This window comes from Streptomyces sp. CAI-85, from assembly GCF_013363615.1.
GTDB classification, from domain to species: Bacteria; Actinomycetota; Actinomycetes; order Streptomycetales; family Streptomycetaceae; genus Streptomyces; species Streptomyces antibioticus_B.
Genome location: NZ_JAANNX010000022.1, coordinates 1 through 103,670 on the forward strand (window position 1 = coordinate 1; position 103,670 = coordinate 103,670).

Here is a 103,670-nt window from a genome sequence, read left to right on the forward strand (position 1 = left end):
GACGCATCATGTGGAGTGCGTGGCGATTCTGGAGCCGGTGAAGAAGGACGCCTGATCTGCTCAGTCTCCATGGGGCGCGACGAAAGCGACGCACCGCACGCAACTCCGGGGACCGAACAGGTGGTTACGACGAATAGACCAACACCTGCCCGTGGTCGGGCGTCACCGGTGCACGCGGCCCGCTGCCATCACCAGGCGTACGGCGCGGAGAGCCTGGAGGTCTCGCAGGGGGTCGCCCCGGACGACGAGTAGGTCGGCGCGGTGTCCCGGGATGAGGGTTCCGGTGTCGGTGAGGCCGAGGGCCTCGGCCGTGCGCTGGGTGGCCAAGTCCACGATCTCCGGTGGTGTGCAGCCCAGATGGACGAAGAACTCCAGGCTGGAGACGAAGTCGTCGAAGACCGCACGGCTCACCCCGGCGTCCGTGCCGGTGATCAAGCTGACCCCCCGCTCCCGCATGCTGCGTAGCCCGCCGAACATCGTCTCGGCGCGCTCGGCGCCGAAGCGCTGGGCGAAGCCTCGCCAGTCGGGGCTGGCGGCCGGGCAGACGTGGATGCCCTTGGCTGCGATCTCATCGACCACGTCCTCGATCAGCCGGAAGCCGTCCTGGTCGATCCACGTGCAGTGCTCGATCGTGGTCACCCCCGCTTCGACCGCGGATCGGATGCCCTCGGTGCCGTGCGCGTGGGCCGCCACCGGGAGGCCGGCGTGGGCCGCCTCGGCCACCACGACGTGCAGCTCCTCCGCCGTGAACTGCGCGGACCAGATCGGCATCAGGTCTTCGCCTATCTGGCCGGCCGGGGATATCGCGTCCCGGTCGGCACCAGCGTCGTCCTGATGCCGCTGCGCCACCCCATGGACGCCGCGATTCAGTCCCGTTCCATCGGGCGCCTCACCGGCCACCCACGGTCCTCGGGCTCGGCGCAGCCACCCCGGACTTCGTCGCCGGCCTGCACGGCAAGCCGTACGACAGCCCGCGCGACACCTGTGTCGCCTACCTCCGGGAGGTGCGCCGACTCCTCGGCCCCGAGGACGACAACGGCGCCGTCCGGTTACCCGCTCTGCCGCACCCGGGAGTCGAGACCGGGCTCGGCGTGCTGCGCCCGACGCTCGCGCGCGCCGCCGGTCAGGTCGCGGACGCCGCGATCATCTGGATGACCCCGCACGGCTACGTCCAGGACACCCTGCTGCCCGCCATGGCCGAGGGCGCCGCCGAAGCGGGTCGTCCCGTGCCGCGCTTGATCACCGTCGTGCACGCCGCCGTCAACCGCCCGCACCGCAGTCCGTACCGGCTCGCCTACACGGCGGCCCGCGCCCACCTTGCCGGGCCCCACTACTCCGACATGCTCCGCCGCGCCGGGCTGCGCGTGCACCACAGTCACCCGGCCATCGGTGCCCGCGCCCTCGTCGATGCCGGCGTTTTCCTGTACGGGACAGCACAGGAGATCGCAGCCGGCCTGGCCGAATATGACCGTGCGGGCGTGGACGAAGTTGTCGTCAACGTCGCGGGCGTGTACTCCGATCATGGCCGGGAGGACGCCGTACGAGACCTTCAGGACATCCTGACGGCGTACCGCGAGGCGGAGAATTGACAGACGATCGGGTGCGGTGGCACGGACGGACCGCAGGGGCCGCGCGCCGCCGCACGCAGGGAGGAGAAGCACCCCGGTGCCCGACGACATCGCCCGCTGGTTGACCGAGCACGCCCGCCCCCTGGAGTCGCTGATCCCGGGTGCGCCCACCGACGACCTGGAGCCGCTGGGGGTGACGCTGCGTGGCGTCCGTGTCGTCGGTCTCGGTGAATCCACCCACGGCACCTCCGAGTTCTTCCGGCTGAAGCACCGGATCGTGGAGTTCCTGGTACGTGAGGAGGGGTTCACCACCCTGGCCATGGAGGCCAGCGAGTCCGCGGCCCGGGCCGTGGACGCGTACGTCCGGCACGGCGTCGGGGATCCCGCCCGGCTCGTCGCCCGGCTCGGCTTCTGGACCTGGCGGACCCAGGAGATGGTCGACCTCGTCGAGTGGCTCCGCTCGCACAACCGGGACCTCCCCGAGGAGCGCCGAGTCCGCTTCGCCGGCGTCGACCCGCAGCGCGGCGCCGACTCCGTCGAGGCCGTCACGGCCTTCCTGCACGCGTACGCGCCCGAACGGGAGGAGGACGCCCGCGCCCTGGAGATCCTGGTCCATGCCCGCCCCGGCTCGCGCCCCGACCCCGAACAGGCGCTCCGGCACCGCGCCAAGGAGGTCGCCCGCCACCTGGCCGCTCACGACGACGCCGACGACGACGTCGTGGAGCACGCCCGGATCCTCGTCCGCGCCGCCGATCTCGTGACCCGCTCGCTCGACCAGTCCGTGGGTGAGGAGAGTGCCTTCGCCGTCCGCGACCGGGCCATGGCAGACGCCGTCGCCCGCCTCGTGGACGACGATCCGACCGCCCGCGTCATGGTCTGGGCGCACAACGGCCACCTCGCGAAAGGCACATACGGGGACGGGGTCACCGCGCTCGGCAGCAGGCTCCGCGATCTGTACGGCGACCGCTACTACGCCCTGGCCCTGCTCTTCGGCAAGGGCTCCTTCCTCGCCCGCAGGGGCGACGACCTCCAGGCCCCTCCCGTACGGCACCGCATCGGCACGGGTACCCGGTCCATCGAGGCACGGCTCGCCGACGCCCTGAAAGGCGACTACTACATCGACCTGCGCCACACAGCCCCGTGGCTGCACACGCCACAGGCACAGCGCAGCTTCGGTGCCAACGTGCCGCGCTTCTTCTACCGGTTCAACACCGCGCCGCTCGTACCGGCGAAGGACTACGACGGCATCGCTTTCGTCGCTCGTTCGACCTGTTCCCACCTGCTGCCGCAGGCCGGGGAATGAGGGCGGACCCTGCTCACGGCCACAGCTCCAGCAGGACGTTCAGCGTCAGCTTCCACATCGGCTCGGCCCCGGTCCCGAAGGCGGCGGCGAGCGCGTACCCCACGGCGGCATCGTGGGGTTCCACGCGTTCGCCGCTGTTCGACCCCTCCCATGCGGCGCTGACCGTTCCGTCCCCGGTCGACGTGAAGACGCCGAGGAGACGGCCGTCGCGTAGCAGGCGGCTGGTGCCCAGGGAGTCCGGCACCAGCAGATACCCATGCCCCCGCGCCGTGGATTCGACCTCCACCCGATACGAACGCCGGGTCAGGAAGCCCTTCGCAGGGCGCAGGGCCTCGTCCGCGCCGTCGACGCTCAGGGTGAGGCGTCGCTGGTCACGCGTACCGATCGGCACATGACTCTCCAGCGGGGTACCGGCGATCCGCCGGATCTCGGTGCGCGGCACGCCGTCGCCGCTCACCGCCAGCGTTCCGTCCTCGTGGTCGAGCGCGATGCGGACCGCCCCGAAGAGCCGGTCGGCGGCGGGCTCGTATGTGAACGCCTCCATCGACGCGCTCTCCTCTCCTCGTCACCCCGTTGATCGTCGCCCGCCAGTCTCCGACAGTGCGCTGGAGGCGTATCCCCTTTTCGGCCACGGAGTCGGGCGAGCCGGGGAGGGCGTTGGACGGCCGGACCTCCTTCCCAGGCTGCTCAGGCGCGGACGGGTGCGCTCGTCGGGTTGCTCAGGAGTACGGCCTGGAGAATGGTCTTCTCCTGGCCCGGCAGCTCGGGTTTGCTCGACCAGAACTTCACGGCGTCGTTCAGGGCGCGGAAGAGGGTGGCGCGTTCCTCGGGGCTCTCGGAGAGCACGGCGTCGGTGTCGTCGATGGTGATGAGGACGTGCGGGGCGTTGATCCAGTGCAGGTCGGTCAGGCAGTCCCGTAGGGCGTTCCAGTTCCAGCCGAAGTGGTTCGGGAGGCGTAGTGCCTCGTGGAACTGGGTGAACACCCCGTCGGAGTCCGGCATTTCCTTGCCCCGCAGGCGGGCCGCGTAGATCAGGCCGGTGGGAGGCAGGGCGTGGGTGACGGAGAGGGTGTCGGTCGGGGCGACGACGCAGACTTCTTCCGCCCGGCGGTTCCACCAGGCGGCGTTGCTCTCCGTCACGGAATCTCCTCGATCGGTGCTCGGCGCGTGCGAAAATTCCATCGGTCGATCATCGCCGGGGAGGGGAGCCTCGAATGGTCCTGTTGTCGTCGAGCCCGAAGTGGCCGAGTTTTCCCGACTACTTCCATGACTGGGCGCTGGTCGACGTCGAGACCTCCGGGCTGCGGCCCGGGCGGGATCGGGTGCTGTCGCTGGCGGTTCTCACGCTCGACGCGCGGGGGAATCGGACGGGGGAGTTCTCCACCCTCCTCAATCCGGGCTGTGATCCCGGGCCCGTGCACATTCATGGGCTCACGCCGGCCCGTCTCGCGGGTGCGCCCACCTTCGAGGACGTCGCGCCGAGGGTGGGGGCCCTGCTCAGGGGGCGTGTCCTGGTCGCCCACAACGCGCAGTTCGACTACGACTTCCTGGCCCATGAGTTCGCGCACGTCCGTTCCTGGGTGCCGGTCAGCAGACGGCTGTGCACGCTGGCCCTCAACCGGTTGGTCGGGCCGGGGACGCCCGACCTCAAGTTGGGTACCCTCGCCGCGCATTACGGCGTGCGCCAGGAGAAGGCCCACGACGCGCAGGACGACGTACGTGTGCTGTCCGGCATCCTGCGCGGTTCGCTCGGCGCGGCCGAGCAACTGGGGCTGGCGCTGCCGCTCTTGGAGTGTCCGCCGCGTCAGGACTACAAGCCGTTCGTTCCCAAGACGCCCTGCGCGTACCGCAATCCGGGACGGCTGGTGCCCGGTGGGCCTCTGGTGCAGGGCATGAAGGTCGCCGTCACCGGGGAGACCCGGGTCTCCAGGGAGGAACTCGTCGCCCGCTCGGTGGCGGCCGGGCTCAACATGATGACCTCGGTCAGCGGTCAGACCTGCGTCGTCGTCACCAACGATCCCGGCGCCGGATCCGCCAAGCTGAATCGCGCCGTGCGCGAGGGGGTGCCGCTCGTCGACGAGCCCACCTATCTGCGGCTGTTGGAGGACGTGCGGCCCGGCCAGGCCAAAGGCACCGCTCGGCCCGTACCCGTACCCGTATCCGGATCCGTTCCCGTACCGAGCCTCCCGGCGCAGCGCGTCGCCGTGCCCCCGGCTCGTGCGGGTGGGGCCGTGCTCGCCGGGCGCAGGGTTCTGGTGCTCGGCGGCACCCATGAGGCCGCCGCGGAGGCGCGGGCTCGTGCCGTCGCTCTCGGTGCCTCGGCGGCGGTGAACCTGTCGGCCAGCGTGTCCGACGTCGTGGTGCTTCCCGGGGGTGAGACGGATCGGCGTATGACGCGCATCGCCGTGCTGGGACTGCGTGTTCACGACGCCGACTGGTTGCACGCACCCGTCCAGGAGCCTGTGGAAGGGGAGTCGGAGGCCACCGCTGCGGTTCTGGTCCGCGGTGCCGTGCTCGATCTGGCCGACACCGGTACGGCCTGGACCGTGGCCGCCACCTGGCGTCAGCAGACCGCCTGCGAGGTGGACCTCGTCGCCTTCGCGGTCGACGAGCGTGAACAGGTCCCGGGAGACGAGGACTTCGTCTTCTACGGCGCACCCGAGCACCCGGACGGCACCGTGCGGCTCGCCACGGACGGTCCGACGGAGCAGGCCGTCAGCGTCGACCTGGAGCGGCTGCCCCTGGAGATCCACCGGGTCGTCGTCGCCGCCGCGATCGACGGGGCCGCGACCTTCTCCGACGTTGGAGCCGTCGAGATCACGGCCACCTGCGGAATCGGCGCGGCGCCGGCCGCCCGGGCCACCCTCGACGCCGCCACCACCGAACGCACGATGATCCTCGCCGAGTTGTACCGCAGAGGCGAGGGCTGGCGGCTGCGGGCCGTCGGGCAGGGGTACGACCACGGTCTGGCCGACCTCGCTCGCGGTTACGGCGTCGACGTCGCCGAATGACCGGCGCCCGGGGCGTCCGCCGCGAAGTCGATGAAGTCGTGCCAGGCCGTGGGGGAGAGGGCGAGTTCGGGGCTTCGGCGGGTCTTGGAGTCGCGGACGTGGACCGCTCGTGTGCCCCGGGCCACCTCGACGCAGGCGTCGCCGTCGGAACCGCTGTAGCTGCTCTTGAACCAGGCCCGTTCGTCGGTGCTGCTCATAGCGCTCCTCGCAGTCGCGTCAGCAGGCTCCTGGAGTCGTCGGCGGTGAGAGCCTGTGAGCGCAGTCTCGCATACCGCTGGAACATGATGCTGACCTCCTTCGGGTCGGTGATCAGCATTCCGCCACGTTGTCCTTCCGCGTAGCCGAACCAGGTGTTGTCCTGGGACTCCAGGAGCATCACCGGGCCGTCAAAGCCTGCGTGGTCCGGCTGGTGACGGGGCATCACCTGCAACTCGACGTTGAACTGCGACGACCGTTCCAGGAGGCTGTCGAGCAACTCCCTTGTCACGTCCGGGCCTCCGGTGCCGCGTTCGAGCAGGGACTGCTCGATGATGAAGCTGAACGTGATCGGCGGCCTGCGGTCGAAGAGGCGGTGGCGTTCCAGTCGAGCGTTGACCTGCTCGGTCACCTGGTGCTCGTCCTTGACCGGCGGCACGCTCTCCGTCACCGCCCGCGCGTAGCGTTCGGTCTGGAGCAGGCCGGGGACGACTCGGCACTCGTAGGTCCACAGGGTCTCCGCCTGTGTCTCCAGCCGGGCCCACTGTCGGAACCAACTCGCCAGCCCCGCCTGCCGCGACAGATGCGGCGCCGCCCTGCGCAGTGCGCCGGTGTTGCCGGTCGCCTCCTCCGCGCGCTCCACGAAGTCCCGCTCCGGCATCCGGCGGCCCAGCTCCACCGAGGCCACGGTGTGCTTCGAGAAGCAGACCCGCTCGGCGAACTCCTCCCGGCTGAGGCCCGCGTGTTCCCGTAAGGCATGGACGACGGCGCCGAAGGTGCGCAAGCTGTCCGAGACCCCGGGTTCGCCGCAACTCCCTTTCCCCGCCCCGCCGTCCGTGTTGTCGTAGGCCACCGTCGGCCACCTCCCGCGCACGTGCCACACCTACCGCTTCTGACGGCCACCATCGTCACGGAAAGTGACACGTACTGTCCACCGAACGTGCGCGTACGCTGACCCTGCGTACGCGGTGCGCCGCTGTACGGGGGACGCTAGAGGTACGACGTGATCACCACCACCGAGACCAGGTCACCGGTGGCGGAGCGGCCGAGCCAGACCGGCCAGGTGCCGTCGCCTCCTGTGTAGAACGACACCAGGCTGCTCCCGGTCTTCTCGTCGACGGCGCGCGCGGAGCCTCCGCTGATGAACTCGCACGAGTCGTCGTCCTGTTGGTCGTAGTAGTGCCTGAACTTTTCGGAGAGCGGCTTCCAGGCCGCGGCGTCGGCGAAGCTGCCGATCGCTGTGTCGGTGTCGAAGCCGTAGGCGTGGCCGTCGAGGAGGAGGCGGGGGTCTTCGTCCTCGCTCAGGGCCAACTCCCAGGTGGCAGCAGGCTCGTTGCGGATCAGTAGGCGTACCGCGGGTTCCTCGGTGACCGGGAAGCGTTCCCCTTCGTATTCGCCCTCGCCGACGACCACGGCCGTCTCCAGGGCGTACTCGCCGGGGGGTATGCGCTCGGTGAGTTCGCGGGGCTGCTTGTCCTGCGGGTCCGAGACGGCCAGGCGTCCGGTCGGGATCCGGACCGTGGCGATGTGCCGCGGTTCGGCTGTCTCCATCCTGTCCCAGTCGTCCATGGGGAAGGGCGTGCCCGGTCGGAAGAGGTCGTCGACCCGCGATGTCATGCGTCCAGGCTTCGGCGGGCGCCACAGGGATGTGGGCTTCTCGGCGGCCGCGAGGGCGACCAGTGGTGTGGTGGTCCCGCCGGACCCGTCCGCCCGGACCCCGAACGTGCTCCGGTCGTGCCAGCGCCGTTCTTCCGGTACATCGGCCAGGGTGCGGGAGGCGCCGCCCTTCTCGCCGCGTTCTTCGACGATCTTCCTCGCCGTGCTGCCGGGGAAGAGTTCCAGCGTCAGCCGCGAAGCCTCGGGCGCCAGGTCCGGCTGTTCCGGTGAGGCGTACCGCCGCTCCACGTACCGACGCAGGAACAGGCGGTCGTCCTCCAGCAGACGCAGGTCGGCTTCTCGGGTTCGTCGTCCCAGATCGTCGTAGGTCCACATGCCGACGAAGTGGTCACGCCAGGCGATGAGGTGCACCTCGGTGGGGGCGGTGCGCCCGGGGATCATGTGCAGCACGACATAAGGCTCCCCGGCCCTGTCCCGTTCCAGCGCCTCCGCCCGCGTCAGCGGCCCGAAGGCGCGACGGGAGTCACCGTCCCACCCCTCGGCGTAGGAGTACGTCACGTTGCCCATGGCCTGCCCTTTCGGCCCGGTCGATCATTTCCGGGCAGAGTAGTCCCTGCCTCTGACAGTGCCTTCGGCAGTGGCGCGGGCAAGGTCAGTACCCGGGGCTCTTCGGCAGGCCGGCCGACCGGAGTGGTCTCAGAACTCGTGTGTCACCACCCAGTATTCGTACTCCTCGACCGACGCTGCGCACAGGTGACGGCCGTTCGGGGAAGTCGCCATGAATTCGGGTGAGCCTGTCACTTCGGCAATGCGGGACGGGAGGTTCTTGCCGATCGGGTCGAGTACATGGACCCAGCCGATCGTGGTGCCGCCGGATCCGGGCGGGAGGATGAGGAATCCGCCGTGCTCGTCGTAGAGCGGGGCTCGGGAGGCGTGGTGGTGCCAGGTCTCGTCCAGGGTGCTGGCGGCCTGGGGGAGGGACAGGGGGATCGTGGCGGTCGGGCGGACCTCGAATCCGTTCACGGCGTAGAGGGCGGCGGTCAGGGGCGGGGCGGTGGGGGCCGGGTCGACGCCCGTCACTTTGAGTCCGCAGCGGGCAAGGGTGTCGGCCCACTGGGGTGTCTGACGGTCCTTCATCGTTTTCTGGCCTTTCCGAGCCGTGGAGTATCCGAGCCATGGAGTATCCGGGCCGTCATCCCGATGCGTACGCCGGACGGTGGGTTGGGGAGTGCGTGGTGGGCCGTGTCGCGCCCGATGGAGGGAGGGCGTCTTTAGGTTTTTCATATGATACTTGCGCAATTGCGACTCGGGCGGATGGCCGTCGGAGGGCTCGGGGTGTTGGGGATGGTGGCTGCCGGGCTCGGTTTTCCGGCTCAGGCTGCGGTTCCCGTTTCCGGGGGGCGGGGTGCCGTCTCCGCGCAGCCCGTCGGGGTGCCGTTGGTCGACGAGACGTTCACCGGGGCCACTGCCGACGCCGGGTTCGAGGCGTTCGGGCCCGCCTGTCTCACCGGTGCGCCGCAGGCGCCCGCGCCGGGGCCCGGGACCCATCCGCTCGTCGGGTGTCCGGCCGGTGTGACCGGTCCCGTGCCGCCGGACAACGCCGCGCCGAACGGGTACCTGCGGCTCACCGACGCCTCCAACGATCAGTCCGCGGCCGTGCTTTACAACCACGCGCTGCCCGCCAACCGAGGGATGGTCACCACCTTCGAGCAGTGGCAGTACGGCGGTACGACCGACCCGCCGGCCGACGGCATCTCCTTCTTCCTCATCGACGGCGCCGCGTCGCTGACCGCGCCCGGCGCCTTCGGCGGCAGCCTCGGATACGCGCAGAAGCTGCCGAACGACGATCCGGACGCCACCTTCCTGCCGGGCGTCAACCGCGGCTACGTGGGCGTCGGCCTGGACGTGCTCGGCAACTACTTCGGGGACTGGGAGCACCGCGGCAACGGCTGCGCCGAGGGCTCCCCGGCCGGGACGCCGTTCCGGATCCCGGCGCCCGGCGCCAACATGGTGACCTTGCGCGGTCCCGGCGACGGCATCGAGGGCTACTGCTTCCTCGACGCGACGACGAGCAACTTCACGACGACCGGGCCCTGGCCCTCCACCCTCCCGGGGCAGTTGCACGGACCGACCACCGTGGTCCCGGCGGACCCGGAGGACGCCGAGGACGCGCTGGAGGTGTCGCGCCGTACCGTGACCGTCGAGATCTCCCCGGCGCCCAGCCCGGTGATCACGGTCTCGATCGACTTCCACGACGGCAACGGCGTCCAGCAGGTGCTGTCGACCCCGGCGCCCCAACCGGTGCCCGACACCTACAAGTTCGGGTTCGCCGCGTCGACCGGGCTGTTCACCGACGTCCATCTCATCCGCAACCTCACCGTCCACCCGGCGGCCGAGCTTCCCCAGCTCAACCTGGTCAAGCAGGTCTCCCAGAACCCGCCGCTGGAGACCCCGCTGACGCCGGGCACGCAGGTGCCGTACGAGTACGTGGTCACCAACAGCGGCACCGTCGAGCTGACGGACGTGACCGTGACCGACGACCGGGTCACCGGCGTCACCTGCCCGGAGCCCACGCTCGCGGTCGGCGCCACGATGACCTGCACCGGCACCTATACGGTCACGGCGGCGGACGCGACGGCCGGGTCCGTCACCAACACCGCGACCGCACAGGGGCTGGCCGGGACCACCCCGGTCGAGTCGCCGCCCGACGACGTCACCCTTCCGGTGCAGTCCGGGCCCGGCGTCCGGCTGGAGAAGTCGGCCGACGACACCCGTGTCTACGAGGTCGGTGACGAGGTGACGTACACGTACACCGTCACCAACACCGGTCCCGTGGCGCTGACGGACATCGGGATCACCGACGACCGGCTGACCGGTGTGACGTGCGCGTCGACCGGCCTCGCCCCCAACGGGCAGGCCGGGGACAGCACCACCTGCACCGGTACGTACACGGTCACCGAGGCGGACGCCGGTGCCGGTTCGGTCACCAACACCGCCACCGCGCGGGGGCAGGCCGGGGCCACCCCGGTCGTCTCGCCGCCCGACGACGTGACCGTGCTCGTCGAATCCGAACTGGGGCTGCGGCTGGAGAAGTCGGCCGACGACAGCCGGGTGTACCGGGCCGGCGACCTGGTGACGTACACCTACCGCGTCACCAACACGGGTGACGAGGCGCTGACGGGCGTCGGCGTCACCGACGATCTCGTGCCGGACGTGAGCTGTCCGGTCACGACACTGGCCCCGGGCGACAGCGTCACCTGCACCGGTACGTACACCGTCACCCGGGCGGACGCCGCGCGCGGGACGGTGATCAACGTGGCCGCCGCGCACGGGCGTTCGCGCGCCACGGAGGTGGTGTCGGAACCCGACGACGTCACCCTGCGGGCCAGGAGCGTGCCCGGGCTGCGCGTCACGAAGACGGTGGACGACTCCCGTCGCTACCACGTCGGCGACCGGGTGACGTACACGTACACCGTCACCAACACCGGCGACCGGGAGCTGACGGGCGTCGGCGTCACCGACGACCGCATCGACGACGTGACCTGCGAGGCGACGATCCTCGGCCCGGCCGGGGAGGGCGACGACAGCACCACCTGCACCGGCACCTACGTGGTCACCCGGGCCGACGCCCGGCGCGGCAGCGTCGTCAACGTCGCGGTGGCCACGGCCGAGAACGGCACCGTCCGGTCGGAGCCGGACCGGGCCCGGATCACGGTCGCGAAGAAGCAGCCGTGCCACAGCAACTACGACAAGCCGTGCAAGCCGAAGCCGAAGCCGACACACAAGCCCAAGCCGACACACAAGCCGAAGCCCAAGCCGAAGCCGTGCCGTGAGTACGGGAGTTGCCGTTCGACGTGACCTGAACACGCACGGGCACCTGTCGCCGTTCCCGGTGGCGGGTGCCCGTCCGTTTCGTCGGATGTCAGAATTCGTGCACCACCACCCAGTAGTCGTATTCTTCCACCGAGGCGGCACACAAGCGGCGGCCGTCAAGGGAAACAGCTATGAACTCGGGTGATCCCGTCACGCCCGAGATGCGTGACGGAAGGTTCTTCCCGACCGTGTCCTTTACCCGCACCCAGCCGATCCTGCTCCCGCCCGGTCCGGGTGGGAGGACGAGGAATTCGCCTTTCTCGTCGTACAGCGCGGCTTGCGAAGCATGGTGATGCCATGCCTCGTCCAGTTTGTCGGAGGCGTGGGGGGCGGAGTCGGGGATCGTCGCGACCGGCTCCACCTCGACCCCGTTCACCGCATAGATGGCGGAGTTCACGGGCGGGGCGTCAGGCGGCGCGTCCCCTGTCACCTCAAGGCCGCAGCGCTCAAGCACGTCCCGCCACTCCGGTACCCGCCGGTCGTTCATGATCCCTGGCCTCTCATCGATCCCCGCGACTCATCGATCCCCGCGACCTCATCCGCCTTCATAGAACAGGTGATGGTCGCCACCCGATTTGTTGATCTTGCCATAGCGCTCCATCGACTCCGGGTAGCCGAGGGTGCCATCGGGCCGCTGTATCCTCGAATTGTCCCAGCCGAAGTTGACAAGTTCCCGGGTGTCGTCGCCCTTCGGTTTTCCGGCATGGAAATGCGGACCCGCCGGATCGTGGGTGTGTTCCACGACGACACGAGATCCGCTGTCCGTCTCGAATTGCCGGAAATTCCCCCAGTGTGCCGGGTCGGGTGAATAGACATAACCCGGCGCATGCTTCAGATGTTTGTCTCCGGTGACCACCCATTCGGCAATGGGTTCTTCTCCGTACCGCACGCCGGCGAGGTCGAACGCAGCCTTTTCCGCATCCGCGCGGTTCGCGAACGGATTTCCCTTCTCGCCCCGCGGATACGGGGTGAGTCCCAGGGGGTCGGACCAGGTGTGGGGGTTGTGGACATAGGTGACCGGATTGGGCGCGGGGGCGAGCCCCAGGGGGTCGGGGGTGAGAAAGCGCGCGGTCTCGGGGTCGTAATGGCGGAACAGGTTGTAGTGCAGGCCGCTTTCCGGGTCGTAGTACTGGCCGGGGAAGCGGAGCGGGGTGTAGGCCGTGCTGGTTCTGCTCCAGGCGGTGGTGCCCCAGAGGGTGGCGCGGGAGCGCCAGGCGATGTCGCCGTCCGGCCCCACCAGCTCGGTGGGGGTCCCGACGAGATCGGTGGCGATGGCGAAGAAGCGCCGGTCCACCTCTTCCTGACGGGCGTCCGCCGTGAGGATGCGCTCGGTCTGCGAGAGGGGGACGCCGGCCCGGTGGTCCCAGGTGAGGGCGACCGCGTTCGGGACGTCCGGGTGGTGGACGGTCTCTTCGCAGAGGGTCATGCCGTCCCAGGCGAACCGGATCTCCTCCGCCACGCTCTCGTCGCAGTCCAGGCGCTGCTTGGCGACGCGGCGGCCCAGGGGGTCGTAGCGGTAGCGCCAACGGGTCCCGTCCGGCGTGATCACCGAGGTGAGCCGGTTCTCGGCGTCCCACTCGTAGCGCCAGGTGTCGGGCTTGCGGGACAGGCGGGTCTTCTGCCGCAGGGTGATGCGGCCGAGGGCGTCGTGTTCGAAGCGGACGGCGCCGGCTCGGGTGATCGCGGTGCCGGCGTAGGTCCGCGGGCCGGTGGCTTCGCTGCCGGGGTGGGAGGCGGGCCAGGACGCCTCGGTCAGGTTGCCGCTCGCGTCGTAGGCGTACCGCTCGGTCCAGTCCGGCGCGCGGACGGCGGTGACATGGCCGGCCGCGTCCAGTTCGAAAGTGCGGGTGCCCGACAGGAGATCGCTGACCGAGCTGAGGTAGCCGTCCTGACGGTAGGCGTACGTACGGCTGTTGAGCGTGCGGCCGCCGGAGGTCAGGTCGCTGGCCACGAGCCGCCCGGCCTCGTCCCAGGCCGAGGTGACGGTGAGGGGTGCGGCGAAGTCCGCGAAGACACGCGCCGTTTCACGGCCCGCGCCATCGTGGGTGAAGACGATCGGGGACCCACCGGCCGTCAGGCGCTCGGGCCGGCCACCGGTGTCGTACGTGTAGGTGGTGACGTGGCCGGTGGGCGTGATACGGCGGGTGACGCGGCCCAGGGCGTCGTAGGCGTAACTCATGGCGCGGCCGTCGACCAGCTCGGACTTGACCCGTCCCCGGCGGTCGTACACGTAGCGGAGTTCGCTGTCCGGCCCGGTCGCCGTCAGGAGGCGTCCGGCCCGGTCGTAGGCGTAGGTGGTCACCCGGCCGTCGATGTCCTTGCGGATCACCTGGCCGAGCGCGTCCCGCTCGAAGGACGTCACCTGGCCGACGGAGTCGGTGCGGGAGACGAGTTGTCCGGCGGCGTCGAGACGGTAGCCGAGGGTCCGGCCGTCGAAGTCGGTCTCCGAGAGCATGCGTCCGGCCGGGTCGTACGCGTAGGTCCAGTGTGAGCCCTGTGGGCCGGTGACCTGGGTGAGCCGCAGCGCGGAGTCGTACGCGAACGCGTACCGGCCGCCGTCCGGCTCCGTGCGGGCCGCCACCAGATCGAAGTGGGTGTACTCGAAGCGGGTCACCCCACCGATCGGGTCGGTGTGGGTGAGGCGGTTGCCCTCGCCGTCGTAGGTCCATGAGTCGACGGCCCCGTCCGGGGCTTCCCGGCGGACCAGGTTGGAGTCCGCGTCCCGTTCGAGGCATGTGACGCGTCCTGTGGCGTCGGTGACGCGTGTGGTGTTTCCGAGGGCGTCGCGCTCCAGACGAGTGGTGCCGCCCGCCGGGTCGACGACCTGCACGGGCCGGCCCATGGCGTCGCAGCGGACCGTGGTGACGGCTCCCAGCGCGTCGGTGACCGACGTCAGACCGCCGCGCGCGTCGTAGGAGTAGCGAGTCGTATGACCGGCCGGATCCGTGACCGCCAGGCGATTGCCGCGCTCGTCGAAGCTCTGGAGCCAGCGGCTGCCGTCCGGACCGTGCAGCTCCGTGTACCTGCCGAACGGGCCCGGTTCCATGGCGAGTCGGCTGCCGTCCGGGAGGAGCACCCCGACCATACGGTCGCTCTCGTCGTAGCTGTGCGTGGTGGTGCGGCCCAGCGGGTCGGTGCGCGCGAGGAGGTTGCCCCGGGTGTCGTAGGTGAAGCGGGTGGTGTGGCCGAGGGGGTCGGTGGTGGCCAGGACGTGGCAGCCGGGGCCTATGAGGTGGCGGGTGGTGTGGCCTTCGGCGGTGGTGAGGGTGGTGGTGCGGTGGCCGGTGTCCGGGTCGGGTTCGGTGTAGGCGAGGGTGAGTTGGACGTGGCCGGCCTCGCCGCCTTCGGCGATCACGCGGTCGTGGTCGTCGTAGACGTAGTCGTAGCGGCGGGCGTTGGAGTCGATCCAGGCGATGACGCGGTGGCGGTCGTCGTAGAGGAACGTGGTCGCGGCGCCGGAGGGTTTGGTGACGGTGGTGAGGTCGCGGTCGTCGTCGTAGGCGTACGACATCAGCGGCAGGTCGGCGTTCGTCTCGCCGGAGCCGGAGCCGGTGCCGGTCAGGGTCAGGGCCGTGACCAGGCCGTCGGCCGTGGTCAGTTTCACCTGGTGGCCCGCCGAGTGGGTCAGGGCCAGCGGCAGGCCGTCCTCGGTGCGGTCGACGGTGAGGGTGTGGCCGTTGGGTTCGGTGAGCGTGGCCAGCCAGGCCGTGCCGTCGCCGCCGGGTTCGGTCTCGGGCGGCGCGGTGAAGCGGCGGATCAGGCCGGTGTCGGGGTCGGTGATCGTGTAGTCGCCGTCGGGCTCCCGGGCCAGCAGGGTGCGGGCCGTGCCGGACTGGGGGCGGGTGGGGTCGCCGGGGACCGGGTGCGGGTAGGTGATCAGCAGGCCGTCGGGGGTGACGTGGACGACGCCGATCGCGTCGACGTGGAGACGCTCGTCCACGGTGGAGGTCCAGGCCGGGCCCAGGAAACGGCCCGCCGTGCAGCCCGACTCCGTGCGGCGGGCGAACACCAGCGGCAGGATGCCCGGGATCTCCATGTCGGTCTGGGGCAGGAACATCCGGCCCGAGGCCAGGTCGACGGGGTCCGTGCCGGCGGTGGTGCGGCCGCCGTCGGGCCGGTTGTGGGTGCCGTCGGGGACGTCGTCGACCAGACGGCGCAGCCGGGCGGCGTCGGCGGCCTCCTCCGCGATGCGCACGCCCTTGACCGCGGCGCCGCCCCCGCCGGTGGCGGCGGTCAGCGCCAGGTCGGGGATGAGCCGGCCGAAGCCCTCCGCCGGGTCCTTCATGAAGTCGCCGATCATCTGCTTGCCGGTGCCGACCGGGTCGTTCACGGCGACCACCAGACCCGCCGCCAGACTGTTCAGCGACGTCGCGTACTCGGCCGGGTGCGTGATGTTGTACGGGTCCGTGGGGTTGATCGAGCGGACGAAGTTCAGGATGCCGGCCGTGCCCTTGATGATGCCGCCGCCGACATGGTCGCCCATGATCTGCAACTCCTGCGCTCCGTCGCGCAGTTGCTCGGCGTACGACGGCTTCTTCGGAGCCAGGTCACGGGCCGCCCGTACCGCCGAACGCGCCGTCTCCGCGGCCGTGTTGCGCTGCTTGCGCGCATCGGCCAGCAGGTCCTGGGCGTCCTGCATCAGCTTCTTGCCCGGATCGGTGAACGTCGCCGCAGGGCGCGGCGGAAGCGTGGACGGGTCGCGTTTGTCCGGGGGCTGGGCGTTGTAGCGGTCGACGGCGCTGTTGAAGTCGTCGACCTTCTTGCGGTGCGCGTCGGCGGCGTTCTCGGACGCTTTGACGCCCTGCTTCCACTTGTCGATCGCCTGCTGCGCCTGCCCCTGCGCCCACGTCACCGTTCCGGCGAACGCCTCCAGCGCGGCCGCCGCCTTCTCGCACGCGTCCGCGCCCGTGAACCACTTCGGCGGCTGTGTGCTCACCGCCGTGCGCACCGCCTCGGCCGTCTCGCCCTTGAGCCGGGACGAGTCCAGACCCTTCAGGCCCTCACCGGCGCTGTCGAACGACGTCTGGAATCCCCGGAGTTTCTCCGCCGACGAACGGATCTTGTCCGCGCTGCCGTAGATCAGCTTGGTCTTGTCCTCGGTCTGTCCGAGGTCCATCTCGTCGACCTCGGCGCCCAGCCGGTTGGCGACCGAACGCGACTGCTCACGCACCCAGTCCGCGCCCGACTCCCAGCCGGCGTCGTCCAGCCGGTCGGCCGTCCAGTTGCCCGCGTCCTCGACCCGGTTGCCGACCCACTCGACGCCGTCCTCGACCGCGTCCTCGACCGAGTCGGGCGTGATGTCACTGATGAAGTCGCCGATACCCACGGTCAGTTCCCCCCGGACTCACCCTGCTGTTGTTGTGCGCGTTCCTCCGGGGACGGGCCGAAGGTGTCGTCCAGCGCCTGGTTCCACTGGTCGTCGGAGATGCCGAGCGCGTCGTTGAGAAGCTCCGACTGCTGGCCGCCCCGCCCCTCGGTCAGTACCGTGCGGCCGGTGTCCTTCCAGGTCTGCCCCATCTCCTGGCCCGCCTTGTCGAACGACTCCGCGCTCCAGTCGGGGTTCAGATAGTCCGGGGTGAAGACGTCGCCCCAGTCCTGCTGGGCGATCTCCTCCTCGGACGCGTGCGGGTTGCCGCCCATCAGCGCGTTCACGCCCACCTTCAACGAGCCCGCCACGTACTGGTCGTGCTCCCACTGCGTGCCCGCCGCGAGGCCGAGCAGGTTCGCGATCGCGCTCGCGTCCCGCACCAGCGCGCGCACCCCCCACTCCCAACGCTCGCAGAAATCCTCGAAGTCGACGGACAGTCCGTGATGCCCGGCCTCCATGCCGGTCATGGCCATCCCCGAGAAGCCCTTGCCCATCACCGAGCCGGTGGCACCGCCCAGTTCACCGAGCTGCTCGATCGTCGCGCCCACGCCCTGCGTGAACTTCGCGACGGCCTCCTTGCCCAGCCGCAGATCCTGATCGTCACCGCCCACGACCGGCCTCCTCCCGTGCCGCACCGGCGTCCACCGCGACCGCGTCCGGGACGATGCCCACCACCGGCGGGAAGAACATCGACCCGTCCTCGGTCGCGATGTCCACGGCCAGCCCGGCGGGCTCGTCCAGCGCGGGCACGATCTCGTCCACGATTCTCGCGCCCAGCAACGCGGCGTACTCCATGGGCTGTTCACCGGATCCGTGCCGCAACGCGAAACGCGCCAGCGCCGGTTCGTCGGTGAACGCGCAGATCCAGCGCACCCCGCCCGAACGCACCGACCACAGGCCGCCGTCCGCCACCGGCACCAGCAGCACCGAACGTCTCATCTCACCGACGAGGGCGCGGGGATCGTCCCCGCCCTCTCTCCGCTCGGCGATCCGCCCGGCCAGCGCTGTCCTCGCCTGCTCCACGGGCCCTCCTCGCTCGTTCGGTGACTGCCGACACTCTAGGTACGGACGCGCGGGAAGGCACGGGTGGTTCTCTTCCGGAGGTCGTTCACCCTCGACGGGACCGGACCGCCGTCCATGCCGCGCTCACGGCGGTCCGCGGCGCGGCGTCGTCGAGGTCACCGGGTTCCGCGAAGTCCGGGTCCACGGAGTAGCCCTCCCGGATCATGAACACCCGCTCGAAGAGATCACGGAGCGCCACCGGGCCCGCTCCCCGTTCGCATGGAGACCCGTCGGCCGTTCCACCAGCAGTGCGCGAACTCCGGCGCGCCGCTGGCATCGGTACGGCACCCTGCGGGGCATCGGGCGTGCGCAGCACGAGGGAAGGGCGGAGGCCCGTGCAGTCCGCGTCGGCGGGGAGCCGAGTGGTCGCGGTGGGGGAGCCGGTGAGGTCGGTGGCGAGGATGTGCGGGACACCGACCGCGCGGAAGGCGGCGGAGATGCGGTGGGCCAAGGCCCTGTCGATCCGCCGGCCTACGGGGATCGGGGCACGGCGATTCCCTTCACTTGGGCTGCTCCACGGTCCGGCGGCTCTCCGTGTCGTCGGTCGCTGCCACTCCGAGAATGAGCCTTCTCGTGCCGGCGAGCACCGCCACCAGTGCCAGGGCCGCTGCCACGCATGGGATGCGGTAACCCGCCTGGGCGGCGGACCACTCCACGGCGCGGCCGGTCAGGGCCGAGCCCAGGGCGTTGCCGGCCAGGAGGGCTGTCACGGTCAGGGCCATGCCCTCGTTGATCTGGGCCGGGGGGACCAGCCGTTGGACCAGCGTCATGCCCGTGATCATCGTGGGGGCCGTGGCCGTCCCGGCGACGAACATCAGCAGGGCGAGCGACAGGAGTCCGTCGGCGAGCAGGAGCGGGAGGATCAGTGCCGCCATCGCGGCCACGCCGATCGGGAACTGCGTGGTCGGGCGCGCCTTGACGGCGACCGCGCCGAAAGCGAGGCCGGAGATCGCCGAGCCGAGAGCCATCAGGGCGAGCACCCACCCCGACGACGAGGCGTGGCCGAGGGCCTCGGTGTAGGCGACCGTGGCCAGTTCGAGGGATCCGAAGACCGCTCCGGTGAGGAGGAAGGTCAGCATCATGAGCTGGAGTCCGTGGCTGTGGAGGGGGGAAGACATCCGGCCGGCGTGCGGTTCGTGCACCGGTGGTTCCGTCCCGCGCTGGGCCGTGAGCAGCAGGGTGCCTGTCAGGGAAAGCGCCGTCGCGCCCAGAACTCCCGCCTCCGGGAAGAGAGTTGTGCACAGGGCGACCGACAGGATCGGGCCGACGACGAATCCCACCTCGTCGAGGACCTGTTCCAGCGCGTTCGCGGTGCGCATCGCGTCGGGCTCGTCCTTGAGCAGCTCCGCCCAGCGGGCCCGGACCATGCCCCCGACATTGGGCAGCGTCGACGACACGACGGCGGTGGCGAAGAGCGTCCAGTCCGGGGCGCCGTACCGCACGCAGGCGACTTGCAGGAGCGTGACGGCCACGGAGAACACCGTGGCCGGTACGGCGATCCGGCGCTGGCCGTGGCGGTCGATCAGCCGGCTGATCCTCGGCACGATCAGCACGGCGGCGAGAAGCCCGCTCCCGGCGACCAGTCCCGCGAGCGCGTACGAGTCGCGCACGGTCGCGATCATCACCACCGTGCTGATGCCGTACATGGACAGCGGCAACCGGGCCAGGAAACCGGCCGTGGTGAACGCGAGACTCCCCCTGTGGGAGAACAGCCTGCGGTAGGAGGCGAGGAAGGGCAAAGGAGGTGACGCTCCAGGTGCGCGAAGTCGGGCGGCTCCCATGACGGCGGAGCCTGCGAGCGGATGATCGCACGGCGGACGGCGGTGACGGCGGGCATTTTCGGCGCGGTCGGTCGCGTGGGCAGCGGTTACGGTGACCCCGGTGGGTAACGGAGTCTGGAAGGGATCGGCGAGGTCATGAGTGAGGAACCCGTTCTGACGCACCGGGCCGGCCGGGTCGGTCGTATCGTCCTGAACCGGCCCCGGGCCATCAACGCCCTGAACCACGAGATGGTCCGCCGTGTCGACGCGGCGCTCGACGCGTGGGAGCGGGATCCGGCCGTGGAGACCGTCGTGATCACGGGCGCGGGGGAGCGGGGGCTGTGCGCGGGCGGTGACATCCGGGCCGTGCACGACGACGCCCGTGACGGGGACGGCGGCGCGGCGGCCGCGTTCTGGTACGACGAGTACCGGCTCGACGCCCGGATCGCCCGCTACCCCAAGCCGTACGTCGCCGTCATGGACGGGATCGTGATGGGCGGCGGGGTCGGGATCTCCGCGCACGGAAGCGTCCGGATCGTCACCGAGCGGTCCAGGATCGCGATGCCCGAGACGGGGATCGGGTTCGTCCCGGACGTCGGCGGCACCTGGCTGCTCTCCCGCGCGCCGGGCGAACTGGGCACCCACCTCGGCCTGACGGGCGCTCAGATCGGCGCGGCCGACGCCCTGTTGTGCGGGCTCGCCGACCACTTCGTACCGTCCGACGCCGTGCCGGCGCTGCTCGACGACCTCGCCGAGCACGCCGTGCCCGATGCGCTCGCCCGTCATGAACAGCCGCCCCCGCAGGGGGAGTTGGCCGGGAGGCGGGGGTGGATCGACGTCTGCTACGCGGCGGACGCGGCGGACGCGGCGGACTCGGCGGACTCGGCGGAGGAGATCCTGCGGCGGCTCCTCGCGCACGGTGATCCGGCGGCCAAGGAGGCCGCGGAGACGCTGCTCACCCGCTCGCCCACCTCGCTCAAGGTCACCCTGGCCGCGCTGCGCCGGGCCCGTCGGCTGGACACGCTGGAGCAGGTGCTCGACCAGGAGTACCGGGTCTCCGTCGCCACCCTGCGTACGGCCGACCTCGTGGAGGGCATCCGCGCCCAGGTCGTCGACAAGGACCGCCGGCCGCGCTGGACCCCGGCGACCCTCTCCGAGGTCACCGACGCCGACGTCGACCGCTTCTTCGCGCCGACGCCCGACGGGCGGGAACTCGGGCTCGCGCCCACCCCATGACGGACCGGGCGGCCGCCGCACCGAAGCGGCAGCCGCCCGGCTCACCTGGGCCTTTCGGACCGTCAGATCAGGTCGAACCGGTCCAGGTTCGACACCTTCACCCACGCGTCGACGAAGTCCTTCACGAACTTCTCCTTCGCGTCGTCGCTCGCGTACACCTCGGCCAGCGCGCGCAGTTCGGAGTTGGAGCCGAAGACCAGGTCGGCACGGGTGCCGGTCCACTTCAACTCGCCCGTGGCGGCGTCACGGCCCTCGAAGGTGTGCTGGTCGGACGAGGTGGACTTCCACGTCGTACCCAGGTCGAGCAGGTTGACGAAGAAGTCGTTCGTCAGCACGCCCGGGGTGTCGGTGAACACGCCGTGCGAGGACTGGCCGGTGTTGGCGCCGAGGACCCGCAGACCGCCGACGAGGACGGTCGTCTCGGGGGCGCTCAGCGTCAGCAGGTTCGCCTTGTCGAGCAGCAGGTACTCGGCCGGCAGCCGGGTGCCCTTGCCGAGGTAGTTGCGGAAGCCGTCCCAGGCCGGCTCCAGCGCGGCGAACGACTCGGCGTCCGTGTGCTCCTCGGTGGCGTCCACCCGGCCCGGCGTGAAGGGGACCTCCACGTCGAACCCGGCGTCCTGGGCGGCCTTCTCGACCGCGGCGGCACCGCCGAGGACGATCAGGTCGGCGAGGGAGACCTTCTTGGCGCCGGTGTTGAACTCGGCCCGGACGCCCTCCAGGACGCTCAGGACGTGACGGAGCTGGTCGGGGTCGTTGGCCTCCCAGCCGCGCTGCGGCTCAAGACGGATCCGGGCGCCGTTGGCGCCGCCGCGCTTGTCGCTGCCGCGGAAGGTGGACGCGGAAGCCCACGCGGTGGACACGAGCTGCGCGACGGTCAGGCCCGAGGCGAGGAGCTTCGCCTTGAGCGCCGTGACGTCGGCGGCGTCGATCGGCTCGCCCTCGGCCTGCGGCAGCGGGTCCTGCCACAGCAGCGTCTCCGCCGGGACCTCCGGGCCCAGGTACAGCGACTTGGGGCCCATGTCACGGTGGGTCAGCTTGTACCAGGCGCGGGCGAAGGCGTCCGCGAACTGGTCCGGGTTCTCGTAGAAGCGGCGCGAGATCTGCTCGTAGACCGGGTCGAAGCGCAGCGACAGGTCGGTGGTGAGCATGGTCGGCAGGTGCTTCTTCGACGGGTCGTGCGCGTCGGGGATGATCGCCTCGGCGTCCTTGGCGACCCACTGCTTGGCGCCGGCCGGGGACTCGGTCAGCTCGTACTCGTACTCGAACAGGTTCTTGAAGAAGCCGTTGCTCCACTGCGTGGGCGTGCTGGTCCAGGTCACCTCCAGGCCGGAGGTGATGGTGTCGCCGCCCTTGCCCGTGCCGTAGGTGCTCTTCCAGCCGAGGCCCTGCTCCTCCAGGGGCGCGGCCTCGGGGTCGTCGCCGACGTTGTCCGCCGGGCCGGCGCCGTGGGTCTTGCCGAAGGTGTGGCCACCGGCGATGAGGGCGACGGTCTCCTCGTCGTTCATCGCCATCCGGCGGAAGGTCTCACGGATGTCGCGGGCCGCCGCGATCGGGTCCGGATTGCCGTTCGGGCCCTCGGGGTTGACGTAGATGAGGCCCATCTGGACGGCGCCGAGCGGGTTCTCCAGCTCGCGGTCGCCGCTGTAGCGCCGGTCGTCGAGCCAGGTGGTCTCGGGGCCCCAGTAGACGTCCTCCTCGGCCTCCCAGACGTCGGCGCGGCCGCCGCCGAAGCCGAAGGTCTCGAAGCCCATGGTCTCCAGCGCGACATTGCCGGTGAGGACCAGCAGGTCGGCCCAGGAGAGGCTCTGGCCGTACTTCTTCTTCACCGGCCACAGCAGACGGCGGGCCTTGTCCAGGTTGGCGTTGTCCGGCCAACTGTTGAGCGGCGCGAAGCGCTGCTGGCCGGCGCCGGCGCCGCCGCGGCCGTCGCTGATCCGGTAGGTGCCCGCGCTGTGCCAGGCCATACGGATCATCAGCGGGCCGTAGTTGCCGAAGTCGGCGGGCCACCAGTCCTGCGAGGTGGTCAGCACCTCGGCGATGTCCTGTTTCACGGCCGCCAGGTCGAGGTTCCTGAACGCCTCGGCGTAGTCGAAGTCCGCGCCCAGCGGGTTCGCCACGTCCGGGTTCTTGGCGAGGATCTTCAGGTTGAGGCGCTCGGGCCACCACTGACGGTTCCCGCCGCCCTGGGTCGGGTGCGCGGCGCGCCCGTGGGCGACCGGGCAGCCCTCTGTCGCGCCGGTCGCGTCCTTCGCGTCGGTGACGATTGCGTCGTGGTTCTCGGACATGGGGGAATCCTTCCGAACAGGGGGAATCACGGTGCCGCGGTACCGGCGGCGGAGCATGCGGGGCACAGGCCCCAGTAGATGACCTCGGCCTCGTCGACCGAGAAGCCTTGACTGTCCGCCGCGGTGAGACACGGGGCATGGCCGACCGCGCAGTCGACGTCGACGACGACATCGCACGAGCGGCACACGAGGTGGTGGTGGTTGTCCCCGACGCGCCCCTCGAACCGGGCCGGGGAGCCCGGCGGTTCGATCCGGCGGACGAGTCCCGCCGCGTTCAGCGCGTGCAGTGCCTCGTACACGGCTTGCAGCGAGATGTGGCCCACGCGATCGCGCACACCGGTCGCGATCGCCTCCACGTCGAGATGGTCACCGGCGCGGACGGTTTCGAGCAGCGCGACGCGGGCGGCCGTCACCCGCAGGCCGGCACCGCGGAGCTCCTCGGCGGTGGTCGGAGTCTGGGGTGCAGTCATGGGAACAACCTACTTCCATAAACACGAAGAGTTCAAGAAAACGAGCAGTACCAGTTTTCTGTGTCACTGCTTGGGGGTATTCGGGGTGCTTTGTACCTTTATAAATGTGCTGGAGGGGGTGAGGTGCGGCGGGGATCCGCCGGGTTGCGTCGGACGAGGTCAGGCCGGGTCGGCCTCGTGCAGGCCCGGCACCAATCCCAGTACGGCGGCCCGCTGTTCGGGGCCCATCACATGGGCGAGCGCCCCGGCGGCCGTCTCGGCGAGGGCGCCGGACGCCTCCCGCAGCAGACCGCGGGCCTTCTCGGTGAGGGCGACCTCGACGCCCCGCTTGTCCCCGCAGGCCGACCGGCGCACGACCAGACCGGCGTGCTGGAGGCAGGCGACCTGGTAGGTCAGCCGGGTCTTGGGGCGGCCCAGCAGCTCCGCCACCCGGGTCATCCGCAGGCCCTCACGGGGATGCTCGGCGAGCAGGCACAGGATCAGGAACTCGTCGTGCGAGACGTCGAGCCGCTCCTTCACCACCGCCCGCAGCCGCTGTTCCACCGCGCCCGTGGCGGCCAGCAGCACCATCCAGGCGCGCAGCTCGGGTGGCAGCAGTCCGGAACCCTCGGCGGAGGGGCATTCGGGCAGGCCGACGGGGGTCTCCTCGTGGATTTCCTCGCGGATCTCCTCGGGTCGCTCCTCGGGGGCTGCCATGCCGTCGAGTCTATCTGTTGTCCAAATTTGCACGACAGGTTGTTCAGATTTGGATGAACGGCTAGCGTTGGCGTCAGCAGTCTCATCCAAATTTGGATTACCGGCGCTCTGCGCCCAGCGCACCGATGTGAGGGATCACCATGACCGTCGCCGTGGAAACCGGAACCTGGCAGCTCGACGCGAGCGCCTCCGCCGTCGCTCTCAAGCACCGGACGATGTGGGGCCTGGTCGCCGTCAAGGGCGCCTTCGCCTCGGTCGCCGGCGGGGGAGAGGTCGGGCCCGACGGGTCCGCCACCGGCACCCTGACCCTGGACGTGACCTCCCTCGACACGAAGAACGCCAAGCGGGACACGCATCTGCGCAGCGCCGACTTCTTCGACGCCGAGCACCACCCCGAGATCACCTACGTCGTCCGGACCGCCACGCTCGACGGCGTCGACACGGTCCGGGTGACCGGTCAACTGACCGTGCGCGGCATCAGCCGCCCGCACACCCTCACCGCGCGCGTCGAGCGGGCGGACGGCGACGCGGTCACGCTGGCCGCCGAATTCACCGTGGACCGCGACGAGTTCGGGCTCGGCTGGAACCAGCTCGGCATGATGCGCGGACTGACCACGGTCACGGCCACCCTGCGCTTCGTCCGCGCGGCGGGATGACGTCAAGAACGTCCGATTAGGACGGGTCCTCTGTCGCGGTCCGTGTCGTTGTTGGGCCGAACGGGTGACTTGGCGTAAGAATTGGCCCGTGCATGCATGGAGTGCGAGTCAATTCGGGGGGATCCGGTGAGCCGATACGACGTCACCGACGAACAGTGGGAGGGGCTCGCCCAGGTCGTGCCGCTGCGGGGCCGGGACGCGTGGCCGTCGGCGGTGAACCACCGTTCGCTCCCCGACGCGGACACGGAGACCCGGCGCCGGTTCGTCGTCCTGCGGATCAACATCTTCGCGGACGCCCGTGAGGTCGCCGAGACCCTGATGGCCGGCATCCCGGTCCTCCTGGACCTCACCGGCGCGGAGACCGAGGTCGCCAAGCGCGTCCTCGACTTCTCGACCGGCGTGGTCTTCGGTCTGGCGAGCGGGATGCACCGGGTGGACCGCAATGTGTTCCTGCTGACGCCGCCGGGCACCGAGGTGAGCGGGATCATGGAGGGGGCCGGGGTCTGAGCGGGTGAGTGCCGGGGGGTGAGCGGGGCGGCGGCCGGTGTCCCGGCGTTCCGGTGTCCCGGCGTTCCGGTGTCCCGACGTCCCGGCGTCGCCCGATCGTAGGAAGCTCGCCCGGCGGAACGGTTCGTCACGCACGCGGAGTCCTACGGTCCGGATATGTCCGTTCCGCCGCCCCTTTCCCCCGCCGCTCCTTCACCGGATGCGGCCTGTGCCGCCTCCGCCACCGATGTGCCGCCCGCGGAGAGACCGCCACGGGTGCCGGTCCAGGGATCGCAGGCCGCGGTGCACCCCGACCCCGGGCCCGACCCCGCCCCCGGCCGGCCCGTCCGGCCCTGTCTCACCGAGCTGCGGCTCTCCGCCTTCGCCGGGCACCGGCAGGCCGCGTTCCCGCTGGGCGCGGTGACGGTGTTCGCCGGGCGCAGCGGCAGCGGCAAGACCACCGCGCTGCGGGCCCACGAGGCACTGGCCCTGCTCGGCGGCGGCGCGCCGCTCGCGGAGGTCTTCCCCGACCCCGTCGCCTGCGTGCCGGAGCGGGCCCGCCCCGACGCCCAGCGCAGGCGCGGCTTCCGGATCGGCTGCACCGCCGACGGCCCCGCCGGGCCGGTCCGGCTCGACATCGCCGTACAGGCGGAGCCCGAACTGCGCGTCGTGGGCGAACGGCTGAGCGCGGGCGGCGTCGTCCTGCTGGAGACCGCCCTGCGCGACCCGGGGCGCCGTACCGTGCAGGCGGCCTGGCACACCGCCGGATCCGCGCCCGTCACCCGCGCCCCGCTCCCCGACGACCGGCTCGGCACCGCCCTGCTGCCGCTGCGCGTCGCCGGCAAGACCGACGGCCAGCGCCGGGTGCTCGCCGCCGCCGAACAGATGGTCGTCGCGCTGCGCTCGGTCTTCGCCTGCGACCCCCAGCCGGACTGGATGGGCACCCCCGTGCCCACCGGTTCCGGGCGGCTGCTCGGCGGCTGCGACAACCTCGCCGACGTGCTCTGGCGCACCCGCGAGGAGTGCGTACGGCGGCACGCCCAGCTCGTGGGCGCCCTCGCCGCGGGCTGCGCCCGGCCCGTCACGGACCTGCTCGCCGAACCGCTCGGCGACGGCACCGTCCGCGCCCTGCTCGACCGCGGCGACGGCACCCGCACCGAGCTGGCCCGGCTCGGCTACGGCGAACTGCGGTACGTCGCCTACGCCCTGGTGCTGCTCACCGGTCCCGGCGTCCTCGACCTGGACACCGCGGGCGAGGTGCCGTCCGCGATGCAGTCGCTCACCCTCCTCGCCGACAACCTCGACCGGGGCCTCGACGTCCGGCAGCGCGCCGAACTGCTGCGGCTCGCGGTGCGGATGGCCGAGCGCGGGCACATCCGCTGCACCGCCGCGGTCAGCGACGCCTCCTGGGCCGTGCGGACGTCCGGCGTCACGGTGGTACACCTGGGTCCGTGACCGAACACCTCGACGTGGCGAAACTCCAGCGCCGGCTGGCCGACTTCGCGGCCGCGCGGAACTGGCAGCCGTACCACACCCCCAAGAACCTCGTCGCCGCGCTCAGCGTGGAGGCGTCCGAACTGGTCGAGATCTTCCAGTGGCTGACGCCGGAGGAGTCGGCGCGCGTCATGGACGACCCGGAGACCGCGCACCGGGTGACCGACGAGGTCGCCGACGTCCTCGCCTATCTGCTGCAACTGTGCGAGGTGCTCGGCGTCGATCCGCTGGCCGCCCTCGACGCGAAGATCGACCGCAACGAGCTGCGGTTCCCGGCGCCGTAGGCGGGGGCGAACGGGCCGGCAAACGGGGAGTGGCGCGGTCCGTTTTCACTCTCCGGAGTCGTTCACCGGCCCGAAACCGATTTGTTGTCCACAGATTTCCGCCTTCCTCTGGCTTTTCGCCCCACTCACCCTCACTCTGGGTAGTGGACGCTCCCTGTGGGTCAGGGAGTTCGGACGGACGGACGGATGGACGGGGGCGGCGCATGGACGCGGTGCGGCTCATCCTGACGAGCAGGCGTGCGCTGGCGGACAGCGGCGGCGGCCGGGCGATCCTCGCCGAGGTGTGGCAGGCACAGGCCCTGTCCCAGGCGATAGGCAGCCGGCTCGCCGTCTCGGGCCCGCCCGAACTGCGCGGCGAGGCCCTCGGCCTGACCGAACTGGCGGGCCGGGGCTGCGGGGTGCTGGAGGCGCCGGACCTCGATCCCGGGGATCTGCGCGCCGCCCAGCTCACCGACCTGGACGACGCCCGCCGGGCCCTGCTCGACCTCGGTGTTCTGCTCGCCGACATCGGCATCGCCCTGGTCGGCGTGGCGAGCGCGGCGGCCGACGAGGCCACGTACTGGCAGTGCATGGAAGCCATCGACGCGGCGGACGAGTCCCGCGACCGCGTCCTGGAGATGCTGCGCAAACTGGCGGCCCGGGAGGAACGCGAGGAGCGGGAGGGGGTGCTGCCCGAGCGGTGAAAGGCGGCACGGGCGGTGCGGGTGAGGGGCCGGCGTGAGCGGTGCGGCGTGAAGGGTGGGCGGTGCCGGTGAGAGGGACGCGGCCCGGGGATGCAGGATGGAGGGATGGACCTCCGTATCTTCACCGAGCCCCAGCAGGGCGCCGACTACGAGACCCTCCTCACCGTCGCCAAGGCCACCGAGGACCTTGGGTTCGACGCGTTCTTCCGCTCCGACCACTACCTCAAGATGGGCGACGCCGACGGGCTTCCCGGACCCACGGACGCCTGGATCACCCTCGCCGGGCTCGCCCGGGAGACCAGCCGGATCCGCCTCGGCACGCTGATGACCGCCGCCACCTTCCGGCTGCCCGGCGTCCTCGCCATCCAGGTCGCCCAGGTGGACCGGATGTCCGGCGGCCGCGTCGAACTCGGCCTGGGCGCGGGCTGGTTCGCACAGGAGCACGAGGCGTACGGCATCCCGTTCCCGGAGGAGAAGTTCGGCCGCCTGGAGGAGCAACTGGAGATCGTCACCGGTCTGTGGGCCACCGAGGTCGGCAAGACCTACGACTTCGACGGCACGTACTACCAGCTCAAGGACTCGCCCGCGCTGCCCAAGCCCGCGCAGGGCAGGGTGCCCGTGCTGATCGGCGGCCACGGCGCGCGCCGTACGCCCCGGCTGGCCGGCCGGTACGCCGACGAGTTCAACATGCCGTTCTCCTCCGTCGAGGACACGGCCGCCCAGTTCGGCCGGGTCCGGGACGCCGTCGCGGAGGCGGGCCGCCCGGCCGACGCCCTCACCTACTCCAACGCGCTCGTCGTCTGCGTCGGCAGGGACGACCAGGAGGTCGCCCGCCGCGCCGCCGCGATCGGCCGCGAGGTCGACGAGCTGAGGACCAACGGGCTCGCGGGCACCCCGGCCGAGGTCGTCGAGAAGATCGGCCGCTACGCCGAGGTCGGCTCCACGCGCCTCTACCTCCAGGTCCTCGACCTGAGCGACCTGGACCATCTGGAGCTGATCTCGGACAAGGTGCAGTCGCAGCTCCCGTAAGTGATGGTCGCGGTCATGCCTGTCGGTCGGGGGCCGGCCGCCGCAGTTCGTCGGCCGCCTCGCGTACCGCCGGCAGCAGCGCCGCCACCGGCGGGCTGTTCCGCGCGCCCTCCCGCACCACGAGAGTGATGTGGCGGACCGGGTCGATGCCCTTCAGGGAAACCCGGACGACGGGGTGGCCGGGGCGGTCGGGCACCAGGTCGGGGGCGAGGGCGACACCCCAGCCCAGGGAGACCAGACCGAACACGGCCTGCATGTCCCCGATGTCGGAGACGACGTCGGGGACGAACCCGGCGTCCGCGCACAGATGCAGGGCCAGCCGCCCCAGCCGGGAGGCCCGGTCCAGCAGCCACGGCCGGTCCGCGAACTCGACTAGGTCACGCGGTCCTTCGCCTTCGGCCAGGGGATGTCCGGGCGGTACGGCGAGCCGGATGCGGTCGCTGATCACCGCCTCCTCGTACAGCCCCGGCACCCGGGCCTCGGGCACCTGCGGATAGCCGGCGGCCAGCACCGCGTCCAGCCGTCCGAGCCGCACCGACCTCCGGCCCTCGTCGGCGGCGACGCCGTGCAGGGTGATCCGCAGATCCGGGTGGCACGCGCGGAGCCGGGTGAGCGCCGGCACCAGCAGCGCCGGGCCGTCGTGCAACGGCACCCCCACCCGCAGTTCGCCGGTCACCCTGCCGTCCCGCGCCAGCAACCGCGCCTCGGCCGCTTCGAGTTCCGCGAGCACGCGTTCGGCACTCGCCACCAACAGGCGTCCGGCGGCGGTGAGTCCGGCCCGTCTGCCGCCCCGGTCGAGCAACGCCGTACCCGTCTCGGCCTCCAGGGCCGAAAGCTGCTGGGAGACGGCGGAGCGCGTGTAGTTGAGCGCCTCCGCTGCCGCCGCGATCGATCCGCGCGCCCCGACCTCGCGCAGCAGCATCAGCTTCCGTACGTCCAGCACCGTCACTCCCGCCCCGGCGACCGTCACTCCCGCTTACGTGTCCGGTCACCAAGTATCACGCCGGATTACGGGACGGCGGCCCGGACGGCCCCTTCAATGGAGATCCGGCCCCTCCCAGGACAAGGATCACCTCCATGCCCACCCTCCTCCACCTCGACTCCAGCCCCCGGCGGGACTCGGTCTCCCGGCGGCTCTCCGCCGAGTTCGCGGACGCCTGGCGCAAGGCCCACCCCGACGGCACGTACGTCCACCGCGACCTCGCCGCCGAGCCTGTGCCGCACGTGGACCACGCCCAGATCGAGGTGATGCACCGGCTGGAGACCGAGGGCACCCGTGATCTCGCGGCGGCCCGCGACGCGGCGAAGTCGGCCGAGGAGAAGGAGAGTTGGACGATCACCTGGCCGCTGGTCGAGGAACTCCTCGCGGCCGACGTCATCCTGCTCGGTGTGCCGATGTACAACTTCTCGGTGCCGTCGACCTTCAAGGCGTGGTTCGACCGTGTCCTGATCGCACCCCTGATCGCCGATCCGGCCACCGGTGAAGGCCCCTTGTCGGGCAAGCGAGTTGTGGTGGCCTCCGCCCGCGGCGGCGCCTACGGCCCCGGCACGCCCCGCGAGGACTGCGACCACCAGGAGCCGTATCTGAAGGCGGCCCTGGGGATGGTCGGCCTCGCCGCCGATCTGACCTTCCTGCACGCCGAGTTCACCAAGTCGGAGCATGTGCCCCGGCTCGCCGGGTTCAAGGACACGGCGGCCGCGTCGTACCGGACGGCCCTCGACGGCGCCCGCGCCCACGGCGAGGCGTGACCGGGAGAGAAGCCCGACCGAACGATACGAGACCGTGGGGCCGGAAACCGTACGCAAGCGGCCAAATGTGCATCTGGTCATCGGTGCGGACCGTGGCTAGCCTCCCCGAAATGAGCAGTCGTCCAGCACCGGTCGAGGAACCAGAGGAACCCCTCGACGAGCCCTTCCTCCTGGGCCGCACGGTCCTCGTCGTCGGCGCGAGCGGCGGCATCGGGGAGGGGATCACCCGCGCGCTCCTCGAACTGGGCGCGACCGTGGTGGCGGCCGGCCGCAGCGAGGCCCGGCTGAACCGCCTCGCCGACTACACCCACGGCATCGGACCCGGCGTCCTGCATCCGCACGCCGTCGATCTCTCCGACCCCGACAGCGCCGCCGTACGGACCCGACTCGCCGACCGGCACGGGAAGTTCGACGGCGCCGTCCTCACCATCGGCAACTGGGGGCCGCCGGAGCCGACACCGCTCCTCGACGTGTCCGACGCGGTCTGGGACGCCATGATCGCCGACAACCTCACCAGCCACTTCCGCGCCCTGCGGGTCGTCACCCCGCTGCTCCCCGTCGACGGCGCACTCGTCCATCTCACCGGCCTCAGCGCGGAGATCGCCTTCCCGGGGGCCGCCCTCGTCGGCGCGACCAACGCGGCCAAGAAGTCCCTGCTGCGCACCCTGACCGCCGAACTCGACGGCGCGGGGCCGCGGATCTACGAACTCGTCATCGGCCGTATCCGCACCCGCCCCCGGGCCGCCCTGGGCGTCGACAGCCCGGCCTGGCTCAGCGGCGCGGACCTCGGCCGGCACGCCGCCGAACTGATCGCCCACCGGGGGCCGTGGACCGCCGAGCCGCTCCAGTACCTGCTGGACCGGGCGTCGGGGGTGCTCACCGCTCTGCCGCAGTGAGCGGTGCCGTCGCGGTGAGCGACGCCGTTCGCAGTGAGTGGTGTCGCCTTCGGTGAGCTGTGACGCGGCTGTGACCGGAACTGTGGCTTCCGTCACAGCCGGGGTGCTACGGCCCTGATGAGGTGGCCTGATGCGCAGATCCGCCTCGTTCCTCCCGGCCCTGGCCGCCGTCCTCCTGCTCACCACGGCGTGCGGGACGGAGCACCCCGGGACCGGCGCCGGCGCCGGTGCGTCCGCCACGGCGCCCGGTATCCCCGTCACCGACCCGCCGGTGGACGGGGTCAGGATCACCGCCCTGAACCTCCCCACCGCCTCGCCGTCCGCCGAGCCGTCCGACGGCCCGTCCGGCATCGGATCCGTGCACGCCGACCGCCTCCCCAGGCCCGGTGACTCGGGCCGGCCCGACGAGATCCCCGCCGGCACCGAGAACTTCGTCGACTCCGGCATCTCCGCCGCCTACGAGGTCACCAACGACGGCCAGGAGACCCTGACCTACACCGTGCTCTTCACCTTCACCACGAGCACCGGCGAGGTGATGGGCAACCAGCGCGAGACCGTGCGCGCGGTCGCGCCCGGCCGGACCGTACGCGGCACGGTCCTGCTCGGCAGGGTGCCCCCGGGGATGCCCGAGGTGCGGAAGGTGAAGGTCTCCGAGGTCACCACGGTCCCCGCGGACGAGGCACCGGCCGAGACCGGCACCTGCCCGGCCTCCGGGATCCGCGTCACGGCCGACGACGGCGACGCCGCCATGGGCCTGCGCGTCGTGGGCCTGCGCCTGGAGAACTGCGGGACCCGTGACTACAGCCTCGACGGCTACCCCGGGCTCACCCTGCTCGACGAGGACCTCGAACCGGTCGACGGGATCGACGTCGTCCACGGCGGCGCCGGCGTCGCCCTGGTGACCGGCTTCGACGACCCGCCCCGGCCCGTCACCCTCAAGCCCGGCGAGTACGCCACCTCCGGCCTGATGTGGCGCAACACCACCGGCGGCGGCACCGCGGTCAACGTGCCCCATGTCCGTGTCCACGCCAAGCCCGGCGCCGCCCCCGTGATCGTCACACCCCGGCTGGACCTCGGGACCACCGGGAAACTGGGGGTCAGCGCCTGGAAGCGGGGCGAGTGAGCGGTCCGCCGGCGGCGGTCCGGCGGTGCGAAAATATTCCTGGGTGTCCCGGGGGTGTTCTCGGTACGTTGGAGACCGGCGAACAGCGCGTCACCAGCGCTTTCGCACCTTTCCGAGACCGTATTCGAGGCAACCACCGTGTTCCTGACGATCACCACCACCGGCACCCCTGAACGCCCCGCCACCGATCTGGGCTTCCTGCTGCACAAGCATCCCGGCAAGTCGCAGGCGTTCTCCACCTCCTACGGCACGGCGCACGTCCTCTACCCCGAGGCGGACGACCGGCGCTGCACGGCGGCGCTGCTGCTGGAGGTGGACGCCGTGGCGCTGGTCCGGCGCGGCAAGGGCAAGGGCCGGGGCGGTGCGCCCGACGCGGCACTCGCCCAGTACGTCAACGACCGCCCCTACGCGGCCTCCTCGCTGCTCGCCGTGGCGCTGAGCGGCGTCTTCTCCAGCGCGATGCGGGGCGTCTGCACCGCGCGGCCCGAACTCCCGGCGCAGGCACGGCCGTTGCGCATCGAGGTGCCGGCGCTTCCGGCCCGGGGCGGTACCGCGCTCGTGCACCGGCTCTTCGAGCCGCTCGGCTGGACGACGACCGTCGAACCGGTGGCCCTGGACGCCGAGTTCCCGGAGTGGGGCGACTCGCGGTACGTACGTCTCGTGCTGGAGTCCGACCGGCTGACCGTCGCCGAGGCGCTGCGGCACCTGTATGTGCTGCTGCCGGTCCTGGACGACGCCAAGCACTACTGGGTCGCCCCCGACGAGGTCGACAAGCTGCTGCGGGCCGGCGAGGGCTGGCTGCCCGAGCACCCGGAGCAGAAGCTGATCACCAGCCGGTACCTCTCCCGCCGCTGGTCGCTGACCCGCGAGGCCATGGAGCGGCTGGAGCTGGTGCGGCTCGCCGAGACCGACGACAGCGAGGTCGAGGCCATCGACAACGCCGTCGAGGACGACGGCGACGCTCCGGCAGAGGCCGTGATCCAGACGGAGGGCGAGGCCCGCCCGGCCCCCCTCGCCGTGCAGCGCCGGGACGCGATCCTCGCCGCGCTGCGGGCGGCCGGCGCCGCCCGGGTGCTCGACCTCGGCTGCGGACAGGGCCAGTTGGTGCAGGCGCTGCTCAAGGACGTCCGGTTCACCGAGATCGTCGGCGTCGACGTGTCGATGCGCGCGCTCACCATCGCCTCCCGACGGCTCAAGCTGGACCGGATGGGGGAGCGGCAGGCCGCGCGGGTCCGGCTCGTGCAGGGATCGCTCGCCTACACCGACACCCGGCTCAAGGGCTATGACGCGGCCGTGCTCAGCGAGGTGATCGAACACCTCGACCTGCCGCGGCTGCCCGCCCTGGAGTACGCGGTGTTCGGCTCCGCCCGCCCGCGCACCGTCCTGGTGACCACCCCGAACGTCGAGTACAACGTCCGCTGGGAGAGTCTCCCGGCCGGGCACGTCCGGCACGGCGACCACCGGTTCGAGTGGACGCGCGAGGAGTTCCGCTCCTGGGCCGCCGCCGTCGCCGAACGGCACGGCTACACCGTCGAGTTCGTCCCCGTCGGTCCCGACGACCCCGAGGTCGGACCGCCCACCCAGATGGCCGTGTTCACGCTCGGCACCCCGCAGGAGAAGGAGGCGAAGGCCGCATGACCGAGACGTCCGCAACCCCGCGACAGGGACGCGCCCTGCCCGTCACCGACCTCTCCCTCGTGGTGCTGATCGGCGCGTCCGGCTCGGGCAAGTCCACCTTCGCGCGACGGCACTTCAAGCCCACCGAGGTCATCTCCTCCGACTTCTGCCGGGGCCTGGTCTCCGACGACGAGAACGACCAGAGCGCCACCCGGGACGCCTTCGACGTCCTGCACTACATCGCGGGCAAGCGGCTCGCGGCAGGCCGACGGACCGTCGTGGACGCCACCAGCGTGCAGTCGGACGCCCGCCGCAAGCTCGTCGAGCTGGCGAGGGAGCACGACGTGCTGCCCATCGCCATCGTCCTGGACGTCCCCGAGGAGGTGTGCGCCGAGCGCAACGCGGCCCGCACCGACCGCGCCGACATGCCGCGCCGGGTCATCCAGCGCCACATCCGTGAACTCCGGCGCTCCCTGCGGCATCTGGAGCGCGAGGGCTTCCGCAAGGTGCATGTGCTGCGGGGCGTGGCGGACGTCGACGGCGCCACCGTCGTCACCGAGAAGCGCTTCAACGACCTGACCCACCTCACCGGCCCCTTCGACATCATCGGCGACATCCACGGCTGCTCCGCCGAACTGGAGGCGCTGCTCGGCAAGTTGGGCTACGCCGACGGCGTCCACCCGGAGGGACGGCAGGCCGTCTTCGTCGGCGACCTCGTGGACCGGGGCCCGGACAGTCCGGCCGTGCTGCGCCGGGTGATGGCGATGGTGAAGTCCGGCGACGCGCTGTGCGTGCCCGGCAACCACGAGAACAAGTACGGCCGTCACCTCAAGGGACGCAAGGTCCAGCACACCCACGGACTCGCCGAGACCGTCGAGCAGATGGCGGGCGAGAGCGAGGAGTTCCGCACCGAGGTACGGGAGTTCATCGACTCGCTGGTCAGCCACTACGTCCTCGACGGCGGCCGGCTGGTGGTCTGTCACGCGGGTCTGCCGGAGAAGTACCACGGCCGCACCTCGGGCCGGGTCCGCTCGCACGCGCTGTACGGCGAGACCACCGGTGAGACCGACGAGTTCGGGCTGCCGGTGCGCTACCCGTGGGCGGAGGACTACCGGGGCCGGGCGGCCGTGGTCTACGGCCACACGCCCGTCCCGGAGGCCACCTGGCTGAACAACACCATCTGCCTGGACACCGGTGCCGTCTTCGGCGGCAAGCTGACCGCGCTGCGCTGGCCGGAACGCGAACTGGTCGACGTACCGGCGGAACGGGTCTGGTACGAGCCGGCGAAGCCGTTGCGCTCCGAGGCGCCCGGCGGGCAGGACGGACGGCCGCTGGACCTGGCGGACGTGCACGGCCGCAGGATCGTGGAGACCCGGTACGCCGGACAGACCCGGATCGCGGTGCGCGAGGAGAACGCTGCGGCGGCCCTGGAGGTCATGAGCCGTTTCGCGGTCGACCCGCGGCTGCTGCCGTACCTCCCGCCGACCATGGCGCCGACGCCGACCAGCCGGGTCGACGGCTATCTGGAGCACCCGGCGGAGGCGTTCGCGCAGTACGCCGGGGACGGGGTCGCGCGGGTCGTGTGCGAGGAGAAGCACATGGGCTCGCGGGCCGTGGCCCTGGTCTGCCGGGACGCGGAGACCGCCCGCAGGCGGTTCGGGGTCGGGGAGGGGCCGACGGGTGCGCTCTACACCCGCACCGGACGGCCGTTCTTCACCGACCAGGCGCTGACCGAGGAGGTCCTCGGACGGCTGCGCACGGCCGTCGGCGAGGCCGGGCTGTGGGACGAACTCGGCACGGACTGGCTGCTGTTGGACGCCGAGCTGATGCCGTGGTCGCTGAAGGCGTCCGGGCTGCTGCGCTCGCAGTACGCCGCCGTGGGCGCCGCGTCCGGCGCGGTCTTCCCGGGTGTCCTGGCCGCGCTGGAGGGCGCGGCCGGCCGGGGCGTGGACGTCACCGAGCTGCTGGCGCGGCAGCGCGAACGGGCCACGGAGGCGGCCGCGTTCACCGACGCCTACCGGCGCTACTGCTGGCCGACGGACGGTCTGGACGGCGTACGCCTCGCGCCGTTCCAGATCCTCGCCGTCCAGGGCCGCAGCCTCGCGGGTCTGCCGCACGACGGACAACTGGCCCTGCTGGACCGGCTGGTGGAGCACGACCCCACCGGCCTGCTGCGCACCACCCGGCGGCTGTACGTCGACACGGGCGACCCCGAGTCGGTGCGGGCCGGTGTCGACTGGTGGCTGGAGATGACCGGCCGCGGCGGCGAGGGCATGGTCGTCAAGCCGCTCGGCGCGCTCGTGCGGGGCACGGAGGGCCGGCTCGTGCAGCCCGGCATCAAGTGCCGGGGCCGCGAGTACCTGCGGATCATCTACGGTCCGGAGTACACCCGCCCCGACAACCTCGCCCGGCTGCGCGGCCGCTTCCTCAACCACAAGCGGTCCCTCGCGATCCGCGAGTACGTCCTCGGCCTGGAGGCCCTGGACCGCCTCGCGGACGGCGAGCCGCTGTGGCGCATCCACGAGGCGGTGTTCGGGGTCCTGGCCCTGGAGTCGGAGCCGGTGGACCCACGGCTGTGAACCACCGCAGGGGCCCGCACGCCGGGCCCCTGCACCTTGCGGGCCGCCGGTTCACCCCACCAGCCGCAGCCGCTCCCCGCACACCCCCACCCGTACCGTCTGGCCCCAGGTCAGGTCCAGTGCGTCGGATTCGATGCCGTCTCCGAAGGCGATGAGGCGTTCGGACTCGACGGTGAGGGTCAGGCGGGCGCCGGCCGTCAGTTCGCCGGCGACCAAAGAGGTGCCGGTCGCCGGGGAGGGCCATGCCTCCCGTACGAACCACAGCAGCCGGTCCTCCGCCGGGCCCGGAAGGCGCAGCCCGCCGCCGCCCCGCTCGCCCCACACCGAGCGGATCCAGCCGGTCGCGCCGGTACCGGTGCCGACCAGGACCCCGGAGGACGCCTGGGCCTCGACGGCACCCCCGTCGTCGTCGAGGCCCAGGCGGTAGCGGGCGGTCTGGTGGCCGGCGGCGCCCAGGTAGATCTCGTTGAGGGCGAGCAGCCGTTGGGTGTCGTCGGCGACGGCCTCCACCATGGTCAGCTCGTCGACCCCCGTCCCGGCGGCGAGCGCCGAGGCGAGGAGGGCGGCCGCGTCCGCCGGGCGGTGGCGGACCAGGACCCCCGGGTTGCGGCCCGGGTCGGTGTCGATGCCCACCACGGGCTGTCCGGACAGGTACTTGGCGACGTTCGCCACCAGTCCGTCCTGCCCGACCACGATCACCACGTCCTCCGGGGCGAACAGGAAGCGGTCCAGATCGGCCCGCTCCAGGCGGGTCTGACGCCACGTCAGCGGAATCGCCGCCGTCACCTCCGCCAGCGCCCGCCGGGTGCGCCGGTGCCGTTCCGCCACCTCCTCGATGTCCCGGCCCCGCGAGGAGAGGAAGAAGGCGGCCTGGCCGTGCGTGCCGTGCCGGGCCGTCAACTCCTCGTACTCCGTGGTGCGATGGACCAGCACGGCCCGCGGGGCGAGACTCACTCCCGTACCCCGAGCTTGGCCAGCAGCCCGGTGAGCACGTCCGGCGAGACGGTCACACTGTCGATGTGCGGCAGGTTCTCCGCGAGCCGGGTGCCGGTGAGCGCGTGCAGGGTCGTCACGTCGACGTCGGCGTGCACCCGCAGCCAGGCCGCCTGCGCCTGGGCCCGCGCCTCGCCGACCGCACGCGCCGACTCGGCCTCCGCGCGGGCGAGTTGGACGGCACGGGCCGCCTCCGCCTCCGCGAGCCGGACGGTACGCGACGCCTCGGCCTCGGTGAGCCGTTCGGTGCGCCGCGCCTCCGCGTCGGCCATCCGGACCTTCCCCGCGGCCTCCGCCTCGGACAGCTTCACCGCGCGCTCCGCCTCCGCCGCTGCGAGCCGTACGGAACGCGCCGCCTCGGCCTCGGCCAGCCGGACCGTGCGGGTGGCCTCGGCCTCGGCCCGCACCTTGTCCGCGGCCGCGTTCTCCTCCGCCTCGCGCCGGGTGTTCGTACCGCGCTGCTCGACCAACTGCTCCTCGCGCCGGGCGAGTTCGATCTTGCTGGCGAGTTCGTTCTCCGCGATGGTCCGCTCCCGTTCGACGGCCACCGCCCGCCGTTCGTAGGTGGCCCGGTCGGCCTCCTGCTGGATCAGCTCGCGGGCCGGGGTGCGCAGCGCCCGCTCGACCTCCGGCTCGGGCCGCAGGGCGATCACCCGGACGGCGACGATCTCGATGCCGGTGGCCGGCAGCCGGGGCTCCGCCGCCAGCCCCGCCGCGACCCGCTCGCGCACCGAGGACACCCCGTCGACCAGCGCCGCCGCGAGCGGCGTCCGGGCGAGGACGTCCAGCGCGTGCTGCTGGGCGGTCTCGGTCAGCAGGGTGCCGAGCTGCTCCAGGGGCGCCCCGCGCCACACCCCGGTGTCGGGGTCGATCGAGAAGTCCAGCCGGGCGGCGGCCACGGCCGGGTCGCTGACCCGGTAGGTCACGGTGGCCTGCACCGCCACGTCCTGGAAGTCGGCCGTGCGGGCGTGGAAGGTCATGGCCAGTTCGCGGTCGTCGACCGGCACTTCGGAGAGCGCGGCGGTCAGCGAGCGGAACCAGAAGCTGAGTCCGGGCCCGTCGTGCACCAGCTTTCCGGAGCGGTGGTGGCGTATGTGCGCCGTCGGCGCGCCGCGCAGATGGCGCCAGCCGAGGCGCCGTGTGATGTCGGCCATGAGAGGCCCCCCTCGTCCCTGTGTTCCGCCCCCGTTTTCGTCACTACGACGATAATCCGATCCGCCGTTTGTCGTCAAGGGGACGAAAACAAGCGGTTGCGAAACGGTCCACAAGCGGGTGAAGGCGGGCTTCGATGGTCAGGATGGAGTCATGGGATTCCAAGTCGACTCCGAGGCCGGGCAACTGCGGCGCGTCATCCTGCACCGGCCGGATCTCGAGCTCAAAAGGCTCACCCCCAGCAACAAGGACGCGCTGCTCTTCGACGACGTGCTCTGGGTGCGCAGGGCGCGCGCCGAGCACGACGGTTTCGCCGACGTCCTGCGGGACCGAGGCGTCGAGGTGCATCTCTTCGGCGATCTGCTCGTCGAGGCCCTGGCGATCCCGGCGGCCCGAGCACTCGTCCTGGGCCGCGTCTTCGACGAGAAGGAGTACGGGGTCCTCGCCACCGACCACCTCCGTACCGCCTTCGAGACCCTCACCGCGCCCGAGCTGGCCGAGAGCCTGGTCGGGGGCATGACCAAGCGGGAGTTCCTGGAAGTGTTCCCCGAGCCGACCTCGGTGCGCTTCCATGTCATGGACCTCGACGACTTCCTCCTCGACCCGCTTCCCAACCACCTCTTCACCCGCGACACCTCCGCCTGGATCTACGACGGCGTCGCCATCAACGCGATGCGCTGGCCCGCGCGGCAGCGGGAGACCGTGCACTTCGAGGCGATCTACCGGCACCACCCGCTGTTCCGGGAGGAGTCGTTCCACCTCTGGTCCGAGGGGCAGGCCGACTACCCGTCGACCATCGAGGGCGGGGACGTCCTCGTCATCGGCAACGGCGCCGTCCTCATCGGCATGAGCGAGCGCACCACCCCGCAGGCCGTCGAGATGCTCGCCCACAAGCTCTTCGCCGCCGGCTCGGCCAGGACGATCGTGGCGCTCGACATGCCGAAGCGGCGGGCCTTCATGCACCTCGACACCGTCATGACCATGGTCGACGGCGACACCTTCACCCAGTACGCGGGGCTCGGCATGCTCCGGTCGTACACCATCGAGCCGGGCGTCGGCGACAAGGAGCTGAAGGTCACCGACCATCCGCCGGAGCACATGCACCGCGCGATCGCCGCCGCCCTCGGCCTGAGCGAGATCCGGGTGCTGACCGCCACCCAGGACGTGCACGCGGCCGAGCGCGAGCAGTGGGACGACGGCTGCAACGTCCTCGCCGTCGAGCCGGGCGTCGTCGTCGCCTACGAACGCAACGCCACCACCAACACCCACCTGCGCAAACAGGGCGTCGAGGTGATCGAGATCCCCGGCAGCGAGCTGGGCCGGGGGAGGGGCGGACCGCGCTGCATGAGCTGTCCGCTGGAGCGGGGGCCGGTATAGGCGGGCGAGTCACTGGGACTGGTGTACGAGTCGTAGGCATAGGCGCCTGTATATAAATGCCAGTGGTCGTATAGAGTTCCACCGAGCTGGCCGGAACGTACCCACCGTCCCCGTCACTCACCGTCCCCGTCACCGCACCTGCCGATCCGCACCTGCCGACCGCACTTCCTGGAGCGCCCCCATGGCGACAGTCCCGACCGCCCTCGCCGGACGCCACTTCCTCAAGGAGCTGGACTTCACCGGCGAGGAGTTCCGCGGCCTGATCGAGCTGGCCGCCGAACTGAAGGCGGCCAAGAAGGCCGGGACCGAGACGCGGTATCTGCGCGGCCGGAACATCGCGCTGATCTTCGAGAAGACCTCGACGCGCACCCGCTGCGCGTTCGAGGTCGCCGCCGCCGACCAGGGCGCCTCCACCACCTACCTCGACCCGTCGGGCTCCCAGATCGGCCACAAGGAGTCCGTCAAGGACACCGCGCGCGTGCTGGGCCGGATGTACGACGGCATCGAGTACCGCGGCGACAGTCAGGCCAAGGTCGAGGAACTGGCCGCGCACGCCGGGGTGCCCGTCTTCAACGGCCTCACCGACGACTGGCACCCCACCCAGATGCTCGCCGACGTGCTGACCATGACCGAGCACTGCGCGAAGCCCCTCACCGGCATCGCCTTCGCCTACCTCGGCGACGCCCGCTTCAACATGGGCAACTCGTACCTGATCACCGGCGCCCTGCTCGGCATGGACGTCCGGATCGTCGCCCCGAAGAGCTACTGGCCCGCCCAGGAGATCGTCGACCGCGCCCGCAAGCTCGCCGGGACCAGCGGGGCGCGGATCACCCTCACCGAGTCACTCGCGGAGGGCGTCCTCGGCGCCGACTTCGTCGCCACGGACGTCTGGGTCTCCATGGGCGAGCCCAAGGCGGTCTGGGACGAGCGGATCGCCGCCCTCGGCCCCTACGCCGTGACCATGGACGTCCTGCGCGCCACCGGCAACCCGGACGTCAAGTTCCTGCACTGCCTGCCGGCCTTCCACGACCTCGGCACCACGGTCGGCCAGGAGATCCTCGAGACCCACGGCCTCGACTCCCTGGAAGTCACCGACGAGGTCTTCGAATCCCCCCACTCGGTCGTCTTCGACGAGGCGGAAAACCGCCTGCACACGATCAAGGCGGTACTGGTGGCGACGATGGCGCGCGGCTGACGGGGTCTCCCCGGGTCAGGACTGCCGTGGTCGCCACTGTGGGGGAATCACCGCCAGGCGGAACCACACCGCCTTGCCCTGTTCTGTGGGGCGGTGGCCGCAGGAGGAGCTGAGGGAGCGGATCAGGAGGAGGCCGCGGCCGTGTTCCTGCCAGGGGTCGGGTTCCCCGGCCGAGGGGCGGGTGAGGTCGCCCGGGGGGACCGGGTCGTGGTCGTGGACCTCGATCTGGCAGCCGCCCGGCCGCAGCTCCACCACCAGCTCTATCGGGGTGTCCCCGGCGGGGGTGTGCTCCACCGCGTTGGCCACCAGCTCCGCCGTCAGCAGTTCGGCGGTGTCGCTGTCGGCTCCGTGCTCCGCTTCCGCCAGCGCCGTGCGGACCAGCGCGCGGGCCACCGGCACGGCCGCGGCGGAGTGCGGCAGCGCGATCCGCCAGGAGGCGGCGGCGTCGGAGGGGCGATCGTGCAAGGCGAGTCCGTTCATGGCGCAGGGTCCCGTGATCGACATCAGGCGGTCCTGCCTTCAACTTCAGGAATGGTACGGCGACCCCCGGCAGGGGCGCACCACGGGCGCCGTACGGGACCCGCGGCCCCGCTACCGGACGGCCTACCCCTGAGAACGGCCGGCCTCGCGGATCCGATCCCGTCGTTACGGCGTTGTCGACGACCGGTGACACAGTCCTCTCCGCGCGGTCCTATCGCGTGCTCGTGACGACAGTCACGTAAGAGTGATAACTTCGGGGGTGACCGTCGAGGAGGCCGCCCTGATGAGTCCCTTCACCGGATCCGCCGCTCCCACCCCCCACTGGGAACACCTCCGCGTCGAGCGGGAGGACGGCGTCGCCACCGTCACCCTCGCCCGCCCCGAGAAACTCAACGCCCTCACCTTCGGGGCCTACGCCGATCTGCGCGACCTGCTCGCCGAGCTGTCCCGGGAGCGGTCCGTGCGCGCCCTCGTCCTGGCCGGCGAGGGCCGCGGCTTCTGCTCCGGCGGCGACGTCGACGAGATCATCGGCGCCACCCTCGCCCTGGACACCGCCCAGCTCCTCGACTTCAACCGGATGACCGGCCAGGTCGTACGCGCCGTACGGGAGTGCCCGTTCCCGGTGATCGCCGCCCTGCACGGAGTGGCCGCCGGCGCCGGCGCCGTCCTCGCCCTCGCCGCGGACTTCCGCGTCGCCGACCCCACCACCCGCTTCGCGTTCCTCTTCACCCGGGTGGGCCTCTCCGGCGGCGACATGGGCGCCGCCTATCTGCTGCCCCGGGTCGTCGGCCTCGGCCACGCCACCCGGCTGCTGATGCTCGGCGACACCGTGCACGCCCCGGAGGCCGAACGCATCGGCCTGATCAGCGAGTTGACGGAGCCCGGCGAGGCCGACCGGACCGCGCGGGCGCTGGCCCGCCGGCTCGCCGACGGCCCCGCCCTCGCCCACGCCCAGACCAAGGCACTGCTCACCGCCGAACTCGACATGCCGCTCGCCGCCGCCGTCGAACTCGACGCCGCCACCCAGGCCCTGCTGATGAACGGCGAGGACTACGCCGAGTTCCACGCCGCGTTCACCGCGAAACGGCCCCCCAAGTGGCGGGGGCGGTGAGGCCGCGATGCGCGTCGCCGTCGTCGGGGGCGGACCCGGCGGACTGTACGCCGCCGCCCTGCTCAAACGCCTAGACCCCACCCGCGAGATCACCGTCTGGGAACGCAACGCACCCGAGAACACCTTCGGGTTCGGCGTCGTCCTGTCCGACGAGACCCTCGGCGGCATCGAACACGCCGACCCGGTCGTGTACGAGGCCCTGCGGCGGGAGTTCGTGCGCTGGGACGACATCGACATCGTGCACCGGGGCGTCCGCCACACCTCCGGCGGCCACGGCTTCGCCGCCCTCGGCCGCCGCCGGCTCCTGGAGATCCTCCACGAGCGCTGCCGCTCCCTCGGCGTGGACCTGCGCTTCCGCACCGAGGCCCCGCACCCCGCCCGACTGACACAGGAGTACGACCTGGTCGTCGCCGCCGACGGCGTGCACAGCGCGACCCGCGCGGCCTACGCCGACGCGTTCCGGCCGGTGCTCACCCCGCACCGCTGCCGCTACATCTGGCTCGCCGCCGACTTCGCCTTCGACGCCTTCCGCTTCGAGATCGCCGAGACCGAGCACGGCGTCATGCAACTGCACGGCTACCCCTACGCGGCCGACGCCTCCACCGTCATCGTCGAGATGCGCGAAGAGGTGTGGCGGGCCGCAGGGTTCGACGAGAGCGACCCGCGCGAGTCCGTCGAGCGCTGCGCCAAGATCTTCGCGGACGCGCTCGGCGGACGGCCCCTGAAGTCCAACAACTCGGCCTGGACCACCTTCCGTACGGTCGTCAACGCACGCTGGTCCCACGGCAACGTCGTCCTGCTCGGCGACGCCGCCCACACCGCCCACTTCTCCATCGGCTCCGGCACCAAACTCGCCGTCGAGGACGCCCTCGCCCTGGCCGCCTGCCTCACCGAACAGCCCACACCGGAACAGGCGTTGCACGCCTACGAGGAGGAGCGCAGGCCCGTCGTCGCCTCCACCCAGCGCGCCGCCCGGGCCAGCCTGGAGTGGTTCGAGAACCTCGGCCTCCACCTCCACCAGCCGCCCCGCCGCTTCGCCTTCAACCTCCTCACCCGCAGCCGCCGTGTCACCCACGACAACCTGCGGCTGCGCGACGCCCACTTCACCGAGGCCGTGGAGCGGGAGTTCGGCTGCCCGCCCGGCACACCGCCCATGTTCACCCCGTTCCGGATGCGCGGACTGACCCTGCGCAACCGGGTCGTCGTCTCCCCCATGGACATGTACTCCGCCACCGACGGACTCCCCGGCGACTTCCACCTCGTCCACCTCGGCGCCCGCGCCCTCGGCGGTGCCGGACTCGTCATGACCGAGATGGTGTGCGTGTCCCCGGAGGGCCGGATCACCCCCGGCTGCACCGGCCTCTACACCGCCGGACAGGCCGACGCCTGGCGGCGGATCACCGACTTCGTGCACACCACGGCCCCGGGCGCCGCGATCGGCGTCCAGCTCGGCCACTCCGGACGCAAGGGCTCCACCAAGCTGATGTGGGAGGGCATGGACGAGCCGCTGCCCGACGGCAACTGGCCGCTCGTGGCCGCCTCCCCGCTGCCGTACAAGCCGGGCAGTCAGACACCGCGTGAGCTGTCCCGCGCCCAACTCACCGACCTGCGCGAGCAGTTCGCGGCAGCCGCCTGGCGGGCCGCCCGCGCCGGGTTCGACCTGCTCGAACTGCACTGTGCCCACGGCTACTTGCTCAGCGGATTCCTTTCCCCACTCACCAACCGACGGACCGACGCCTACGGCGGCTGCCTCGCGAAACGGCTGCGGTTCCCGCTGGAGGTCTTCGACGCCGTACGCGGGGTGTGGCCGGCGGAACGGCCGATGACCGTCCGCATCTCCGCCACCGACTGGGCCGAGGGCGGCACCTCGGCGGACGACGCCGTCGAGATCGCCCGCGCCTTCGCAGCGCACGGCGCCGACGCCATCGACGTGTCGACCGGCCAGGTCGTCGCCGACGAGACACCGGAGTTCGGACGGTCGTACCAGACCCCGTTCGCCGACCGCATCCGGAACGAGGCGCGCGTCCCGGTGATCGCCGTGGGCGCGATCTCCTCCTGGGACGACGTCAACTCCCTGATCCTGGCGGGCCGTACGGATCTCTGCGCCCTCGCCCGCCCGCACCTCTACGACCCCAACTGGACCCTGCACGCCGCCGCCGAGCAGGGCTACACGGGAGCGGCCGCCGCATGGCCCGCCCCCTACCGGGCGGGCAGCAGGCCGCCGCGCACCGGTCGCACCGACGCGCCCAAACCCCGTCTCACGCTGATGAGTTGAGGCGGCGGCCGGGAAGCGGGCGTCACACCCCGGCGAAGCCCGCGCCCACGTCCCGCAGCCGTTCGTGCAGCCCCTGGAAGACCGCCGCCGACCTCGCGCCGGGCCAGTCGTCGGGAAGCAGCCGGGTGGGCAGGCCGGGGTCGGTGTAGGGGAGGTGACGCCAGGAGTCCAGGGCGAGGAGATAGTCCCGGTACGCCTCCTCCGGCGGGGTGTCCATCCGCTGCTGCCAGGCGCGCAGCACGTCGGCGTGCCGGTCGAGGAACGCCTCGTGGGCCTTGGCGATGGCCGCCAGGTCCCACCAGCGGGCGACGGCCTCCACGGTCGGCGCGAAGCCCAGATGCTCACCGCGGAACAGGTCGACGTAGGGGTCGAGGCGCAGCCGTCGAAGGGTGTGCCGGGTCTCCTCGGCGAGCCGGGCCGGGGCGATCCACACCCCGGGTGCCGCCGTGCCGAAACCGAGGCCGGCGAGCCGGGACCGCAGCACATGGCGCTTCTGCCGCTCCGACTCGGGCACGGAGAACACCGCGAGCACCCAGCCCTCGTCCTCGGCGGGCGCCGTGGCGTAGATGCGCTGATCGCCGTCGTCGAGCAACTGCCGTGCCTCGTCGGAGAGTTCGTAGCCGGCGGCGCCCTGCGCGGTGCGGGCGGGCAGCAGCAGGCCCCGGCGCTTGAGCCGGGAGACGGAGGAGCGTACGGAGGGTGCGTCGACGCCGACGGCCGCGAGCAGCCGGATCAGTTCGGCGACCGGTACGGGGCCGGGCGCGAAGCGGCCGTAGGCGCCGTAGAGCGTGACGATGAGAGACCGAGGTGCGGGCTGGTCGGACACGTTGATCATCTTAGGTCGTCGGCATCACTGCTGGTCACCATCGGTCGGGACGACTGCCTCACGGACGCCCGCACCGCCGCCGGGCGGGACGCCGTCCTGCGGGGCGCGCAGCAGGAAGCGCTGGAGTTTCCCGGTCGCCGTGCGCGGCAGCGCGTCGAGCAGCACGATCTCGCGCGGACATTTGTACGGCGCCAACTGCGCCTTCACAAAGGCGCGCAGGGCCTCCGTGTCGCGCGGCGCGCCCTCCCGCAGCACGGTGAACGCGACGACCACCTGGCCCCGGTGCGCGTCGGGCCGTCCGACGACCGCCGCCTCGACGACGTCCGGATGGCGCAGCAGCGCCTCCTCGACCTCCGGTCCCGCGATGTTGTACCCGGCCGAGATGATCATGTCGTCGGCGCGGGCGACGTACCGGAACCAGCCGTCGGGCTCGCGGACATAGGTGTCGCCGGTGACGTTCCAGCCGTCGCGCACGTACTCCCGCTGGCGGGGGTCGGCGAGGTAGCGGCAGCCGACCGGGCCGCGCACGGCGAGCAGTCCGGGCTCGCCGTCGGGGACCGGCGCCCCGGCCGCGTCCTGCACGCGCGCCTGCCAGCCCGGCACGGGGATCCCGGTGGTGCCGGGCCGGATGTGGCCGTCGGCGGCGGAGATGAAGATGTGCAGCAGCTCGGTGGCGCCGATGCCGTTGATCAGCCGCAGCCCGGTCCGCTCCTGCCAGGCCCGCCAGGTCGCCGCGGGCAGGTTCTCACCGGCCGAGACACAGCGGCGCAGCGACGAGATGTCGTGCCCGTCGAGGTCGTCGAGCATCGCGCGGTAGGCGGTGGGCGCGGTGAACAGCACGCTCACGCGGTGCTCGGCGACCGCGGGCAGCAGTTGCCGGGGGCCGGCCTGTTCCAGGAGCAGGGCGCTGGCGCCGGCCCGCATCGGGAAGACGACCAGCCCGCCGAGCCCGAAGGTGAAGCCGAGCGGCGGGCTGCCCGCGAAGACGTCGTCCGGCACCGGGCGCAGGACGTGCCGCGAGAAGGTGTCGGCGATCGCCAGCACGTCCCGGTGGAAGTGCAGACACCCCTTGGGCCGGCCGGTCGTGCCGGAGGTGAACGCGATCAGCGCCACGTCGTCGGCCGCGGTGTCCACGGCGGCGAACGGGGTGCCGGGTCCCGGCCGGTTCAGCAGGTCGTCGGGTCCGTCACCGCCGTACGTCGTGATGCGCAGCCCGGGCGCCTCCGCCTTGACGAGGTCGTCGACGGCGCGCACGTCGCAGAGCGCGTGGCCCACCCGGGCGATCTCGCACATGGTGCGCAGCTCGTGCGGGCGCTGCCGGTCCAGCACGGTGACCGCGATCGCGCCCGCCTTGAGCACGGCGAGCCAGCAGGCGGCGAGCCACGGTGTGGTCGGGCCGCGCAGCAGCACACGGTTGCCGGGGACGATGCCGAGGGCTCCGGTGAGTGTGTGGGCGATCCGGTCGACGCGGGCGCGCAGGTCGCCGTACGTCCAGACGGGTTCCGACGGGGTGCGGAAGACCGGTCGGCCGGGCTCGGTGGATCCGTCGCCGTCGAGGAGGGCGGCGGCGCAGTTCACCCGGTCGGGGTAGGCCAGCTCGGGCAGCTCGAAGCGGAGGTCCGGCCACTGGCCGGGGGGCGGGAGATGGTCGCGCGCGAAGGTGTCGACGTGGGCCGAGACGTTGTGGATCGGGCCGCTGTGTGCCGAGCGGGCTGGGCGTGCGGAGCGGGCTGAGTGTGCCGAGTCTGGCGAGACGTTCATGGGCGTTCGCCCCCTTGCCTGGACGGGCTCTCGGGTGGGCGTCGTGGTCGGGCGAGTCCGGCTGGGCCGGGTCCGGCGGGGCCTGCCTTGTCCGGCCGGGCCGGCTGTTCCGGGTTGTTCCGCGCTGTTCCGGCCACCCGAGCGTAGCGCGTTGGTGACGACAGTCAACGGGACGCGATACCTTCGACGGGAGTGCCGCCGTACCGAGGCGACGGAGGGGACCCGCGATGCCCGCATTCTCACTCGAACCGGCACAGAACGCCTGGCGCGCCGAACTGCGCGCCCTGGCCGCCGACCGGCTGCGCCCGCTCGCCGAGAAGGGTGAGCCGGGCCGCGTCAACCATCGGCTCCTCGCCGAACTGGGCCGTCTCGGCCTGCTGTCCCGGCTGTTCACCTCCGGCGCCGTCGACCTCTGCCTGATGCGCGAGTCCCTCGCCCAGGAGTGCACCGAGGCCGAGACCGCGCTCGCCCTCCAGGGCCTGGGCGCCCACCCGGTCCACGCCCACGGCACCCCCGCCCAGCGCGAGCGCTGGCTCCCGAGGGTGGCCGAGGGCACCGCGGTCGCCGCGTTCGCGCTGTCCGAGCCCGGGGCGGGCTCCGACGCGGCCGCGCTCTCCCTGGCCGCCGAGCCCGACGGCCGGGGCGGCTGGCGCCTGACCGGGGAGAAACGCTGGATCTCCAACGCCCCCGAGGCCGACTTCTACACCGTCTTCGCCCGCACGACCGATGGCGCCGGCGCCCGCGGCGTCACCGCCTTCCTGGTGCCCGCCGACCGCCCCGGCCTCACCGGCACCCCGCTCGACATGCTCTCCCCGCACCCCATCGGTGCCCTCGCCTTCGACGGCGTCCCGGTCACCGCCGACGACGTCCTCGGGGAACCCGACCGAGGGTTCCGGGTCGCCATGGCCACCCTCGATCTCTTCCGCCCCAGCGTCGGCGCCTTCGCGGTCGGCATGGCCCAGGCCGCGCTCGACGCCACCCTCGACTGGACGGCTCGACGGGACGCGTTCGGCGGCAAGTTGAGGGACCTCCAGACGGTCGCGCACACCGTCGCCGAGATGGCCCTGCGCACCGAGGCCGCCCGCCTGATGGTCTACGCGGCCGCCACCGCCCACGACACCGGCGCCCCGGACCTGTCCCGACGCGCCGCCATGGCCAAGCTGCTCGCCACCGAGACGGCGCAGTACGTGGTCGACTCAGCCGTCCAACTCCACGGCGCCCGCGCCCTGCACCGCGGTCACCTGCTCGAACACCTCTACCGCGAGGTGCGGGCCCCGCGCATCTACGAGGGGGCGAGCGAGGTCCAACGCGGCATCATCGCAAAGGATTTGTACGCGGAACGGGAGTCCGGACGATGACGACGGAACGCGTGAACCCGCCCGAACTCTCCCCGCCCACCGGCTTCTCGCACGCCGTCGTCGCCACGGGCTCCCGCCTGGTGTTCCTCGCCGGGCAGACGGCACTGGACGCGGACGGCAAGATCGTGGGCGACACCCTGCCCGACCAGTTCGCGCGCGCCCTGACCAACCTGCTGACCGCCCTGAAGGCGGCCGGCGGCACCCCCGCGGACCTGGCACGCGTCACGGTCTACGTCACGGACGTCCCCGCCTACCGCGCTCACGCCGCCGAACTGGGCCGCGTCTGGCGGGAGTCGGCGGGCCGCGACTACCCGGCGATGGCGGTCATCGGCGTCGTACGCCTGTGGGACGAGAAGGCCCTCGTGGAGGTGGACGGGTTCGCGGTGCTGGATCCGTAAGCCCTGGGGCGGGAGCCGGACCCGTGAACCCCGCGGCGGGTGCTGGATCCGTGAGCCCTGCGGCGGGACGGTGGCTCAGGCCGCCGTCGTCAGGTGGCGGGTCTGCCAGCGGTGGGGGGTGACGACGCTGCCGTCGGGGTGGAGTTCGCCCGAGTCGTCGAAGACGATCGTGCCGTCGCACAGCAGGCTCCAGCCCTGTTCGGGGTGGGCGGCGACGATGTGTGCCGAGAGGGTGTCGGGGAGCTGGTGGGAACACATGGCGCACCTCCACGTCGGTGGCGGCCGGCCGTACGGCCGGCCTCGCATAGGACGACCTTGCGCCCCTCGCGGAGCCGCCGCCAGTGGCCGGCCGTGAGCGTGACAGCACCAGGACAACCCCGGGACGGTTCGCCGACGACCGGTGCGGACTCGCCACCGAAGGGGTGACGGTCACCGCGCGGAGCCCGCCCGCCCGGTACCAGTGGAGCCCCCCCACAACAGGAGGTCTCCCATGCAGATCCGCCCTGCCCTGGCCGCCGCCGCGAGCGCCGCCCTGCTCCTGCTCGCCGGCGCGGCCCCCGCCGTCGCCGATCCGGCCGAGAGCGTCACCGTCGACGCCACCGGCCGGGTCGCCGCCGACGGCACGGTCACCCTCTCCGGCACCTACCGCTGCGTCGCCGGCACGGACCCCGTCTTCGTCAGCTCCTCCGTCCGGCAGGGCTCCGACGACCTGCGGCACGGCATCGGCGGCACGCGCGCGGTGTGCGACGGCGCCGAGCACACCTGGCAGAACACGGGCCGGACCAGCCTGGCCACGCTGAAGCCCGGCGCGGCGGAGGTCGAGGTCACCGTGATGGAACTGAGCACCACGAGCGGACTGCCGCTGCCCCGCTTCCACGCGACCGGGCAGCAGGACGTCACGCTGACCGAGGGCTGAGCGCCCGCCCCTTACGGCGGTGGCGGCCCGGACAGCCCTCCCCTGGCCGTGTCCGGGCCGTACCGCCCAGCACCGCTTCCGTCGTCACGAGGTCTCCCGCGCGGCGATCGTCCGCAACAGCGCCGGCTCCCGGACCAGCACATTGCGGTAGCGGGTGGTGACAGCCCCCGTGTCCCGCAGCGAGCGCAGCGCCCGCTGCACGCTCGCGTCGGAGATGTTCGCCAGCGCCGCGAGGTCGGTATGGCTGAGCGGCACGCTGATCCGCAGCCCGTCCGGCGCCGGCTGGGCGTGGTGCTGGAGCAGATAGTCCAGCACCCTGGCCACCCGCGTCGTCGCGCTGCCCGAGGCCGCGTCGACCCGGTACCGGGTGGCACCGCGCAGCTTGGCGGCCATCGCCCGGTGCATCGCCTCCGACGCGTCCGCGCTCGCCCGCAGATGCTCCCGTAACGCCCGCGCGGTCATCACCCGGGTCAGCGTCGGCCGGACCGCGGTCACCGTGGCCGACCGCGGCCGGTCGTCCAGCGCCGCCAGCTCACCGACGATCTCGCCCGGCGTCCGCAGCGCCAGCAGCACCGTGCCGCCGTCCTGCGCGTCGCTGGTCACCTTCACACAGCCCGTGAGGATCAGGAACGGGGACGTCTCCGAGGACCCCTCGCTGATCAGCCGGTCCCCGGCCGCGAAGGTCACCGGGCGCCCCAGCCCGAGGAACCGTTCGGCGGCGTCCGGCGGCAGCTCGGCCAGCAGACTGCCCGGCGTCCAGTGGTATCTGCCGCCCGGGGAACGCCCGCCGCGCCCCTGCCGTATCGCGTCGCTGCGCACCTCGTCGGACCTCTCCCGAAGCCGGGCGCGGACCGATGACCGCGGACCGACGGCCTGGTGCCCGGATGTCGTCATGTGACCGGATTCTGCCCGTCCGAAGTGCTCAAGATGTCAGAAACGCCGATACCCGTACGGCGGCCCACGGGGTGTCCTATCTTCGTGCGGCGAACGGGCACGGCGGGTCGTAGGGGACGGCAACGTGCCCGTGGGGACTGGGGGGTTCCTTGAACGCGTTCGCGTCCGGGCGTGCGTCCGGTGACGGGTGTGGTGACGGGTGTGGAGACGGTGACACGGGGGCCGGCCGGCCGTGGTCGCTGTCCGTCGACTTCGGCACGTGCTTCACCACCGCCGCAACCGCCCCTTCCGGCACCGACGTTGGCGCCACGATGCTGGAGATCGAGAACAGCCGCTGTCTGCCCTCGGTCGTCGCCCTGGCCGCCGACCGCACACCGCTCACCGGCCGCGCCGCGCTCCAACGCGCCGTCAACCGGCCCGACATGACCGAACGCGCGCCCAAACGGGCCCTGGTCCGCCAGGACGCCGTCCTGCTCGGCGGACGCGCGGTGCCCACCGAGGAACTGGCCGCCGCCGTCCTGCGCCGGGTCCGGGAGGCCGCCGTCGCCGCGCACGGCGGTACGGCACCCGCCCGAACCGTCCTCACCCACCCGGTGCGTTGGGGCGCCGCCGAACTCGCCCGGCTCACCCGGGCGGCGGCCCTGGCCGGCATCGAGGAACCCGAGCTGCTGCCCGAGCCGGTGGCCGCCGCCCTGCACCACACCCGCACCGCCGATCTGCCCGAGGGCGCCTGTCTGGCCGTCTACGACCTCGGCGGCGGCACCTTCGACACGGCGGTCCTGCGCCGCACGGCGGACGGCTTCACGACCGTGGCCGTCGGCGGCGACCCGGACCTCGGCGGCGAGGACCTCGACGACTGTCTGGCCGAGCTGCTCCGCGAACGGGCGGTCGCCCGCGACCCCGACCCGTGGAAGGAGCTGACCGAGTCGGCCGAACCGGCGTCCATCGCCCAACTCGCCCTGCTGCGAAGGGAGATCGTGGCCGCCAAAGAGGCGCTGTCCACCGCCGGGTCGGTCGAGATCGCCGTACCCGGCTACTCCGAACCCTTCCTGCTGCGCGCCCATGAGTACCGGGCCGCCGTCACCCCGCTGCTGAAGCGCAGTCACGAAGTTCTCGCGGCGACCGTCGCGGAGGCGGGCGTCGAACCCGCCGCCCTGCACGCGGTCGTCCTCACCGGCGGCGCCAGCCGGACGCCGCTGATCTCCGACCTGATCGCCGAACGCGAGGGCCGGCTGCCCGCGCTGAGCGCCGACCCCAAGGCGACGGTCGCGCTCGGGGCGCTCGTCTCCAACGCCGTTACCGACACGGCGAGTTCAGGGGCTCACGGAGCCGAGGTCGGCGTACGCGGACCGCGGTATCTGCGGCCCGACGGCGACCCCGACTTCGAGTTCGGCTTCGAGTTCGACTGAGCCGTCCGTTCCCCGTCACGCCATCGCTCCATCCAGCACAGCACGCCATTCACGCCATCACCCAGGGACCGATCACCATGTATCAGGCACCCCGTATCACCATGACCATGCTCGGCGCCTCCGGCTGCGGGAAGACGACGTATCTGCACGGCATGTACGCCGTCCTCTCCAGCGGCCTCAACGGCTACTTCCTCTACGCCACCGACCCCGACAAGGACCTCGACCTCGCGGACGCGTGGGACGAACTGTGCGTGGCGGGCACCCTGCCCGACGCCACCGATGTGGAGCCCCTGGACTACGAGTTCGCCTTCAAGCACGGCATGACCACCCTGCTGGAGATCGACTTCCAGGACTACCGGGGCGGCGCCGGCACCGAACGGATGCGCGCGACCGGGGCGTCCGCCGACGTGGCCGCGCTGAAGGAGCGGCTGGCGATCTCCGACACCATCATCCTCACCCTCGACGGGCAGCACGTCGCCGAGTGGATCAACGACGCGGCCGACGGCACGCGCAACCGGTCCGGGGACCCCATGCACATCGCCCGCTTCTCCCGCGCGATCTCCACGGTCGTGGAGACCCACGTCCAGGAGGGCAACCAGACCCCGGCGATCATCGTGCTGATCACCAAGACGGACCTGCTCGCGCAGATCACCGGCCGGCCCACACGGGACGCGCTGGACGTCGTACGGCGGAATCTGTTCGACCTCGTGCCGGTCCTCGCCCATCAAGTGACGGTGCTGCTCTGCCCGGTGCAGATCGGCTCGTTCGGGCTCGACCGCGAGGACGCGCTGAAGGTACGGCCCGACCAGGTCAACCCCAAGAACCTGCACAAGCCGATCTCCTTCGCGCTGATGCACTACCTCACCGAGCGGCTGCCGCGTCAGCAGCAGGCCCTGAGCGGTCTCGACCAGCGGCTCGACAGCCAGCGGCAGGAGGTGGAGAGCCTGCGCAACGGCTTCCTCGGCCCCTGGATCAAACGCGGCCGGATCAACGCCCTGGAGTCCTCCATCGACGCCGACCGCGAGCGGCGCGGCGAGACCGCGGGCGAGATCAGCGGGGCGCGCGTCTGGGCCGAGCAGATGGCCGAGGACCTGCGCACGAGCCCGATCTATCGGGACGGAAAGCTTCAGGAGGACTGACCGATGACCGAACGATCACCGTCCGGCGCCGACGGGTGGTACGCCGTGGTCTACGGCCGTACCCACCAGGTCGACGAGTGGTGGCGGGCGCTGCCGCCCGGCATGGGGGGCGACGGCCCGGTGGGGCGGGCGGTACGGGCCGCGGTGGCCGGCGGGCGCCGACTCGCCGACGGGCCACGGCCGTTGCTGGCCCGCGACGCGCACGGCGTGCTGGTGGGCGCGGCCTGCCGGATCGAACTGATCGACGCCGAGATGGCCGCGGAGCGGCACGGCAGGCCGCTGTACGGCTTCGTCGGCTGGCACCATCCCGACCCGCGCAGCGCGGTGCCGTCGCTCGACGAGCTGGCGGAGGGGTTTGCGCAAGGGGCGGGGGAGACGTATCGACGGTACGTCGGGCCGGTCTGGCACGCGCGTGCGGCGCCGCTGCGGACGTCGGAGCCGCAGTCCGTGTTCTGGCCGGTGGCGGCGGCGCCGTCCGGCGGATGGGACCCGGAGTGGCCGCAGGCCCGGCCCTACACCCTCCACCTCCTGCCGCAGACGGAGGCACGACGCTGGTGGGACGCGTCCGCCCGCACGGAGGTGCCGTGCGTGCTGGCCACGGGCTGGCAGGTCTCCCGCGACGCCGACCGCACGGTCCTCACGCACGCGTGCGGCGCGGACATCACGACCCCGCAGACGGCCTACGCCACGCCCCCACCGCCGGCGCCCACGCCTACGACCGCGGTCTCATCAGGCCCCCAGCGCCCCCAGGGCCTACGCCAGAAGGCCAAGCGAGCGGTGGGCCGCGGAACGGCGGGGGAGGAACGGCGGGACGCCTGGGAGGAGCAGAGGGACGCACCGAAGCCGGAGGAGGACGGTGCCCTCGACGCCGCCGGCCGCTTCCTGCGGGGCCTGGCCCGCCTCGTCCAGCCGGAACCTCCGCGGCAGAAACCGGAGTTCGGCGGACTGACGGGAAGGGGGGCCTACGAGGAGGAGGACGTCGACTTCTACGACCCCGAGCCGCCGGCGCGCCCCCGTGCGTCCGCCCCGCCCCGCCCCACCCCTCCACCCGAGGGCCCCGTCTTCGGCCGCACCCGGGAGGTCGCACCCGAGAACGCGGCGACCTCAGCCTTCGACGAATGGGACGACGCGCCCCCACCGCCTGCCTCCACCCGCAAGGCAAAGCCCCTCGACCCCGCCCCCGGGCAGGGAAGCCAGGACCCCGCCACGCACCAGGCACAGCCTGAGCGCGCCGCCCGCCAGGGAGAGCCGGGGTCCGCCGTCCCGACGGAAGACCCTGGGCCGGGGGAGCCCGATCCCACAGCCCCGCAGGGGTGCTACGGCCCCGCCGACCCGCCCGGCGCCCCCGGCCGCACCACCTCACCGGAACCCCCGAACCCCGCCACCTCACCGGAACCGCCGAACCCCATCACCCCACCGGACCCGCCGAACCCCGCCACCCCGCCGATGGGAGAGAACCCATGAGCCCCGACCCGCACCCCCTCCACCACGAGGTCCTCGCCTTCGCCGAGGACGCCGCCCAGTTGTTGGAGCGGGCCGGTGCCACGGCCCCCGCGGCGCCCGAGGGGACCCCGGCGATCCACGGTGGTGGTGGCGTCGCCTCACCCCCGCAGAACACCGCCGAGGGCGCTGCCGCCGCCGCGATACGGGACGAGGTCGCCGTCGCCCGCGAAGGCGCCGCCACGGTCGTCGTCGTAGGGGAGAAGAAGCGCGGCAAGAGTTCACTGGTGAACGCCCTCGTAGAGCACCGCGACCTCCTGCCCGTGGAGGTCGACGTGGCGACCGGGGTGCACATTCTCGTGCGGCACGCCGAGAAGCCGCACGCGATCGCGTACGTCGACGGCGGGCAGAGCGCGCGGCCCATCGAGTTGGACGATCTCACCGAGTACGCCGCCGTGGACCCGGACAGTCAGGCCCCCTACCGCGGCGACGTCCACCACGTCGAGGTCGGGATACCCGCCCAACTCCTCTCCACCGGGCTGCGGTTGATCGACACACCCGGCGTGGGCGGGCTCGTGTCGGGGCACGCCCGGATCACCATGGCCACGCTGCACCACGCCGACGCGCTCGTCTTCGTCGTCAACGGCTCCTCCGAACTCACCGCCTCCGAGCTGGCGTTCCTCGAACAGGCCACCACCCGTATCGCCGAAGTCGTGTTCGTGCTCACCCAGACCGACAAGTACCGTTCCTGGCCCAGCGTGTTGGAGCGCAACCGGGAGCTGCTCGCCCGGCACGCCCCGCGCTACGCCACCGCCCCCTGGTACCCGGTGAGCAGCCGCGCCCACCAGGACGCCCTGACCGCCCTCGCCCGCGGCGACGAGGAACGCGCCGCACGGCACATGGCCGCCGACGGGTTCGTCCCGCTGCGGTCGGCGCTCACCAGCCGCGTCGCCCTGCGCGCGGCGGAACTCCGGCTGGCCAACATCGTCCACGTCGGCCGCGCCGGCCTCGCCCCGCTCGCCGCCGCCGAGGAACGCCGGCTGCGCGCGCTCGCCCAGGACCCCACCCTCGTGGACGACATCCAGCGCCAGCGGGACGCGCTGCGCGGCCTCCAGGACTCCGACGCCCGCTGGCGCGGCCTGCTCCGCAAGGCCACCCGCGAACTGGAACGCCGGCTGCGCACCGGCTTCCGCCGCAACGTCAACGACCTGCGCCAACTCGCCGACGCCCGCATCGCCTCACTCCCCGGCGCCGAACTCGCGACCGCCCTGCCCCGGGACCTGGAGGCCGGTATCGAGGCGGTGTGGATGGACCTCGACCACGCCACCCGCGACGGCGTCGCCCGGCTCACCGCCCTGATGGAGCGCGAGTGCGGCCTCGGCGAGGAGGAGTCGTTCGAGGGGCTCGCCCGCCCCGACCGGCTGACCGCACTGCCCCCGCTGGTGCGCTCCACGCACGACGGGGACGGCGTCCTCGGCACCGTCGAACGGGTCGTCCCGGCCCTCAGCACCGGCGCGCTCACGGTCGCCGTCACCGCGATGGCCACCTCCGGCGTCCTGCTGCCGCTCGCGGCCGGCTTCGGCATGGTCACCCTGCTCTCCAGGCGCCGCCGCGACCGCGACGAACTGGTCCGGGCCCGCGGCGACGGAAGCCGCTACGCGCAGCGCGTCATCAGCGAGTTGGAGACCGAGGTGCCGCCCCAGATCACCCAGGCCGTGGACGAGGTCGGCGAACGCCTCGCCGAACGCCTCGGCGACCGCATCACCGCCCAGCGCCGCCTGCTGGAGGACGAACTCGCCAACCTCCAGCGCCACGCCCGCGCCTCCAAGGAACAGCGGGACGCCGAACGCGAGCGCGCCCAGCGCCGGTCGGCCGCCCTCAACGGCCTGCTGCGCCGCGCCGACGACCTCACCCACCGCCTCGGCACCGACCCCGGTGCCGTCGGCGAACCAAGCACCTCGGGGGACCGCACATGAACATCGTCATGCTGGGCCACAGCAACGCGGGCAAGACGACCTACATCGCGATGATGTACGACCTGATGCGCCGCGGATACGGCGGCTTCAAGATCCGCGCCCAGGACGGCGCCCTGGACCGCGAACTGCGCTCCGCCGCCGACGCCGTACGCCAGGGCAGCTACCCGCCGCCCTCCTCGCGCCGCGACCAGCACGTCTTCCGGCTCTCCCACGGGCGGCGCACGGTCGCCGACTTCACCTGGACCGACTACCGCGGCGGCGCCCTGAGCGGCCGCACCGACGACGAGGAGACCTCCCGGGTCCTGGCCGAACTGACCGAGGCGGACGGCATCGTCGTCTTCGTCGACGCCCCTCACCTCGCCGAGGACGCGCGCGGCGCCCGCGAGGTACGACGGCTGACGGTCCTGCTCCAGCGGGCGATGGAGGGCCGCACCAGCCGTATCCCGGTCGTGCTCGCCTACACCAAGGCGGACCTCCTGCCGCCCGGCGACGCCTGGGCGCGCGCCACCGCGCCCCTCGACCCGCTCCAGCGCTCGCTGGACGGCGCCGCGATGGTGCGCGCCGCCACGGTCGCCCTGTCCTGCGGGCCGCGCCCGGCCGGCGTCCAGGTGCCGGTCCTCTGGTGCCTGGCGCAGCACCTCAGCATCCGGGTGGAGGACCTGGAACACGAACTGGCCGTCAGCCGCCGCCTCGCGGAGGAGGCGAAGAACAAGTCCGGGCTCTGGAACAGCTTCGTCTCCACCCTGGACGGCGTGGAGAGCGAGTACCGCAAATGGCAGCGCCACGAACAGGAGGCCAAGGCGGAGGCGAAGGAACTCGCCCCGCTGAAACGCCCGGCGAAGCGGCTGCTGGCCGCGCTGGAGAAGGCCCGCACGCACACCGCGCCACCCGTCCCGGCCGGGCGGTGACATGACGGCGGCGCACAACCCGCGGCCGGACGGCGACGGCGGCCACGAGCAGGGCGAACTCTGCTCGGCGGCAACCGACTTGGTGACCACGGCCCTCAAGTCCCTGACACCCGACCCCGATCAGGAACCGGTCTCGGTCGTCGCCGCCCTGGAGGCCGTACGGGACCGGCTGGCGGAGGGGCGGCTGCGGATCGCCGTCGGGGGCCGGATGAACGCCGGCAAGTCCACCCTCGTCAACGCCCTGCTCGGACAGCGCCTCGCGGCCACGGCCGCCACCGAATGCACCATGGTGGTGGCCTGGTTCCGCCAGGGCGTGCAGAACAAGGTGCGTGTCCAACGGCTCGACGGCCGCGCCTACGACGTCCCCGCGCACCCCGGCGGCGGCATCCCGCGCGACCGGGGCCGGCTCGGCAGCCCGCCGGAGGAGATCGCCGAACTCCTCGTGGACGTCACCAGCAGCGAACTGACCCGACGTCATATCCTCATCGACACCCCGGGGATGGACACGCTCAGCGGCCTGGACGAGGTCGCCCTGCGCGCCCTGGCCCGGGCGGACGCCCTGCTGTACGTCATGCCGCACCCCGGCGCAGGCGACGCGGAGGCCCTCCAGTCGCTGCGCCGCCAGGCCGGTTCCCGGATGACCGCGATGAACGTCCTCGGCGTCCTCAGCCGGATCGACGAACTCGGCTCCGGCACCGGCACCCCGTGGCCGCGCGCCCGACGCGTGGCGGCCACTTACACCACCCGTCTCACCGGCATGGTCTCCCACATCGTCCCCGTCGTCGGCCTGCTCGCACAGACCGCGGGCGGCGACGAGTTCACCGAGGACGACACCGCGCTTCTACGCCAACTCACCGACGTACCGCCGGATGTGCTGGAGGAGACGCTGTACTCGCCGGAGGAGTTCGCCGAGTGGACGGACGGCCCGCTGGACCCGGCGGCCCGGCTCCGCCTGCTGGACCTCCTGGGCGTCTACGGCATCGCGCTCGCCGTCGGCCTCCTCACCGGCGCCGACGGCCGCCCCGCCGTTCGCGGCACCGGCGCGCTGCTCGAACGGCTGCGGGAGGAGTCCGGACTCGACGCGCTCGTACGGGAGATGGACGAACGGTTCGTGTCCGCGGCCGACCGGCTGCGCGCCGCGTCCGCCCTCCAGTCCCTGGACGACCTGACCCTCGCCGCCCAGGCGGTCCCCGCCGCACGCGAGGCATGGGCGGTCCTGCGCTCGGGGGTGGCCGCACTCCGCCGGCATCCGCTCCTCCGCCAGACCGAACTGGGTTCCGCGCTGGCCGAGTTGGCGAACGGCACACTGCCCCTCGGTGACGCCGAGACGGCCGCGCTGGTCGCCCTGGCGACGGGCGCGGACGCCGCGTCCTGCCTCCGTCTGCCTCCCGACGCCCCGGCCCACGACATCGCCCGCGCGGCGGCACGGGAGGCGGCCCACTGGCGGACCCGGGAGGCGTCAGGCCCCCGCACGGTACGACGGCACGCCCGCACCGCGCGGGAACTGTGCGAGGAGTTCCACTTCCGCAACGCTCACCAGTCGGGGTGATGCGGATCGACCGAGAAGCCGCCGGACGCGGGGTCGTCGTGGGGGAGGGGCTCGTCGGGTTCGTGAGTGTAGGTGTCGTGCTCGTACGTGTCGTGTGCGTACGTGTCGTGGGTGTCGTGCTCGTACGGGACCGGCGTGTGGGTCTCGTACCACGTCCCGTCGCCGGTCTCGGTGCCGACCCCGGTGTCGATCACGGACCCCACCTCCCCGACATGCCCGTAGTGCTCGCCCCAGTCGTGGGACACGACGTGGTGGGGGTGAGGATGCGGGCTGTCCACGACATGGTCGGCGGTCGTCGTCGCCACGGTCTCGGCGGCGTCCGCCGCCCGGTGGCCGGTGGACGGCTGATCGGTGGCGTGCGTGGACGGCTGATCGGCGGAGTGCGTGGCCGGCTCCGGGCCGGGCACCAGCAACAGCGTGCCGCCGACCAGGACCGCCGCCTCACCGGCCCGCCGCGCGAACGTCCGCCGGGGCCGGTCCAGCGGTGCGCCCGCGGGCACCACCGGGAAACCGAGCGGGGCGGTGCGGCCGCGCGGCAGGGCGCCCAGCCAGGCGTCGGCCGCGAACTTCTTCGCCTTGATCTCCACGCGCACCTTGCGCAGCGCGTCCGGCGGCAGCCCGCCGGCGCCGCGTTCGAAGACGTCGTGGTAGAGGTCGTCCGGCACGATCAGCGCCATGTCGCTGCCCTGCGCCACGGCGAGTTCCTTGCGCAGCGCGGCCGAGTCCAGCAGCCGGGAGGCCAGTTCGACCGACCAGGCCACGAACCCGAGCTTGGCCGGCCGCACCGCGCCCTGCGCCAGGGCGACCCGTAACCGGATCACATGCTCCTCCGGCACCCGGGCGTTGAGCAGCGGAAGCATGTCCCGCAGCCCGAGGATGAGCCCCGGAACGGCCCGGTCCTCGTCGATCTCCGGCGGCAGGAGCAGGAGTTGTCCGTCCCCCCGGTCCTGCCGCTCGCAATCACGCCGTCTCAGCCCGGCGTTGGCACACGCCTGGTCCAACGCGAGCGCCACCCCGTCCTGGACCTTCGCCTGAGCGTCGTAGCTGCGCCCGCTGTACCGCTCGACATCCACGACCAGACACAGCCTGCGCCGACTCCCGACCTGCCCACCGTCTCCCATGGACCCCCCATTCCTGGGGCCTGTCTGACCATTCCCGTCTGCCCCGCGACGCCATGCACGCACTCTCGCCGCACCGGGCGCAGACCCGAGTACATCCAGTACGAGGGGCTACGCCCGGCACGCCGAGAGCACGCACCTGACGCCGCGAGGCCGCCCTCCGGGCGACGACGGGAATGGTCAGACAGGCCCCAGCCCACCGTTCCCGCCCACGGGCAGCGTAGCGACGCCGTCCTCGTCCCGCCCGGCATCCCGCACAAGCCGTACGCGGAGGGCGAGGCCGCCTCGGCGCAGCGCCGAAACGATGCCCGGGAGCCGGGACGGCCTCGGGTCCCGGCGTAGGCGGTCGAGGGGTTCTGGCGTCGCCCGTCGCTCCCTGGTCGACGGCGGCCCGGCCTGCGCGCTGCTCGCCGCCCCGGGGTCCCGCCGGCTCCAGGATTGAACGCCATGAAATGATCATGGTCTGCGGGGTCTCGGTTCGATCACTGCCGGGACTGGTGTGGCACCTGTTGCCTAGCGTCACGAGCTGTGACAGTTGAGTACCTTTCAGTAGATCGTCATCACCGGCACCGGTTCGTACCGTGACCTTGTCTTCGAGCTGTTCGCGATCTGCGGCTATCAGTTCTCCCCGCGGATCGCGGATATCTCGGACGCCCGGCGGTGGCGCTTCGACCTGGGCAAGGACTACGGGCCGCTTCAGCCCGTGTCCCGTCAGCGGATCCAGCTCGAGCGGATCCGATGGCGTCCCTTGAAGTGGTGTAGCCGTTCCTGGCCGATGTGCGCCCCCGGCTCGCCACCGCGTTGCCCCTGGTGGACCGCTCGTGCGCCCTGAACGAGGAGGTTCGTCCGGACACGATCTTGCGATGGCACAGTGATTTGCCCAGGCGGCGGCATGCCGCGACCTGCGCGCCGAAGCGTCGCGGGCGCCCGCCGACCGTCCGCTCGATCCGCGCCCTGGTGCTGCGCCTGGCCCGGGAGAACAGCTCGTGGGGGTACCGTCGCATCCACGGCGAGCTTGCGGCGCTGGGCATCAAGATCGCCGCTTCCACCGTCTGGGAGATCCTCAAGGAGCACGGCATCCCGCCCGCGCCCGAACGCCAGGGCACGACCTGGGCAGCCTTCCTTCGCAGCCAGGCCGACGCGCTTGTGGCCTGCGACTTCTTCGAGACCCGCACACTGACCGGGGCGCGGCTGTACGTCTTCGCAGTCATCGAGCACGCCACACGGAGGATCCGGATCCTGGGTGTCACCACGCACCCCACGGCGCAGTGATCGGTGCAGCTCGGGCGTAATCTCGTCATGGACCTGGAGGACACGGCGAGTAGGGCCAGGTTCCTGATCCGTGACCGTGACTCGAAGTTCACGCCCGCCTTCGACGCGGTGCTCACTGATGCCGGGATCAGGGTCGTCACCAGCGGCATCCGAATGCCGCGGATGAACTCCATCATGGAGCGCTGGATACAAACCTGCCGACGCGAACTGCTGGACCGCACCCTCATATGGGACCAGCGACACCTGCTCCACACGCTGCGCGAGTTCGAATCCTTCTACAACGGGCACCGACCCCACCGGGCCCTGAATCAAGCCGCCCCGCTACGCCCGCTGCCCGAACCACTCACCGAACCGGGGGAGATCGGGAACCTGCAGGTCCGTCGCCGCGAGCGACTCGGCGGGACGCTACACGAGTACGAATGTGCCGCTTGACCAGCCCGGATGATTTATCGGCACCCGCAACCGGCCGCCGGGGCCCAGCGGTCGCTGCCGACCGATGCTGCCGATGGCCGGTACGCGCCGTCAGGCCCGGTGCCCTGCCGCTGCCCTTCTCGGCGAATCCGGCCGGGCAGCCGGATTCGCCTAGGATTCTCCTGATAGGTTCCTATAGGACCGGAGTCGGTACATTTGTGCCAGGGCGAGCTGCAGCTCAGCCAGATGTTGCTGCCTGAGCTCATCCGCCTCCCGAGCGAGGAAGACATGTCCGACTTGAGCGCGCCGGTCCTGGCCACGTTCATCGTCTACGTGGTGGCCGTGATCGCGGTGGGAGTCTGGGCCTACGCCCGGACACATACCTTCGCTGACTTCGCGCTGGGCGGGCGCAGGCTCAGCGCGCCGGTCGCAGCGCTCTCCGCCGGCGCGAGCGACATGTCCGGCTGGCTGTTCCTCGCCCTCCCCGGGGCCGTCTACGCAGCCGGGATCGGCGCGAGCTGGATCGCCGTGGGTCTGGCCGCCGGCACCTATCTGAACTGGCTGCTCGTCGCGCCGAGACTACGCACCTACACCGAGCGGGCCGGCAACGCCGTCAGCCTGTCGGCCTATCTGGAGGAGCGGTTCGAGGACCGCACCCGGTCGCTGCGGATGGTCTCCGCCGCCGTGACCGTCGTGTTCTTCACCGTGTACGTCGCCAGCGGTCTCGTGGCCGGCGGGCTGCTGTTCGGGCAGGTCTTCGGCGTCGCCTTCGAACTCGGGGTGGTGCTGACCGCCTTGGTCATCGTCACCTACGCGTGCCTCGGCGGCTTTCTCGCGGTCAGTCTGACGCACGTCATGCAGGGCACGCTGATGGCCGTGGCGCTGCTGGTGCTCCCCCTGGTCGGCATCGCAGCGCTCGGGGGCTTCGGCTCCCTGGAGGAATCCCTCGACAGCAAGACGCCGAGTCTGCTGGACGTCGGCGCGGAGGCCGGATTCATCGACGGCCGGTGGACCGCGGGCGGGTCGCTCGGTGCCGTGGCGATCGTGTCTCTGCTCGCCTGGGGCCTGGGCTACTTCGGACAGCCGCACATCCTGGCCCGCTTCATGGGCATCCGCAGCACCCGGGCCGTCCCGGCGGCCCGGCGCATCGGCACGGCCTGGGTGCTGATCGTACTCGCCGGCGCCACTCTCGTGGGCCTGGTGGGAATCGCCCAGCTCGACACGCCGCTCAGGAACCCCGAGACGGTGTTCATCGCTCTGAGCGAGACCCTGCTCAATCCCTGGGTAGCGGGGCTGATGCTGGTCGCCGTGCTCGCCGCGATCATGTCGACGGCGGACAGCCAACTGCTGGTGTCGTCCGTCGCACTCACTGAGGACTTCTACCGCGCGTTCCTCAGCCGACGCGCGTCGGACCGGACGCTGGTGTGGGTCGGGCGCGGTGCGGTGGTGGTGGTGATCGTCGTCGCCTGTGTGATCGCGCTGGGCGGCGGCGGGGTGCTGAACATCGTCGCCTACGCCTGGGCCGGGTTCGGTGCGGCCTTCGGGCCGGTCGTTCTGCTGTCGCTGTACTGGCCACGGATGACCTGGGCGGGGGCGATGGCCGGAATCGTTTCGGGCGCCGCCACGGTGCTCCTGTGGGACAGGGTCAATCCGCTGCTGGGGCCGCTCGAGTCGGACATCTACGAGATGGTCCCGGGTGTACTGGTCGCCACGGTGGTCGCGTTGTTCTTCGGCAGGTTCGTCGGCAGGCCGCCGCAGCGGGCCTTCTGGCGGATGCCGGGGGGCGGGGTCAGCCAGCTGCTGCTCGTCCCGTTCCTGGCCGACGCCCCGGTCGGTGTGGCGGTGCTCGACACCGACCTGCGCTACGTCTGGGTGAACAAGGTGCTTGGTCGGCTGATCTCCCCGGACCGACGGCTGGGGCGCCAGGTGGGGGAGGTACTGCCGAAACCCGAGGCAGAGGCATTCGAGGAAAGGATGCGGACCGTCCTGCGGACCGGGGCCCCGGTGATGGACCACGAGTTCCGGGCGGTCGGTCACCCCGCGCCCTACCGAGAGCGGGCGTACTCGGCGTCGTTCTTCGGCATGAAGGACCGACGCGGCCGCCAGGTAGGCGTCTGGTACATGATCATCGATGTCACCGAGCGCCGGCGGGCGCAGGAGCGTCTCGCCCTCCTGAACGAGGCGAGTGCCCGCATCGGCAGTGCGCTGGATGTGCAGCTGACCGCCCAGGAGCTGGCCGACAACGCCGTGCCCGCGCTCGCCGACTTCGTCGCCGTCGACCTGCTGGAGTCGGTCATCCGGGGTGAGGAGCCGGCTCCCGGGCCGGTGGACCTCGGTCCGGTGATCCGCCGCGCAGGGCAGAGATCCGTCCGCAAGGGAAACCCGGAGGCGCGGCTGACCGTGGGGGAAGTGGTCCAGCGCGCCCCGTCCTCGCCTGTCGCCCGCTGCCTGCTGGAGAGCCGGACCCTGGTGGAGGACCTGGAGCACTCACCCGAGGCATGGGTGGCCATGGACCCCTCGCTGGCGTCCGCCATCCGCCGGTTCGACCTCCGCGCCGTGATGGTGGTGCCGGTACAGGCCCGCGGCGTGACCCTGGGCGCGGCGACTTTCGTCAGGTCCGGGCGCCGTGCGTGGCCCTTCGAGGCGGACGACGTGCGCCTCGCCGAGGAGCTCGTCTCCCGGGCCGCCGTCTCCATCGACAACGCGCGCCGCTTCACCCGGGAGCGGACGGCGGCCCGGTCGATGCAGCGCTATCTGCTGCCGCAGGAACTGAGCGGCGGATCCGCGCTGGAGGTGGCGTCGTGGTACTGCCCGGCCGACGCGCCGAGCGGCGTGGGCGGTGACTGGTTCGACGTGATCCCCCTGTCCGGCGCGCGGGTCGCCCTGGTCGTCGGGGATGTGGTCGGACACGGCATCAACTCCGCAGCGACGATGGGACGGCTGCGCACGGCCGTGCGCACCCTCGCCAACCTGGACCTCCCCCCCGACGAACTGCTGGCTCACCTGGACGACCTGGTGATCGGCCTCATGGAGTCGCCCGTCAGCGACGAGCCGGCGTCGTCGGAGAACGAGAACGTGAGCGCCGCGATGATGGGGGCCACCTGTCTGTACGCCGTGTACGACCCGGTGACCGGGGTGTGCACCCTGGCCCGGGCGGGTCACCTTCCGCCGGTGGTCGTCGGCCCGGACGGCTCCGTCGACTTCCTGGACCTGCCGGCCGGACCGCCGATCGGCCTCGGTTCCCTGCCCTTCGAGTCCGTGGAGCTCGAACTGGCCGAGGGCAGCCTGATCGGGCTCTACACCGACGGCCTGATCCAGGCCCCGGACCGGGACATCGACGTCGGTCTCTCCCGGCTGCAGGAAACACTCGCCGCACCCGGCTCGCCGCGAGAGATCGGCGACAACGTCGTCGACGCACTGCTGGTAGTCCCGCCGCGCGACGACGCGGCCCTGCTCCTCGCCCGGACGCGCCTGCTGGGCTCGGACCGGGTCGCGTCCTGGGATCTGCCCGCGGACCCCGCCGCCGTCTCGGACGCCCGCAGCGTCGCCACCCGGCAACTGTCGGAATGGGGTCTGGAGGACCTGACGTTCATCACGGAACTGATCGTCAGCGAGCTGGTGACCAACGCCATCCGCCACGCCGTCGGCCCGATCGTCCTGCGGCTGATCCGGGACCGGGCACTGATCTGCGAGGTGTCCGACGCCAGCAACACCTCACCCCGGCTGCGTCACGCCCGGACCACGGACGAGGGAGGGCGGGGGCTCCTGATCGTCGCACAGCTCGCCCGGCGCTGGGGGACGCGCTACACCAAGACCGGGAAGATCATCTGGACGGAGCAGGGCATCGCCGAGCCGCCGTCCACCTGAAAGGGGTCGCGCAGCAAGGGGACCGGCCGGGCAACCGCCCCCCTGGCCGCCGGGCACCGGGTCGGTCAGCGGGTACCGGCTCCCGGGCGGGACGGACCGCCGGGGCGGGGGTACACCCTGGACTGCTTCACGCTTCCGAACGCGAAGCTCGACTCGATGGACGCGATGCCGGGAATCGCATGAATCCGGGTCCGCACCAGCACCTCGTACGCCTCGAGACTCTCGATGACGACCCTGAGCAGGTAGTCGCTGCTGCCCGCCATCAGGTAGCAGTCCTGGATGTGCTCGATGAGTCCGACGTGTTCTTCGAACAGGTTGACGGCCTCGGCGGTGTGGCGTTCCAGCCGGACCCGTACGAATACGGTGATCGGCAGCCCGAAGGCGACCTGGTCGACCATGGCCGTGTAGCCGCTGATCAGGCCGGAGTCCTCGAGGCGGCGGACCCGGCGCAGACAGGGTGACGGGGACAGGCGCCTCGGCCCGACGCGGCAGTCTCTGCGGCACGTCGAGACGGCACTGCAGAACGCGGCACGAACGCTCTACTCCATGCCGCCGGAGCACGGTGCCGCCGTCGTCACCACGATCCTCGCGGACGACGCGCTGCGGAGCCTGTGGCGGGAGGAGCTCGACGCCATGCGCGGACGGATCACGGCCAACCGGGCGGACCTGGTCGGGAACCTCCGGGCGCTGGGCTGCTCGGACCTCGCAGAGCCCCTCGCGCGGCAGAAGGGCATGTTCTCGATGCTGCCACTGGGCTCGGACGCGATGCGCCGTCTGCGACGGCAGTTCGCCGTCTACGGCACGGCTTCGGGACGCATCAACATCGCCGGCATTCCGGCGCACCGGATCCCGTACCTGGCTCAGGGCGTCGCCGCGGTGTGCGACTCCGCGCCCGGAGCGCATGTGGCACCGGCCGTGCCCGCGCCGCGCTGACGAGGCCGTCCGCCGGGGACGGGGCAGCGGGCCCTCCACCCCTCGAGTGCCACCGGACCGGTCCACCGTCCGCGGCAAGCGCCGGGCGCGGGCGGGCCACAGCCGGGTCACCCGGTCCCGGGGTTCTCCGCATGGGTCAGGTTCACACCGCTCGTGGGGTCGAACAGATGCATCCTGGAGGTGTCCACCCACAGCTGTGCCTCGTCCCCCTCGCGCACCCGGGTCGCGCTGCTGAGCCGGGTGACGATCTGGTGTCCGCTGACGCCCGCGTCACCGACGCCCGCATCCGCCGCGAGTTCCGCGAGTTCCGACGTCTCGGCGGGCTGCCAGTCGTCCTCCGCGAAGTAGGCGTACACGTCCGACCCCAGGGACTCGACCACGCCCACGGTCGCGGTGAAGGTCATACCCGTCCGGCCCGGCTCGACCAGGCTCGCGTCCTCGAAAGCCTCTGGACGCAGCCCCAGGATGAGGTCACGGGGAGCGTGCCGCCGCTCCAGTGTGCGCAACACGTCCGTTTCCAGGGACAGTTCTCCGACACTGGTGTGCAGGGAGTTCTCCTCGAGCGTGGCGTGCAGGAAGTTCATCGCAGGCGAACCGATGAAGCCGGCGACGAACAGGTTGCGCGGCTCGTCGTACAGATACTGCGGCGTGCCGACCTGCTGGACCAGCCCGCCGCGCATCACGACGACCCGGTCCCCGAGGGTCATCGCCTCGGTCTGGTCGTGGGTGACGTAGACCGTGGTGGTACCGAGGCGCTGCTGCAGACGGGAGATCTGGGTACGCATCTGCACCCGGAGCTTGGCGTCCAGGTTGGACAGCGGCTCGTCCATCAGGAACGCCTTGGGATCCCGGACGATCGCGCGGCCCATCGCCACCCGCTGGCGCTGGCCGCCCGACAGATTGGCCGGCTTGCGGTCCAGATGCTCCGTCAGGTCGAGGATACGCGCGGCCTCCTCCACCTTGGTGCGGATCACGGCCTTGTCCGTCTTCGCCAGGCGCAGCGCGAAGCCCATGTTGTCGCGGACGCTCATGTGCGGGTACAGCGCGTAGGACTGGAACACCATGGCGATGTCACGGTCCTTGGGCGCCTTGTCGTTGACGATCCGGCCGCCGATCCGCAGCGTTCCCTCGGTGATGTCCTCGAGACCGGCGATCATGTTGAGCGTCGTAGACTTCCCGCAACCCGACGGGCCAACCAGGATGACGAACTCCCCGTCAGCGATTTCGAGGTTGACGTCCCGCACGGCCACGGCACCATCCGGGTACTTCTTGGTGATGCCCTCGAGAACGATCTCGGCCACGGTGACTACTCCCTTGTCCTGACGGCCGGCTGTGCCGGTCAGCCCTTCACGGCGCCGGAGGTGAGCCCGGCGACGATGCGCCGCTGGAACAGCAGCACGAACACGATGATCGGAACAGTGATGACAACGGCCGCCGCGGCGATGGAACCGGTCGGCTGGGCGAACTGACTGCTCCCGGTGAAGAACGCGATCGCCGCCGGAACGGTCCGCGCCGCCGTTGTCGACGTCAGCGAGATCGCGAAGAGGAAGTCGTTCCAGCAGAAGATGAAGACCAGGATGGCGGTGGTGAACACACCGGGCGCCGCCAGCGGGGCGATCACCAGCCGGAACGCCTGCGCGGGCGTGGCCCCGTCGACCTTGGCCGCCTTCTCGAGGTCCCATGGGATCTCACGGAAGAAGGCCGAGAGGGTGTAGATCGCGAGCGGGAGCGAGAAAGTCATATACGGAATGATCAGCCCCGGCCAGGTGTCGAAGATGCCCAGGATCCGTTCGATGTTGAACAACGGGGACACGAGAGAGATCGGGGGGAACATCGCGATCAGCAGCGACATCCCGATCAGCAGGCGCTTGCCGGGAAACCGCAGGCGGGCGACCGCATAGGCGGCCATGGTGCCCAGTACCACGGCGATCGCCGTGGAGATGAGCGCGATGCCGATCGAGTTGATGAGCGCTCTGGTGAACTCCGAGGTGTCGAAGATTCCCCGGTAGTTCTCCCACGTCCACTTCGTCGGGATGAAGTTTCCGTCCGTGACGGTCGACGGGTCCTTGAAGGACAGGGCGACGATCCACCACACCGGGAACAGGGCATAGGCGATGACGACGATGTTGGCGACGGTCCATGCCGTGGTGTGCCGCTTGCCTGCACCGGCCATCAGCGTCCCACTTCCTGCGAGCCGGGGGCGGCAGCCCCGAAGAGTTTGATGAAGACGAAGGCGATCACTGCCACGCACAGGAAGATGAGCACGGAGATCGCCGACCCGATGCCGAGGTTGAGGGCCGTGAACAGGTTGTCGTAGCCGAGGATCGACACCGAACCCGTGCCGTGGGCACCGGCCGTCAGGATGTAGATGTTGTCGAAGATCCTGAATGCGTCCAGGGTCCGGAAGAGCAGTGCCACCAGGATCGCCGGCTTCATCAGGGGGACGGTCACCAGAACGAACCTCTGCCAGGAGCCCGCCCCGTCCACCTGCGCGGCACGCAGCGTCTCCTCCGGCACCAGGGCCAGGCCGGCCAGGAGCAGCAGGGCCATGAAGGGTGTGGTCTTCCATACCTCGGCCAGGATGATCAGCCCGATCGCCGGCCACTGTTCGGTCAATGGCGCGTCCCCCGCGGGCAGCAGCGCCGCGAGATAGCCGGTGCCCGGCGTCCACGCGTACTGCCACGAGTACGCTGCCACCACCGTCACGATGCCGTACGGCACGAGGATGGCGGTGCGCACCGCTCCACGGCCGAACAACGTCCGGTGCATGACCAACGCCAGCGCGAAGCCGAGCACCAGTTCCACGGCCACCGAGACCGCGGTGATGACGAGGGTGACCCAGAACGCCTCCCACCAGAAGTCGGAGGACAGCACGGCCCCGTAGTTGCTCAGCCCGACGAATTCCGCACGGCTCGGGAACCGGAGGTCGTAGCGCTGGAGCGAGAGGTAGACGGCGTAGCCGATGGGATACGCCGTGACCGCGATCATGACCACGACGGCCGGGGCGCACAGCAACCAGCCCAGGCGGCGCTCCTGCCGGGCGCCCTCGGAGAGGATCTTCGCCGGGCCCGTCGGCGCGGCGGGCCGTGCTGTGCCGGAGTCCACGGAGGCCGGTCGGTTCACGGGATCAACCCCTTGGATTCGAGAGCCTCGACGATCTGGGTCCCGATGCGCTCGACGTCACTGCGCGGCGAGATCGCCGAGGGGGGCGAGAGCGTGTGCGAGATGGTGATGGAGACGTTCTGGTAGGCCGGGGTCTTGGGCCGGATGCTGGCGTTCTCGAGTGCGTCCAGCACCTCGGACGCGAACGGATAGTCCTCGGCGAGCGCCGGGTCCGTGTACAACGAGCGGAGCGTGGGCGGCAGTCCGCCCTTGAGCGCCGCGGTGATCTGGTTCTGCCGGTTGCGCAGGCACAGGGCGGCCTCGAAGGAGAGGTCGGGATGACGGGAGTACGCCCCTACCGCCAGGTCGATGCCGCCGATGGTGGGCTTCGCCGGCCGCCCCGGATCCACCCCGGGATACGGCGCCCAGCGGAAGCTCTTGAACAGGTCCGGCTTGTTCGCCTTCATCGACGGATACACGAACGGGTAGTTGAGTTCGAAGGCGGCGGTTCCGGACTCCATGGCCAGCCGGTTCTGGTCCTCCATCTGGTTGGGCAGCGACGGGTCGGCCGCCGGCGACCTGGCCAGCTCCCGCATGATGCCCGCCGCCCGGACGGCGGGAGGTCCGAGCGACGGCGCCGTGGCCGCCGCGTTCAGAATGGACCCGCCCGCGCTTTCGACGAGCGTGTTGAACCAGACGGTGAGCCCCTCGTACTGGGCGCCCTGGATCTCCACGTAGTGGGGTTTACCCTGCCGCGCGAGTTCGCGTGCCATGGTCAGCATCTCGCTCCAGGTCCCGGGGGGCCGGGGCACGAGGTCGGTGCGGTACCAGAGCAGCTGGGTGTTGGTGTTGTAGGGGACGGCGTACAGCCGACCGTTCCAGGTGGCGGTCTGCAGCGGTACCTCGAGGGTGCCCTCGGTGGCACGCCGGCGGTTCTCGCCGGTCCACGGCAGAATCCACTCGGCCTCGGCGAACTCGGCGGGCCAGGTGACGTCGAGCCCCATGATGTCGACGGTGTCGTCCTGCGCGGCGAGCCGTCGAACAAGCTGCTGGCGTTGCCCGTCGGCGGTGCGCGGCAGCTTGTTGTACGCAATGCGGTACCGCCCGCCGGAGGCACTGCTGCAGGAGTCCGCCGCGCTCTGCAGCGCACCGGAGTCGTCGGGGAAGTTGTACCAGTTCAGGGTGACCGTGCCGGAGGTGCCGGAGTCGCAGGCGCCGAGCAGCACGGCGAGCAACGGCAGGGCGGCGAGCACCCGCAGCGCGCGAGAGGCCCGGCGCCCACCGCCGCGGGTCCGCCGAGCACCGGGTGCGCCGGGGAGGTCGTGTGCCGCCACCGCTCGCCTCACGCGCTCCACGCTCCTTCGAGTCCGGCAGTGTGTCCCGGCGGGCCCCGCCCGCGGGTTCCCGTTCCGCCGACCGTAGGGGCGCCACACGGCGGGGCGGGCCACTCGCAACGTGTCGTCGTGGGTGGTCACCCGTTTGGATGATCCGGTCCACGAGTGCCGGACGGCGCGACCGGCGCGCGCCGGTTCGGGCCTCCTTCGGCCGGGGCTGATGGCGCCGGGGCGGCCCGTGACGCTGCCGGTGCGGCGACACCTTGTGTCGGTGCGCCGCACTGCCCCGTCCGTCGTCGAGGATGGCCGGAGTCCGGCGGCTGTGCGGGACCGGAGCGTGCCCGACCGGCACCCTGTCCCTGGGAGCCGGTCCGGACGTGATGCCGTCCGGACCAGGAGGCCGTTCATGAATCGTCCCGCCGGCACGGTGGTCATCGGGATCGGCAACGAGTTCCGGCGCGACGACGGGGTGGGGTGGGCCGTTGTCGCACTGCTGCGGGATCGGGCCACCGAGCAGCCGCTGCCCGCGGGCACCGCCCTGGTGCAGTCCGACGGAGACCCGGGCAGGCTGATCGGGCTCTGGGAGAACGCCGGACTCGCCGTCGTCGTCGACGCCTGCTTCCCCCGGCCGACCCGCCCGGGACGGGCACACCGGTGGTGCACGGCCACGGGCGGCGCGCTCCGTGCGGCCGCCCCGGCGAGGAGCAGCACGCACGGCTTCGGTCTCGCCGAGGCGCTGTATCTCGGTGACCGTCTCGGGCGCTGTCCGGGCCGCGTCGTCGTGTACGCCGTCGAGGGTGCGGACCACGCACCGGGCCGAGGGCTGACCCCGGCGGTGGCATCGGCGGTCCCCCGCCTGGTGCGGAGGATCGAGGGGGACATCCGGCGGTACGACGCGGCCCCGGCACCCGGTGTCCGGGCCGAGTGAGCCACGTGCCCGGCGGGCCCGCCCTGTCCGGCCGCATTGAGCGCTGCGGCCACCGGGCGGTCGCGGCAAGGGTCCACCGCCACGCGGGGAACCGCTGAACGGCCCGGCCTGTCCAGGGGGACACGCCGGACATGGTTCGGCGACGACCGGCCGCGCAGCTGACAGACTGCCAGCGACCGGCTGCCCACCGCACAGCCGTGGCACCGCGGACCGTGGCGCCCCGCCGCGCCGACTCGGGCCGTGGCTCCCGTAGACCGAGAGGCAGACCATGGCCGCACCCGGCGCGACATCCGGCCACCGGGCCGAGGCGGTTCTCGACCGTGACGGTCTGGACGGGCTGGTGCGTGTCCTGAGGCTCCTCGGACGCACGGTGATCGGACCGACGCTGCGTGACGGCGCGATCGTCCTCGACGAACTGGACTCTGCCGAGGCGCTGCCCTACGGGTGGGGGGTGGAGCTCGAGGCGGGACGGTACAGGACGCGCCGTCGGGAGGACGGAGCCGCTTTCGCGCACAGCGCCGGACCCCAGTCATGGAAGCCCTTCCTGCATCCCGAGCGGATCCGCCAGTGGACCGCGGACCGCCGTTCCGACGGCCGGCTGAGCGTGCACGAGGAGAGCCCGGAGAGCGTGTCCTACGCGTTCCTCGGCGTGCGGCCCTGCGATCTGCGTGCCATCCAGATCCTTGACCGGGTGATGGCCGGCGGCCGCTACCGGGACCCTGCCTACCTCTCCCGGCGGACGGGGGTGTTCCTGATCGCCGCCGAGTGCACCGAGCCGGGTGCCACCTGCTTCTGTGTCTCGATGGGTTCCGGGCCGGCCGCCGACACCGGATACGACCTCGCCCTCACCGAGGTCGTGGACGGCGACGGCCACCGCTTCCTGTGCCGGAGCGGGAGCGAGGAGGGTGATGCGGTGCTCGCGAAACTCCCGCACCGGAGCGCCGACGCGGCCACCAGCAGCGCCGCGGCCCGTGCCGTCGGCGCTGCCGCCGAGCACATGGGCAGGTCCATGCCCCCGGTGGACCTGCGCGCGCTGATGCGCGACTCGCTGGACGCGCAGCGCTGGGACGACGTGGCGTCCCGCTGCCTGAGCTGCGGCAACTGCACCATGGTCTGCCCCACCTGCTTCTGCACGACCACCGAGGACGTCACCGACCTGACCGGCGACCACGCCGAGCGCTGGCGTCGCTGGGACTCCTGCTACGACCTCGATTTCTCCCTGCTGCACGGCGGACCGGTCCGGGCCACCCCGCACAGCCGCTACCGCCAGTGGCTCACCCACAAACTGGGCACCTGGCACGACCAGTTCGACAGCTCCGGCTGTGTCGGCTGTGGCCGATGCATCGTCTGGTGCCCCACCGGCATCGACCTCACGGAGGAGGCTCGTGCCCTGCACCAGGAGACCGGGGCGGGGGGAACCGCGCAGTGACGCCCGGGACGGACCTGCCCGCGGACGAGACGGTGCTCGCCTCCCTCACCCCGGAGCACCGGACGCGGTTGATGTCGCTCGCCCGTGACGTCTCCTTCGCCGGCGCCACGCGCGTCTTCGAGGAGGGCGGTGGGGCGGACCGCTTCTGGATCCTGCGTACGGGAGCGGTCGACCTCGACATCCAGGTGCCCGGGCGGGGGCGCGCCGTGGTGGAAACACTCGGCGCGGGTGAGCTGCTCGGCTGGTCGTGGCTGTGCCCGCCCCGACAGTGGCATCTCGGCGCAGGGACCCGGGGCCCGGTCTGCGCCTGGGAGTTCGACGCCTCGTCGGTTCGCGATCTGTGCTCCGAACAGCCGGCGCTGGGCCTGGCGCTGGTCACCGTCGTGGCCGGAACCGTCGGGGAGCGGCTGAGGGCGACCCGCACCCGGCTGCTCGATCTGTACGGACCACAGGAGAGCAGGCCGACGTCATGAGCCTCGTCCCCGTGCCCCACCGGCTGGTGGACCGTCAGGAGGAGGCACCCGGCACGGTGACGCTCGTGATGGAACCGGTCGAGGAGCCGCTACCTCCTTTCGCCCCGGGCCGTTTCGCGATGGTGTACGCATTCGGTGCCGGCGAGATTCCGCTGTCCGTGTCCCGGATCGGTGACGGCGGGCGGCTGACCCACACGGTCCGCGCCGTCGGCGCCGTCTCCCGCGCGCTGTGCGGCTTGCGGATCGGCGAGGCGGTCGGCATGCGGGGCCCGTTCGGTCTCGGCTGGGACCTGGCCGCAGCCCGCGGCCAGGACCTGCTCGTCGTCGCCGGCGGGATCGGCCTCGCCCCGCTGCGTCCCGTGGTCCACGCGGTCCTCGACGAGGTTCACGCGTACGGGCGCCTGAACGTCCTCGCCGGTGCCCGCACACCCGGCGATCTGCTGTACCAGGACGAGTTCCCCGGCTGGGGAAGGCCGTTCTGTGCCGTCACCACCGACCTTCCCTCCGCCGCTTGGACCGGCCGTGTGGGGGTCGTCACCACACTGCTGGGCGAGGCCCGCTTCACACCGGCCGACACCACCGCCTTCGTGTGCGGTCCCGAAGCCATGATCCGCGCCACCGCCCGCGCGCTGATCCACCGGGGTGTCCGCCCCGACCGCGTCCAGGTCTCCCTCGAGCGCAACATGCGCTGCGCCGTGGGTCACTGCGGGCACTGCCAGCTCGGGCCCCTGCTGCTGTGCCGCGACGGCCCGGTCGTGACCCACGACCGGGCCGAGTCCCTGCTCACCGTACGGGAGCTGTGAGATGAGCACCCCCATCGCGGCCGAACCGCGTCCACGTCCACGGCTCGGCGTGTTCAAGTTCGCCTCGTGCGACGGCTGCCAGCTCACCCTCCTCAACTGCGAGGACGAACTGCTGGGTCTTGCCGCGAAGTTGGAGATCTCGCACTTCACCGAGGCGTCCAGTGACATCGCACCAGGGCCGTACGACCTGTCGCTCGTCGAGGGGTCGGTCAGCACCCCCGAGCACGTGAACCGCATCCGGCGCATCCGCGCCGACTCCCGCCACCTGGTCACGATCGGTGCCTGCGCCACGGCCGGCGGTGTCCAGGCCTTGCGCAACTACGCCGATGTCGAGGAGTACCTGGCGACCGTCTACGCACGTCCCGACTTCATCGAGACGCTCGCGACTTCCACACCCATCTCCGCCCATGTGCCCGTCGACTTCGAACTGCGCGGCTGCCCCATCGACCGCGGCCAGCTCGTGGAGGTCGTCACGGCCTACCTCAGCGGCCGGAAGCCCGGCATCCCGAACCACAGTGTCTGCTTCGCCTGCAAGCGGCGCGGCAACGTGTGCGTCACGGTCGCCCACGGCACTCCGTGTCTGGGGCCCGTCACACACGCGGGCTGCGGAGCCCTGTGCCCCACCTACGGGCGCGGGTGCTACGGCTGTTTCGGACCGGCCGCCACCACGAATCTCCCCGCGCTGGTCCCGCTGATGCACCGAGACGGGATGAGCGACGACGACATCGGCAGGTTCCTGCACACTTTCGACGTGTCGGCCTTCCGCGCCGTGGAGGAGGAAGGACCTCGATGAGCGCGCACACCTCCCGCTCCCGGGTCCTGCGTATCCCGGCACTCACCCGCGTCGAGGGCGAGACCGCCCTGCATCTGCGGATCGACGACGGCACCGTCAGCGAGGCCCGGCTCGACATCTACGAACCTCCGCGCTTCTTCGAGGCGTTTCTCCGGGGAAGAGCCCACACGGAGCCCCCGGACCTCACCTCCCGCATCTGCGGAATCTGCCCGGTGGCCTATCAGATGAGTGCCTGCCGGGCGATCGAGGACGCCTGCGGCATCGTCGTCGACGGACAACTCGCCGCCCTGCGCCGCCTCCTGTACTGCGGTGAGTGGATCGAGAGCCAGACTCTGCACATCCACATGCTGCACGCCCCGGACTTCCTCGGCCACGACGACGTGATCGGCATGTCCCGCACGCACCTGACCCACGTCGAACGTGGGCTGCGCCTCAAGCAGAGCGGCAACGCCATCGTCGAAACCCTCGGGGGGCGGGCGATCCACCCCGTCAACGTCCGCCTCGGCGGCTTCCACCGCGTCCCCGCCCGCGCCGAGCTGCGCCCCCTTGCCGAGCGTCTGCGCGCCGCTCTCGACGACGCCTGGGACACGGTGCGCTGGGTCGCGGGCTTCGACTTCCCCGACGCCGAGTGCAACGCCGACCTGCTCGCCCTCGCCGAGGTGGGCACCTACGCCATCGAGTCCGGCGTCCCCACCGTACTCCCACACGACAGAACCCTCCCGGTGCGGTCCTTCCCCGTCGCCGAGTTCTCCCGCCACGTCGTCGAAGAGCAGGTCCCCCACTCCACCGCCCTGCACTCGCGGCTCGACGGCCGACCGCATCTCACCGGTTCCCTCGCCCGCTACGCCGTCAGCGGGCACCTGCTCTCCCCCACGGCACTGGAAGCCGCGCGGGAGGCAGGGCTGAGCGACCCGCCGCTGCTCGCCGGCGCGGCGGGCAGCGAGCGCGGCGAGGTCTGCAGGAACCCCTACCGGAGCATCCTGGTGCGCGCCGTCGAGGTCTTGTACGCCGTGGAGGAAGCGCTCAGGATCATCGACGCGTACGAGCCCCCGGCCCTCTCGCACCTGGAGGTGCCGGCCCGGGCGGGCGCCGGGCACGGCGCCACGGAGGCGCCGCGTGGCCTGCTCCACCACCGCTACGCGCTCGACGTCGAGGGCCGTGTCGTCGACGCGTCCATCATCCCGCCGACCGCCCAGAACCAGGGGGTCATCGAGGATGATCTGCGCCGGCTCGTCCAGGGCTCGCTCGACCGAGGCGAGGCTCCCGAGGCGGAGCTCACCCGGCTCTGCGAGCGGGCCGTCCGCAACCATGACCCGTGCATCTCGTGCTCGGCCCACTTCCTGGAGCTGGACATCGAGCAGATCCCGGGAACCGGCTGACGGTCGCCGGCCCGGCGGGATCCGCGAGAGGTACGGCCCGCGAGGAGGGGCCGCAGGCGGGGGTGCGGAGCCCGGCGACGCGCATCCCCTCTCACGGCGCCCCGGGGTCCCGGCCGTGGTCGGCGGCGTACGCGGCGAAGACCTCCCGCGGGCCGCCGCCCGTGTGGAGGAACCGCTGGTCGAGTACGGCGGCGAGGTCCCGCAGCGCACCGTCGAGCACGTCGCCGGCCAGTCGCACGTCGGGACGCCGCGCCGCCTGTCCGAGCCGTGCGAGGGTGAGAGCGTGGTCGGCCATGGCCGCCAGTGACGCGTTGTCCTCCCCGTCGTGGAAGTAGTACGCCTCCGCGTACTGCGTGAAGTCGATCCGGACGCGTACGACGTCGTTGGCGATGCCGTCCAGCAGCAGCGCACCCGTGGTGGAGTCGATCTGCTGTGCGGTGGGATCCGCTTCACGCAGCAGGGCGAGCCGGACGGCCAGGATCCGTCTTCGGGTGAGCGCCGGGTAGACCTCGAGCACCCAGGACACCGTGGCCGTCAGGAGAGCGAAACCGACGAGGGCCTCGAGCGGTGAGATCAGGCGGAGCCAGCTCTCACCGGGAGCGATGTCTCCGAGGCCCAGCGTGGTCACCGTGACGATCGACAAGTACAGGGAGTCGAGCAGCGCCGGCTCCCGGGGTGCCACGGATCCGGGGGCGAAGGCGAACGCCTCGGGCATGTGAGGCCAGTAGATGACGGCCCAGCCGAAGATGACGGAGAGGGCCCAGGCACCGACGACTGTCACCATGGCGAGTGGCCCGACGCGCCCGACCACCCTCCTGCGGGCGCGAAAGCGCCGGGCCAGTCGCCACAGTGCCGTCATCACGAGGCGGCTGAGGCCTCCTCGTCGGGTCGGGTGCCACAGGGTGTGGAACAGGTCCCGCAGGGCAACCATGACGAGCCCGGCCCCCGCAAGCGAGACCAACCACTTCATCCATGCCTCCCGGGTCACTACTCTAAGAGGCCGCGCGGATAGGCGTGCGGTCATGGTCGGCGGTTCGGGCGTTCGTCCCAGCGGTGAGTGGTCCATGCCTGCCGGATCAGGCTGCGCACGGTGATGATCGTGTCGGCGAGGTCGAAGAAGGCGTCGATGACGGTGGCTCGGCGCTCGTAGCAGCGGGCGAGCCGGTGGAAGGCGTTTTGCCAGGCGTGGATGCGTTCGACATGCCAACGCTGACTGGCCTGGATGGGCGCCTTCTCGCCCTTGTGTGCGATGCGTCCGCCGCGTTCACAGAGCAGTGTGCGGGTCTTGTCCGAGTCGTAGCCAGCGTCCAGATGCACGGTGGTGTCGTCGGTTGACGGCCCCAGGTTGTCCAGACGGTCCAAGGTGGGGGCGAGCAGGGGAGAATCGTGGCGGTTGGCGCCGGCCAGGACACGCCCCAGTGGAATGCCGTGTCCGTCCGTCATGCCCGAGCGTTTCAGGCCTCGTACGGCTTGGTATCCGTGGCGGAGGCGACATCGGAGAGCCGGCAGACGGAGCGTACCGCCGTGTTCGACGCCGAGGGGGTGCCTCCGTGGGCGATGAGGTGGGGGACATGCCGCGAGGCGTGCGGGCGCAGAGGCGAGCCAAGTGCACGGCCGAGAGAGACGCGAGTCTGTGTGCGTCGTCAACAGACTTGATTCGGGGGTCGAAGTGTCGCCCCGTGTACGCTGGGGTCATGACGGACAAAGCCGCTTCATCGGTCGGCCCGCTGGTGACCGGTGCCGAGATCGCCCGGCTTGCCGGAGTCACTCGGGCCGCTGTCTCCAACTGGCGCCGGCGCTACGACGACTTCCCGGCGCCGGCGGGAGGTGGTGCGGGCAGTCCGCTCTATGCGCTCGCCGAGGTCCAGGAATGGCTGGACCGGCAACGCAAGGGCCAGGAGGTCTCGCCCGAGGTCGAGTTGTGGCAGGCGATGAGGGCCGTCTATGGGGAGCAGATGGTCGTGGGCCTGGCGCAGGTCGCCGCGGTGCTGGCCGGCCGAACCGAACCGGAGCTGCCGGACGGCGTCGCCGCCCGGATCCGCGAACTCGTCCGAACCGCGTCGCCTGTCGACCTCGTGAACGGACTTACCGACCGGTTCTTGGATTCCGCTCGGCGTGCGGGGTCGGATCAGGTTACTCCGGAGCGTGTGGTGCGTGCCGTGTGCCACTTCGCTCCCGAACTGACGTCCGATGCAACGGTCTTCGACCCGGCCTGTGGCATCGGGGTCCTGCTCCTGTCCGTCGCTTCCGAGGCCGGGAGCCGCTGCCGTGGCCAGGAACTGGACACCGACAGCGCCCGCTTCGCGCAGCTCCGCGCCGATGTCCTGGGCCGGGCGGACGTGCACATCGTCGCCGGCGATTCCCTGCGCGCGGATGAATGGCACGACCTCAAGGCGGATCTGGTCGTCTGTGACCCTCCGGCAGGCGTGACCGAGTGGGGGCGGGAGGAGCTGCTGCTCGACTCCCGCTGGGACCTCGGCACCCCGTCCAAGGCCGAGGGCGAGCTCGCCTGGCTCCAGCACGCGTACGCCCGTACCGTGGCCGGCGGCCAGGTCATCATGGTCATGCCGGCTTCGGTCGCCTACCGCAAAGCAGGTCGCCGCATCCGGTCGGAACTCGTACGCCGGGGCATCCTGCGCCAGGTGGTCGCCCTGCCGCCGGGCACGGCCACCTCCCACGCCCTTCCTGTCCATCTGTGGTGTCTGCGGCGTCCCGAGAGCCAGGGAGGGGCGGACACGCAGCAGACCGTGCGTATGGTCGACCTGACGGACAACAGTCCCGACGGGGAGCTGGAACCACGCCCCGACCAGGTGGCCGACGTACCGCTGATCGAACTCCTCGACGACACCGTCGACCTGACACCCGGGAGCCATCTCCGCTCCCGGCATCGCGACTACCCCGGTGAGTACGCCGCTCTGCGCGAGGAACTGGAGGACCAGGTCCGTCGCCTCGCGGCCGTCCTGCCCGAGCTGGCGGCGGGCGGCGGGCCGGGGTCGCTGGACGGTGCCACCACGAGCGTCGCGGATCTCGCCCGCGCCGGGCTCGTGGCGTACGACGGTCCGGAGCCGGTCTCGGCGAGCGAGCAGCTCGACACGGACTATCTGCAGGGCTTCCTGCGAAGCTCCGCCAACGTCCGCAGATCCACCAGCGCGAGCGGGACCTACCGCTTCGACGGCAGGGGCTCACGCGTCCCCCGCATGGGCATCGACGAGCAGCGTCGGTACGGCACCGCCTTCCGGGCCCTGACTGCGTTCGAGGAAGGAATGCGCAAGGTCGACGAGCTGAGCCGGCAGCTCGCCGAGGTTGCCCGTGACGGTCTCGCGACGGGAGCACTGAAGCCGGAGGGGTGAGGGCCGGGCCGCCGATCACTGGACGGCCGGCAGGAAGGGACTCGCGGTCCCGCTCCATGTGACACTCAGGGTTTCGCGAGCGCGCGTGCAGGCCACGAAGAGCAGACAGCGCTCACGGAGAAGGTCGGCGTCGTGCTGGAGCGCGTCCGCCTCACGCGGAGTGATCTCACGGGCGAACGGGACGGTGCCCTCGGCGACACCGAGCACGGACACCGCCCGGAACTCCAGCCCTTTCATCGCGTGCATGGTCGCCAGCCGCACGCCCTCGGACCCCGGGCCGACCTGCCCCTTGACCCGCAGGACCGGGATGCCGGCGGCCTTCAGTTTCTCCTCCGCCGCGTCCAGGGCGAGGTTGAAGCGGGCGCACACGCCGATCTCGTGCGGCGCGAAACCCTCGGCGAGCAGGGTCCGGACCCGCTCCACCAGCGCCTCGGTCTCCTCCTGCCGGGTGGCGTAGGCACGCACCCGAGGGCGGCCGCCGTGGAGCAGGGAGCGGTAGCCGGCCAGCGAGTCCGCTCCCTCGCCCTCCAGCGCGTCGACCGTGACGGAGGCGAGGAGCCGGGCCGACCAGGCGAGGATCTCCTCCGTGGAACGGTAGTTGAGGCGCAACCGGAAGCTGCGGCCGACCGTGGCGATGCCCAGGGAGCCCAGCGACACCCGGGAGTCGTAGATCCGCTGATGCGGGTCGCCGGTGACGAACAGGTCGTCCGGGCCGGGGCGGACGACGGCGCGCAGTACCCGCCACTGCGCGGGATGCAGGTCCTGTGCCTCGTCGACGACGACATGGGCGTACGGAGCCGGCGCGTCGGCGAGGAGCTCGGCCGCGCGGGCGCAGATGCGCAGATGCGTGGTCTCGCCCCGGTCGCGCAGCAACTGTTCGAACCGCTCCACACCGCTCCACACCTCCCGCCGGCGCGCGGGCCCGAGACCGGTGCCGCGGCCGCGGCGGCTCGCGCCGAGGTAGGCGTCGAGATCGCGGAGGTTCTGGCCGAGCACGACATGCCGGTACTCCTGCGCCAGGAACCGGTCGGTGAACGCCAGATCGAGTTGTCTGACCACCTTCTCCCACAACTGCCGCTGTTCACGGTCCCCTACCGGTTTGGGCACGCCCGCCGAGTGCGCGCGCACGACGCCGTTGGCAAGGGCGTCCACCGTCGTCACGTCGACCCGCGCCAACAGCTTCTCGTCCTCGTCGAGAAGCAGGCCGAGCATCTCGCGCAGCCCGGCGGCGAGCGCGTTCGTGTAGGTGGTGAGCAGGATGCGGCTGTCCTCGGAGCGGCCGAGGAGGTGCTTGACCCGGTGCAGGGCGGCCACGGTCTTGCCCGTTCCGGGTCCTCCGGTGACCTGGACGGGACCGCCGTACGAGGTGCGGTAGGCGACCCGCCGCTGAGAGGGGTGCAGGAAGACCCGCCAGGCGGCGAACGGCTTCGCCAGCATCTCCTCCAGCTCCCGCGGACCGGTGACCAGCCGGATGCGGGCGGACGTGTTGGTGATCACCGTGGCCAGGTCCTCGACCGGTTCCGCGGGCGCGTCGGCGGGGCGACGCACCGCCACCACATCCCGGTAGACCTCCTCCGGCCCGAAACCCTCGGCGAGGTACTGGAGCACCTCCAGCTGGTCCTCCGGGAGCAGCGTGGAGAAGGCCTCCAACTGGGCCTTGTCCACCAGGGAACGCGCGGCGCGCAGTACCTGGTCGTCGATCCCGAGTTCGCGCAGGGTGCCGTCGGAGACGTGCGTGAACAGCAGCCTGGGAGCCGTGCGTGCGGCGGTCTCGTACAGCGGTGTCAGCTCGTCCAGCGCGACCGCGTTGCGCACTTCCAGCGCCCGGGTGGCGGAGTTCGCGCTGTACAGGCGCTTCGCGGCCCAGGCATAGGCGTCGTCGTGCGGCAGGACATGGACGAGGAGGAACATGTCGCTGCCGTCGTCGGGAGCGAGCACGACCCCGCGCCAGAAGTCGGTGATGCGGATGGTGCGCATCCGCGGGTCACGGGCGTTGTGGACGGACTCCAGGTGCAGCCCCTTGTCCGCGTTGAGTTCGGCGGCGCTCATGGCGTGGAACTTCGCCATGGCCTTGCGTACTCCGGCCTTGACCTGCTTGTCCAGGGTGTCGTAGCCGTCCCAGAAGCTCTGGGCGAGGGCGAGCCGGGGCATCAGGCCACTTCCCTTCTTCCGGTCGCCAGTTGCCCGGCGATCTCCCGGAAAGTCGTGAGGAGTTCTTCGGGTTCGCGGGAGAGATCGAGGCTGTGCTGGTAAATGCGTACCCCACGGCTGTTCGGCCCCGCCGCCGTTCCGCGTACCTCGTGGAAGCGCATGGGCCGCCGTCCGGACGCGTACACCAGGTGCGCCTCGCGCAGACCGAGCACGGTGGCGTAGGCGAGAGCCTGGTAGAGGTCGGCGTTGAGGAGGCCGTCAGTCTTCTCGATCTTGTACTTGGCGTCCACGACGGCGAGCGGGATGCGGCCGTCCCCGGTGCGGACCACCAGGTCGGGGCGGATGCCCACGAGACCCGCGACGTCGAGGTGATGGGGGTCCTGGAGGCGCGCGGTCAGACCGTGCTCCGTGAGGGCCTCGCGCAGGGCGACGGTCACGAAGTCCTCGAACAGCTTGTTCATGTCGAGCAGGAAGCCGTCCATGGCGAGCGGCTCGGCCCCCGCCGGGCGGTGCTCCGGGGAGGTTCCGCGCAGGACGGCCTCGGCGAGCCGCAGCGCGGGCCGGTAGCGGGAGTTGAGGCGTGACGGCCTCCAGACCGGCAGTTCCTGCCCCCGAATCAGGGGCAGTGCGTCGGCCAGGCGTGCGCGCTGATGAGCCAGGCGCCGCCGGACGGGACCGGGAACGTCCGGAAGCCGCAGCAACCGCTCCGCAGCGGCGCGCAGGATGCGGTTCTCGGCGGTGTCGGCGGTGTACGCGTCGTAGGCGATCTCCACGGGCGGTGTACGGCCGAAGTGGCGCCGGAGCTGCTCGGCCTCCCGCAGCCTGCCGCGCACGACCGACGCCGATTCCTCCACTTCCCGGTAGCCCTGGAGGACGCCCTGCCGCAGTGCCCCGTCGATCTGCCGCTCCACGGCGTGCGCGAGTGCGGGGACGACGTCGTCGTACGTGCCGATGTCGACGGTGCCTTCCCGGCTGTCGCGCCAGGCGCGGGCCGGGTCGAGGCTGAACCCGAGAAGGAAGAACAGCCGGCTCACCGGCGTCTTGGGTGTGATCCGTACGACCGGACCTTCCGGCATGCGCAGGGCGCCGACCCGGCTGCCCGCCCGCAGCAGCCAATGCCCGCTGCGGCGGGGGTCGGGGGTCGCGCTGTGAAGGATGCCGGACGCGGCCAGGGCCTGTCCGGCTCCGGCGCCCAGGGGGACGGAGACGGCGGGCCCGTACTCACGCAGCGACACCTCGGCCACGGGCTCGGTCGCGGGCACGGTCACGGGTGCCGCTCGCGCAGCGAGTCGAGGCCGTAGCGTGCGGCGACGTCGAGGCCCTCGCCGTAGTGGTGTTCCTCCAGCAGCGGCAGGATCTTCGTGCGCCAGGTCCGTTCGAGGCCGCCGTCGCGGTACACGCCCGGCTTCATCAGGTACGACGGCCCGATGGCGAAGTCGGCGTCGTCGACAAGGGCGTTGAGGGCGTCGAGGAGGCGGGCGGGCTCCATGTCCCGGCCCTCGCGCTCCAGCCAGCGCGCGAGCAGGCCGGCGGTCGGCTCGGTGCGCGGGGACAGCTCCACGAACGCGAACCGGCGCCGCATCGCCGCGTCCACGAGGGCGATCGACCGGTCGGCGGTGTTCATCGTGCCGATCACGAAGAGGTTGGGCGGCAGCGCGAAGTCGTCCCCGGAGTAGGTGAGACGGACCGACCGCGTGCGGTACTCCAGGAGGAAGTACAGTTCGCCGAAGACCTTCGCCAGATTGGCGCGGTTGATCTCGTCGATGATCAGGAAGTGCGGGACGTGCCGGTTGCCCTCGCGGGAGGCGAGATCGGCGAGTTCCCGCAGCGGGCCCGCCGTCAGCCGGAAGGCCACCTCACGGGTCTCGGGGTCCTCCACGGGCCGGAAGCCCTCGAAGAAGTCCTCGTAGGCGTACGAGGGATGGAACTGCACGATCTTGACCTGCTCCGGACCGCCGCCGAAGTACTCGGCGAGTCTCATCGCCAGATACGTCTTACCGGTGCCCGGCGGGCCGTAGAGCACCAGCTGCCGCTCGTCGAGAAGGAGTTCGCGCATCTCGTCCAGCCAGGCGCGGTCGTGGACGAGGAGGTCGGCGGTGAGTTCCGCGGTGATGTCCGGCAGCGCCAGCTCGCGTTGCGCCGGCCGTTCCGCGGCGGGGTGCTCGCCCGTGTCGCCGGTGCCCGTCGGGGCGGCCGGGTCCACCTGCCCCGTGAGCGCGTCGAGCGCGTCGAGGACGCCGGTCAGATCGACGACGTCGTGCTGGACGGACAGCTTCTGCTGGACCTCCTCCGGCAGTTCCTCGTACGCGTGGCTCCGCGGCGTCCAGGCGACTGTCCTGCGCAGGTTGGACAGTCCGCCCGGTGACGAGGTCTGCACGGCGTCCCCGGTGATCCGCCCGATGTGCAGCCGTCCGTCGCCGATGGTGGCGACGGTGTCACCGATGCGCATCTGGGTCAGGAAGGCGTGCAGTTCGTCGACGAGGCCCCGCTTCTGACTGTACGAGGCCGCTCCCTCGTATCCGTCCTCCACGAAGCGGCGCAGCGCGCTCTTGGTCGGGTCGGTCTCCTCCAGGGGCGGCAGATGCGGGGCCGCGAGCGAGACGAGACCCTCCGTCAGCCACAGCTGCCGCACCAGGTTGTACCCGGAGACGTTGGAGCCGCGCACCAGCCACGCCTTGCGCGGCGCCCGCCAGCCGGTGGACAGGTAGTCGGCGAGCGGGTGGCCCTCCGCGGTGCGCCAGGACTCGGGCCCGGAGGCGTCGTAGCCGTAGACGAGTGCGGCGGCGGCCGAGGAGGAGTTGCACTCGATGTCCTGAATCACCACCCAACGGCGCTCCGCCTGCGGCAGGCTGGGATCGGCGGGAGCGTCGACCAGGCTGCCACCCGCGCGCAGCTCCGCGCGGTTGCGGCGGGCGTGGTCGCCGAGTCCGGGCCAGACCTCGGCGACCACCAGGGAACCCTTTCCCAGAAGGAACTTGTGGGTGCCGTTGCCGCCGAACTCGGCGAGAAGGTGTCCGCGCGCCTCACCGCCCTCGGGCAGCTTGATACGGAACTCGGGCGTGCCGGGAAGGATTTCGGGCTGGGACACGGGTGACCTTCCGGGAGTCGCGAGGCCTGCGCCGACGATCCCACCTTACCTGTTGACGCCGTCAAGTGACCCTCTAAGGTGTGAACGAAACAGGAGAATGCGTTGACGGCGTAAACGCGCCATGTCTGCGATCCTGTGCATGGCGCACTACGTCATGATCACTCGTGCGCGGGAGCGGCTGGCCCTGGGTTGGCGGGGAAGCCGCCTGCCGCGGCATCTGGAGGGGCTGCGCGGCTGGGCGCAGATGCGGTGAATGGCGCCAACGAGGCTACGGGCATGTGGAAAGAGACAAGGGGAGACGATGACTGACGACAGCAAGGCGATCGTGCCGGTGTGGACGCTGGCGACCGGGGACGTCCGGGTGCCCGTACTGACCGGCGACGAGCCGATGACGCCCGAGCGTCTGGCCGAACTGCGCGGTGTGCTGGCCGCCCTGGCCGACGCGCCGATCGCCACGCTCGAGGCACATCCGCTGCCCGAGAAGGTCGACCGCAGCCGGGGCATCTCGCTCGACGCGGCGAGTCCGTTGGCGCAGCACCTGTCGCAGCTCATCGCGCAGACGACGCAGGGTTCCTCAAAGGCGGCCGCGGTGACCGCCTCCGGCGAGGGCCTGTATCGCATGGTGATTCCGGCGAAGGTGGCCGCCCAGGTCGCGCAGGGCATCGTCAGCCCGATGGGGTCGAAGGCGGTGGCCGGTGGCGTCCACGGCGCATTCCAGGACGCGACGGGCAAAATTGTCGCCCAGGCGACATTGGTGCCCGTCGGCCAAGTGGCAGCCGCGGGCGCGGCCGGTGGCGCCGGTGCCACCGCCGCCGTCGCCGGCAGCGTGGCACTCACCGTGGCCGCGCCGCTCGTGCTCATGGCCGTGGCGGTCGGGGTGAGCGCGCATGCCGATCGTCAGCGCCAGCAGGCCATCGAACGCATCACGGAACTGCTGGAGCAGCTGACGGAGGACAAGCTCAACGACGAGCGCCGCGAACTCGACGGCTGCCGCTTCGCCATCGACAAGGCCACCGCGATCCTGCTCGACCAGGGCAAGCTCGGAGTCTCGCTGGGCCTGGACTCGGCGGCGCATGCCATCGGCAAGGCGCTGATCGACGCTGACGAACGCCTTGGCCGCTGGCGCGACGCACTCGACAAGCTGCCCGACGGCAAGCCCGTCGAGATCGCCACGCTGGCCAAGTCCTTCCCCGGCATCGACGACCATGGCGGCACGTTCCGCACCCATCTCGAGATCGCCGCCCTCGCCATCGCCTTGCAGCGGCGGGTCATCGTGCTCCAGGCCGTCGAGCACGCCCAGAGCGACCCCGACAACCTCTTCGAGAACTTCACCCGCGAACTCAAGCGCGACCAACAGCGCCTCGACGAAATGGAGTCGGGCATCGCCGGTGTCCTGGTACGCCTGTCGGCGCTGGAGCTGGCGCGCCCAGGCGGAAGGCGGCCCGTCTTCACGGGCAATGAAGTGGACCGCCTGATGCGCGTGGCACACCGGATTCGCCGGCTGGGTGAGGGTGTCACGACCACCGGCCGTGCGGCGGACGTCGCGATCGAGATCGCCCGCGACAAGGACGGCTCGGTGGTCGTGTTCCCGGCGCTGGCCGCGTAGGTAGACCAGGGTGACCTGAGGTCACGTGCTCACCGGTCGTGGCGTCGGTGGAGTGGGGGCGCCGGATGCCGGTCGGGGTGTTCGTGGAGAGTGTGGAGGGGGTGACCGGAGGCACCGGGGCGCTGCGGAAGGCCGCGCGCCATGAAGTGACCCCGGGCGGTTACGGAGGATGCCGGCCGGGGCCGCAATGTGACCGTCAGGCGCGGGCCTGGACGATGAGCGTGCCGATGTGTCCGGCTTCCGGGGCATCCACCACCGTCGCCTCAGCGGACGTGAAGCCGGCCCGGAGCAGGTGCCGCTCCCACACCGCGGGTTTGTAGCTGTACCGGTACGTGAACATGGCCTTCCCCGCGAATCCGCCCTTGTACATGCCCTGTGGCCCGTAGGCGCCCGGGATGGCCGGCGGCTGGGAGAACACGAAGGCGCCGCCCGGGACGAGGTGCTGGTGGACGAGGGGGAAGAGGCGGGACGGGTCGGTGAACCAGGCCGCGCCGAAGACGGAGTACACGGCGTCGTACCGCCCCTCGTCGGCGGTCAGCCAATCGAGGATCTCCCCCTGCTCGATCCGCGCCCCGAGCGGCGCCCACTTCTCGCCCGCGAGCGCCACCATGCGCGGCGACAGGTCGACCCCGGTGACCCTGAGGCCTTGCTGCGCGAGATGGGCGAGGGCGCGGCCGGTGCCGCATCCGATCTCCAGTACGCTCCCCGGGCTGCCGAGGAGTTCGGGGCCGGGGCCGTGGCCGGCGTACTGGGTCCAGCAGAACGACGGTTCAGAGTCGTCCTTGAACGCGGACTCGGCGTAGGCGTCCCACAGTTCGGTCTCGGCGGCGATGTCGTGCGGTACGGGCAAGGCGGTTCCTCTGGTCGACGGGATGTGGGAGCCCCCGCCCTCGGGGAGCCGTGAGGACGGGGGCGACTGTAGCGGCCGTGGTCAGTGGCTGTCGGGGACCTTGTCGTCGCACGGTGAACAGTCCGTGCCGTCGATGGCCCACAGCTCCTCGTCGATCGCCCAGCCCTGGGAGCGGAGGAAGTCGCCGGTGCGCAGGCACAGGCCGTCGCGGCGGCGTTCGATGAAGGGCGCGTGGTGCTTGAACCGGCCGCCGTTGTACAGGCGGCACATGCCCCACCAGACGGGGGTGTCGAGGATGAGCTGGTGGACGCCGATGTCGACGAGCTTGCCGACGCCAAGGTGGACGTCGGGATTCTCCATGGAGCCCATGACGTACATGACGGCGTTGCCGAGGATTCGTTCGGCCATGTCACGGACCATGCTGTGGTCGCGCAGGAGCAGGGCGACCTCTCGGTCCCACAGGCTCATGCCGGAGTCGAACACGTTGACAGTCAGCTCGGTGATGTGCGGAGCGACCGCGTTGAGGAGTTCCTTCGGGTCCCGCGTGAGCGTGCCGGTGGGCTGTTCGAGTGTGACGGTCATTGACCTGCCCTTCTGGGGGTGTCGTTGCCGTGCTGTGTGGTGCGACCCGCCCCGGCTGCTCGGCCTGCCCAGAGTTGGGAAGCCGGGGCGGGAGTTCAGTCGCCCGGGACCGTTCGCGAGGCCGCCGGGTCGCATCGTCCTCCCCGACCGTAGGAGCCCCTCCACCGGTCGGGCCACCGAGTTGCATCGGATTACATGGCCATTTGAGGGCGCTGGTCGCAGGCGGTATGCGCTCTTGACCACGCGGCCCGCGCGCACGATGGTGGTGGAAATCGCTGTAATCGACTAGCGCGGGAGACCAGCCTCCATGAACATTCGGTTCATCGGCATCGACCCCGAGACAGACGAGGACGGATGCCCGACAGTCTGGGTGGACACCAGCACGGACGATCTGCTGATCCAGAGCTACCGGGCCGACGACGAGACGACCGCGACATGCGACGCGTTGTCCCCGGCGAGGGCGCCGATCCCGCCCGGCGAGACCGTCATCAGGATCCCGGCTCGTATGATCCCGATCATCAGAAAGGCGTGTGATGAGCTCGATCCCGGAGTTCGCTGAACTCCTCGCCGACACAAGACAGTCCGCCGCCCATCTGGAGATGAGGGACGCCTACTTCACCAACCCCCGCTTCGAAGCCTGGCAGGACGGCCGTCGCGTGGACTGGGACGACCGCGGCTCCTGGTGGCGTCCCTACCACCAGAACATCGCGGACGCTGTCACCCGCGGCGTGCACGTGCGGCGGGTCAGGATCGTGTCAGAGCCGGTCACCGACTACATCGCGTGGGAGCACTACCAGACCCGCGCCAACGTGGAAGCCGGCGAGGAGGTGCGCTGGCTCCCCCGGCACCGCGCGTGGGACCTGCTCGTCCCGGGCACCGACCTGTGGATCTTCGACGGGCGGCTGATGCGCGTCCACCACTTCTCCGGCGACGGCGAATGGGTCGGCAAGGAACTCTGCGACGAGCGCGGCACGGTCTCCCGGCACGCGACCGCATACGAACGGATCTGGGAACGGGCCATCCCACACGACGAGTACGAGGTCAAGTAACCGTTCATGTCCACATTCCCCACGTCCAGCGTGCAGGAAGCACGCGCGGCTCTCGCGGCCCGGCTGCGCGAGCTGCGCCTGGACGCGGGCATCACCGGCAAGGAACTCGCCCGTCTCGCGGGCTGGTCCGTCGCCAAGTCGTCGAGGATCGAGAACGCCGTCACCGCCCCGGCCGACGCCGACATCCGTGCCTGGTGCACGGCCTGCGGCGCGGCCGACCAGGCGGACGACCTCATCGCGGCCAACCGGCAGGCCGACTCCATGTACCTGCAGTGGAAGCGGCTCCAGCGCACGGGCATGAAGCAGTTGGCGGAGACCTCGGCCAAGCTGTACGAGCGCACCCGCCACTTTCGCGTATACGCCTCCCATGTCGTGCCCGGCTATCTGCAGACACCCGGCTACGCGACGGCGCTGATGCGCACGATCGCGGACTTCCGCGGGACCCCGGACGACGTGGCCGACGCGGTCGAGGTCCGTATGCGCCGCGCGCGGGTCGTCCACGAGGGAAACCACCGGTTCGCGACCCTGGTCGAGGAGAACGTCCTCCACCACCGGGTCGGCGACCACGGCGTGATGGCCGGCCAACTCGGTCACCTGCTCGCCGCGATGTCCCTGCCGTCCATGTCGCTCGGCATCATTCCGGCCGAGGCCGCGCGGGAGACGGTCATGTGGCCGCTGGAGCAGTTCACGGTCTTCGACGACTCGCGGATCCATGTGGAGTTGCTCGCCGCGAAGGTGACCGTCACGGCGCCGGGCGAACTGGACATCTACCTGCGGGCGTTCGCCCGGCTCACAGAACTCGCCGTGTACGGGGCGGACGCGCGGGCCCTGATCGTGAGGGCCATCGACGCCCTGCGCTGACCCGGGGGCCTGCGGACGCCGTCCACAGACCCTGGCGGGCCGTGCGCAGCGGGGTGTGCTACCCGAACCCTACGCACGCGTGGACCGCGCGTCGCGTACGTGACGTCCGGGCTTGGCGGTGTATGGACACCATGCCGCGTACGCTGAGTCAGCGTACACGTACGGGGAGTGGACAGTACGTCCGCCCGGCCGTCACGCTGAGTTCCGAGCGTGTGGGGCCCGAGTTCCTGGAGAGAGGGGCGGCGGATGGACGGCGTCGAAGCGGAGGCGGCCACGGGTGTCGGTGCCCGGACGGTTCCGGCGGGGGAGGGGGACTGGGAGCGGGAACCCCATCCGTCGGACAGCCTGCGTACGTTCGGCGCGGTCGTCCAGGCGTTACGCGAACACGCGGGGCTCAGCCGGACCGAGTTCGCCGCCCTCGTTCGGTTCTCCAAGCACACGGTTGCGTCCGTGGAGTTGGGGCGCAGGATGCCGGACGAGGCGTTCGTGGAGCGCGGGGAGGAGGCCACCGGCAACACCGGTGCGCTGCGGAGGAGCGCTCGGCATCTCACCCGTGGTGAGGCGGGACTTGCGGCGTGGTTCCGGCGGTGGGCGCGGCTGGAGCGGGAGGCGGTGAGCCTGTGTACGTATGAGTGCAGGCTGGTGCCGGGGTTGTTGCAGTCGGAGGGGTATGCGCGGGCGGTGTTCGAGGGCACGATTCCGCTGCGGACTGATGGGGAACTGGAGGCGCTGCTTGCTGCACGGATGGAGCGGCAGGCCATGATGCGGGAGCGGCCGAGGGTGCCGTTCAGCTTCATCGTCGAGGAGCATGTGTTCCGGCGACGGTTCGGTGATGAGCAGGCGATGCGTGGGCTGTTGGACTACGTGCTGGAACGCAGTGCCGCACGCAATGTGACGCTTCAAGTTGTACCGCTGGAGGGTGGGTTGCACCCGTGCCTGGATGGGCCGGTGCAGTTGCTGGAGACACCGGAAGGGCGGCGGCTCGGCTACTCCGAGGGCCAAGAGACCGGGCGCCTAATCTCCGACGCAAAACAGGTGAGTGTGCTCTGCCAGCGCTATGAAACACTGCGCTCGCAGGCCCTGGGCCCGATGGAATCCAGGGACTTGCTGGAGCGACTGCGAGGAGAGCTATGAACAGCGGTACGACGGAACTCGCCTGGTTCAAGTCCAGCTACAGCGGCAGCCAAGGCGACAGCTGCGTGGAGATCGCCATCGCCGAACAGACTGTTCACGTACGGGACTCCAAGGACCTGGCCCGCCCGCCCTTCGCCGTTGGCCGGGAGGGCTGGGCGCCCTTCGTGCGGTTCGTGTCGGACGCCTCGGAGGCGTAACCGAGCGCGGCACGGTTGATGAGGCGGTCGCCGAGGTCGGGTGCCGGCTTCGGCGCGGCCTTCTTCTGTGGTGCGGGCTTCGCGACCTTCCTGCCGCGTGCTCGCGCCGCTTTGGCCATAGCCTTGGCTTTCGCCTTCGCGGCCTTCTTGGCTGCCGGGGTGTCGCGTGCCTCGAACTTTCGTCGAAGCAGCGAGAGTTGCTCGCGCTCCTGGACGGTCTGGTCGGTGGGCAGCGCCTTGATGAGGGCGCGGGCCCGACTGAACATGTAGTGCGCCTGAGCCCAGCGCTTGGCGTTGATCGCCGTACGTATCAGGCTCAGGGATTGCTGCAATGCCATGAGCTTCGCTGCCTGCCGCCGGGGCATCGAGAACTCGGCCCCACAGCCCCGGCGTTGCCCTGCGGCACGTGTACCCCAGTCCGTGCCCGCCGTCAGGACGACGGTCGAGCGCGGGTTGCTGGTCTGGCTTCGACGTACCACGGGGCGTTCGCTTCCTTGGGTGAGATCAGGCGTGTCGGGGGCCCTGGCCGGGGGGCGGGGTGAGGGTGGAGCGGTACGTACCGGACTCGCCCTCGATGAGCGGGTTCTCCAGGGTGAGGCCGGCGGCGGCCATGCGGTCGTACTCGGCGAGGATCAGCTTCTTGGTGCGGTACTCGCCGTGCGCCTTGATGTCGTTGTCCCGGGTGACGTTGAAGGTGTCCAGGATGTAGGCGGTGTCGTCGCGGTTGATGCCGTAGAGGTGGAAGAAGAGGGCGTCCAATTCGGCGCGGATGACGGCACGGCGGTCGGGGTCCCAGCGGAAGGGGGTGCCGGCGTCGCCTAGGTCGCTGGCGAACGGGCTCATGTCGGATGCGGTGAAGATGAGTTCGAGGGTGCGGGGGGTGAGGTAATCCGCGTGGGGCGCGAGCTGGTCGGGAGTGGGTACAGCCAGCTGCTTCACGATGAAGTAGCTCATCGATGTGCCGCCGAGGGCCTGTCGAGCTGCATAGTCAACTACGAACGAAGACCAGACGGCCGTGAGTAGTGCCGCCTGGGGGGCCAGGCCAAGTACATACTTGTGGCCAAAGCCGTGGGCCGGAGCGGCTGCCGTGATCAGCGTTCGCTCGTTGCCCGTGTTGGTGATGTCCCGCCAACCCAGCACCCATTCCCGTTTCCAGCCCTTGGCGGCAAGACGGCTGCGAACGCCGGGCTCCAGGACGGGCTTGCCATCTTTATCGATTTCGCCAGTCGGGATGTCCTGTTCCGGTACCCAGTATCGCGGCATGGGCGTGGCGGAGGCATCCTGATGCTGTTTCATGGTGAAGCGCGGGAGAGTGCCCACAGCGAGCTGCTTCTCCGTGGCGTTCTCGTACGTGGAGAAGCGGTGGTCGTAGTGGTGCAGCATCTTGGCCTCATAGAGCGGAAGTAGGCGCTCGTCACCCTGGACGAGCACATTTCCGTCAAGCGACCAGCCCGCCTTGAGGAGATCGTCAAGCGTTTCGCCGTTTTGGGCGGCGGGACGGAACAGGTGTGAGTCGCTTGCCATGTTGAACAAGCCTTGCGTGAACGAGATGTTCCAAGGGTTCCCGTTCGCTTTCTGCGTTTCGTTGATCAGGACTGGCAGCCTACGGTAGATCCCCAAGGTGATCTCTGCATCCCGGCGACTACGGAAGACAGGACAGGTGCCGGTGTTCGGATTAAGGAGCTGAATGTCGTGGCCTGTCAGGGGGTAGGAACGCTCAGGGATCTGGGCGACCTGACGGACTCGGAACGCAATGGAGATACGGTCCTCTGGGGTTCCGGAGCCCTGCATGCAGAACAGCAGGAACGGCCGGTCGTGGTGGACACCAGGGAAAATCCGCTCCTCATTCTCGAAGCCGTAAAGTGCTACAAGGTGCCCCTTGGTGACGAGGTCCTTGAAGAAGAACTGCGTTGTTGCATCCGTGGCAATTCCCGTCGGCACAATTACGCCTGTCCGCCCTCGGGGACCCGTAAGTGTGCGGTCCGCCTCAGTGAAGACGGCGTATGTGTTGATGCGGCCTCTACCAGTGAGCGGAAAACGATCGCTAGTACGGAGGAAATGGCTCTCCCCTCCCGCGCGACGCTTGGCGGCCTTGAACTCGGCGTACAGCCGCGCGCCGTCGCGGTCGTTGCGCAACTCAGCGATGAGGCGCTTTCGCGCGGCGGAGTTCTTGGCCCCGGCGATCCGCGGGTCCCGCTGGGCAAAGAACTCATGCTCCACCATCTCAACCCGCTCCCAAGGCGGATTCCCCACCACCGCGTCAAATCCCCCAGCCCACCCCGTCCCCCGCTGAACCCCAACCCCCGACTCCGGCACAGAGAAGACCTCCGGAAACTCCAAGTGCCAGTGAAAGAAGCTGTACTGATCCCGAAGCCGCAGAATCTCCTCATGCGTGCCGTCCGCCACCCCAGACTGGTCACGCCCCCGCAGCGCCCGAAACACCTGGTCCGTAGGCGCATCCGGCGCCCCGTCCCACTTGGGCCACACAAACGCCGCGCACCACGCGTCAGCGGCATGCAGGTCCTGCACATACGCGGTCGACTCCACGTACGCCTGATAGGCAGACTCCTGCGCCCGCACCTGCTTCAGCGAGTTGGCCGGCGCGGCAGTGATCCGCCCCAGCTCAGCGGCGTAACGCTCATTGCCGGGCAGCGCATCCGTGTCGAACAGAAGCTCATCCTGCCCGCCCCGCTGAGCCTTGTTCCGCTTGACCAGCCCGGCCGCGTACTTCCGGTCGTCCCCCTCGATCGGCTTGAAGGCGTCGTCCGGGACACCGTCCGCCAACAGCTTCGGCGTCGCGCCGATCAAGCCATTCCCGCGCTTGACATGAGCGTCCAGGAAGCTCAGCGGCTTCCCCGGCTCCATCGCCTCGATCCACAGCGAGACCTTGGCCAACTCCACAGCCATCGGGTTGAGGTCGACGCCGTAGATGCACCGCGCGACAACCTCGTGCAACGCATGCCGCATCGCATCGACCGTCGGCTCAGGGTTGCGCTCCCGCACCGACGCCACCCGCTTGGCGATACGCCGCGCCGAAGCAACCAGGAAGTGCCCGGACCCACAAGCCGGGTCGCACACCGTGAGCGACAGCAGCTCGCCGACGATGTCGTCGGCCGGGTCGGGACGGCCGGCCTCGGTGGCCCGCTGCTCGCCCCGCTTGACCGCATCGTCTATGACCGGGTCCAGCGTCGTGTCCAGCAGGCACTCGATCAGCGAGGACGGGGTGTAGTAACTCCCCGTCATCTTACGGCTGTTGCCCGCGACCTCGATCAGTTCAAAGCTGCGGTCCGTCGCCGAGTGCTTCGGCTCCAGCTCCAGCAGGGACTCGTACACCGAGCCCAGCTCCTCGGCGTCCAGATGCCGGTAGTCGACCGCCCTCCACCGCCGTGCCCCCGGATCACGGACCTGTGCGAGATGACGCACAGCACTCAACAGCGACTCGTTGGACAGCTTCAGGCCGTCCAATGGCGCATCGGCGTCCTTGTGGGAGAACAGGCCACCCAGACCCGGTAGCCCCAGCTCCGGACGGCCACCCTCCGTGCCCAGCGCGCCCAGCACGATCCGCAGGGCCTCGTACTGATCACCATGCGCCGTCCCCTGCCGCCGCCGTGCCCGCTCCCGCAGCCGCGCCGACGAGAAGTACCGCTCGTACGCCTCCCGTTGCCGCTCCCCGGCCGCAGGGTCGAGCAGCGCGTCGCGGTCCTCGGCGACGAAGACGAACAGCAGCCGGTACACCAACCGCAGCAGCGCGTCCCGTAGCGCCTTCGGGTCCACGTCCTCCCGCAGCCGGACGTTCTCCGGATGCCGCAGGAACCCGGTACCCAGCACGGTCAGCGCGTTCTGCACGCCCAGCCGCAGCTGATCCAGCGCCCGTGCGCCCGAAGTGACGGCCTCCGCGCGCCACTTCTCCAGCCAGCACCCCGAAGGCGCCGCACCCTCCGCCACCGCGAACCGCGACGCGTGCAGCAGGCTGTACAGCAGCACGAACTCGCTGAACAGCTCGCCGTCGAAGATCGCTTCCAGGTCGAAGTCGACGTAGGCCGCGGTGGAGAAGGACGACGAGTCGCGCAGCAGCCGCAGGCGGCGGCCGTTGGTCAGGACCGCCCACAGGTGGGCCTCGGTCCGGTTGAGGCAGTCCTGGAGCATGGACTGGGCCGGGACCTGGCCGGCCGCCGGGCGCTTGTCCAACTCCTGGTTCCACGGCACCAGATGGACCAGCGCCGGACCGTGGCGATGCGAGACCGGGAACCGCTTCTCCGCATCCGAGTCGGCGGCGATACCCGCCGCCCCGACCTCCGTCAGCGCGCCGAAGTCCAGCTTGCGGAAGACCTGGGCGAGCCAGTCCGTCCCCGCCCGGCCCGTCGGGTCGGCGGAGGGCGCCCCCGTCTGCGGGTCCGAGGGCAGCGCGGCGCGCAGGTCGCGCCAGAGGGGCTTGAGGTACTCCCAGGCGCGCTCGGCCTCGTCGCGCACGGGGACGGAGGCGGGCAGGCCGTAGTCGGCGGACTTGGTGCCGGGCAGGTTCCGCGCCTCGGCGATGCGCAGCAGCATGTCGGCGGGGAGCAGGCCGCCGACCGTGGTGACGGCGGTGAAGGCCAGGGCGGTGCGGGTGGCGGCGGACATCAGGCTTCGGCTCCCGACGAGAGAGGAACGGGCTGCTGCGGCAGGTAGACGTACACGCCGAGGACGTCGGCGGGTTCCTGCGGGACGACCTTCAGGCCGCGGACGATCTCCTCGTTGGCCTTGCGCACCCGGCGGTGCGAGGCGTCGAGTTCGGCGGCCAGACGGGTGCCGTACTCGGTGAGGTGCGCGGACAGGTCCGGCAGACCGTCCAGGGCGCGGGTGATCTGGTTGCGGGCGAGCTGCTCGTGGGTGTTGGCCGAGGCGCGGGCCGCCAGGAGCGCCGTGGCCGCGTCGTCGTCCAGCCAGCGGGCGCGCGCCGGCATGCCCTCGTAGGCGAGCAGCCGGGCGTCCTCGGCGACCACCTGCCGTTCGCCCGTGCGGGACGGCAGGGTGAGGTGGAAGCGGTAGCGGACCAGCAGGAGCGTCGTACGGATGCCGACCGCGTCCGTGGTGACCACACCGCAGCGGCGGGCCGGGCGGGGGCCGGGGGTGTTCGCGTCGAGCGCCGAGTCCAGGACGTAGGCGGCGATGGCGCCGATCGCCGGGTCGGTGCGGACCAGCGCGGCCTCACCGCGGCCGATCGCCGGAGTCGTACGGAACGGGATCGGCCGGTCCTCCTCGATCAGCCGTCCGCCGAGCGTGGCGGCGAGCGCGTCACGCAGACCGGCGGGGGCGCCGCCCGCCTGCGCGGTGAAGTCGCCGTCGCCGTCGCGGGGGTCGAGGACGAGGGCCTCCAGGTCGCGCAGCGCCTCCAGGGTGAAACCGCGCACCTCGTCGGCCCCGCCGAGCGCGGCCCGTACGGCGGCGACCTCGCGGGCCACCTCCTCCGGGTGGATGGCGCGCTGGGCGTACTTGGAGCGGGAGGTCCTCTCCCGCTCGGCGGCCGAGCTCCACTCGCGCTCGATACGCTCGAACGACTCCTGGTGCCCGTCCATCTCGAACAGGCTCTCCTGGCTGCCCTGCCGTCCGTGCAGCAGCAGCCACTCCACCACCGCGTCGGTGACGCCGGAGGCGGTCTCGTCGGGGACGGAGACGGAGATGCCGAGGTCCTTCTTGATCTGCCGGTGCTTCTGGAACAGCACCTCCAGGACCTTGCCGTCGATGCCGTTGTCCTCGCCGAACATGGTGATGACCCGGACCTGGTCGCGCTTCTGGCCGTAGCGGTCGACACGGCCCTCGCGCTGGTCGTGACGGGTCGGGTTCCACGCCAGGTCGTAGTGGACGACGGCGTCGAAGTGGTGCTGGAGGTTGACGCCCTCGGAGAGGCAGTCCGTGGCGATCAGGACGCGGCGCACGGCCGGGTCGCCGTCCTCGGCGGCCTCGGCGGCGAGCTGCTCGATGCGCTCAAGACGCTGCTGCGGGGAGAGCGTGCCGGTCACCGCGGCGATCTTCGTCTTCTTGCCGAGCTTGCCTTCGAGCTGCTCGGCGAGGTACTCGGCGGTGGGGATGTAACGGCAGAAGACGATCGGGTGGTAGCCCTCGGCGATCAGCTTCCTCAGGTGCCCGGTGAGCGCCTTCAGCTTCGCGTCCTCGGCCGGTCCGACCAACTGGGCGGCCCGCTGGGCCAGATCGAGCAGCCGCGCGCCCGCGTCCTCCGTCTCGGCGGCGCCCGGCGCGACGTCCATGCCCTCCAGCCGGTCGTTCTCCGCGGAGTCGGAGGCCACCGGGGCGCCCAGTACGTCCGCCTCGTGTGCGGTGCGGGCCGTGGCGGACTCGGAGCGGGTCTTCAGGGTCTGCGCGGCGGCCGCCGGCGAGGACACCATCGACCGCAGCAGCGCGATCACCGACCACCAGGCGATACGGGCCTCCCGCCGGCCCTGCGCGTCCGCCGCCTGGACGCGGTCGCGGGCGTAGACGATGGCGTCGTCGAGCAGCGCCCGGTAGGCGGGGGTGAGCCGGTACTTCTCGTCCTTCGTCCAGCGGTCGGACGGGAACGCCGTCCGCTCGGCCAGGGAGTCGTCGGCGAGACCGTCCTCCCTGGTGAGGTACTCACGCACGTCGGCGCGCTTGCGGGCGACGAAGTGCTCGGCGAGCTTCGCCCGGCCCGCCGGGGACTCCAGGTCCACCGTGGCGAGTTCGGGCCGCACCAGGCCCAGCAGGTTGCGGAACGCGGACTCCTTGCCGGAGTGCGGGGTCGCCGTCAGCAGCAGCAGATGCCGGTCGGGGTCGGCGGAGACCCTGCGCAGCAGCTCGTAGCGGAGCTGGTTCGAGGCCGACGACGCGGCGCCCTGGGTGGTGTCGTCGGCGGCCACGCAGGTGTGGGCCTCGTCGACGATCACCAGGTCCGGGCAGTGTCGTACGAAGTCCTCGCGGTGCCGCGTCGACTTGATGAAGTCCGTCGAGATGATCGTGTACGGGTGCTTGTCGAACAGAGATTGGCCCAGTTCCAGGCCGCGCTCCAGACGCGACACCGTGGAGGCCAGGACCAGTTCGGCATCGATGCCGAACTTCTCCCGCAGCTCGCCCTGCCACTGCTCGGCCAGCGCGGGGGAGCACAGCACGGCCAGCCGGGTCGCCTCACCCTGCGCCAGCAGCTCCTTGGCGATCAGGCCCGCCTCGACCGTCTTGCCGATACCGACGTCGTCCGAGATCAGCAGCCGCACGGTGCGCTGTCGCAACGCCATCAGCAGCGGGACCAGTTGGTAGGCCCTGGGTTCCACGGCGATCGACGCCAGCGAGCGGAACGGGCCCGCGCCCGAGCGGAACCCGATGCGCAGCGCCGTGCGCAGCAGACCGGCGGCGCGCTGGTCGCCCAGGTCGGCCGCGCTCGGCGCCGCGAACTCGGCGGGACGTACGTCCTCGAAGGCGGGGAAGACGGCCGCGATGTCGTCCTCGCTGCCGCCCAGCGGGCGCAGCACCAGCATGTCGGCGGCGCTCTCGGGCAGCACCACCCATTCCCGGCCACGGGCGGCGACCAGCGAGCCGGCTGTGTACGTGAGGCTCATGAGATGACTCGGTTCCTAGAGGTCCGCAGGGGGTGAGGCGATCAACGCAGGTGGAAATAGGCGGCGTTGTTGTCCGCCAGGGCGTCCCAGTCCATGTCCGTCGAGAAGCGCAGGACGTCCCAGCCCTGCTCCTCCAGGCGGTACCCGGCCTCGATGTCGCGGGTGGAGTCTGGCTCGTGCCCGGGGACGTCGACGAACACGGCGAGGTTGGCACCGTCCAGACGGAAGACGAGGTCCGGGCAGGCGGCGGCCTCCGGGACGAGGACACCGGCCTCGTCCGGCAGCTGGTAGCCCTTCGCCCGTAGCCATCCGAGCAGATCGCCCTGTGCGACGAGGGCCGCCAGATCCGCCTCCACGGGGGTCGGGGAAGTGGTCCGAGGCGAGGTGCTCCGAGGCGAGGTGGTCCCAGGCGAGGTGCCCTGAGGCGAGGGGCTCGCGGGGGCCAGCCTGCGGAAGCGCTCGCTGCGGGACTCGCCGCGGTCCTCCCGCTCGGTACGGGCCCCGGCCAACTGGGCCAGCAGCGGGCGGGCGGCGAGCCGGCTCAGCCGGCGGTGGTGCGTCTGGTTGCCGTACGTCAGCAGACAGGCGTAGCAGCCGCGGGCGCACCGCTCGCCGTCCGCCGGACCGCCCCGGTCCTCTCCCGTGTCCGGGTCGAAGTGGCAGATCTCCAGCGCGGTCCGGGCTGCCTTGGCGAGGGCGTCCTTCTCGTGCTGGATCCGGCGCAGCACACCGGCACCGCCCTCGGCGGCCTCCGTGAACAGCAGGTGGCGGCGCGGGCCCTCGTCCGGCGGCAGCAGCTCCGCCGTCAGCTCGGAGTCCTCCAGCTCGAACGCCGCCTCGACGCCCCGCTCCAGCGCGTACAGGAACGACAGGGCAACCGGTTCGGGAAGCGGCTCCTCCAGGGTGACCACGAGGATGTTGCGCCGGTCCTCCACGAAGGGCAGGACCCGCTTCTTGCGGCGCTTCTCGTTGCCGTCCTCGTCGACCACCGGCATACCGGTGCCCTCGATGGCGTCCGCGGCGGCCCGGTCGTTGAGCCAGCGGCCGTCCCCCAGGTCCAGCCAGTAGCCGTCGTGGTCGCCCTTGTCGCGCACCCGGCCGAGGTTGGTGATCCGGACGGTCGCGGAGTCGCCGTAGTCCAGACTGAGGACGGGCGCCCCGCCGGCGTCGGTGACATGGGAGGTGAGGCGGCCCTTGCGGGCGCCGTGGTCCTGGAACGCGTAGGAGGTCTCCAGGCGGAAACCGGCCCTGCGGCGCTCCTCCTCGTCGGAGGAGATCCGCTCGCGCGGCGTGGTGTACACGGTGTGCAGATGGAGCAGTCCGGTGCGCTTGCTGCCCAGTTCCGCCCCGCACATCGTGCACTTGTCGGCGCCCGGCTTGACCGCGTAGTGGTAGCCGCAGCCGTCACAGCGCCTGGCCTCCGCCGTCGCCAGGTCGCCCGAGGCGTCCGGCGGCAGCTGCACCCGGGTGACCTGGTAGCGGGCACCCTCGTGGTAGATCAGCGCCCCGGGACCGAACTCGCGGATCGCGAGGAACCGGGGACGCTGGAGATAGTCGCCGTCGGAGTTGCGGCGGTTGCCCGAGCGCGGGATGTACGCGGCCAGCGGCAGCCGGGGGAAGCTGTAGCCGGGCAGGAACCCCTCGGAGGCCAGATAGCGGTACGGATTGAAGTCGCTCATCACCGACTTGCTGTCCACCGAGCGGTTCAGCAGCAGGTTCGTCTGCGTCTCCGCCTCCCGGCGGCGCGAGCGGGCCCGGCTCTGCTCGCCGGGGGAGAGGGTGTGGTCGACGACCCGCTTGTTCTGCTCGTACTGGTCGATGACGGCCGCACGGAACAGCTGGCGCCAGCGGTCGAAGGCCGCGTCGAACTCCTGCGGGGCCCGCTCGATCCGGTCCTCGATCCACTCGTCGTACCACCAGGTGGTCGACTCGAAGTCCGCGATCAGCGGGGCGAGGACGGTACGGGCCGTGGCGGCCGCGCGCCTGCGGGCGTCCTCGTCCAGGGAGCGGTCGAGGAACTCGGAGCGCAGCGGCAGCGGCATCTGCGGATCGGGGCGGTCCTCGCCCTCGGGGTCGTAGGCGACGTCGACGACGTCCGGGATCGCGGTGCCGAGCCTCATGTCGGTCTCCGCCAGCCAGATGCCCTGGAGATGGGAGCGGACCAGGTCCTCGTTGGCCAGGTCCAGCCGCGGCGGGGCCACCTGGCCCGCCACCATCTTCTTGGAGTCGCGGAAGTAGTACTGGTCGTGGCTGTTGCCCGTCGCGCAGTACGTCGTCACCAGCGCGGGCTGACCGGAACGGCCCGCCCGGCCCGAGCGCTGCGCGTAGTTCGCCGGGGTCGGCGGCACGTTGCGCATCAGCACGGCGTTGAGCGAGGAGATGTCCACGCCCAGTTCCATCGTCGGCGAGCAGTACAGCAGGGGCAGTTCGGCGTCCCGGAACAGCCGCTCGCGCTCCAGCCGGTCCTCCGGGGTGACCTGCGCGGTGTGCTCCCGGGCGTACAGTCCGGCCAGCTCGGCGGCCGCGGTCCGGTACAGGTCGCGGAAGAACGGGTTGACCCGCGGGCCCTCACCGCTGTTGTAGGTGCGCGCCAGAGGATCGACGGCACCCCGCTCGCCCGTCCCGGCCCGCCAGATCAGCGCGGCCGCCGACACCCGGTAGCCGGTGCGCTTCTGACCCGCGCGGCGGCGGTAGGCGGGACCGGACTGCTCGGGGGTCGCGTCCACCTCGCACACCAGGTACGCGTCGCGCAGCACGGTCAGCAGATCCTCGATGACCTTCTGTACGTCGTCCAGGTGGACATCGCGCAGGTCGGGCATGTTGCGCCGCAGGTACTTGCCGAACTTGCCCCGGGCGGACAGGAATTGGGCCGTGCGCTCCATGCCCGGCCGCGAGCCGTACGGGTAGGCGGTGCCGACGGCGGGCCTGTCGCTCTCGCCCAGCACCCAGGGACCGGTCAGCCGCTCCTCGCTCGCCCGCTGCAAGGTGTCGAAGTCGTCGCGGAAGTACTGCACGTCGATGGCGAGGGCACGCCGCATGAAGTCCAGCAGCGTCCGGGCGATCTCCTCGCGCAGCGCCGGGTCCGCGTCGCGCAGCGCCGCGTGCGCGGACTGCCAGCGTTCGCGGTCGGCGGCGATGACCCCCAGGTCCTCGTAGTCGATCCGCAGCAGACCCGTCTGCTCCAGGTTCGGCATCGTG

The 103,670-nt window shown here is 71.4% G+C and carries 84 protein-coding genes and 3 pseudogenes; 46 read left to right on the forward strand and 41 right to left on the reverse strand.

All coding sequences use genetic code 11. The annotated features are described in order from the left end of the window. Positions 1-162: 162 nt before the first annotated feature. Positions 163-849 carry an amidohydrolase family protein gene (locus tag G6W55_RS22710; RefSeq protein WP_309243787.1) on the reverse strand — a complete coding sequence of 229 codons (687 nt, stop codon included), beginning with the start codon at positions 847-849 and terminating at the stop codon, positions 163-165. A gap of 98 nt (positions 850-947) precedes the next feature. Between G6W55_RS22710 and G6W55_RS22715 the strand changes: the two genes are divergently transcribed. Next, positions 948-1,589 carry an LLM class flavin-dependent oxidoreductase gene (locus G6W55_RS22715; protein ID WP_254876388.1) on the forward strand — a complete coding sequence of 214 codons (642 nt, stop codon included), beginning with the start codon at positions 948-950 and terminating at the stop codon, positions 1,587-1,589. Positions 1,590-1,665: 76 nt separating this feature from the next. Further along, entirely contained in the window at positions 1,666-2,871 is a 1,206-nt protein-coding gene (locus tag G6W55_RS22720; RefSeq protein ID WP_175522671.1) for an erythromycin esterase family protein, read from the forward strand. Positions 2,872-2,884: 13 nt separating this feature from the next. Here the strand turns inward: G6W55_RS22720 and G6W55_RS22725 are convergent, their stop codons facing one another. Then, positions 2,885-3,415 (reverse strand): hypothetical protein, encoded by a 531-nt coding sequence (locus G6W55_RS22725; protein ID WP_175522672.1) that lies wholly within the window; start codon positions 3,413-3,415, stop codon positions 2,885-2,887. A gap of 143 nt (positions 3,416-3,558) precedes the next feature. Then, positions 3,559-4,011, reverse strand: coding sequence for a barstar family protein (locus G6W55_RS22730; RefSeq protein ID WP_309243788.1), 453 nt, complete (start codon positions 4,009-4,011; stop codon positions 3,559-3,561). A gap of 74 nt (positions 4,012-4,085) precedes the next feature. Here G6W55_RS22730 and G6W55_RS22735 point away from each other — a divergent pair, with 74 nt between their 5' ends. Beyond that, positions 4,086-5,882, forward strand: a complete 1,797-nt coding sequence (locus tag G6W55_RS22735) for a TerD family protein (protein WP_175522674.1) — start codon at positions 4,086-4,088, stop codon at positions 5,880-5,882. On the opposite strand, the gene G6W55_RS22740 is transcribed toward G6W55_RS22735, so the two are convergent. From G6W55_RS22740 to G6W55_RS22755, 4 genes are all read right to left on the reverse strand, one after another. Continuing rightward, entirely contained in the window at positions 5,858-6,079 is a 222-nt protein-coding gene (locus tag G6W55_RS22740; protein WP_175522675.1) for a DUF397 domain-containing protein, read from the reverse strand. The genes G6W55_RS22735 and G6W55_RS22740 overlap by 25 nt on opposite strands. Continuing rightward, on the reverse strand, positions 6,076-6,930 hold the full coding sequence (locus tag G6W55_RS22745) for a helix-turn-helix transcriptional regulator (protein WP_175522676.1): 855 nt from the start codon (positions 6,928-6,930) through the stop codon (positions 6,076-6,078). The genes G6W55_RS22740 and G6W55_RS22745 overlap by 4 nt, the downstream gene beginning before the upstream one ends. Before the next feature lie 137 nt (positions 6,931-7,067). Next, on the reverse strand, positions 7,068-8,261 hold the full coding sequence (locus tag G6W55_RS22750) for a DUF4241 domain-containing protein (RefSeq protein WP_175522677.1): 1,194 nt from the start codon (positions 8,259-8,261) through the stop codon (positions 7,068-7,070). Positions 8,262-8,390: 129 nt separating this feature from the next. Beyond that, a complete protein-coding gene (locus G6W55_RS22755) occupies positions 8,391-8,831 on the reverse strand; it encodes a hypothetical protein (RefSeq protein ID WP_175522679.1) in 441 nt (146 codons plus the stop codon). 294 nt (positions 8,832-9,125) lie between these two features. On the opposite strand from G6W55_RS22755, the gene G6W55_RS22760 reads away from it, so the two are divergent. Beyond that, entirely contained in the window at positions 9,126-11,552 is a 2,427-nt protein-coding gene (locus tag G6W55_RS22760; RefSeq protein WP_175522681.1) for a DUF11 domain-containing protein, read from the forward strand. A 64-nt stretch (positions 11,553-11,616) separates the two neighbouring features. Here the strand turns inward: G6W55_RS22760 and G6W55_RS22765 are convergent, their stop codons facing one another. The 6 genes from G6W55_RS22765 to G6W55_RS22790 form a co-directional block, all read right to left on the reverse strand. Further along, a complete protein-coding gene (locus tag G6W55_RS22765) occupies positions 11,617-12,054 on the reverse strand; it encodes a hypothetical protein (protein ID WP_175522683.1) in 438 nt (145 codons plus the stop codon). A gap of 48 nt (positions 12,055-12,102) precedes the next feature. After that, entirely contained in the window at positions 12,103-16,893 is a 4,791-nt protein-coding gene (locus tag G6W55_RS22770; protein ID WP_175522684.1) for a putative T7SS-secreted protein, read from the reverse strand. Positions 16,894-16,895: 2 nt separating this feature from the next. Continuing rightward, positions 16,896-17,546, reverse strand: a complete 651-nt coding sequence (locus G6W55_RS22775; RefSeq protein WP_175522685.1) for a hypothetical protein — start codon at positions 17,544-17,546, stop codon at positions 16,896-16,898. Then, positions 17,536-17,958 carry an SseB family protein gene (locus G6W55_RS22780; RefSeq protein ID WP_175522686.1) on the reverse strand — a complete coding sequence of 141 codons (423 nt, stop codon included), beginning with the start codon at positions 17,956-17,958 and terminating at the stop codon, positions 17,536-17,538. Before G6W55_RS22780 ends, G6W55_RS22775 begins: the two co-directional genes overlap by 11 nt. Before the next feature lie 85 nt (positions 17,959-18,043). Further along, positions 18,044-18,196 carry a hypothetical protein gene (locus G6W55_RS22785; protein WP_175522687.1) on the reverse strand — a complete coding sequence of 51 codons (153 nt, stop codon included), beginning with the start codon at positions 18,194-18,196 and terminating at the stop codon, positions 18,044-18,046. A 301-nt stretch (positions 18,197-18,497) separates the two neighbouring features. After that, positions 18,498-19,736, reverse strand: a complete 1,239-nt coding sequence (locus tag G6W55_RS22790) for an MFS transporter (RefSeq protein WP_217687248.1) — start codon at positions 19,734-19,736, stop codon at positions 18,498-18,500. A gap of 177 nt (positions 19,737-19,913) precedes the next feature. Between G6W55_RS22790 and G6W55_RS22795 the strand changes: the two genes are divergently transcribed. Next, positions 19,914-20,993 (forward strand): enoyl-CoA hydratase/isomerase family protein, encoded by a 1,080-nt coding sequence (locus G6W55_RS22795; RefSeq protein WP_175522689.1) that lies wholly within the window; start codon positions 19,914-19,916, stop codon positions 20,991-20,993. Between the two features lie 62 nt (positions 20,994-21,055). Here the strand turns inward: G6W55_RS22795 and katG are convergent, their stop codons facing one another. The 3 genes from katG to G6W55_RS22810 form a co-directional block, all read right to left on the reverse strand. Then, positions 21,056-23,278, reverse strand: coding sequence for a catalase/peroxidase HPI (gene katG, locus G6W55_RS22800; RefSeq protein WP_175522690.1), 2,223 nt, complete (start codon positions 23,276-23,278; stop codon positions 21,056-21,058). A 26-nt stretch (positions 23,279-23,304) separates the two neighbouring features. Next, positions 23,305-23,748 carry a Fur family transcriptional regulator gene (locus tag G6W55_RS22805; protein ID WP_175522691.1) on the reverse strand — a complete coding sequence of 148 codons (444 nt, stop codon included), beginning with the start codon at positions 23,746-23,748 and terminating at the stop codon, positions 23,305-23,307. Between the two features lie 159 nt (positions 23,749-23,907). Continuing rightward, a complete protein-coding gene (locus G6W55_RS22810) occupies positions 23,908-24,444 on the reverse strand; it encodes a MarR family transcriptional regulator (RefSeq protein ID WP_175522693.1) in 537 nt (178 codons plus the stop codon). Positions 24,445-24,584: 140 nt separating this feature from the next. Between G6W55_RS22810 and G6W55_RS22815 the strand changes: the two genes are divergently transcribed. The 6 genes from G6W55_RS22815 (at position 24,585) to G6W55_RS22840 (ending at position 29,076) form a co-directional block, all read left to right on the forward strand. Beyond that, entirely contained in the window at positions 24,585-25,100 is a 516-nt protein-coding gene (locus G6W55_RS22815) for a YceI family protein (protein WP_175522694.1), read from the forward strand. Between the two features lie 96 nt (positions 25,101-25,196). After that, the gene (locus G6W55_RS22820; RefSeq protein ID WP_085212969.1) at positions 25,197-25,607 is read left to right on the forward strand and encodes a cell division protein SepF; all 411 of its coding nucleotides are present in this window, start codon (positions 25,197-25,199) and stop codon (positions 25,605-25,607) included. Between the two features lie 156 nt (positions 25,608-25,763). Next, positions 25,764-27,041, forward strand: coding sequence for an ATP-binding protein (locus tag G6W55_RS22825; RefSeq protein WP_217687249.1), 1,278 nt, complete (start codon positions 25,764-25,766; stop codon positions 27,039-27,041). Then, complete coding sequence (locus G6W55_RS22830) at positions 27,038-27,364, forward strand: nucleotide pyrophosphohydrolase (RefSeq protein ID WP_175522696.1); 327 nt, start codon at positions 27,038-27,040, stop codon at positions 27,362-27,364. The genes G6W55_RS22825 and G6W55_RS22830 overlap by 4 nt, the downstream gene beginning before the upstream one ends. A gap of 203 nt (positions 27,365-27,567) precedes the next feature. Then, positions 27,568-28,047: a DUF6099 family protein gene (locus G6W55_RS22835; protein WP_175522698.1), complete on the forward strand. Its 480-nt coding sequence runs from the start codon at positions 27,568-27,570 to the stop codon at positions 28,045-28,047. Between the two features lie 105 nt (positions 28,048-28,152). After that, positions 28,153-29,076: an LLM class F420-dependent oxidoreductase gene (locus G6W55_RS22840; RefSeq protein ID WP_175522699.1), complete on the forward strand. Its 924-nt coding sequence runs from the start codon at positions 28,153-28,155 to the stop codon at positions 29,074-29,076. Between the two features lie 13 nt (positions 29,077-29,089). Here G6W55_RS22840 and G6W55_RS22845 read toward each other — a convergent pair whose 3' ends face one another. Continuing rightward, positions 29,090-30,019 (reverse strand): LysR family transcriptional regulator, encoded by a 930-nt coding sequence (locus tag G6W55_RS22845; RefSeq protein ID WP_309243790.1) that lies wholly within the window; start codon positions 30,017-30,019, stop codon positions 29,090-29,092. 134 nt (positions 30,020-30,153) lie between these two features. Between G6W55_RS22845 and G6W55_RS22850 the strand changes: the two genes are divergently transcribed. The 5 genes from G6W55_RS22850 to G6W55_RS22870 all read left to right on the forward strand — a co-directional run bounded on the left by G6W55_RS22850 (position 30,154) and on the right by G6W55_RS22870 (position 37,040). Next, positions 30,154-30,825, forward strand: coding sequence for an FMN-dependent NADH-azoreductase (locus G6W55_RS22850; RefSeq protein ID WP_175522701.1), 672 nt, complete (start codon positions 30,154-30,156; stop codon positions 30,823-30,825). A 110-nt stretch (positions 30,826-30,935) separates the two neighbouring features. Further along, positions 30,936-31,721, forward strand: a complete 786-nt coding sequence (locus tag G6W55_RS22855) for an SDR family oxidoreductase (protein ID WP_175522702.1) — start codon at positions 30,936-30,938, stop codon at positions 31,719-31,721. A gap of 130 nt (positions 31,722-31,851) precedes the next feature. Further along, complete coding sequence (locus G6W55_RS22860) at positions 31,852-32,844, forward strand: DUF4232 domain-containing protein (RefSeq protein WP_175522704.1); 993 nt, start codon at positions 31,852-31,854, stop codon at positions 32,842-32,844. A 138-nt stretch (positions 32,845-32,982) separates the two neighbouring features. Beyond that, on the forward strand, positions 32,983-34,482 hold the full coding sequence (locus G6W55_RS22865; RefSeq protein WP_175522706.1) for a 3' terminal RNA ribose 2'-O-methyltransferase Hen1: 1,500 nt from the start codon (positions 32,983-32,985) through the stop codon (positions 34,480-34,482). Then, positions 34,479-37,040 (forward strand): polynucleotide kinase-phosphatase, encoded by a 2,562-nt coding sequence (locus G6W55_RS22870; RefSeq protein WP_175522708.1) that lies wholly within the window; start codon positions 34,479-34,481, stop codon positions 37,038-37,040. The genes G6W55_RS22865 and G6W55_RS22870 overlap by 4 nt, the downstream gene beginning before the upstream one ends. 51 nt (positions 37,041-37,091) lie before the next feature. Here G6W55_RS22870 and G6W55_RS22875 read toward each other — a convergent pair whose 3' ends face one another. Together G6W55_RS22875 and G6W55_RS22880 are read right to left on the reverse strand one after the other, a co-directional pair. Beyond that, positions 37,092-37,994, reverse strand: a complete 903-nt coding sequence (locus G6W55_RS22875; RefSeq protein ID WP_175522709.1) for an NAD(+)/NADH kinase — start codon at positions 37,992-37,994, stop codon at positions 37,092-37,094. Continuing rightward, positions 37,991-39,187 carry an SPFH domain-containing protein gene (locus G6W55_RS22880; RefSeq protein WP_175522710.1) on the reverse strand — a complete coding sequence of 399 codons (1,197 nt, stop codon included), beginning with the start codon at positions 39,185-39,187 and terminating at the stop codon, positions 37,991-37,993. Before G6W55_RS22880 ends, G6W55_RS22875 begins: the two co-directional genes overlap by 4 nt. Before the next feature lie 151 nt (positions 39,188-39,338). Here G6W55_RS22880 and G6W55_RS22885 point away from each other — a divergent pair, with 151 nt between their 5' ends. Both G6W55_RS22885 and argF read left to right on the forward strand, forming a co-directional pair. Beyond that, a complete protein-coding gene (locus G6W55_RS22885) occupies positions 39,339-40,562 on the forward strand; it encodes an arginine deiminase (RefSeq protein ID WP_175522712.1) in 1,224 nt (407 codons plus the stop codon). Between the two features lie 181 nt (positions 40,563-40,743). Then, positions 40,744-41,757, forward strand: coding sequence for an ornithine carbamoyltransferase (argF, locus tag G6W55_RS22890; RefSeq protein WP_175522713.1), 1,014 nt, complete (start codon positions 40,744-40,746; stop codon positions 41,755-41,757). Positions 41,758-41,772: 15 nt separating this feature from the next. Here argF and G6W55_RS22895 read toward each other — a convergent pair whose 3' ends face one another. Continuing rightward, entirely contained in the window at positions 41,773-42,237 is a 465-nt protein-coding gene (locus G6W55_RS22895) for an ATP-binding protein (protein WP_175522760.1), read from the reverse strand. A 283-nt stretch (positions 42,238-42,520) separates the two neighbouring features. On the opposite strand from G6W55_RS22895, the gene G6W55_RS22900 reads away from it, so the two are divergent. Beyond that, complete coding sequence (locus tag G6W55_RS22900) at positions 42,521-43,348, forward strand: enoyl-CoA hydratase family protein (protein ID WP_175522761.1); 828 nt, start codon at positions 42,521-42,523, stop codon at positions 43,346-43,348. Positions 43,349-43,355: 7 nt separating this feature from the next. Next, complete coding sequence (locus G6W55_RS22905; RefSeq protein ID WP_175522714.1) at positions 43,356-45,623, forward strand: bifunctional salicylyl-CoA 5-hydroxylase/oxidoreductase; 2,268 nt, start codon at positions 43,356-43,358, stop codon at positions 45,621-45,623. Between the two features lie 22 nt (positions 45,624-45,645). On the opposite strand, the gene G6W55_RS22910 is transcribed toward G6W55_RS22905, so the two are convergent. Beyond that, complete coding sequence (locus G6W55_RS22910; RefSeq protein ID WP_175522715.1) at positions 45,646-46,458, reverse strand: PaaX family transcriptional regulator C-terminal domain-containing protein; 813 nt, start codon at positions 46,456-46,458, stop codon at positions 45,646-45,648. 15 nt (positions 46,459-46,473) lie between these two features. Continuing rightward, positions 46,474-48,210 (reverse strand): AMP-binding protein, encoded by a 1,737-nt coding sequence (locus G6W55_RS22915; protein WP_175522716.1) that lies wholly within the window; start codon positions 48,208-48,210, stop codon positions 46,474-46,476. A 227-nt stretch (positions 48,211-48,437) separates the two neighbouring features. Between G6W55_RS22915 and G6W55_RS22920 the strand changes: the two genes are divergently transcribed. Continuing rightward, positions 48,438-49,568, forward strand: coding sequence for an acyl-CoA dehydrogenase family protein (locus G6W55_RS22920; RefSeq protein ID WP_175522717.1), 1,131 nt, complete (start codon positions 48,438-48,440; stop codon positions 49,566-49,568). Then, complete coding sequence (locus G6W55_RS22925; RefSeq protein ID WP_175522718.1) at positions 49,565-49,966, forward strand: RidA family protein; 402 nt, start codon at positions 49,565-49,567, stop codon at positions 49,964-49,966. Before G6W55_RS22920 ends, G6W55_RS22925 begins: the two co-directional genes overlap by 4 nt. 75 nt (positions 49,967-50,041) lie before the next feature. On the opposite strand, the gene G6W55_RS22930 is transcribed toward G6W55_RS22925, so the two are convergent. Then, a complete protein-coding gene (locus G6W55_RS22930) occupies positions 50,042-50,224 on the reverse strand; it encodes a DUF5999 family protein (protein ID WP_175522719.1) in 183 nt (60 codons plus the stop codon). A gap of 232 nt (positions 50,225-50,456) precedes the next feature. On the opposite strand from G6W55_RS22930, the gene G6W55_RS22935 reads away from it, so the two are divergent. Continuing rightward, entirely contained in the window at positions 50,457-50,882 is a 426-nt protein-coding gene (locus tag G6W55_RS22935) for a DUF6299 family protein (protein WP_175522721.1), read from the forward strand. 84 nt (positions 50,883-50,966) lie between these two features. On the opposite strand, the gene G6W55_RS22940 is transcribed toward G6W55_RS22935, so the two are convergent. Next, entirely contained in the window at positions 50,967-51,776 is an 810-nt protein-coding gene (locus G6W55_RS22940) for a Crp/Fnr family transcriptional regulator (RefSeq protein WP_175522723.1), read from the reverse strand. 311 nt (positions 51,777-52,087) lie between these two features. Here G6W55_RS22940 and G6W55_RS22945 point away from each other — a divergent pair, with 311 nt between their 5' ends. The 6 genes from G6W55_RS22945 (at position 52,088) to G6W55_RS22970 (ending at position 60,197) form a co-directional block, all read left to right on the forward strand. Then, entirely contained in the window at positions 52,088-53,185 is a 1,098-nt protein-coding gene (locus G6W55_RS22945; RefSeq protein ID WP_175522724.1) for an Hsp70 family protein, read from the forward strand. A gap of 77 nt (positions 53,186-53,262) precedes the next feature. After that, the gene (locus G6W55_RS22950) at positions 53,263-54,324 is read left to right on the forward strand and encodes a hypothetical protein (protein WP_030789783.1); all 1,062 of its coding nucleotides are present in this window, start codon (positions 53,263-53,265) and stop codon (positions 54,322-54,324) included. 3 nt (positions 54,325-54,327) lie between these two features. Beyond that, positions 54,328-55,788 (forward strand): hypothetical protein, encoded by a 1,461-nt coding sequence (locus G6W55_RS22955; RefSeq protein WP_175522725.1) that lies wholly within the window; start codon positions 54,328-54,330, stop codon positions 55,786-55,788. Further along, positions 55,785-57,740, forward strand: coding sequence for a dynamin family protein (locus G6W55_RS22960; protein WP_175522726.1), 1,956 nt, complete (start codon positions 55,785-55,787; stop codon positions 57,738-57,740). Before G6W55_RS22955 ends, G6W55_RS22960 begins: the two co-directional genes overlap by 4 nt. Further along, positions 57,737-58,648, forward strand: a complete 912-nt coding sequence (locus tag G6W55_RS22965) for a GTPase domain-containing protein (protein ID WP_175522727.1) — start codon at positions 57,737-57,739, stop codon at positions 58,646-58,648. Before G6W55_RS22960 ends, G6W55_RS22965 begins: the two co-directional genes overlap by 4 nt. A 1-nt stretch (position 58,649) precedes the next feature. After that, positions 58,650-60,197 (forward strand): dynamin family protein, encoded by a 1,548-nt coding sequence (locus G6W55_RS22970; protein ID WP_175522728.1) that lies wholly within the window; start codon positions 58,650-58,652, stop codon positions 60,195-60,197. Here the strand turns inward: G6W55_RS22970 and G6W55_RS22975 are convergent. Beyond that, complete coding sequence (locus G6W55_RS22975; protein ID WP_175522729.1) at positions 60,182-61,318, reverse strand: hypothetical protein; 1,137 nt, start codon at positions 61,316-61,318, stop codon at positions 60,182-60,184. The two genes, G6W55_RS22970 and G6W55_RS22975, sit on opposite strands and share 16 nt — an antisense overlap. Positions 61,319-61,874: 556 nt before the next feature. Between G6W55_RS22975 and G6W55_RS39595 the strand changes: the two genes are divergently transcribed. From G6W55_RS39595 to putP, 3 genes and pseudogenes are all read left to right on the forward strand, one after another. Beyond that, positions 61,875-62,147: a Tn3 family transposase gene (locus G6W55_RS39595; protein WP_375372462.1), complete on the forward strand. Its 273-nt coding sequence runs from the start codon at positions 61,875-61,877 to the stop codon at positions 62,145-62,147. Then, positions 62,117-63,019 (forward strand): annotated as a pseudogene (locus tag G6W55_RS38840) (integrase core domain-containing protein). Before G6W55_RS39595 ends, G6W55_RS38840 begins: the two are co-directional and overlap by 31 nt. 267 nt (positions 63,020-63,286) lie before the next feature. Continuing rightward, the gene (gene putP / locus G6W55_RS22995) at positions 63,287-66,865 is read left to right on the forward strand and encodes a sodium/proline symporter PutP (protein ID WP_175522732.1); all 3,579 of its coding nucleotides are present in this window, start codon (positions 63,287-63,289) and stop codon (positions 66,863-66,865) included. 65 nt (positions 66,866-66,930) lie between these two features. Here the strand turns inward: putP and G6W55_RS23000 are convergent, their stop codons facing one another. Together G6W55_RS23000 and G6W55_RS39600 are read right to left on the reverse strand one after the other, a co-directional pair. Then, positions 66,931-67,263: an Lrp/AsnC family transcriptional regulator gene (locus G6W55_RS23000; RefSeq protein ID WP_254876384.1), complete on the reverse strand. Its 333-nt coding sequence runs from the start codon at positions 67,261-67,263 to the stop codon at positions 66,931-66,933. Between the two features lie 15 nt (positions 67,264-67,278). Beyond that, positions 67,279-67,335: pseudogene (locus G6W55_RS39600) on the reverse strand (winged helix-turn-helix transcriptional regulator); the annotation flags it as partial. 25 nt (positions 67,336-67,360) lie between these two features. Here G6W55_RS39600 and G6W55_RS23005 point away from each other — a divergent pair. Further along, positions 67,361-67,798: an aminotransferase class I/II-fold pyridoxal phosphate-dependent enzyme gene (locus G6W55_RS23005; protein ID WP_303049933.1), complete on the forward strand. Its 438-nt coding sequence runs from the start codon at positions 67,361-67,363 to the stop codon at positions 67,796-67,798. Between the two features lie 107 nt (positions 67,799-67,905). Here the strand turns inward: G6W55_RS23005 and G6W55_RS23010 are convergent, their stop codons facing one another. From G6W55_RS23010 to G6W55_RS23025, 4 genes are read right to left on the reverse strand one after another with little or no spacing between them, the layout of a single operon-like run. Further along, the gene (locus G6W55_RS23010) at positions 67,906-69,099 is read right to left on the reverse strand and encodes an ABC transporter ATP-binding protein (protein ID WP_175522734.1); all 1,194 of its coding nucleotides are present in this window, start codon (positions 69,097-69,099) and stop codon (positions 67,906-67,908) included. 38 nt (positions 69,100-69,137) lie between these two features. Next, on the reverse strand, positions 69,138-69,971 hold the full coding sequence (locus G6W55_RS23015; RefSeq protein ID WP_175522735.1) for a carbohydrate ABC transporter permease: 834 nt from the start codon (positions 69,969-69,971) through the stop codon (positions 69,138-69,140). After that, complete coding sequence (locus G6W55_RS23020) at positions 69,971-70,903, reverse strand: sugar ABC transporter permease (RefSeq protein ID WP_309243793.1); 933 nt, start codon at positions 70,901-70,903, stop codon at positions 69,971-69,973. The genes G6W55_RS23015 and G6W55_RS23020 overlap by 1 nt, the downstream gene beginning before the upstream one ends. Positions 70,904-70,917: 14 nt before the next feature. Then, positions 70,918-72,246 (reverse strand): ABC transporter substrate-binding protein, encoded by a 1,329-nt coding sequence (locus tag G6W55_RS23025; RefSeq protein ID WP_309243792.1) that lies wholly within the window; start codon positions 72,244-72,246, stop codon positions 70,918-70,920. Between the two features lie 394 nt (positions 72,247-72,640). Here G6W55_RS23025 and G6W55_RS23030 point away from each other — a divergent pair, with 394 nt between their 5' ends. From G6W55_RS23030 to G6W55_RS23055, 6 genes are all read left to right on the forward strand, one after another. Further along, a complete protein-coding gene (locus G6W55_RS23030) occupies positions 72,641-73,162 on the forward strand; it encodes a hydrogenase maturation protease (RefSeq protein ID WP_175522737.1) in 522 nt (173 codons plus the stop codon). 268 nt (positions 73,163-73,430) lie between these two features. Beyond that, positions 73,431-74,591 (forward strand): 4Fe-4S dicluster domain-containing protein, encoded by a 1,161-nt coding sequence (locus G6W55_RS23035; protein ID WP_175522738.1) that lies wholly within the window; start codon positions 73,431-73,433, stop codon positions 74,589-74,591. A gap of 71 nt (positions 74,592-74,662) precedes the next feature. After that, entirely contained in the window at positions 74,663-75,064 is a 402-nt protein-coding gene (locus tag G6W55_RS23040; RefSeq protein WP_254876393.1) for a cyclic nucleotide-binding domain-containing protein, read from the forward strand. After that, entirely contained in the window at positions 75,061-75,867 is an 807-nt protein-coding gene (locus G6W55_RS23045) for an FAD/NAD(P)-binding protein (protein WP_175522740.1), read from the forward strand. Before G6W55_RS23040 ends, G6W55_RS23045 begins: the two co-directional genes overlap by 4 nt. Position 75,868: 1 nt before the next feature. Further along, complete coding sequence (locus tag G6W55_RS23050; RefSeq protein ID WP_175522741.1) at positions 75,869-76,660, forward strand: oxidoreductase; 792 nt, start codon at positions 75,869-75,871, stop codon at positions 76,658-76,660. Continuing rightward, complete coding sequence (locus tag G6W55_RS23055) at positions 76,657-78,039, forward strand: Ni/Fe hydrogenase subunit alpha (protein WP_175522742.1); 1,383 nt, start codon at positions 76,657-76,659, stop codon at positions 78,037-78,039. Before G6W55_RS23050 ends, G6W55_RS23055 begins: the two co-directional genes overlap by 4 nt. A gap of 91 nt (positions 78,040-78,130) precedes the next feature. On the opposite strand, the gene G6W55_RS23060 is transcribed toward G6W55_RS23055, so the two are convergent. Together G6W55_RS23060 and G6W55_RS23065 are read right to left on the reverse strand one after the other, a co-directional pair. Further along, positions 78,131-78,823 (reverse strand): potassium channel family protein, encoded by a 693-nt coding sequence (locus tag G6W55_RS23060; RefSeq protein ID WP_254876385.1) that lies wholly within the window; start codon positions 78,821-78,823, stop codon positions 78,131-78,133. 236 nt (positions 78,824-79,059) lie between these two features. After that, positions 79,060-79,503: pseudogene (locus G6W55_RS23065) on the reverse strand (transposase); the annotation flags it as partial. Between the two features lie 230 nt (positions 79,504-79,733). Here G6W55_RS23065 and G6W55_RS23070 point away from each other — a divergent pair. Further along, on the forward strand, positions 79,734-81,389 hold the full coding sequence (locus G6W55_RS23070; RefSeq protein WP_175522744.1) for an N-6 DNA methylase: 1,656 nt from the start codon (positions 79,734-79,736) through the stop codon (positions 81,387-81,389). Between the two features lie 15 nt (positions 81,390-81,404). Here G6W55_RS23070 and G6W55_RS23075 read toward each other — a convergent pair whose 3' ends face one another. From G6W55_RS23075 to G6W55_RS23085, 3 genes are read right to left on the reverse strand one after another with little or no spacing between them, the layout of a single operon-like run. Continuing rightward, positions 81,405-83,540 (reverse strand): DEAD/DEAH box helicase, encoded by a 2,136-nt coding sequence (locus tag G6W55_RS23075; RefSeq protein ID WP_175522745.1) that lies wholly within the window; start codon positions 83,538-83,540, stop codon positions 81,405-81,407. Beyond that, on the reverse strand, positions 83,540-84,808 hold the full coding sequence (locus tag G6W55_RS23080; RefSeq protein ID WP_175522746.1) for an McrC family protein: 1,269 nt from the start codon (positions 84,806-84,808) through the stop codon (positions 83,540-83,542). The genes G6W55_RS23075 and G6W55_RS23080 overlap by 1 nt, the downstream gene beginning before the upstream one ends. Beyond that, positions 84,805-86,628, reverse strand: coding sequence for a DUF4357 domain-containing protein (locus G6W55_RS23085; RefSeq protein WP_175522747.1), 1,824 nt, complete (start codon positions 86,626-86,628; stop codon positions 84,805-84,807). Before G6W55_RS23085 ends, G6W55_RS23080 begins: the two co-directional genes overlap by 4 nt. Positions 86,629-86,929: 301 nt before the next feature. Between G6W55_RS23085 and G6W55_RS23090 the strand changes: the two genes are divergently transcribed. Continuing rightward, complete coding sequence (locus G6W55_RS23090) at positions 86,930-88,234, forward strand: hypothetical protein (protein ID WP_175522748.1); 1,305 nt, start codon at positions 86,930-86,932, stop codon at positions 88,232-88,234. 196 nt (positions 88,235-88,430) lie between these two features. Here the strand turns inward: G6W55_RS23090 and G6W55_RS23095 are convergent, their stop codons facing one another. Next, on the reverse strand, positions 88,431-89,084 hold the full coding sequence (locus G6W55_RS23095; RefSeq protein ID WP_175522749.1) for a class I SAM-dependent methyltransferase: 654 nt from the start codon (positions 89,082-89,084) through the stop codon (positions 88,431-88,433). A gap of 81 nt (positions 89,085-89,165) precedes the next feature. Further along, positions 89,166-89,666 (reverse strand): hypothetical protein, encoded by a 501-nt coding sequence (locus tag G6W55_RS23100; RefSeq protein WP_175522750.1) that lies wholly within the window; start codon positions 89,664-89,666, stop codon positions 89,166-89,168. A gap of 307 nt (positions 89,667-89,973) precedes the next feature. Between G6W55_RS23100 and G6W55_RS38850 the strand changes: the two genes are divergently transcribed. The 5 genes from G6W55_RS38850 (at position 89,974) to G6W55_RS38855 (ending at position 92,907) form a co-directional block, all read left to right on the forward strand. Then, the gene (locus G6W55_RS38850) at positions 89,974-90,225 is read left to right on the forward strand and encodes a hypothetical protein (protein WP_254876386.1); all 252 of its coding nucleotides are present in this window, start codon (positions 89,974-89,976) and stop codon (positions 90,223-90,225) included. Continuing rightward, on the forward strand, positions 90,200-90,715 hold the full coding sequence (locus G6W55_RS23105) for a DUF6879 family protein (protein ID WP_175522751.1): 516 nt from the start codon (positions 90,200-90,202) through the stop codon (positions 90,713-90,715). Before G6W55_RS38850 ends, G6W55_RS23105 begins: the two co-directional genes overlap by 26 nt. Before the next feature lie 6 nt (positions 90,716-90,721). Continuing rightward, positions 90,722-91,576 (forward strand): helix-turn-helix transcriptional regulator, encoded by an 855-nt coding sequence (locus tag G6W55_RS23110; protein ID WP_175522752.1) that lies wholly within the window; start codon positions 90,722-90,724, stop codon positions 91,574-91,576. Between the two features lie 246 nt (positions 91,577-91,822). Continuing rightward, positions 91,823-92,710: a helix-turn-helix transcriptional regulator gene (locus tag G6W55_RS23115; RefSeq protein ID WP_175522753.1), complete on the forward strand. Its 888-nt coding sequence runs from the start codon at positions 91,823-91,825 to the stop codon at positions 92,708-92,710. After that, the gene (locus G6W55_RS38855; RefSeq protein ID WP_254876387.1) at positions 92,707-92,907 is read left to right on the forward strand and encodes a DUF397 domain-containing protein; all 201 of its coding nucleotides are present in this window, start codon (positions 92,707-92,709) and stop codon (positions 92,905-92,907) included. Before G6W55_RS23115 ends, G6W55_RS38855 begins: the two co-directional genes overlap by 4 nt. A gap of 504 nt (positions 92,908-93,411) precedes the next feature. On the opposite strand, the gene G6W55_RS23125 is transcribed toward G6W55_RS38855, so the two are convergent. From G6W55_RS23125 to G6W55_RS23135, 3 genes are all read right to left on the reverse strand, one after another. Further along, positions 93,412-97,527: an Eco57I restriction-modification methylase domain-containing protein gene (locus G6W55_RS23125; protein ID WP_175522755.1), complete on the reverse strand. Its 4,116-nt coding sequence runs from the start codon at positions 97,525-97,527 to the stop codon at positions 93,412-93,414. After that, entirely contained in the window at positions 97,527-100,472 is a 2,946-nt protein-coding gene (locus G6W55_RS23130; protein WP_175522756.1) for a DEAD/DEAH box helicase, read from the reverse strand. The genes G6W55_RS23125 and G6W55_RS23130 overlap by 1 nt, the downstream gene beginning before the upstream one ends. Positions 100,473-100,513: 41 nt before the next feature. Next, positions 100,514-103,670 (reverse strand): helicase-related protein (locus tag G6W55_RS23135; protein ID WP_175522757.1); only part of this gene is annotated, 3,157 nt, incomplete at its 5' end.

What these genes read in the sequence shown, in the direction of transcription:
- G6W55_RS38850 (WP_254876386.1), top strand. Translation starts at nt 89,974, where the DNA reads ATGAACATTCGGTTCATCGGCATCGACCCCGAGACAGACGAGGACGGA.
- G6W55_RS22815 (WP_175522694.1), top strand. Translation starts at nt 24,585, where the DNA reads ATGACCGTCGCCGTGGAAACCGGAACCTGGCAGCTCGACGCGAGCGCC.
- G6W55_RS23000 (WP_254876384.1), bottom strand. Translation starts at nt 67,263, where the DNA reads ATGGTCGACCAGGTCGCCTTCGGGCTGCCGATCACCGTATTCGTACGG.
- G6W55_RS22765 (WP_175522683.1), bottom strand. Translation starts at nt 12,054, where the DNA reads ATGAACGACCGGCGGGTACCGGAGTGGCGGGACGTGCTTGAGCGCTGC.
- G6W55_RS22825 (WP_217687249.1), top strand. Translation starts at nt 25,764, where the DNA reads ATGTCCGTTCCGCCGCCCCTTTCCCCCGCCGCTCCTTCACCGGATGCG.
- putP (WP_175522732.1), top strand. Translation starts at nt 63,287, where the DNA reads ATGTCCGACTTGAGCGCGCCGGTCCTGGCCACGTTCATCGTCTACGTG.
- G6W55_RS22925 (WP_175522718.1), top strand. Translation starts at nt 49,565, where the DNA reads ATGACGACGGAACGCGTGAACCCGCCCGAACTCTCCCCGCCCACCGGC.
- G6W55_RS22855 (WP_175522702.1), top strand. Translation starts at nt 30,936, where the DNA reads ATGAGCAGTCGTCCAGCACCGGTCGAGGAACCAGAGGAACCCCTCGAC.
- G6W55_RS22820 (WP_085212969.1), top strand. Translation starts at nt 25,197, where the DNA reads ATGGAGTGCGAGTCAATTCGGGGGGATCCGGTGAGCCGATACGACGTC.
- G6W55_RS22930 (WP_175522719.1), bottom strand. Translation starts at nt 50,224, where the DNA reads ATGTGTTCCCACCAGCTCCCCGACACCCTCTCGGCACACATCGTCGCC.
- G6W55_RS22810 (WP_175522693.1), bottom strand. Translation starts at nt 24,444, where the DNA reads ATGGCAGCCCCCGAGGAGCGACCCGAGGAGATCCGCGAGGAAATCCAC.
- G6W55_RS22920 (WP_175522717.1), top strand. Translation starts at nt 48,438, where the DNA reads ATGCCCGCATTCTCACTCGAACCGGCACAGAACGCCTGGCGCGCCGAA.
- G6W55_RS22915 (WP_175522716.1), bottom strand. Translation starts at nt 48,210, where the DNA reads ATGAACGTCTCGCCAGACTCGGCACACTCAGCCCGCTCCGCACGCCCA.
- katG (WP_175522690.1), bottom strand. Translation starts at nt 23,278, where the DNA reads ATGTCCGAGAACCACGACGCAATCGTCACCGACGCGAAGGACGCGACC.
- G6W55_RS22975 (WP_175522729.1), bottom strand. Translation starts at nt 61,318, where the DNA reads ATGGGAGACGGTGGGCAGGTCGGGAGTCGGCGCAGGCTGTGTCTGGTC.
- G6W55_RS23035 (WP_175522738.1), top strand. Translation starts at nt 73,431, where the DNA reads ATGGCCGCACCCGGCGCGACATCCGGCCACCGGGCCGAGGCGGTTCTC.
- G6W55_RS23060 (WP_254876385.1), bottom strand. Translation starts at nt 78,823, where the DNA reads ATGGTGACAGTCGTCGGTGCCTGGGCCCTCTCCGTCATCTTCGGCTGG.
- G6W55_RS22805 (WP_175522691.1), bottom strand. Translation starts at nt 23,748, where the DNA reads ATGACTGCACCCCAGACTCCGACCACCGCCGAGGAGCTCCGCGGTGCC.
- G6W55_RS23045 (WP_175522740.1), top strand. Translation starts at nt 75,061, where the DNA reads ATGAGCCTCGTCCCCGTGCCCCACCGGCTGGTGGACCGTCAGGAGGAG.
- G6W55_RS22885 (WP_175522712.1), top strand. Translation starts at nt 39,339, where the DNA reads ATGGGATTCCAAGTCGACTCCGAGGCCGGGCAACTGCGGCGCGTCATC.
- G6W55_RS23070 (WP_175522744.1), top strand. Translation starts at nt 79,734, where the DNA reads ATGACGGACAAAGCCGCTTCATCGGTCGGCCCGCTGGTGACCGGTGCC.
- G6W55_RS22835 (WP_175522698.1), top strand. Translation starts at nt 27,568, where the DNA reads ATGGACGCGGTGCGGCTCATCCTGACGAGCAGGCGTGCGCTGGCGGAC.
- G6W55_RS23130 (WP_175522756.1), bottom strand. Translation starts at nt 100,472, where the DNA reads ATGAGCCTCACGTACACAGCCGGCTCGCTGGTCGCCGCCCGTGGCCGG.
- G6W55_RS23075 (WP_175522745.1), bottom strand. Translation starts at nt 83,540, where the DNA reads ATGCCCCGGCTCGCCCTCGCCCAGAGCTTCTGGGACGGCTACGACACC.
- G6W55_RS22955 (WP_175522725.1), top strand. Translation starts at nt 54,328, where the DNA reads ATGACCGAACGATCACCGTCCGGCGCCGACGGGTGGTACGCCGTGGTC.
- G6W55_RS22735 (WP_175522674.1), top strand. Translation starts at nt 4,086, where the DNA reads ATGGTCCTGTTGTCGTCGAGCCCGAAGTGGCCGAGTTTTCCCGACTAC.
- G6W55_RS22950 (WP_030789783.1), top strand. Translation starts at nt 53,263, where the DNA reads ATGTATCAGGCACCCCGTATCACCATGACCATGCTCGGCGCCTCCGGC.
- G6W55_RS22860 (WP_175522704.1), top strand. Translation starts at nt 31,852, where the DNA reads ATGCGCAGATCCGCCTCGTTCCTCCCGGCCCTGGCCGCCGTCCTCCTG.
- G6W55_RS23100 (WP_175522750.1), bottom strand. Translation starts at nt 89,666, where the DNA reads ATGACCGTCACACTCGAACAGCCCACCGGCACGCTCACGCGGGACCCG.
- G6W55_RS22840 (WP_175522699.1), top strand. Translation starts at nt 28,153, where the DNA reads ATGGACCTCCGTATCTTCACCGAGCCCCAGCAGGGCGCCGACTACGAG.
- G6W55_RS23115 (WP_175522753.1), top strand. Translation starts at nt 91,823, where the DNA reads ATGGACGGCGTCGAAGCGGAGGCGGCCACGGGTGTCGGTGCCCGGACG.
- G6W55_RS22895 (WP_175522760.1), bottom strand. Translation starts at nt 42,237, where the DNA reads ATGAACGGACTCGCCTTGCACGATCGCCCCTCCGACGCCGCCGCCTCC.
- G6W55_RS23015 (WP_175522735.1), bottom strand. Translation starts at nt 69,971, where the DNA reads ATGGCCGGTGCAGGCAAGCGGCACACCACGGCATGGACCGTCGCCAAC.
- G6W55_RS22900 (WP_175522761.1), top strand. Translation starts at nt 42,521, where the DNA reads ATGAGTCCCTTCACCGGATCCGCCGCTCCCACCCCCCACTGGGAACAC.
- G6W55_RS22850 (WP_175522701.1), top strand. Translation starts at nt 30,154, where the DNA reads ATGCCCACCCTCCTCCACCTCGACTCCAGCCCCCGGCGGGACTCGGTC.
- G6W55_RS22740 (WP_175522675.1), bottom strand. Translation starts at nt 6,079, where the DNA reads ATGAGCAGCACCGACGAACGGGCCTGGTTCAAGAGCAGCTACAGCGGT.
- G6W55_RS23055 (WP_175522742.1), top strand. Translation starts at nt 76,657, where the DNA reads ATGAGCGCGCACACCTCCCGCTCCCGGGTCCTGCGTATCCCGGCACTC.
- G6W55_RS23040 (WP_254876393.1), top strand. Translation starts at nt 74,663, where the DNA reads ATGTCGCTCGCCCGTGACGTCTCCTTCGCCGGCGCCACGCGCGTCTTC.
- G6W55_RS22960 (WP_175522726.1), top strand. Translation starts at nt 55,785, where the DNA reads ATGAGCCCCGACCCGCACCCCCTCCACCACGAGGTCCTCGCCTTCGCC.
- G6W55_RS22945 (WP_175522724.1), top strand. Translation starts at nt 52,088, where the DNA reads ATGCTGGAGATCGAGAACAGCCGCTGTCTGCCCTCGGTCGTCGCCCTG.
- G6W55_RS23050 (WP_175522741.1), top strand. Translation starts at nt 75,869, where the DNA reads ATGAGCACCCCCATCGCGGCCGAACCGCGTCCACGTCCACGGCTCGGC.
- G6W55_RS22870 (WP_175522708.1), top strand. Translation starts at nt 34,479, where the DNA reads ATGACCGAGACGTCCGCAACCCCGCGACAGGGACGCGCCCTGCCCGTC.
- G6W55_RS23125 (WP_175522755.1), bottom strand. Translation starts at nt 97,527, where the DNA reads ATGTCCGCCGCCACCCGCACCGCCCTGGCCTTCACCGCCGTCACCACG.
- G6W55_RS38855 (WP_254876387.1), top strand. Translation starts at nt 92,707, where the DNA reads ATGAACAGCGGTACGACGGAACTCGCCTGGTTCAAGTCCAGCTACAGC.
- G6W55_RS22880 (WP_175522710.1), bottom strand. Translation starts at nt 39,187, where the DNA reads ATGGCCGACATCACACGGCGCCTCGGCTGGCGCCATCTGCGCGGCGCG.
- G6W55_RS22725 (WP_175522672.1), bottom strand. Translation starts at nt 3,415, where the DNA reads ATGGAGGCGTTCACATACGAGCCCGCCGCCGACCGGCTCTTCGGGGCG.
- G6W55_RS22795 (WP_175522689.1), top strand. Translation starts at nt 19,914, where the DNA reads ATGAGTGAGGAACCCGTTCTGACGCACCGGGCCGGCCGGGTCGGTCGT.
- G6W55_RS23090 (WP_175522748.1), top strand. Translation starts at nt 86,930, where the DNA reads ATGACTGACGACAGCAAGGCGATCGTGCCGGTGTGGACGCTGGCGACC.
- G6W55_RS22905 (WP_175522714.1), top strand. Translation starts at nt 43,356, where the DNA reads ATGCGCGTCGCCGTCGTCGGGGGCGGACCCGGCGGACTGTACGCCGCC.
- G6W55_RS22940 (WP_175522723.1), bottom strand. Translation starts at nt 51,776, where the DNA reads ATGACGACATCCGGGCACCAGGCCGTCGGTCCGCGGTCATCGGTCCGC.
- G6W55_RS23105 (WP_175522751.1), top strand. Translation starts at nt 90,200, where the DNA reads ATGAGCTCGATCCCGGAGTTCGCTGAACTCCTCGCCGACACAAGACAG.
- G6W55_RS23110 (WP_175522752.1), top strand. Translation starts at nt 90,722, where the DNA reads ATGTCCACATTCCCCACGTCCAGCGTGCAGGAAGCACGCGCGGCTCTC.
- G6W55_RS23030 (WP_175522737.1), top strand. Translation starts at nt 72,641, where the DNA reads ATGAATCGTCCCGCCGGCACGGTGGTCATCGGGATCGGCAACGAGTTC.
- G6W55_RS22755 (WP_175522679.1), bottom strand. Translation starts at nt 8,831, where the DNA reads ATGAAGGACCGTCAGACACCCCAGTGGGCCGACACCCTTGCCCGCTGC.
- argF (WP_175522713.1), top strand. Translation starts at nt 40,744, where the DNA reads ATGGCGACAGTCCCGACCGCCCTCGCCGGACGCCACTTCCTCAAGGAG.
- G6W55_RS22750 (WP_175522677.1), bottom strand. Translation starts at nt 8,261, where the DNA reads ATGGGCAACGTGACGTACTCCTACGCCGAGGGGTGGGACGGTGACTCC.
- G6W55_RS22970 (WP_175522728.1), top strand. Translation starts at nt 58,650, where the DNA reads ATGACGGCGGCGCACAACCCGCGGCCGGACGGCGACGGCGGCCACGAG.
- G6W55_RS22935 (WP_175522721.1), top strand. Translation starts at nt 50,457, where the DNA reads ATGCAGATCCGCCCTGCCCTGGCCGCCGCCGCGAGCGCCGCCCTGCTC.
- G6W55_RS22965 (WP_175522727.1), top strand. Translation starts at nt 57,737, where the DNA reads ATGAACATCGTCATGCTGGGCCACAGCAACGCGGGCAAGACGACCTAC.
- G6W55_RS22910 (WP_175522715.1), bottom strand. Translation starts at nt 46,458, where the DNA reads ATGATCAACGTGTCCGACCAGCCCGCACCTCGGTCTCTCATCGTCACG.